The organism is Neobacillus sp. GCM10023253 (assembly GCF_042653105.1).
GTDB classification, from domain to species: Bacteria; Bacillota; Bacilli; order Bacillales; family Cytobacillaceae; genus Neobacillus; species Neobacillus citreus.
The window spans coordinates 346,030-437,889 of the sequence record NZ_JBHSHV010000008.1 but is presented as its reverse complement, the minus strand read 5'-3'; the positions used below and the strand labels follow the sequence as shown (position 1 = coordinate 437,889).

The window sequence follows — 91,860 nt, the reverse complement described above, 5'->3', positions numbered from 1 at the left end:
TGAAGAAGGTTGACCTCAAAATTGAAATATAGAGAAAACAAGAGAAAACATAAGCTTGTGTCCGGAATTAGGGGGCCAAACCGGTTAGGCGGATATCTCTTGGAAATCGGCGGATTCTTAATCAGTAGAATCATAAAAAAGAACGGGTCCAAGAACCCGTCCCATTAACTATTTAACCACAGCCCCAACTCTACGTTCCACAAACTGCTGCATTCGCTTTAAAGCTTCCTGCAGTTGTTCCATCGAAGTTGCATAGGAGCAGCGGATATACCCTTCGCCGCTTTCACCAAAGGCATTGCCTGGTACAACGGCAACTTTTTCCTCTATCAGGAGTTCCTCAGCAAACAGCTCGGAACTCAGGCCGGTCGCCTTGATTGATGGGAACACATAAAAGGCTCCGCCTGGTGTATGGCAGTCCAGCCCGATATTGTTCAACGTGTCCACTACATAATTACGGCGGCGGCGATAGCTGTTACGCATCGCTTCAACCTCATGGTATGTGTTGCGCAGTGCCTCAATGGCCCCGTGCTGAAGCATATGCGGTGCGCACATGGTCGTGTATTGATGAATTTTTAGCATATGCCCGACAAACTCAGCAGGAGCTGCCAAGAATCCCAACCTCCAGCCTGTCATCGCAAAGCCTTTGGAAAAACCGTTAATTAAAATTGTCCGCTCATACATGCCTTCTATCGCAGCGAAGCTTGTAAATTCCTCGTCATAGGTTAGTTCGGCGTAAATTTCGTCGGAAACGACAATCAGGTCATGTTTTATGATCGTCGCGGCGATTTCTTTCAGATCTTCACGCGTTAAAGCCGTACCAGTTGGATTGTTTGGCGAACAGATTAAAATAGCTTTTGTTTTTTCCGTGATCGCCGCTTCAATTTGCTCGACAGTGATTTTAAAGCCGTTTTCAGGTGAGGTGGATACAGGGATTGGTGTCCCGCCCGCCAATGCCACCAATGGTGCGTAAGAAACGAACGACGGTTCTACGATAAGGACTTCATCGCCAGGGTTTACAATCGCCCGAAAGGCAATGTCGATTGCCTCGCTTGCCCCAACAGTGACGATGATTTGGTTAACGGGATTGTATTCCACGTTAAAGCCTCTCTGTAGATAGGCTGCAATTTCCTCACGCAGCTCCAGCAAGCCGGCGTTTGCCGTATAGGAGGTGAAGCCTTGTTCGATGGATAATATCGTTGCTTCACGCACGTTCCAAGGTGTAATGAAGTCCGGTTCCCCGACACCTAGCGAAATAACGCCCTCCATACCGGCGGCCAAATCGAAAAATTTCCGTATTGCTGATGGCTTAAGTTCTCTAGCTGTATTTGACAGATATTTCGAAATGTCATTACTCATGGTGTAACCACCATTCTGCGGTCTTTTTCGTCGCCGCTATCAAAACAAACGCCATCATGCTTATATTTTTTCAACATGAAATGAGTGGTCGTAGAAACAACACTTTCAATTGGCGATAATTTTGCCGAAACAAAGGAAGCGACTTCGTGCATCGTTCTTCCTTCGACAGTAATGGATAAATCGTAGGCACCTGACATCAGATACAAGGAAGATACCTCAGGAAAACGGGCGATTCTTTGAGCCACTTCGTCAAATCCTACCCCGCGCTTTGGTGTGACCTTTACGTCAATCATCGCAATAGTATGTTCCTGCCCCTCAACCTTGCTCCAGTTGATCAAAGTTGGGTAACTCATGATGACTTTTTGCTCTTCCAGCTTTTTGATCGTTTCGCGGACTTTCTCCTCGCTGCTCATGACCATGGACGCGATGGTCGCCGTTGAAATTTTGTGGTTCTCTTCAATGATTTTTAGAATTTCAATTTCTTCACTATTAAGCTTCATAAGGGAGTACCTCCTAAACTAGCTAAACTTAAAAAATCCTACCTATGATTTTAATCCTTCTCTGCATGAAAGTCACTCCCAAATACTGTTATACAACAAATATATTGTGCTAGCACAAAAAACACAGCCACTTAATGAAAAGTGTCCACGTGAGGCGGACAATGTCCGCGGCTGGTGTCAGGCATTAATGGAATGGAAAGATACTAATGCAGGAGGCAACAATAGAAGCTGTATTGGTGATGGCAAATACCGATGAAGTAAAGCCCGCTCGATAAGGCGGGCTGCCAGTCCCTATTAAATTACAAGCTTATTCTGCTAAAATGAACACATCCGGAAATCCGGCATTTTTAATGGCGTTCATCCGCTCTTCAGCATTTTCACGGCTTGAGAAGGCCCCTGCCTGAGCGCGGTACCAGGTTTCTCCACTTATGACAACAGTATCAACGAACGCCTCGACCCCTTTCGCCTGGAGAAGAGCTACCTGCTTGTCCGCATTTTCTTTGGACTTGAAGGAGCCGGCAATTACCTTGTATAGTGTACCGGTAGGCGGCGGGGTTGGTTTTCGCTGCAAATTAAAAGCCTTGGCAAGCCCGTTTGCGTGGCCTTGAGCGACATCCTGGCGCCACCCTGCTTGTTTCATTAGCGCGGAATCATGGGCATTTGTAATAAAGCCATTTTCAGACAGAATCGCTGGCATGGCTGATTCGCGGAGGACATGGAAGTTGGCCTTTTTCATTCCGCGGTCGAGAAGTTGGTTCATTTTTACGACTTCCCCATGGATGATTTCACGGTACTTTGCCGTTTGCGAGGAATCTGACAGACCATTATAAATGTAATCCTCGTATCCTTGTGCAGCGATTGAAGCGGCATTTATGTGAATCGATAAATAATAATCGGCCCCCCAAGCATTTGCCTCATTTGTCCGAGCGCTCAAGCTTTTCGAGATGTCGCTTTCCCTGCTCATCTTTACTTCAACATTTTCATATTGATTGATTAAAATGCTTCGCAGCCTTAGAGATATATCGAGCGTTACATCCTTCTCATTCAATCCATTGCCCTGAGCGCCAGGGTCGGTGCCGCCGTGGCCTGGGTCAAGATATATCTTCATTTCATCACCTCCATTCTTATTTCACCTATATCTTATGAAAAAAAGGTGGACAGGGTTCGGGCAGGTGTCAGCAAGCTTTTTACCCTTTCCACCTTTTATTTATGAAAACAATCCCCAAAAGGATAGGCTATGGAACAATTTATTCTGGGATCAGTTTAAAAAAGAAAAACCCTTTTTAATAAAAGGGCTAAAGCAAAATCTAATCAAACGTTTGAAGAGGAAATATGCTTTTTTAAAAAAAAATCAGTAAATCGATCAACTCTTATGGCTTCCATGTAGAAAATATAAACTTTTAAAATAAGGGAAACTACTGCTCGATTTTCGCCAAACGTTTAATTAGTGGAAATTCTCCTTAATATTGAATCTCCTTTTGGATGCTATCCAGATTTTTAATGGAGAAATTCACCATCCGTTTATAAAGGTTTAAAACCGATTGACCATATGTGGTTCCCGGTACAGCCCACTTGCCATTTAAGGAGGTCCATGTTGGTGCGGATCCCCTGCTTACCAAGTGGAAACGCGGATCCACTAATGGAAATTGGTTTGGTAGCGGGTTCGTGGTCGCATAGGCGAACAAGTGCTGCAGGTGAGCGATTACCCCTTCTTCAGGTGTTTGGAAGCTGGCACCTGGATTGTTGGGCCCGGTTGCTCCGATGCCGGCGAAGTTGTCCTGCCCCGGCTTGACGACGCCAGTGAATCTGAAGAAGTTTGTCTCGTGAACGGCCTGTGCAAATGCGACGTCTCCGCGAATTCCGTAATATTCGCCATATTTTAGATAAAGACTTCCCAAATTGGGAGCACTTGGGTTGACGTTTTTTACAAATCGGTTCATATGCTCTGGCGATAGGAAGGTTGGTCCGAAAATAGAGTTAATAGTTGAATCTTGGACAGGGGCGATCGGGGTTTCAATGACTGTTTCAGAGCCGCTGCTTGTTTCAGAATCGCCGCCTAAAGCAGTACCGTTATTCGGGTCAGTGGTGCCGGATGGGGCCGCTTCACTCCCTTCATTTGTGACACTGCCAGTACTAGAACCGACTTCTGGACTAGGAGCATTCCCCGAAGAATTGCTGTCAGACGCCCCGGAATTATCCGGTGTACTGCTTGTTCCTCCTGTCGGGCTTGTGGCAGTTACGCCGCCTCCTTCGATAATAATGAAGGAATCATTAAATCCAGCAATTTGCACAACTTTCAAGCGCTGTTCGGCGTTTTCCCGGTTCGCGAAAGCACCTATTTGGACGCGGTACCAGGTCCCACCTGAAATGTTTGTAATATCCACAAAGGCATCAAATCCCATGGACCGAAGTTTGGCTACGCGCTCGTCTGCATTTTCCCGTGATTTGAACGAACCGGAATAGACTTTGAAAAGGGTTCCGGATACGGGAGTAGACGGCACAGGTACTGGCTGAGGGGCAGGAGCAGGTGTTGGGGCGGGCGCTGGCTGCGGTACTGGAGCGGGTTTATATTTTCGAACAAGATTAAAAGCTGCTGCAAGACCGTTCGCATGACCTTGAGCGACCTTCTGCCGCCACGCATCTTGCTTCATTAGCGCTGAATCATGAGCGTTAGAGATAAAGCCATTTTCCGTTAAGACGGCTTCCATATTGGACTCACGCAGCACATGGTAATTGGCCTGCCTCGTGCCGCGGTCAATTAACTCGTTTACCTTCATTACCTCTGCATGAATGATACCTTGGATCTGGGCTGTTCGTGAGGACCTAGAAAGGCCGTTATAAATATAGTCCTCATAACCTTGGGCGGAAGCGCCCGCTGAATTGATATGAATTGACAGGTAAAAGTCTGCGCCCCAAGCATTCGCCTCGCTTGTCCGGGCACCCAGGCTTTTGGTGATATCACTTTCACGACTCATTTTGACCGATACATTTTCAAACTGATTGACTAAAATGGAGCGCAGCTTCAATGCAATATCCAAGGTGACATCCTTCTCATTTAGACCGTTTCCTTGAGCGCCAGGGTCGTTTCCGCCATGCCCCGGGTCTAAATAAATCTTCATTTCATCTCCTCCATTTCACTTATTATCATATATATCCTATGGCAAGAGTTTGAATTGGTTCGGGCCTAGTACATTGTGCCTGTGTTCCCGACTTTTTGGGCAAGGAGTACTTTTTGTAAAGTTTTTTGGAAAAAGGCTAAGAAACCGAAAATGGGGCATCATTTTTTTAATAATGCTATAATACATAAGTCACGTGAATCTTATATAAGGGGAAATGAATGATGATCCTTGTTGTAGGCGGCGCAGGTTATATTGGCAGCCATCTTGTGAAAGAACTAGTTGAAAAAGACGAGGTAGTCGTATTGGACAACCTGTCTACCGGCCATCGCGATGCCGTTGACAGCCAGGCGATTTTTGTAAAAGGCGACCTTGGCAATGAAGAAGATTTGGACATGATTTTTCATAGTTATCCGATACAGGCCGTGATGCATTTTGCGGCAAACAGCCTCGTTGGCGAGTCAGTCGTCGACCCAATGAAATATTATCAGAACAATGTTGCTTCTACTTTAACTTTATTAAAAGTTATGATGAAACACAATGTCAAAAACTTTATTTTTTCATCCACAGCGGCTACATACGGGATTCCGAATGTGGACATCATCGATGAATCAACGCCAACGGCACCAATCAATCCGTATGGCCATTCAAAGTTAATGATCGAGCAAATTTTGGCTGATTTTTCAAAAGCCTATGATTTACATTATGTTGTGCTAAGGTACTTTAATGCTGCAGGAGCACATGAATCTGCTGTGATTGGCGAAAGCCATGATCCCGAAACGCACTTGATTCCAATTATTCTGCAGCAGTTGTTAGGCCAGCGGGAAAAGATTTCTGTTTTCGGTTCGGATTACGATACCGAGGACGGCACATGTATCCGTGATTATATTCATGTCACCGATTTGGCTTCGGCTCATATTCTGGCACTTGAAGCGCTGTTATCTGGAGAGAAAACGGCGGAGATCTACAATCTTGGCAACGGGCTCGGATACTCCGTTAAAGAAGTAATTGAAACGTGCGAACGTGTAACAGGCGTGAAGGCCAATGTCGAAATGGCTGACCGCCGCGCCGGCGACCCAGCAAGACTCGTAGCCTCTTCCGATAAGATTTTCAACGAACTCGGATGGAAAGCAGAACGCAACCTAGAACGCATCATCGCCGACGCCTGGAACTGGCACCAGGAGCAAAGGTACTAGGTGATGCATGGGGACGGTTCTTGTGCATCATTTTTAAGAGGACCAGTTTAGAATGTGGAACTTTACCCAAAGGATCGGAAATTTTAAAATTAAAAAAGTCCAATTCGCATCGATTCATCAGCGGATTGGACTTTTTTGCATATTAGCGTTTTTTAATGCTGTAAAAAGGCAAGCTGGATGAAGAACAGCACCGCAAAAACATAGACAAGCGGATGTACGTCACGCCCTTTTCCTTTGACCAATTTTAACAGCGGATAGCTTATAAAGCCAAGGGCGATACCAGTTGAAATGCTCGAAGTGAGCGGCATGGCCAAAATCGTCAAGAAAGCAGGGAACGCTTCCTCAAGCTCGCTCCAGCGGATTTTTGCAATGTTACCCATCATCAGGCTTCCGACAATAATCAACGCCGGTGAAGTGATGGCTGAAATGCCGGAAACGGCACCGACTAGCGGCCCAAAGAAAGCGGACAAGATAAACAGAACGGCAACCGTAAGAGTGGTCAAGCCAGTCCGGCCGCCGGCGGCAACCCCGGATGTTGACTCAATATAGGCCGTGGTTGGGCTTGTCCCAAACATTGCCCCAATTGCAGTAGCCACGGAGTCAGACAGCAAAGCGTGACGTGCCCGAGGCAGCTTGTCACCCTTCATTAATCCCGCCTGGTTTGCAACCCCGACCATCGTTCCGGTTGTGTCAAAAATCGTTACTAAAATGAAAGAAAAAACAACCGCGTAAAGGCTGTGATGAACGACATCGCCAAGCGCTGTGATGGGATTGGCGACCATAAACCCTTCTGGAAGTGAAGGGAAGGATAGGAAACCTTTATCAAAAGAAAGCTGTCCGGTGAAAAAGGCAACAATTCCAGTGATAATCATCCCGAAAAATAAAGCCCCGTTCACTCTTAAAACCATAAGGATAAGAGTAACGGCTAGTCCTAAAATGGTTAACAGAGCAGATGCTGAATGAAGATCGCCGAGACGGACTAGATTGACTGGGTCCGCGACGATGATTTTGGTTAGCCGCAGGCCGATAAAAGCGATAAACAGACCAATCCCGGCGGTAATTCCATGCTTCAGATTCTCCGGAATGGCTTCAATTAATTTTTCCCTGATGGGAGTTAATGACAAGATGACAAAAATAATACCTGCTACAAAAACAGCAGCAAAGGCGGTAGTGTAGCTGATGTGCTGACCGCCGACGACGGAATAGGCAAAGTAGGCGTTCAGCCCCATTCCTGGCGCGATGGCGATAGGGTAGTTGGCGAACAGTGCCATCCACAGACAGCCCACAACAGTAGCTAAAATAGTGGCAGTGAAAACCTGATCAAACGGAACGCCCGCATCAGCAAGAATAACCGGGTTTACCACGACGATATACACCATCGTGAAGAATGTAGTGATCCCTGCAAGTACTTCTGTTCTTACGTTTGTACCATTTTCTGTAAGTTTAAACATCTTAGTTCCTCCAAAACACGAACAATGTAATAAATACTTTATAATATTATTCGTATTTAAATAAACTTGCAATAGGTAATTTTATATTTCCCATACATTTTAATGATTATTATAAGGCTGTCAACAAAGGTGTCAGTAACCGTCCGTGGACAAATGTCCGCCCAGGGTGGACACTTGTCCCGACAGCTCCTGGTCTAAAGTGCTACTATTTGGACGTGTTAAGACATATTCTTTGGTATATAGGCTTTTCCATCGTAAAGGAGTGCATCATGAGGAGAAGAAATGTACCAGTAAAAGGGCTGTTTATGGGGATTTTGTTGATAGCTGCTGTTTTGATGCTGGTGAGATGTGTTTTTGTTTCATCGGACCAGCAGGCAGTAGCTGTGGTGAATGAGTTTTATCAATATGAGCAGCAGGGTGATTTCGCCAGTTCCTGGGCGCTGTTCCATTCCGAGATGAAGAAAAGATTTGGCAAAGGCGCCTATATTCAGGATCGCGCCCATGTATTTATGAATCATTTCGGGGTTGAAACTTTTACCTATACACTTGATGGTGCTGAGAAACTGGATAAATGGGAAATGTCGAAAGAAGGACCTGCCTTCAAAAATGTCTACAAAATCCTTGTTACCCAAACCTATAAAGGAAAATACGGATACTTCGAACTCAAACAAGATGTCTTCGCCGTCAAAGAAAAAGAAAAATGGTGTATTCTTTGGGATTACAATGGTCAGTAATAGATGGTGTCAGGCACCGCTCGTGGACTGTGTCCGCCTCAGGCGGACAGTTGTCCCGGCTGTGCCTGTATAGCTGTTGAGGTTTGTCCTTTAGTACGGAGGAATCTAATAGATGTTTCTCGAATTAAGAACAGTAAATATAAACAATATACTGGAGGTTCTAATGGGATACATAGAAGATTTACGGAAACTTGTTGGAACACGCCCATTGATTTTGGTTGGTGCCTGCGTAGGGGCAATCGATGACCAAGGAAGACTTCTTCTCCAAAAAAGACAAAACGGAATGTGGGGGCTGCCTGGCGGTCTTCTGGAACTAGGTGAGTCAGCAGAAGAAGCGGCAAGACGCGAAGTATTCGAAGAAACGGGAGTCAAGATTGGCGAACTCGAGCTGGCCGGGGTCTTCTCGGGAAAGCAGTATTTTGTCGAGCTGCCGAATGGCGACCAATTCTATCCCGTCACGATTGCATACAAATCAAAAGATATTAAAAACGCAAATATCAAAATTGATGGGCATGAAACAATAGATGCTGGATTTTTTGACATCGAAAATCTCCCAGAAAAGACAAGCCCGTTAGTGGCTAGCATTATTAACACGTTTGGATGATACATGGGGACGGTTCTTATGCATCATTTCTGTTGCGTACAGTCACCCTAACGCACCACCCATGCGCCATAAGTTTTAATGAACAAAGAGGTGAGGATATGTTAGACAAAATTAAAGGCGCCCTTTTCGGTCTGGCCATTGGCGACGCTCTGGGCGGCACGACCGAATTTTTAACAAGCGAAGAAATTCGCAGAAAATATGGGAAGGTGACCGAGATTATCGGCGGCGGGGTCTGGAACCTGGCAAAAGGGGAAACCACTGACGATACGGCCATGACCGTGGCTGTTGCAATGGGGATCCTAAAGAATCCAGAAAGCCCGATCGAATCGATTGGGGAAGAATTTTTAAAATGGTATGCGACGAACCCTAAAGATATTGGCAACATCATTCGTGCGGTTTTAAGTACATACAGCGGGGGCAGCTGGGCAACCGCTGCTGAAAAAGCCCATAACCACTATCTTGGCGGTAAATCTGCAGGCAATGGCACATTAATGCGCTGCCTTCCCGTTGCATTAGCGTACCGGGACCTCGAAAAAGTAGAACAAGTGACAAGGGAACAATCTAAAATGACACATTATGACTCCTTAGCCGATGAAGCTTGTGTCTTCTATAACCGAGTCGCCTATCACGTCCTTCATGGCACAGGACTGAAGGAGGCCATCCAAGCTGAAATCAAGGGAACCATCTATGAACCTGCTTTAAATGGGCAAAGGCCCACACCCCCGCCGGATGGTTTCGTTGTAAACACCATGCATTGGGTCTTATACTGGCTTCTCAACTGCGAATCCTTCTTAGACGTTGTGATTGGTGCGGCCAACGAAGGGTATGACACGGACACAGTCGCCGCCATCGCAGGCGGATTAGCGGGCTTAGCCTGTGGCTATAAAGAGCTGCCACGAGGGTACTGTGATGTATTGCTTGTAAAGGGCGAGTTAGAAGAGCTAGGATTAAATCTCTATGAATTAGTCAAATAGAAATAGCTGAGCCATTTTAAACAAGAATAAAAAAGCTGGTCAAACCCTAGTGGGACGGCCAACTTTTTTATTTAAAATGAATATCTCTAGATTGCTGTCTAGGTATAAAGCTGCTAACAAAAAGCGCGATAAAAACGCCGGCGGAGTCAAACCCAATATCAAACAGTCTGCCATCGCGGTTAAAGTATAATTGTAGAATCTCGGTGAATACCCCGTAGGAAATGGCCAGAATCAGCGCCACCCCTTTCGCTTGAAACCGTGATTGGAGCAGCAGTGTCAGGATGAAGAATGCGCTGAAATGCCCCACTTTTTGAAGCAGAAAATCACCACTAAGATGGGATGGCAATGGCTCCAAGAACACAGATAAGTTTGGATGACGTTCCCACTTAAACCGAATCTCTCCAAACTGTATGAATTGATCAAAGCTATATGTACACGTAGAAACAAAAATGGCTCCCGCACAAAGTAGGATTAGTAAAACTCTCATAAAAGTGCCTCCTCTAGCCTCCATTTTGGTCTTCGGGAATTTATTTTATACTCGCTTAGACTTGCTGATGGCCTTGGTTTCCCTTAAATTTCTCCATTTTAATTCATATTCTAAATCATTCTACAAATACTATTTTTGTTTGTATGATTTTTTGACAGGTAAGGGGAGGATTTTTCTTTAATGAAGAGGATAACGTTTGTGGCTGTCTTGTTGCTCTTGATAGCCGGGCAGCTCACAGGTCATATTTTTCCGAAATTAGCCAACGCAGTAAGGGAGGATCCTGCGGTTCAATTACGCCTGCTTGAAACCACCGATTTGCATGTATTTTTAGCAAACTATGATTATTACCAGACAAAAGAAGATAACAAGGTGGGGCTGGTAAAAACGTCCACCTTGATAAAACAAGCCCGCAGCGAGGTAAAAAACTCATTGCTTTTTGACAACGGAGATAATATTCAAGGGAATCCCTTGGGTGATTATGTCGCAAAGGTAAGAGGGCTAAAAGACGGTGATGTCCACCCGGTTACAAGGGCCTTTAATATGCTCGGGTACGATGCGGTCACCGTCGGCAATCATGAGTTTAATTATGGGCTGGATTTTCTGACCCGTGCCTTTGAAGGGGCGAAAATGCCCGTCGTCAACGCCAATGTATACGACGCCGCTACAGGAAAACATTATTTTGAGCCTTATGTTATTTTTAACAAAAAAGTGATCGATGATGAGGGGCAAAATCACGTCATTAAAGTCGGAGTCATTGGCTTTGTGCCGCCGCAAATCATGGAATGGGATAAAGCTAATTTAGAGGGCAAGGTAACCACCAAGTCGATTGTAGAATCGGCGAAAAAATTTGTCCCGGAAATGAAAAAGAAGGGGGCAGACGTGATTGTGGCACTTGCCCACACCGGAATCAGTGCTGAACCCTATTCACCTGACATGGAAAATGCAGCCTACTACTTAACACAAATCAGAGGCATCGACGCCGTATTTACTGGGCATTCGCATAACTTTTTCCCCGGTCCGCTCTATGCGAATCTGCCAAATACCAATCTTGAAAAAGGAACTATCTACGGTAAACCGGTCGTAATGGCGGGTTCGTTCGGAAGCCATTTGGGTGTCATTGACCTTAAGTTGCAAAAAATTCGTGGAAAATGGGCGGTCGCTGGCGGCACGAGCACGCTCAGACCGATTGCCGATGAAAAAGGCAATTCTCTTGTGGCAACTGATGAAGCGTTAATGAAAGAAATCTTACCGGAGCATATCGGTACGATTGATTACGTCAACCAGCCGATTGGCGAGACTACCGCACCGATTTTTAGTTATTTTGCCCTTGTCCAGGACGACCCGTCCGTGCAAATCGTCAATAATGCGCAAACGGAGTATTTGGTTGAAAAATTAAAGGATCCAACCTACAGCAAATTTGCAGGCATTCCGGTCCTTTCGGCGGCAGCACCCTTTAAAGCCGGCGGACGCGGGGGGTCCAGCTATTATACGGATATCCCAGAAGGAACCTTGGCTATCAAAAATGTCGCTGACTTGTATTTGTATCCGAATACACTTAACGCTGTGTTAGTGAATGGTGCTCAGCTAAAGGATTGGCTCGAAATGAGTGCGGGGCAATTCAACCAGTTGAATCCGGCAGCGGGAGGCGAGCAGCAGCTAATTAATCCAGATTTCCGGTCCTATAATTTTGATATCATAGACGGTGTTCAGTACCAGGTGGATGTGACCAAGCCTGCGAAATATGATTATAACGGTAAACTGATTAATCCGGATTCGAGCCGAATCGTGAACCTAACTTATCAGGGCAAACCGGTTACAGCTGACCAGAAGTTTATTGTTGCGACAAACAACTACCGGGCATCTAGCAAAACCTTCCCGGGAGTTAGCCAGGGTGAAGTCATTCTTCAGTCGCCGGATGAAAACCGTCAAATCATCACGAACTATATTCGTGAAAACAAAACGATTAATCCGTCTGCGGATCAGAACTGGTCAATTGCAAAATTCCAGGGCACAGTGGTCCCTGTATTCGAATCCTCGCCAAAAGCGCAGGATTATACGAAGCTATTTAAAAATATTCAATACATCGGACCATCGAGTGGCGGGTTTGGGAAGTATTCGATCGACCTTACACACTAAGGTGTCAGGACCGCTCGTGGACAATGTCCACCCCAGGCGAACATTGCCGAGCGCTGCCTTGGTTTACAAGGTTTTTAAAGATACATCCGAATTTAAAAAACATCCTGACTAAGGGGTTCCCTGTCAGGATGTTTTGTTAAAGTAGAACTATTATTGTGTTATTTTTTGAATCCTGCCTTCCGCTTGGTAAGTAAATGGAGAAGGCAGTGTCTTCACATAGTCTACAGTTGCCTGCAGGTCATCTGAACCAACTTCTAACCCTGTTGCCAGAGCTCCAATACCGTAGCTGGCATTGCCATACATATAGTTGTTTACAACAACGGAATACTCTTTGGCTGGGTCAATTTTGCTGCCATCCGGCAAGAAGATGTCAACAACCTGGCCAGTTCCAGCACTGCTGTCATAAGTGTAGGTATACTTGAACCCGGCAATATGGAAGTCAAGGCCTCTTGCGGTAATTTGCTTGTTCAATACTTCTCGCAAATCGGCACCGCTCAGGTTGATTTTATTTAACACATTGCCAAATGGCTGAATGGAGAATAAGTCACCAAAGGTAACCTCTCCTGCATCTAAATTAGCACGGACTCCGCCGCCATTCATTAAAGCAAAGTCACTGTTCATAGCATCTTTCATACCATCAGCAATTAAGTTGCCCAGCCCATTGTCGCCAATTTCCGTTGTGGCAGAAGGGTAGCCTTTTACTAATGTAGTTGCAGAGTTACCCACTACCTCGGCCTTAATTGGGGCAATTTGATCTTCATATTTTTTCATAATGGCGGACACTTGAGGATCCGGAGTGTATTGATCTTGATAAACGGTAACAATTTCCCCTTCTTTCTTGATAATGTCACCAGTTTTAGGATTGATGACCAGATCAACATCAGAGAAGGCAGAACCGTATGAATAGGCTTGGACAATTAACTTGTTGTCAACAACTTTGTTATTATAAACATGATTATGAGCTGCGAAGATAACATCCACTTCATCGTCTACGTTTTCTGCAATTCTTGAAGCATCGAATGAATCGGTATAGCCGTTTTGTGCCGCAGGATTATGGGCGAGAACGACGATTGCTTCTATGCCTTGGGCTTTTAATTCGGCTGTGTACTTGTTAATGGCTTCAGCTTCATCGGTAATTTGCAGATTTTCATTTCCTTTGGTCACAATCATATCAGGAGTTTCCTGTGTGATGACACCGATAAAACCAATTTTTACCCCGCCTACTTCTTTAACTGTATAAGGGGCTGTAATTAATTGACCTGTTGATTTATCGTAAGCATTTGCTGCTACAACAGGAAAGTTCATTCCATCATAGCCAGGTGTGCCTTTACCTCCTGGATGCTCGCCTCCATTGATCATACGGCGCAGTTCGGCAATACCTTCGTCGAATTCATGGTTTCCAAGTGCGCCGACATCCATGCCCAATGACTCCATTACTTCTACAGTTGGTTCATCTTGAAAAAGCGCAGAAATTAACGGACTGCCGCCAATCATGTCTCCAGAATTTACGAGCAAGGTATTTGTATTTGTGGCCTCGCGCTGACGGAGCGCTGCAGCAGTGTACTCCATACTTCCCGCTAAAACACTTTGGCCGTTTCTTGTTAGTTTTGTATCTGTATCAAGCTGGCCGTGTAAATCATTTAAACCGAGGAGTTGAACATTTACTGGCGTGAAGCCAATGTCTAATTTAAAAATACCGAAGCCTGCTGGATCTGTTTTTCCAGTATAGGTAATATTGCCGCCACCTGTAGTATATTTCTCAGCAACTGGCGAAGATGTAAAAGTCACGTTCACGTTTCCAGGGATTGGTGCAATGGACCAGTTATTATCAGCTGTTGGTGTGATTTCTTGCTTTTCTGAGATATAATCCATTAAAACTTGGCGGTTTTCATCAGCAGAGTCAATAACGAGTTCAGCACCCTTAAGACCAGGGAAGTTACCGCCGCCACCAGCCCGATAGTTGTTTGTTACCACGATAAAGTCTTGGTTTGGATCGACAGGCTGACCGTTGTAAGTAAGATTTACTACACGGCTTGAGTTTGGATTAATAACATTTCCTGCCGGATCGTATTTAGCTGGTGCAGTTACATCTATTTGATAGTTAACCCCATCAATGACGTCAAAGTTATAAACCGGAAACGAAGGATTTAACAGAGCTTGTTCTTCTGTTTTACTAGGATCAATAGTATTGTATTTCCCAGCGGTCATTTCAATCCATTCTTTAACAACAGAACCTTTGACTTTAACAGCTTTCAAAGTATTGTCATACAGATATAAATCACCTGCACTGCGTATTGTTAAATCGCCTGCATTAATTTCTGTATATTCAGCCACTCCATTACGGCCTGCTTTGAAAGGTGCGCCAACAGAAAGAATTGGCAGGTTTTGAAGCTCAGGTTTGTTGTTAGCAATATACTTTTCCGCATACCATTTTTGTGCATTTGTCACTACCTGGATAGATGGGTCATCCTGGACAAGCGCAAAATAGCTGAAAATATCATCTGTAGTTTTTCCAATTGGAGTGTTGACGTATTTTACGGTGGCTTCATGGTCCGCCTTCACCGCATCCACGATGGATTGAACAGGCTTTACCTGTGTTGGCGAAGAAATTTCGCGTGTTAAAGACTGAGAATCCGCCACTGACCATTTGCCCTTAACTTTTACAAGGTCAAGGTCGATAATTCCTAATGAACCGCCGCCATAACCAGCTTGAACCGCCGGAACTCCGTTGATGGTTCCTTTGACATTATCCACACCAGGAAGCGGGTTACCGTCGGGACCTTTGAACAATCCATCTAAAGACTTAAGATCCTTTGCCGGGAACAACTTATGTGTATGCGAGAAAGTAATCGCATCAATTCCTGGAACTTCACTTAAAGCATAAATGACATCTTCCGTGTTGGCTTTATTTCCGCTGAAGCCGGAGTGCGTCATTGCAATAATGACATCAGCACCTTCTTCGCGCATTTGCGGAATAAATTTCTTGGCAGTGTCCACGATATTTTTCGTAATAACCTTGCCATCTAGATTGGCCTTGTCCCAATCGTTGATTTGCGGAGGTACAAAGCCGATAAAGCCAACCTTAATCACATGCTTCTTGCCTTGCTCATCAACGACTTTTTTGTTGATAATTCTATAAGGAGTAAATTTGTTGACGTCATTCTCCGGATTATTGTCATGGTCATCGACATAAACGTTGGCGTTAACAAACGGGAAATTCGCATCATCGTAAGCTTCATCTAAAAAATCAAGCCCGTAGTTGAATTCGTGATTACCTAAGGTGGCCATGTCATAGCCCATTTGGTTCATCGCTTTAAAGACCGGGTGAACCTGGCCATCCTTTAACGGTTCTATTTTTGCAAAGTAGGTACCGAGCGGAGTCCCTTGAATCAAGTCACCGTTATCGACCAAAAGACTGTTTTCTACTTCTTTACGGGCATCCTTTACAAGTGCGGCAGTACTTGCCACTCCAACCTTTAAGTATTCTGCATTTTTGTAATAGTCATAGTTAAGTAAATTGGTATGCAGATCGGTCGTTTCCATTAGACGCAGTTCTACCTTTGGATTGGCATTGCTGTTTTTCGGGGCTGCCGCACCAGCTTTTACTGTTGGAAAAAATGGAACGGTAACAAGTGAAACGGCAAGTGCTGCGGATAAAAATTTCTTTGCTTTAGTTATTTTTCTCTTTTTCAACCAAGTCGCCCTCCTAGTAATCTATCATTTTGCTTCTGGAAAATGGAATCCCCCCTAAAAAAGAGTCTATGTACCAATTCGTTCTTATTGAAGGACGAAACTAGCACTATTAAAAAAATACGTTCTTAATTGAGGTTTTATGTCCTTTTTTAGGTAGTTCTTCCTTACTTTTCACCCAAGCTTTTCCATCATAAAAAACTTTTTCAAGTTTCGTAAGGGAAGAAAGTCGTAGGTCTAAAAGTACCTAAAAGGTAAATTTCTATTACTCATAAACAATTACGAGAATTTGTTGTATTCTATTAGAAAGTACTTATGCAAAGGACGGCAATTGTGATGAAAAAAACCGCAAAGGATATGCTATATATTTTTCTCGGCGCCCTTATTTTTGCGATAGGGGTGAATTATTTTACCATCCCAAACCATCTCTCCGAAGGGGGTATTTTAGGGATCACGATAGTGGCTCACTATTTGTTTGGCTGGTCGCCAGGTGTTGTGAACTTCGTATTAAATGCCGTGCTGATCCTAGTCGGGTATAAATTCTTTGAAAAAAGAGCCTTCGTTTATACGCTAATTTCACTTGCAGCCTGTTCAGGGTTTTTATTTTTAACAGAGGATATAGGAAGAAAGCTGACGGAGGATACCCTGCTTGCCTCGTTGTTTGCCGGATTGCTGGTGGGGGCAGGTTTGGGCTTCATTTTTCGCGCGGGAGGAACATCCGGAGGCACGACTATTTTGGCAAGACTAGCGAATCAATTTTTTGGCTGGAGCATAGGAAAAGCGATGCTTATCATTGACATTGTCGTGGTGGCAGGGTCGATATTCATCATCGGCTTGGAAAAAGCGATGTTCACACTGCTGATTGTCTATGTCGGAGCGAAAGCGATAGATTTCATCGTCGAAGGTCTCGATGAACGGGTAGCTGTGCTAATTATTTCTAATTTGCCGGAAGTGGTTTTAGCTGGCATCACCGAAAAAATGTCACGCGGCCTCACCGTCCTCGAGGGATATGGCGGCTACACCGGACAGAAGAAAGAAGTCCTCTACATTGTCATTAACAAACAAGAAATCGTCCAACTTAAAAACATCATCGCTGACATCGACCCAAACGCCTACGTCACTGTCCACAATGTCCACGAAATGATGGGGAAAGGGTACAAGGCAGGATAGGTGTCAGCCACGGTGCATGGATAAATTGGCGTTTTGTCCACGTGAGATGGACACTGACAGAATGTTGTATGATATGTGATAGTTCGACAGGTTTACTGTTTTTGGCATAGTAATCAAAAGGATATAGGAGTATAATTTTTTAGAAAAGGGAGGTGATTGTGATCGATGGGAAACGATTTGACAGGTTAGAAGAAATGCTTTCTAATTTGATTGGAATGGTAGGCGGGATTAAAACTGAACTGTCAGATTTACGTGGGGAACAGCAAGGAATAAAAGCAGAATTGTCGGAATTACGAGGGGAACAGCAAGGAATAAAAGTAGAACTGTCAGGATTACGAAGTGAACAGCAAGGGATTAAAGCAGAACTTTCGGAAATGCGTACCGAAAACCAAAAACAATTTGCAGAAATTCATGCTAAGCTAACCGACATGCAAGCAGACCAGGACCATATTTGGGAAAAGGCAGCTAGAAATGAACGGGAACTGGCGAAACTTAAAATACATCTTCAGTTATAAGACCTCCATTAAAAATCTGCATATACAATCCGTAACATTTTCATTCGGTTGCTCCATGATTAAAAGTATTTAAAAAAAGGAAGGACCCTCATTCTTTAGAAGTTGGGATTCTTCCTTTTTATGTTTTTGGTAATGTAAAATTCAGTTGGCTATTTAGGAGTTAGAATCTGCCTTTAGAGTATCCTGGCTTTCTTTCACGAATTCATGGTTTTGGGTTAATTCATCGACTTCGGTTTGAAATGTCCCATGGATGCGGTTGATAATACCTGATATCCCACTGGTAAAACAGATATCGATGATTTGTTTTGGCGAAAATTGCTCAGCAACACGCTTATACAATTCATCGGAAATTCGGATGTCCTTCACCAATGCCTCTGTATATTCCAAAATCAGCCTTTCTTTTTCGGTATATACCAAACTGTCCCGCCATTGACGCAGCTGCTCTACTTTTTCCTTCGATAAACCCACGCTCCGACCGAGCATAATATGGGTTGGTATTCAGTAGTGACATTGGTTCAGCGCGGAGGTATAGAGATAAACCAGCTCCGCCATTTGGGGCTCTAATTCCCCTGAACGGTATGTTGCCAAGCTCATGCCCATTAATCCCTGCAACGCCTTTGGATGGTTGCCGAGAAGCTTATAAATATTCACAACCTGCCCATTCATATTCTCTAGCCTTTTGTACATCTGCTTCGTCTCATCCGTTGCCTGTTCATACTCCACATACGGGATCCTCGCCATCAAACTACCTCCTAAATAAGATACCTGCTCGTACATTTTATCATAATTTTCAGAAAATGTAATGTGGAGTCTGATATGTATGTCAGGCACCCAGCGTGGACAAAAAGGCGTTCTGTTCACGCTGGCGGACATTTTGTATGTTTTTACAGCTCATTGTAGTTTTTCGACTGCTACCCGGCCGGAGAAGAAGGTGGCGCCGCCGCCCATATCGGCAATTCGGTCGGGAGTGAGGATGTTTACTAAGTGCTTTGTTTCTGTTTTTACCGTAGCGTCCGATATCCCGGTTTCATCTGCCCATAATCCCTGGGTCACAACGACTCCCGAAAGAACGCTGTCCCCAACAGCGGCTTTCAGCTCAACCTCGCCGCGATGATTCCAGACCCGGACCTGTTCACCATCTTCAATCCCTAGCCGCGCTGCATCCTCCCAATTCATAAAAAGAAGCGGCCCCTTTTCCAAGGAAACATGCTTATCGTTGTTAGAGAAAGTCGAGTTCAGGAAATTATGGTTCGGCCCCGGGACAAATTGAAACGGAAACTCCTCGCCATCGTCCACTAATTGCACGTAGGTTGGCAGGGGCGGGTACCCGTCCTTCTTCATCCGCTCCGAATATAATTCGATTTTCCCGCTTGGCGTTGGCAGCCTGCCTGGGAATAGCGGCTTAACATCAGCCTTCACATAATGGCGCTCCGCCAGAACCTCATAGTTTACACCGTCCAAATAAGGATTCTGCGGGTTATCGAGCGCACCCCTAATCATTTCCGCTTCCGTCTCAGTAAACGCAGTATCCGTAAAGCCCATTCGCTCAGCGAGCAGTCGGAACACCTCGACATTTGACTTAGCCTCGCCGAACGGTTCGATGACAGGCTGCTGCAGCTGCACAAAATGATGCCAGTACGAAGTATAGAAATCGGTGTTTTCGAACGACGATGTCGCCGGAAGTACGATATCCGCATACTTGGCCGTTTCTGTTAAAAATAAATCGTGCACGACAGTAAACAAGTCTTCACGGGCAAGCCCTTCACGCACCTTTCTGCTTGAAGGGGCCACAACCGCCGGGTTCGAACCGTACACATATAGAGAATTCACCGGTGGGTCAAGCGTTAACAAGGCATCGCCAAGCAAATTCATGTTCACACTGCGTGTGTTTTTATTTTTCAAAAAATCAGGCCGTTGCAGCCTTGCTGCATTATGGGCCAAGAATCCAGAATTGCCTTTGAGGGCGCCGCCGCCCTTTACAAGCCACTGGCCAGTCAACGCAGGCAGGCAGGAAACCGTCCGGACAAACATGCCGCCATTATCGTGGTGCTGCGGGCCGTTGCCAATCCGAATAAAAGAAGGCGATGTTGTCCCATACATTCGTGCCAATCTATAGACATCGTCAACTGGAACCCCGGTAATTTCCGAAACCGCCATCGGGTCATATTGCTTCACATGCTCTCGGAGTTCCTCATGCCCAACAGTATATTTTTTTAAAAAGTCTTCATCGACCATGTTTTCGTCAAACAGGATGTGCATCAACCCGAGGGCCAAAGCGCTGTCCGTGCCCGGCAAAATCGGAATAAACCAATCTGCCAATCTTCCAGTCTGATTTTTATGGACATCGATGACAACAATCTTGGCGCCGTTTTCTCGGCGGGCCTTTTGCGCCAAAGCCACCTGGTGCATGTTCGTGCTCACCGCATTGATGCCCCAGAAAATGAACAATTTCGTGTGAATCGTATCCTCAGGGTCAATTCCAAAGCTGCCGCCCATTGTATACTTGTAGCCGACTGCTCCGGCCGAGTTGCAGATGGTCCGGTCAAGCCTTGATGCACCAAGCCTGTTCCAAAAGCGGCGGTCCATACCTTCAGCAGCGAGCCGCCCCATATTTCCGTAAAAGCTATAGAGAAGAATGCTCTCAGGCCCGTCCGTTTGAATCAGTTCCTTCCAGTGGTCCGTGATGGTGCTCAGCGCTTCGTCCCAGCTAATGCGAGCAAAACATCCCTCGCCCTTAGCCCCGACGCGCTTCAGCGGATATTGCAGGCGCTTTTCGTCATGAAACCGTTCCGCCATGTTCCGAACCTTATTGCAAATGTGCCCTTTTGTCACGGGGTGTTCCGGGTCGCCCTCGACCTTGACAATTTTTCCATCCTGTTTATGAAGCAACAGCCCGCACTGGTCTGGACAGTCAAGCGGGCAAACCGCATGAAAAATCCCATCCCGCGGGAGATTTTCGTAGGAAGGCATAAGCATTCTCCTTTACAGAGCTTGATAGATTAATACTATCGTAGAAGGTGCTTGATTGTCACGAATCGAGAAAGAGGAGAGCGAAACATACTCAGGTCATTTTAGGGCTGGGATGTCATTGGATAAAAAGACGTCCAAATCCATCCATCCTCACCGCGACAAAATCAGCTGATGATTACTGTGGTTTGGCGGAACCATCGGGTAGACATTCTCTTCCTCAACCACGTCAAACTCCATCAGCGCCGGTCCATCCAGACGCATAGCCTCCGCTATAATCCGCCTTGCGTCCTCCTCGGTTCGAGCCCGATACCCTGGCACACCATAGGCCTCGGCCACTCCTGCAAAATTCGGCGAGCCGATTTTTACAGAGGAATAGCGGCCATGATAGAACAACTCCTGCCACTGGCGAACCATGCCCAAATAACCGTTATTCAAAATCGCTAATTTGATTGGCAGACGGTACCTGACAGCGGTAATCAATTCCTGTAGATTCATTTGAAAGCTACCGTCACCGGAAACACACAAAACGGGTGTCCCAGAACGCGAACGCTCGGCCCCGGAGACCTCAGCTGCAGTACCTGCCACCCCAGCAGCCGCCCCAATCGCCGCCGGCAGTCCGTACCCCATCGTGCCCAGCCCGCCTGACGTCACCAACGTGCGCGGTCTCGTAAACTGATAATGATGCGTCGTCCAAATCTGGTGCTGCCCGACATCCGTCACCACTACTGTGTCCTCTCTAGAAAACTCGTCCAGCGTGCGAATCACCGTCTGCGGGCTCAAAACGCTCTTCGACTTCTCAAAACGCGGCACCGTCCGCTTCCAATCCGCCGCCTCATTTACCCAAATTTCGCCGTTTGCCCTGATTTGTTCATAATCCAGTTCCTCTTTTAATTGAAAAAGGAACTCAGCGGCGTCTTTGACAATCGGCAGGTCTGCGGAAATGATTTTATTGATCTCGGCCGGGTCTATGTCCACGTGAATTTTTTTCGACTTTGGCGAAAAGCCGCTCACCTTACCCGTTACGCGGTCGCTAAACCGAACTCCAATCGAGATGAGCAGGTCACAGTGGTGCACCGCTTTGTTGGCGGCATACGTTCCGTGCATCCCAAGCATCCCTAAAAACAGCGGGTTCCCCGTATCCATCGCACCAATCCCGAGCATTGAACTAACAACCGGAATCCGCGAGCGCTCGGCGATTTCCCGTAAATGGCTGGTAGCCCCCGAAGCAATTACCCCGCCGCCGACAAAAAGCACCGGCTTCCTGGCGTTTTCAATTAATTCCTTCGCATGATTAATAGATTTCCTGCCCGCTTCATTAGTCCTTTCGCCTCTTGGTGCGCGGCTATGGCTCATCCGTTCGGCGCCCATCGTCACACTTTTGGTAGTCAACTCCACCAAGACCGGCCCGGGGCGTCCCTCAACGGCAAGCTTTAGGGCGTTATCAAGTACATCTTGCAGCTGCCCCGCCCCAGTTTTAAAAGAATACTTGGTAATCGGCATCGTAATTCCGGCAATATCTAATTCTTTGGCGGACTCTCCGTTTAATGGATTGGCTGAAAGTGGTCCCGCAATAACAACGATTGGAACGGAATCACTATAGGCAGTTGCAATCCCCGTGATCCCGCTGGTTACCCCGGCAGCTGTTGTCAAAATTACTACTCCTGGCTTGCCGGTGGACCGGGCGTAACCATCAGCAGCATGGACGGCCGCCTGTTCATGCTGCAATTGAATGTAGCGTGTTCCTGAAAGTTCCGTTGGAAACAATCCATCATTATGGCAGCCAAAAACACATTCTACTCCCAGTTCATGAAGTGCCTCCAACATCGAATCAACTTTAAAAACTTCCGTTAACAATGTATTCACCTGATTTCCTAATTTTTAAATAGTTTAAATTATCAGGTAAAATAAGTATGTGATTTAAATCAAGGATGGGTTGTTTTTTAAAAACAAAAAAGGGCTTCAAAATTTGAAGTCCGTTTGTTTATGATTCCAATAGGTCTTGTGCCCGTTATTTTTTAAAATACTACTATTCGGAACTTGATTCATTATCAGTAGAAGGTTCAGCATATCTACAGAGGAAGCCAATGAATTTACTATAATTAAAAATTTTAATGTCGAAGTTAATAGTCCGAAGAAACCTAATATTACTGGCAAAACAACTGAAATAATTAAGAATGGTGCTATTGTGATCAAGATAAATCTTGATTTTGAAATCACTTCTTCAGTAACAGCAAACCCGCCAAACCAGGTTAGCCCAATAAATGTATTCTCTGATCTAATAAAATTGGGGATAAAAATTAAATGAAGCAATTCGTGAAGAATGACAAGAAATATGATTAAGAAAATGACTCCAAAGTCGATGGTTAATGATATAGAATCGGAGTGTAGCCCAAAATCCCTCAATGATAGAGGAGAAAAAAGATTTATTATCCCGCTAGAGATAAGTCCATTGATCATCATCAATGGAAGAGACAAAAAAATAGCACTTACCAAATGTTTAGGTTCTTTCAGCGGAACCCAATTGCTTTTAATCAGCTCAAGGTGTACATCTTCATTAAATTCTGGCAACTTGGTTTTTATTTTCACGAAATACCTCCATCATTAAAGCAGTTCTAAAAGATATATACGTTCAGAGTTGTGATAGGTTTCTGTTTTTTTGGAAATATAGCCTATTCCAAAAAACAGTAGGCCAATTTCACACACTTTTTACACAATTATCCCAAAGTTATGCCGAATCCATTGTCTATACATAGATTTAGAAACAAGTGAAGGAGTGATGGAAGATGAAAAAAACTCTAATTGCAGGCGTTGCTGCCCTTGCGCTGTTGGGAGGAGCCTATGGCATCCAGAACGTTTCTGCTGCCAGCAATTCTAAAACAATCGAATCCAAGGCAGCAGGCGGGCACCTTGGCACAAGACTGGAGCTAGCCAGCCAGTACAAAGACCAAATCCATCAAATTATTCAGCTAAGGAAAGAACGCCTAAGCCTAAGGTCGCAAATTATTGATAAAAAGGACAAGCTGCTGGACTTGGTGCTAGAAGCGAAAAACAGCGGCAATAAAGAGAAGTTTCAGCAGGCCAAGGAAGCCAAGCAGCAATTAAAATCAATGAACAAAGAATTAAAAACCCTTATGAAGGATGGCCACAGCGACCGTAAATCCTTAAAGGATGCCGTGAAAAATGGCGATGGAAGTGAAGCCTTTAAAGAGGAGATTGCCACCCAGCAGCAAGTGAATGAAAAATTGAAACAAATTGAGGTCGAATTGGACAAATTAATTACTATTTTTCAATAGGAGTAAAGGGGGATAGTGTATTTTGCTATCCCTTCTTTGTTATATAATTGAAGTGAGGTGAGCCGCTGATGAAGCATGTTTTTGTCGTTGATGACGAGCAGAATATCCGAGACATTTTACAAAAATATATCGAAAATGAAGGCTACAAGGTCACGCTGTTTTCCGATGGCCGGCAGGTCTATGAGGAAATGCTGCGACTGAAACCGGATTTGCTGGTAATCGACATTATGATGCCACATCTCGACGGGCTCGAATTGTGTAAAAAAATCCGTGCTGTCAGTGATGTTCCAATCATTTTTGTGTCAGCAAGGGACGGCGAATTTGACCGGATTTTGGGGCTTGAGCTTGGTGGAGATGATTATTTGACGAAGCCATTCAGTCCAAGAGAACTGATGGTACGGATGAAGAATATTTTCAAACGGCTGGAAAAATCAACAGCCGTCACAACGCTGCAAACATTGAGCATCCGGGACGTCACCATCGACCTCGAAAGAAGATACATAGAAAGAGACGGTCAGGAAATCAGGTTTACCACAAAGGAATATGAACTGTTAGTGTTTCTGACCAAGAATAAAGGAAAGCCATATACGAGGGACGAGCTCCTTGAGTTTATTTGGGGCTATGAATATGCAGGAGACGGCCGTTTGGTTGACGACCTGGTCAAACGGATTCGCAAGAAATTAGACCAGCACCAGTCCTTGGTGGAGCTGTCCACAATTTGGGGCTACGGGTACCGGATCAATGAGTAGGATGAAAATTGGCTCGAAACTGTTATTATCTTATTTTATATTAATTATAAGCATTTTTTTAATTACTAGCTTTACTTTTCATTTTGTGTCCCAACGGTACTTGCTGAAGGAAACGGAAGTGCAGCTGAAGAAGGAAGCTAAAGTTATCAGCCAGCTGCTCAGCAGGTCTTCTTTTTCAAGTGAAGCTATTCGCGAAAAACTAATGAACCGCAGAGCGCTGGTGGTAACGGAGCGGTTGATGTCATCGAAAATGATCATTTGGACACCGAAGAGGGAAATCGTTTATTCGGATTTAGAGGGAGGGACATTGGACAAGGTCCTAGGGGAAAGCACAGGCACAGGCCGGAATTTTGTTTCGGAAACGGCGGCGGTTACTTCAAAAAACGGGAAGACAAGAGGCTACGTTACACTGGTGGCCAGTCTGGATCAAGTGCAGCAGGTGAACATGCTGATGCGCCGATCCCAGATAGTTAGTTTGCTTATTTCTGCCGTGATTGCTGTCATTTTGGGGATTGTTTTTCAAAAAGGGCTAACCCGGCCGCTAAGGGTATTGACGGAGCAGATGAAAAATTTCTCGCTAAGGGGTGCAGGTCAGGAAATAAGGCTGGCAACAAGGGATGAAATTGGGGACCTGGCAGAAAGCTTTAACGCCATGTCACGCAAGCTGAAACAGTATGATGAGGAGCAAAAGGTGTTTTTTCAAAATGCCTCCCATGAGTTGAAGACACCGTTAATGGCGATTCAGGGAAATGCCGAGGGAATTTTGGATGGCGTGGTGAAGGGCGAGGACGTGAACAAAAGCCTGAACGTTATCATCGCCGAAAGCCAGCGCCTGAAGCGGATTGTGGAGGGCATTACGTATTTGGCGAAGCTCGAGAATGTGGAGGACAGCTTCGGGTTTCAAGAATGGCCTCTAAAGCAGTTTATACAGGAATCGATTGATAGCGTCGTGGCCCTTGCCGACCAGCGGGGTGTAAGGATTGTAGTGGATCTAAAGTCAGTGTCAGCTTGGAAGGTGGACCGGGAAAAAATGAAGCGCGCGTTGATAAATCTGCTCGGAAATGCACTCTGCTATGCGGAATCCGTGGTCACAGTGAATGGCTTTGAGGGGACTGAGCAACCATTCAATAGGAAGACGTTGATCATTGAAGTCAGCGATGACGGCCCAGGGTTCGCTCCCGGCGAGGTTGAAAAAGTATTCCAGCGCTTTTACAGCGGTGACGCTGGCGGCTCGGGAATCGGTTTGGCCATTACCAAAGCCATTGTTGAAGGGCACGGCGGCTCAATTGTGGCGTTTAATGGGGAACTGGGCGGAGCGGTATTCCGAATTACCCTACCTGAGATGGAGTAAGCAGCTTTTATTGACGGTAGCAGGGCTGTAACTGTCGGATGGCACAGTTTTACTGTCGGATAACGGGCTGCAATTGTCGGATAGGGGACCGTAACTGTCGGATAATCGACGGTTACTCTTGGATAGGGATCAAATACTCTCGGATAAAGCCGGTTTACTCTCGCATAAAGGATAAATACTCTCGACAGAGCCAACTTGCTCTCAACTAACTGCGGGCGCCCAGCCAGAAGCGCCAAAAAAGTCATCCCTAGGAGTCGAATCTTGCAGTTTTCCCAGGAAATTTTGTAGAAATAACACCGCAGATTTCCTTGGCCTTTTTAAGTTGAAGTTGCTCGAAGCTATGATAACCTTTCACCAATCCCCCCTCCACCCATAGGATATTACATAAGAATGGGTGGGAGGTTTTTTTCTATGTATCCTTATTCAAATTACCTTGACGCGTTAAACCGGCAAGGCAATAAATTAATAGGCGAAGTGGAGAGGGCGATCAATGGGGAGTACAGTGCCATTGATTGTTATGCGAAGCTGGCCAATTTGGCTTCTAACAAGGGAGAGCGAGATCGAATCCTGGAAATTCGCCAGGATGAAATCAAACATTATCAGCAGTTTGTGGAAATATACCGAAGACTAACGGGGCAGCATCCGCAGCCCAAAATTCTCGAGGAATGTCCCGGTAATTACGTGAATGGGCTGGAGTTTGCGTTGGTGGATGAACAGAAAACAGTCGATTTTTATATGGAAATTTCCGATACCGCAAACGACCCATTTATTAGAGAGGTCTTTCGCAGGGCAGCAGCGGATGAACAGAATCATGCGGTGTGGTTTTTGTACTTTTTTTCAAAAAGAAAATGAAAAATGTCCCCGGTAAACAGTTTCCTTACCGGGGACATTTTGCTAGATGGAACATGATTAGTCCCCACTGCCACCTGAATCGCCTCCACTGTCGGTCCTGCCATAATTATTATCGTTATCATTAGCGGTATCATGTAAATAGTCTCGATCATCATGATGATGGCCAGAGGATTTTTCTTTCTTAATGCTTGGGAAAATTAAGAAAGCCAAGATAATCAATATGGTCCCAAAGAACTCTTGCGTTCCGAAAATAAGGTATATACCCAAAATCAAGAGTGCTGCACCAACCAACCTTTGAATCAATCTTATTGCATTCAGAAACATCCCCCCTTATAAAATAATTATTTTCAAGTAGGACCTTTTATGTATTACGAACAGTTTACAACGGAGACTTGAACTTTTTGTTACATTTTTTAGAAACCGAAACTATCCAAGAAAATACTTGTATAATAAAAAGGTCAACTTATAAACAAAAATTGAGGAGTGATGAAAATGACACGGAAGGAGCGTGTCCAAGGAGCAGCTACAAGTCCTACATATCCGCTGAAAAAAATCCCCTTATTGAATGATCAGTCCACCATAACCTATTTTCCCGACCTGTCTTTAAAACACTATCAAAATTAACTGAAAACCCATTGTACGGATAAATTTTATTAAAAAATGCTCTGCTAAAACTGAATGTTGATTTCACTGTGTTTGAAAATAAACGGAAAAATTCCGTTTAAATTGGGAAATACCCCTATTTCCTTAAAAATAAAGGAAGATTTTCCGTTTATATTATCCAAATCATTAAATTTTGTCTTATTTAGAGCAGTTAACCGGAATTTCTCCGCTTATATCTGCTTCATATGCAATCTCTCTATATAATAGCCGGAATTTCTCCGCTTATATCTGCTTCATATGCAATCTCTCTATATAATAGCCGGAATTTCTCCGCCTATGAATAATCATACCTACACGAAAATCAATAATTAATAATAACGGAGCCTTAAAAAAAGAAAAAATCTACTTTTTGCAGAGGAGGGCAAGTCATGTGGGCATGCGTTACAAGTGTTGGTTTAAAAGGCATGGAAGGCTATCGGGTGAATGTCGAGGTCAGCACCTATATCGGGAATGATTCCTTTAAAATTGTCGGCCTGCCGGATGCGGCTGTGAAGGAATCGAAGGAACGGATCATGGCGGCACTACGTTCTTTGGGTTACACCTTTCATGGGCAAAAAATCACAGTCAATCTTTCACCGGCCGATCAAAAGAAAATGGGGGCGATGTTTGACCTGCCGATGGTAATTGGGGTGTTGATGAGCCTTCATGAGTTAGAGGTTTCAGTTCCGAAGGAGGTGGGCTTTATTGGGGCGCTATCACTGGACGGAGCGGTTCAGTCTGTCGATGGATTGCTGCCTGCCATTCTTGCGGCAAAGAAGCTTGGGCTGCGAAGACTCTACATACCGTTGGATGAACAGCTTCCACCTCTTGACTTGGAAGGCATAGAACTTATTTATGTTGATTCATTGCAGGATGTAATTGGGCATTTATCTGGTCAGTGGCAGCCATCCGCTTTTTCGAAAATAACTGATGAGACTGGTAATGATGATTTAGATTATATGGATTTTCGACAGGTTATCGGCCATGAAAAAGCCAAGCATGCCTTGGAAATTGCGGCTGCCGAAGAGCATCATGTGCTGATGACGGGTCCTCCTGGCTGCGGGAAAAGCCTTCTGGCGTGGAGCTTTCCGTCCATATTGCCGGCGCTAACGAAAGAAGCACAGCTTGAAGTCATGAGCCTATATCAGTTGGGCAAGGCCGACCATCCTCAGTCGAAGGTGCCGCCGTTTCGCAATCCTCATCATTCCGCATCGGGCGTTTCAATTATTGGAGGCGGCCAGTATCCAAAGCCAGGGGAAATTTCATTAGCCCACCGCGGCGTTTTGTTTTTGGATGAAATCGGGGAATTTTCGAAAAAGACATTAGACATGCTGCGGCAACCGCTTGAGAATGGCCAAATTACGATCAGCCGGACGCATGCAACGATTACCTATCCTGCTTCGTTTATTTTGATTGCGGCGATGAATCCCTGTCCGTGCGGATACGCCGGGTCAAACATTCATTATTGTACGTGTTCGCCAAAGCAGGTTCATTTTTATCAAAACAAGCTTTCTGGACCGCTTCGTGACCGGTTTGATATTCACCTTAGCTTGGGACCGGTTGATTTTGAAGCGGTGGAGAGGAAGATGGAAGAAGCCTCAGAGGCGGTACGTAAAAGAGTTGAGGAGGCACGGCTAAGGCAGTATAACCGTTATGGAAAGCAGATTTGCAACAGCAGGGTTCCCTATGAGACTCTTATGAAAACAAGCCCGCTGACAGAGGGGCAGCAGCGAACCCTAAATGATTTATTAAACAAAAAAGGACTCAGCAACCGAGCCCAAATCAAAATCATCCGCCTCGCCCGCACTATCTCTGACCTCGGAGGAAGTCCCCGCATCACCGACCAAAGCATCGCAGAAGCCATTCGCTTGAACAGCGGGACATTGAAAAGATGAACTATTTTTTAGCTAATAAGAAAGTATAAACTTTCTTAACGCATAAATTCAACTACGCCTCTGTCTTCGTCCTATCGGACTCGCCAATCGGCGAGTTTTCATTTAATCCTCTCCTTAATGTTTTCTATATGGACCAGGATTAGTAGAAAAATCATGCCTAATACAATAGCAGGGATAACCCAATTATCTGTTTTGAATATCAAGAACACAGGAATAAAAAGGAACGACCCCAAGCCTGTGAATGTGAAGCTTTTTAAAAAGGGATAGAGTACGAGAAATGCGAGAACAATTATGGATGCTATCAGCGGTTCGAACGCAATAATTCCGCCGATAAAGGTCGAAATCCCCATGCCGCCTTTAAACTTAAGAACTATCGGTTTGAGATGGCCAACAATGACAAAAACCAGTCCTAACAATTGGACAGTCTCTGAAAAATGCAGTAGATACCGCCCGGCAAGTACCACAAAGGCCCCTTTCAAAGCGTCACCCAGAAAAGTTAGAACAAAGGCCTTTTTTCCATAAACACGCCCAGCATTCCTTGCTCCGACATTCCCGCTGCCCTGCTCACGGATATCCTGCCCTTTCAACAACATGGACACCAAGTATCCAAACATGATATTACCAACCAAATAAGAAACAAGATAATACAACCAGACCATTGTAATCACTGCCTATTCATGTGCTTTTTGGAAAAACGCTGCTCTTCACTATTATAATATGTATCTATTGTTTCGACGGAGATTTATTAAAGCGGATATGTGCTTAAATAACAATAGGGTTCGGCCTCTAACGAACCGAACCCTAAATATTTTATATAAATAAAAGCAGGCTGATTGCCATCACAGCCATCCCACCAATCAACCCATATATGGACAGGTGGGCTTCGTCATACCTTTTGGCGGCTGGGAGCAGCTCATCAAGGGAAATGAATACCATAATCCCGGCTACTGCGGCAAAGATAACCCCAAACATAATATCGTTCAGAAAGGGCATTAAGAATAGGTAAGCAGCTAGTGCCCCAATCGGCTCCGACAGCCCCGAAAGAAAGGAGAGCTTAAACGCTCTTTTTTTATCGCCGGTGGCAAAATAGACCGGAACAGAAACCGCAATTCCCTCGGGGATATTGTGAATGGCGATGGCCACTGCAATGGCGATTCCGAGCTTTGGATCCTGGAGGGCAGAGGTAAAGGTAGCAATCCCTTCCGGAAAGTTATGAATACCAATCGCAAGGGCTGTGAATGTCCCCATTTTTAGTAAGTCCGGTTTCTTTCCGGCCGCTGCAACGTCTCCTCCGGTACCGGTCATATCCTCGACCGTTCTGAGTTCATGCGGGTTGCTTTGCTTTGGAATAAATTTATCGATGCTGGCAATCAAAAGCATCCCCGCAAAGAAGCCGCCGACGGTCAGCCAGTTGCCAGGAACGGTTCCCATGGCATCCACTAGTGCCGTTTTTGCCTTCACAAAAATCTCAACCATGGACACATAAATCATGACACCCGCGGAGAATCCAAGTGTGACCGAAAGAAACTTTGTATTCGTGTGCGAGGTGAAAAATGCAAGTACACTGCCAATCCCTGTGGCAAGGCCGGCAAATAAAGTTAACCCAAAGGCCAATAGCAAATTTTGAGTCACCTTTTTCCCCCCTTTATAAAAACAAATTTATCTTTTTTGAATTTTTCTCTATCTTTCCAAAATAACATAAAAACAGTTATATTTTTATATGCGCGAACCCAGAAATGTTTCCTTATGTGAGGCAGAAGAACCGTCCCTCTGCATCACAAAAAAACTGGCTAAATGGGGTAAGCTGCCCATTTAGCCAGTCAGGTACTTCTCTTGTATTTCTTTATTGTAATTCCAGTTGTTTTTTAAGTTCGCTTTGGATTCTTGTCTTTTCTTCTGGTGAGACCAGCCCATAGTAAATTTTATTGATCATCGTCCCGGTTTCTTTGATTTCCATTTGCTGAATCGTTTTACCAGCGTCTTTATAATTTTTTTGGATGTCTGCCATTTGATCGAAGGTTAGGTTCGTTTTTATGTTTTTTCCAATTGCCTCAAAAATAGAGGAGAAACTTGTCAGGCTTGATAGGCTCATACCTTCATCAATTACTCCTTCAATGATCTGCCGCTGTCTCAATTGCCGGCCAAAGTCTCCTCTGGGGTCTTCATACCTCATTCGTGAAAAACTTAAAGCCTGCTCTCCGTTCAGGTTTATTTCTCCTATAGGAAAGTGGGAATTGCCTTGGGAAAAATCAAAATCATTATAAACTTTAACACCACCGACAGCATCCACAATATCCTTAAAGCCTTCCATATTGATCTGCATGTAATAGTCAATCGGAATATCAAGAAATTCTTCGACGGTAGCCATGGACATTGGAACTCCGCCAAAAGAATAGGCGTGGTTAATTTTATCCTCTGTTCCTTTTCCGACAATTTTCGTTCGGGTATCCCTCGGGATGCTGAGCATTTTTACCGAATTATTATTCGGATTGACAGCCAAAACGATTATCGTGTCGGAACGGCCTTTGTCCCCTTTTCGCTCATCGACACCGAGCATTAACACAGAAAAGGGCTCCTTTTTTTCCAAAGCGACCGGCTGGGGCCGTTTTTCAGGTACCGTCCGCTTAACCGGCTGGTGCATGGTAACCACAGCATCTTTAAGGGAGTGGTAAACCATAAACCCATAAACTCCTGCCGCAACCAAAACTAGTAAAAGAAAAATCCCTGTTACCTTTAACCACTTTCTACCTTTCTTTGAACGAACCTCCATCATGTGGACCTCCAAAATATGTAGTTTAATAGTGTAACAATAGAGTTTTTATGCTATGAGTGTCAGGCACTGTTCGCGGAATTTGTCCGTCTGAGGTGGACAGTTAATTATCCAGTCGGCCCTTTGAAGCGGCAGTGTTGTTGATTTTGGTAGTGTGTGAAAGATTAAATGTTATAAAATGCGAGTTTTGTAACCGTTGTGGATGTGGAAAATGAATCTTTTGGTACATTTAAATATATAGTAATTAGTGATATATTATCACCTTTTGAAAAAAAATCCAATTTGTAGGTGTGTTTTGATAGGGTTTAAAAGTTTGTGGCCTATCATTGGCATTTTCGAAATAAGTAAAAGGGGGATACAGTCTTTTTGAACTGTATCCCCCTTCCGGCAGTTTTCTACTATCCCAGGTGTTTACTCCCCATTACCATCTTTATTTTGCTTTTTCTGCTGCTCCTGCAGGGCAATCAGAAGGTCCTGGATATCCACCTTGCCATCCTTATTCAGGTCGTTTAAATTCATTTCTGGTGCTGATGGAGCCTGCGGCACAGTAGGCGCTGAGCCCTGCTCACCCATATTCGCACTCGGTCCAGCGGCCGGAAGCACAGCCGCGGCTGCCTTATTTTTCGACCCGCCGGCAAAGGTGAACACCAACAGAATCAGAACAAGCAGACCAGCCACACCGTCACCAATATAGAAGAAGGTGGCATAATCGGACCACAGCATCTTGCTTTTGCTCATTTTCTCCTCAGAATTGCCGATATACTCCTTTATTTCCGAGTGATTTGGATAAATCCGCTGGACTGCTTCGAATTTTTCCAAGGCATGTTTGTAGTAACCGCCCCAATACAATTCAAGGCCCTCTTTATAAAGCCTATTCGTTTCGCTCTTCGTATTTCTGACACCGGCCTGGTTCACAAATTCCTTGACGGTATTGACTGGTACGGCAAAATTAAAGCCCTGCACCTCTTGCCCGTTGACCGTATCGCCACGGAATGTCAGAAGCCCAATAATTTGCCCTTTTTCGTTAATGACAGGTCCGCCGCTATTTCCGTGCGTTGCCGCGGCGTTAATTTGAATTACCGGACTGCCTTGATCGGTCTTTTTGTCAGTCGCGGAAATTTGCCCGGCATTCATGGTGGAAACGAGGGATGAATCAGGTGACAAAAGGTCCGAATCGGCAGCAGCAGGATAGCCGCTTACCCATATATTATCCTGGTTTTGGACTTCGCTGGAGTCACCAAGCGGGATGGTCGGCAGGTTCTTTCCCTCTATTTTAACGACGGCGGCGTCCTTCCCTTGGTTAATCGGCGCACCGTAGCTCTTAATTTCCCCATCGAGAACATCTCCGCCTGGTAAAATAACCTTTGTGACGCGCTTAATCTCCGTATACTGAGTATAGGCGACTAAATAATTATAAGCAGTATTGTAATCAACCTGGAAGTGGTCTGCCATGATGGTCACCAGCTGCTCGAAGGCTGCATCGGCCACCTCTTGGTCTTCCATTTTTCCATATTCGACGACGTGTGCATTGGTAACGATATAGCCGTCAGAGCTAATAATTGCCCCAGAACCCGACCCACCGATAAGCGTTTGATATTTTAGCTGTTCCAAAACTGCTTCGACTTCAGGGTTGTAGTCATTAAACTGCCACCCAACCAATGCATAGTCAATTATTCGCACCACAGCAGGCTTCGTGTATTCATTCAGCCTTTGGGCTTGCGATACATTCCCTTTGGCAGGCTTGATGTTGATCAGGACAAAGGAAGCGACGATCGCCGCAATCAGCAGTAAGCTGATCGGAATGGTAAATAGGGCCCTCTTCTTCAATGCATGATTCACCTCTATATTCGGAATTTTAAAAAACCAACAATGGCAATATATTCACTGGATAGGTAATGGGAATTTGTACCTGAAAATTGGACTTTGAAGGCTGTTAGAAAGGGCGGGCTTAATTTCAAGGAGCATTTTGTTATAATGGATTGAGTGGCAACTAGCAATAATTTTTCAAAAAAATATTTAAAGGGTATAATGCTTTATAGAACATACAATGGAGGTCATTATGGAAAAGCAATTAAAGGTTATGACAGTGTTTGGAACAAGGCCTGAAGCAATCAAAATGGCGCCGCTCGTGAAGGAGCTGGAAAAGCATCCGGAGCAAATCAAGTCAATTGTGACAGTGACAGCGCAGCACCGTGAAATGCTGGACCAAGTTTTGAATATTTTTGAAATCACGCCTGATTATGATTTAAATATAATGAAAGAAAGACAATCGTTGGTAGGTGTGACCACCCGGGCCTTGGAAGGCCTTGACCAAGTTTTGGCCGATGTTAAACCAGATATCGTGCTGGTTCACGGTGATACATCGACAACGTTCGTGGCAAGTTTAGCAGCATTTTATCATCAGATTCCAATTGGTCATGTGGAGGCGGGGCTTCGTACTCACAATAAATATTCGCCTTACCCTGAAGAAATGAACCGGCAGCTGACAGGTGTTTTGGCTGATCTTCATTTTTCGCCAACGGTTCAGTCCAAGCAGAATCTTTTAGTGGAAAACAAGAAGGAAGAAGCTATTTTTATAACAGGTAATACCGCTATTGATGCGTTAAAGACGACCGTTAAAAGCCAATATTCGCATCCTGTATTAGAGAGACTTGGCGAAGATAGATTGGTGCTTATGACAGCCCACCGTCGCGAAAACACTGGTAAACCAATGGAGAACATGTTCAATGCCATCCGCCGTTTAGTGGAAAAGCATGATGATGTCCAGGTAGTTTACCCTGTACATATGAATCCGGTTGTTCGCGAGATTGCCGGTCGAATCTTGGGAGACAATGACCGAATTCATTTGATTGAACCACTGGATGTCATTGATTTCCACAACTTTGCCTCGAGGGCATATTTGATTCTTACTGATTCCGGAGGTGTTCAAGAGGAAGCACCATCGTTAGGTGTTCCGGTTCTTGTACTAAGGGATACAACCGAACGTCCAGAAGGGATTGCCGCCGGCACGCTGAAGCTCGCGGGCACCGATGAAGAAACCATCTTCGGAATGGCTGACGAACTGCTTACGGATTCGGCCGCACACGACCAAATGGCTAAAGCCTCAAACCCTTACGGCGACGGCATCGCCTCTGGGCGCATCGTCCAAGCCATCCTTTACCACTTTGGAAAAAGAGGGGATAGGCCAGAGGACTTTGGGGTTTAAAGTCAAAGGGTGTCATTAAATGTGTCAGCACCGCTCGTGACATTGTCCATGTGGGGCAGACGTTCTTCGAATTTAGGTTTGAACTGGCTAACCTTTGTAAGTATTGAGCTTTTTAGCCCTCTTGTCTCCTGCGAGGAGGCAAGAGGATTATCCCTATTTTTAAGTAGAAAGTTGTGTTGTTTATGAAGTTAAAGAAAATTCATCATATCGCCATTATTTGTTCTGATTATAAGAAGTCAAAGGATTTTTATGTGCGAATTCTTGGTCTCAACCCAATAAGCGAAACATATCGGAAGGAGCGAAATTCCCATAAGCTGGATTTGGAAGTGAATGGCCACTACCAGATTGAACTTTTTTCCTTTCCGAATCCACCCAAGCGCCCAAGCTATCCTGAGGCAGCAGGTTTACGGCATTTAGCCTTTGAAGTAGAGAACATCGAAGAAGCGGTTCACCATTTAACAGAGCAGCATATAGAAGTGGAACCAATCCGCATAGACACCCTCACCAACAAAAAATTCACCTTCTTCTCAGATCCTGACGGCCTTCCCATCGAACTATACGAGATATAAAAAAAACACCACCCGATTCCTCGAAAAATAGGTCTCAGGTCGTAGTTTGTTTGCGATTCAAGTCTATAGCGGGCAGGAGTTTTTTCATGTATTGTGGAATTAATAGATGGAAATAACTTTCATTTGTTGGCAATTCATTTAATAATGAAACATTCACTTCTTTCATACGTATTAATAGAAGTGATGAAAAGTCAGGAGTCGATTAAAATGAATCCCATTCTTTCGTTAATTCTCCGCTCGTTTGTGGCTGTACCTGTTACCATTATTGCGGGCTTTGTCAGCTTTTTCTTTATGAACATAAACTTTCTGCCATCGATGGGTATTGCGATTGCCGCAGGAGTTTTAACCCATTTAATCCTTGGGCCAATCATGACTTCAACGTTTTTGAAAAAACACCAGCTGTCATGGAGGGAATACCGTTATATTCGAAAAAATTTAGCGGATGCCCAGAAAAAAATCCGCCGCTTGAATAAATCGCTTTTTAGTATTCGCGACCTGTCGTCTGTGAAGCAAAGAATTGACATACTTCGTATCACTAAAAAAATTCAAAAGATGGCTCTCAAGGAGCCGAAGCGTTTCTATCAGGCCGAGCCGTTTTATTTTTCACATCTCGATTCAGTTATCGAGCTGACGGAAAAATACAATTTTCTTTCAGCGCAGCCGAAAAAAAGCTTGGAAATTAATCAATCTTTGATTGAAACAAGACAGACCTTGAATGAACTTACCAAGGTACTTGAGGAAGATTTATATCATGTGATCTCAGATGATGTGGACCATTTAAATTTTGAAATTGATGTTGCCAAACATACGATAAAAAAACAAAAAGAAGCTAAATTCCCTGAAGAAAATAGGTGGTTAAAATGACCGAAAATAATCCATTGCAAAAAGGTGATTTTTTAAATGACATTCTCGCTGACCCGTTTGGCGACGGGCTTCAGCCTGCGAAAAGCCCAGTGGTCCAGCAGCCTGGGGAGGCCCCAAGGCCGACAAAACTTATCGAAGTTATTCCGGAGGAGCACCGCGCCAAAGCTTATCAGCTTGCTGAACAAATTGACCCGACCAACCATCAGGCGATGATTCAGTACGGGACACAGGCCCAAGGAAAGCTGCTCTCTTTTTCTCATGCCATGCTTGAGCATGTTCAGCAAAAGGACGTTGGTGAAATTGGAGAAATCATCAGCGATTTAATGAAGCGCCTCAACGAAGTGAATCCGGACGAGCTAAAGGACAGCAAGCCGTCCTTTTTTGGACGGATGTTTGGAAAAATCTCCAGCTCGCTTCAGGAGGTTCTGTCCAAATACCAAAAGACCGGCGCACAAATTGACCGAATTAGCGTGAAGCTGGACCGCAGCAAAAACGTACTGTTATCCGATATCAAATTGCTCGAGCAACTTTACGAAACGAATAAAGAATATTTCCATGCCCTCAATGTCTATATTGCCGCCGGTGAAATTAAGCTTGAGGAAATGCACGAAAAGACAATCCCTCAGTTAAAAAGAGAGGCAGAAGCAACAAATGACCAGATGAAGTATCAAGAAGTTAACGATATGATTCAATTTGCGGACCGGCTCGATAAACGTCTCCATGATTTGAAGCTAAGCAGGGAAATTACGATTCAAAGTGCACCGCAAATTCGCCTGATTCAAAACACAAACCAGGCATTAGTGGAAAAAATTCAGTCATCCATTGTCACAGCCATTCCGTTATGGAAGAACCAAGTGGCGATTGCGCTGACACTCATCCGCCAGCGGCATGCAGTCGAGGCTCAAAAGCAGGTATCTAAAACTACTAACGAACTGCTGCTGAAAAATGCTGAAATGCTGAAAACAAATACGATTGAAACGGCCAAAGAAAACGAGCGTGGTCTTGTTGATATCGAAACGCTTAAGAAAACACAGGAAAACCTGATTTCCACACTGGAGGAGACGTTAAGAATCCAGGAAGAAGGCCGCCACAAACGCCGGATCGCTGAGCAAGAACTTGCCACGATGGAAAACGATTTAAAACTAAAGCTTCTAGAAATCAAAGGAAAATAAGAAAAGCCCCCGCAATGGACACGTTCTAAGATGCGGGGGTATTTTTTTGTTAAACACAATCCGCCTTTAAACCGTTCTGAGAAACCTAGCATTTTATCAAACAAAAAAGGCAGGGGTTCGCCCCTTGCCTTAACTCGTCAACTTTAAAGATTTACTCGCATCTTTTTAACTTTTACTCGTCTATTTGTGGGATTTACTCGTCTAAATTCAAATTTTACTCGCCAAACCCCGTCGCATGAGTCAACCCCAGAAATTCGTTGTCCGCAACTAGACCGTTGTCAATTATTCACCGGTATCGCATCATAGTATTCCTCAAGGGTAATCCCATGTTTGGTGAGAACCTTGGCGACGGCTCTACCAACATAACGAAGGTGCCATGGTTCGTATTTGTAGCCGGTGATGGATTCTTTTCCTTTCGGGTAGCGGATAATGAAGCCATACTCGTCTGCATGGTCCGCAAGCCACTTGGCCTCCTCCGTTCCCGCAAAGCAATCCTCCGCAGGGCACTTCCCGTTCCCGCCCGTCACATCAATAGCAAGGCCTGTTTCATGCTCGCTTGTCCCAGGCTCAGCACTATACATTTTCGCTTTTTTAATGCCATCCTGATTGACGTAATAATTGAACAACGCCTTTTGTGCGGTATACGATCGATAGGCCGAAACTCCGGCTAGACCGATGCCCTGTTCTTCGGCAGCGGCAAATAATTTTTCGATAGCCGCAGCGGCTTCCTTTCGCATCTTTTGTTTTTCTGCTTTTTTATTAGAAATATACGGGATGCTTGGATACACTAAATCCTCAGGTTGATAGTTTTCAGGTAAGATATTGTACTGATTTACAAGCACAGGAATACTTTCTGGGTTGAAAACCTCTTGCACCTGCTCCTCACGGTGTTCCGACTTTTTCTTAGAGGCAGCAGATGAGGGGCTGTTCTTACCATCAGATTCATTCCGCGTTACACCTTTATCGTCCTGGGAAAAAAAGCTTTTCCCCATGCATCCGGTTAAAGGGAAGAGGAGGAGCATCAAACTAGTTATCACAGAAAATATTTTTACCATCGCAAACTTCCTTTTTAAAAAATTAATTTGATAACAGCATGGACACAATAAAGCCACTTTTAAACATGCTTATAAAAATAAGCCCCACTAGCAACGAGGGCCCTTTTTCCTATAAACAAACGCATGATTATATTGTCAGTAGACTAACCTTATGTGAATTTTCGGAAAAATTAGTACCCAAGACTCTTTTCATTTTAAAGTAGGTTATTTATGCTGTTTACAAACACATAAATCGTACGAAACGGCAAAGCTATTGAAAAATGGTGACGCAAAGCTATAGGGGCTAATGTTTAATAACGATGCTAGCCAGCTACCGAACACGAATACTCCAGCGGTTTATGTAAAGACAAGTGAGGAGGATTTCATGTGTTAAAATTATGGCAAAAGGGAAAATACTATTATCATGTCTATCTGTACCGACATAATGAGCTGCTACAGCAGGATTGTTTATGCGAGAAGCTAAGGTGGAAGTTGAAGATTAAAGCAATCTATCACAATAGCAAAGCCATTGAACTTGGATTTAAACTAAATCCTATAACCTGAAAAATGGTTTCTTTTAAGATAGCAAATCCTTAAGGTGAAATAAGGTGAAAAATGTCAGAGGGACAAGGAATCTTTCGACACTTTTCTCTCCACGACAAAAAAGAAATCGGCCGTTTAGGGCCGATTTCTTTTTACAACTATATATATTTTAGTGTGACATCACAGCGCTGCCATCGTCATGTCCGTCTTTGGTCACCTTCAGAACTGCTACAGCTCCTTTGGTAGCATGGTTGAATTGATGGGTTACTATTGGATAGCTGCCTTCTTTTGTTACAGTGAACTCAACCACGGCGCCGCCACTTGCTGGCAGAAGCACGGTTTGCATGCCTTTCATGTGGTTGAATGGATTTCCGTCGATATACACATCATCAAAGACAGTTCCGACTACATGGAAGCTAGAAACCTCATTCGGGCCAACGTTGTCGACGTAAAGTCTCACTCTGTCACCAACCTTGGCAAGAAGAGGTTTGTCAACAAGGGAGCCAACGGTACCATTTGTATTTGGGTCACCGTCTTTAAGCGCTTTCGCGGAAAAGACTACATATTTTGGAACCCCATTCGTAAAATCGTCAAGGTTGTTGTATTTATACCATTCGTTTTGCACAAGCGCATACTCGCGGGTCACCTGAGAATCGGTAGGATAGCCTTCCTTCGGTTTCACAATAATCATCCCGTGCATCCCATTCGCAATATGAGCGAGCACTGGCTTCGTGCCGCAGTGGTACATAAATACGCCAGGATTGTCAGCAGGATAGCTGAAGCTGCCAGTATGATCAGGCATGACATTCGCGAAATCAGCGGAAGGTGCTGCATGTACGGCATGGAAGTCCATGCTGTGCGGGATGGATGGATCCATATTCTTTAAGGTGAAATTAATTTTATCTCCTTGATTCACAACAATTACTGGACCAGGCGCTTCACCGTTAAATGTCCAAGCCTTATACATTTCGCCTTTATTGATTTCAATGTCAGTAATTTGAGCGGTCATTTCAATATTGACTTCATGCTCGCCAATTCGTTCCATTTTAAGCGGAGTCGGTTTTTGGTTCAGGCCTTTATGGGGAGCGAATACTTCGACTGCAGCTTCTTTGTCTGTCTGTGCCTCCACCTTTTTTTCCACTGAAAGATCAGTTTTTCCACAAGCACCAAGAATTAAAGCAGATGTGACAACCATTGTTGCTGCAACCTTTGTAAACTTACCCATTTTACTTCCCTCCATTAATAACTCCTAATTTATTTTGGCTAATAAGAAAGTATAAACTTTCTGTCGAAAGCCTTATACTTTCTTAACGCATAAATTCAACTACGCCTCTGTCTTCGTCCTATCGGACTAGCCAATCGGCGAGTTTTCATTTATTTGATTAATGATTACACTTTCATTTTACTTTTATTAGAAATGCTCCTAGTGATGCTGGTCACTCAAAATAGGGGTGTTCTTGAACAATTTGTGAATGAGTGAGCAAAGTAATATTTATATGGTGTAAATACTAATTTCTCAGCTGATAGTGGTAATTCTATTAATAAAAGGAGGCGCTTTTTTTGAAAAACAAAAACGACGAAACAAGCGAAGGTTTGAATCAAATTTTTGAAATTATTAATGCCAAAGGAGATGAAGGGGAACTTCGGGAGATTGTAAAAAATAATCAAGAAAAACAGTCGCCCGAAATACAGTCACAGAAGCAATAAACTCCCTGGAACTAGAAACTAATTTCTAGTTCCTATTTTTATGTGCATAACGTGTATAACTTGTGGATAAATCTTTGCTGATTGTGGGTAACTAGTGTATCTTTGTGGGTATTTGACTTTTTAGAAAAATGTTTTTTGGGGTCAAAACGTGGATAACCTGTATAAATCTGTTGATAACCATGTGGATACTGTTAAAAACTTGTTTATAAACTATGGATAGCCTAAATCTGCTGTGGATACCTTTATTTTTCCCCTCTTGAAATGCTTGTCTTGAATGGGCGGGAGGTGGCCGAACAGATGGCTGAGCTCGTGCACTTTACAAATGGTGCCCATTTCTCCCCCTTTCTAGGCAGAACAACCTTCCTTAAAAACACTTTCTGAATAGATTAATACTAGCTTAATTAGAAGGGAGGACAAGGCTCGCCTGAAGGCTAATGGGAACAACCCAAGAAATTGCCTAGGGGGCCTTATTCAGTCCTTTCGTGAAAAAGGAGGACTACATCCGTTTTGAAAATATTAATCGTCGGAACAGGCTATGTCGGGACGACGACCGGACTTATTTTTTGCAAAATGGGGCATCAAGTTACCGGCCTGGATCTCGATGAACGAAAAATAAACGCACTGCAAGCGGGTAAACTGTATTTCTATGAGCCTGGCCTTGAGGATTTATTGACCAAGCATGTCAGCGCCCAAAACATCCGCTTTACAACTGACACCGAGAACGCCGTAAAAGAAAACGATGTCATCTTTATTTGCGTCGGCACACCCTTGGGACCACAGGGAAAAGCCGACCTCACTTTTGTAAAAAATGTTGCAGGCACAATCGGCCGTTATATGAATCATTACAAGGTGATTGTGACCAAAAGTACGGTACCTGTGGGCACAGCTGAAAACGTCACCAATTGGATTAAGGAGAACCAGCCATCCTCCATCCCTTTTGACGTCGTATCTAATCCAGAATTTCTGCGTGAGGGTTCTGCCCTTCATGATGCACTTAATCCCGACCGAATCGTTATTGGTGCTTCAAGTGACAAAGCTAGAGCAGTCATGCGCAACCTATACAAGGATTTCCAATGCCCTATCATTGAAACCAACCCTCAAGCCTCCGAAATGATCAAGTATGCCGCAAATTCCTTCCTTGCCATGAAAATTTCCTTTATTAATGAGTTAGCCCGGGTTTGTGATGCACTAGGGATTAACGTCAATGATATTTCCACGGGGATTGGCCTCGACCACCGGATTGGCCCGCATTTCCTCCGTGCTGGAATGGGCTTCGGCGGCTCATGCTTCCCCAAGGATGTCAATGCCTTAATCCAAACGTCCAAAGAAACGGGAAGACCGCTTTCGATATTGGAAAAGGTTGTTCAAGTAAACGACGAACAACAGCTTTATTTTATGAAGAAAATCAGGCAGGTGTTGGGCGGAAACTTGGAAAACAAAACAATTGCCGTGCTGGGATTAGCTTTTAAAGCCAATACGGACGATACACGGGAATCGCCAAGTTTGATTTTGATTGAAAAATTGCGCGGGGAACAGGCAGCGGTTCAAGTCCATGATCCCGTCGTAAAATCAGCGGGCTTAATGCAGTTTTCGAAGGTGGAGGAAACAGTGAAAGGTGCCGACGCAGTCATTCTTTGCACCGACTGGAACGACTACAAAAACTTAGACTGGGCGGCCCTTAAACCATTGATGAAACAACCTGTTATCTTTGATGGTAGAAACATGCTCAATAAAACAAAAATCGAGGAACTTGGCTTTCGATATATGGGAGTCGCTAATCACTAAATCTTGATGAAACAAGGGGACAACTGTCCCCTTATTATTTTTGGCTTTGCAAAACAAGCTGCAATCCGAGGCCAATATAGATGGTCCCAACCACTTTGCCCTGCCAGCGGGCAAATCGGCTGTTGCGATTGGAAAAGAGACGCTTCCCGATGGAGCTTGTCAAAAAGGCCAAAAGCGTTGTATACAAGATGCTCATTAATACGAAGGTGAGTCCGAGAGTAAGCAGTTGTAAAACAACCGGTGTTCCGTTGTGATGAACAAATTGCGGCAGAAAGGCCAAAAAGAACAGCGCTGTTTTCGGATTCAACAGTTCAATGAGCAGTGCCTGGCGGAAGGACGTGACCGCCGAGCTTGGATTAGCAACCGCATCAGCCTCCGTTTGGCTTTTTGCTTTTTCTAAAAACGATTTAATCCCAATAAAAATTAAATATGCAGCCCCTAAATATTTCACGATTTCAAAGGCAAGTGCGGAGGTCATTAAAATGGCCGAAAGTCCAAGCACCGCCGCAACCGTATGGATCAAGTCCCCCACGGCAATCCCTACACCCGTGATGATCCCTGATTTTCGCCCGCCATTGGCAGTCTGTGTGACGGTTAACAGGACGGCAGGACCGGGAATAAGAAATAGGATTAGCACAACTAAGATAAACGATAGCAATTTTTATCACTCCATGGAAAATATATGGTGATGCCATTTTATCATAATATTTAAAATATTATAATGCGTTGAAGTGAAAAAGCATTCGACCGTACCAAAAAAAAAGCTCCTGCCCGCAAATTGACGGCCAGGAGTTTACTTATTTAACCCACATTCTCAATATAAATAGCCTTATGCAATTCAGGCAAATGAATACAAAGCTTGTCATTCCTTCTAAGCCGGTGGCCGGTTTCGGCGTCAATCAACTCGCCGCCCAAGTCAATCGTACAACTGGATTTATTGAGGAGAAGCAAAGTATTATCGGTTATCGGCACAAAGGTAATTTGGTCGGTTTCGGAAAATTCCTGATCGAGCAGGAACAGCTGCCGCAAGTGAAATTCCCCTTTAAATGCTTTTAGTTTTTTCACCTTTTGCTCTGTGCTCACTCCCGTTTCTTCATCCTTTATCTCGACCACAATTTGGCCGCTGAAGCCGCGGTTTTCTTTCCTCTTTTTTGCAGCAAAGGAGAAGCCGGGCACCGCCACCAGAAACACAACAGCTGCAGCAATCGTAATGTAAAGCCAAGGAATCGTATTTTTTGAAGGGGAAGGGCTGACATCCCCGGCAACAGGCTCAATGTCTTTACCGCTAGTCGCCGCAACCTCAATTGTTAGCGGCTTGGTCTCACGAAAAAAGCTGTTGCCTTCCGCCCTCACTGTCACTTCATAGCTGTTGGCGTCCCCGGCTTTAAACTCGCCGAAAAACCCTTTGTCCCCAGCCTTTAGAGGGACTTCCTCTGTTTTTCCTGAGGCTGAGTCCTTTACGTAAAGATTGGCCTTTAGCGTAGGATATAGATCCTTATTGACGATTTTCTTGCCGTTATCCTCAAAGAAAGCCTCAATTTTTACGGTATTGCCTGCTATAATATTTTTTGCCAGCGGGGCAAGCTTAAGCTGCAGGTCATTATTGAAGACCAGCTTCACGTCGACCTTGTCCTGCGGGAATCCTTTCACTTTCAGAGTCCAATTTCCTTGAACTGGATTAAGCAATTTCAGCATCGAATAATTTTTTGACTTGGTTAACGAAATATTGTCGGAAGGGATGGCCAACTCTTTACCTGACGGGTCAACCAGCTTCAGCTCAACCGGCTTACTGGAAATCAGCGAAATATTTGCCTCCAGGACATTTTCATTCGGAACGGTAAACGGAACATCCTGAAACTCTTCGGTTGCCGTCACATCTTTAACTGGGACCATTTTCAATTTCAAATGGTCAGCAAAGATTTCACTAAGGATGCCTGGCAGGTCAGCAGCATTATTTGTTTCGAAAAATTTCCCATTCGTACCAGCAGCAATATTCTGCAGCAGCTGTTTATTCAGCTTGCCATCAGCATTTAAGCCAATGACATAAATCGGATAGCCCTTCGCTTTCGCATCCACTACCGACTGGGCGAGCTGCTCATCGGCCTGCTGATTGGTTTTCTTCTTGGTTTTGTCCAAATCATTGTTGCCGTCGGCCAGCACTACGACAAGTGGAATATAGCCAGATTCATGGCCGGTGTCCAAAAATTTCAGGGCCTCAGCAACTCCAACGGAAATATCGGTGTTATTGTATTTTCCAAGCGAATCAATAAAACTCTTGATTGCTTGTTTATCCGCTTCCGTTTGGATTTTCGTGAGTTCCTTACTGCTTTCGACATCATTTCCGTAAGCAATTACCCCGATCTTGTCCCCTTTAATAGAGGACATGTCCACAAACATTTTCATCGCTTCATTAGAAAGACCATTCGGGTCACTAGACAGCATCGACTTGCTTACATCAACCACCAGCACCCCTTCTATCCTTGAAGAAAGCTCCATCTGGGCGGCAGCCTCAGTCCGGTAACCGCCAGTTGAACTAAGAATGAAGACAAACACAGCAAATAGGTAAATCAATTTTTTCATCATCTATGTAACCCCCTAATTGTAATCTATTAAAAGGAATGTTCAATAAATAAATATATACTGTTCTTTATATAATACTATTCTACCAACCCTGCCGCATTTTACATAAAATATTTGTCTAAAAAAACAAAAGTATTATCGACAAATTTCGAGTGAGGCATGTGGACGGTTCTCGTGCCTCAAAATGGGTGATTACAGAGGAGTGTGGACGGTTTACGGATAATGGTAAGAATATTTTGATGCTTATCACATAACAATATGTTAAATTATTTCTATTAAACTTAAATTCAAGTAACCATCAAAAAGGGGAAAACGCATGACAAGAACATGGAAGTGGATTATTGCCTGTTTCGTATTCTTGCTTTTATTAAATGGCTTAGGGGTCCTGGCTGTACAATTATTGAGTAAGTAAATCTGAAAATCCCACAAAAATTAACCTATAGGGAATGACGTTGATGATGACAACGAATTTAACTAAACCTATTTCAAAGAAGCTGTTGATTGGTATGCTGGTTGTGGTCTTTGGAGCAGAAATCCTGCTCTATCTCAACCGCTTCAGCTATCTCGCCGGAACCCTTTATGACGCGGTGATGATCGCTTCGCTTTTTATCGGCATCAAGCTGCATCGAAGACTTGTAACACCGAAGGAGCAGGGCCCAAGTAAAACGAAACGGCAGAAGGTCCTTCAATTTACGGGCGCTTTTTTGATTTTCTTCCTAGGCAGCACAGTCATCAACATCTATTCAAGTATGACCTTCGATGACTTTAACTCTGATTATGACCAGTATGTGCAAACCTATACCGAAACGCAAACCTACCAAGAAGAAGAGAAGGGAACCGCCGCAACAGCAGAGTCAACATTTTGGTCTTATATGGATAAAATCGATACAATTGGCGCTGATCTTTATACAGACGCCCTGGCCGGTTTGGAGGAGGTTTGGCGGTTAGCCTACATGATCCTTATCCTCGCCGTTTTCAAAAAGCTTTTTCCAAAACGATGGGAGAACGGGTCGAGAGATGTCTTCCTAATGGCCGCCCTGTTCTGGACCTCGCTTTTTTTCGGCATCGACCACACACTCGATACCGAGCAGGCATGGACGGTGAAAATAGGGTCCATTGTTACCTTCGCTAACATGGGCTTTCTGTTTGGAATCATTCTTTTATGGACACGAAACCTATGGCTGACCGTGCTAGTTCACTCACTCTACGACATCACCGCAACCCTGTCATGGTATTACATCGACTATGCTGTCGAGCTTTTTGCAGGGGGATTGATGATTGTGCACATGATTTTATTCCTACTGGAAAAATTGGCACAAAAACGCATTCACACACCGCTAGAACAGAATGAGGCGGGGTAAATAGCAGAATAGAAAAAAGGTCACAGAATCGCTCTGTGACCTTTTTTTGTCGATCGTTATAATTAAGATGAACCGAATCATTCCTCATAAAGATAAGATTTGCCATTTACCCAATATTCAATCGCCCCATTTTCCTGTACACGATATTTTATTTTTTTGCTGTCAAAGGCCTTCAGTAAACTATCCTTAGCCAATTCTTGTTTTACATCAAGCTCGATTAAAAATTTTTGAAGCAGGACAGGATCGATCGTTTTCGTTTCAGCAAGGTACGTGATAATGAAAAGGCGCTGCTCAAAAACACTAAGCAGTTCCTGGTTATATTCACGAAAGCCCGAAGGAACCGGCAAATCCTTTAGCATTGGGAGCAGCTCGTTCTGCTTCGCTTTAACCTCTTGAAGATTGGAAGCTCTATTTTCAAGACAGTCTTCCAATAATGTTGAACTCTCCCTTTGGTACCTTTGCTCATTTTTTAAATAGGAAACGATTCTCTTATTTTTTGGACTTGCCAGATTCATCGTTAATAAAGAAAAAATCAATATTAGTAGAATAATTCCAAGGAAGACAACTATCCAGTTTTTATGTATGTTTATTTTCGCTGGAGAGAGAGTTTCACTCATCGGATGCCCCCAGTAAGAAGCATTTGTCTTTAGTTCCTCTAGTTCTTGTTTGACTTTTTGTTGGGCAGGAGTCAGCATCATCGCACCCCTATTAATGATAGATTGCTATTATACTACTACAAAAGTAGCATAAAAATCCATTTATTCCCTAAAATGTTTTGAGGAAATAATTTTACGAATATAGATATGACACGGAAACTCCATATTTCACGAATTACTATGGAATTTTTTTCTAGTACTTTTGAATTATTATTATATTAGTATTATTTACAATATTCAGATCGGATGGTAGAATTTCAATCAGACTCTTCTGAAAATATAAAAATATGAGTCTATTATTAGGGGGGATACATAGTGAAGAAGAACTACGGTTTAAAGGGGTTTTTCAGCATCGCAGCTTCCACATTAGCTGCATCGGCCTTATTTGCAGCGCCATTTGTTGGGACAAAAGGCGCACCCTTTTCAGCCAAACCAGCGTATGCGGCTGAGGTCCAATCGGCTCCGGTTGATTTGAACATCGTTGATCAGGACAGGCTCGCCAAAGCTTTACAGGAGCGGGGGCTTATTTCAAAGAACGCTTCTTCTCAGGAAGTAACGAAGGCAGTGAAAGCCTATATCAAGCAAAAGCAAGGCGAAAAGCCTAGCAAGGCAGACAAGGCAGTTACAAAAGAACAGCAGGAAATGGACAAAAAAGCAAAAGACTTTTTAACCCAGCAAAAGGACAAGCTTTCTGCTCAGCTTAACAAAGGTCACGAAAACTTTAAAAAAGGTAAGCCGACTGGCGCAGTTAAAGTAGACTCTGCCAAGCAGGCAGCATATAACGGGGATGTTCGTGAAGATAAGGTTCTTGTGCTTTTAGTAGAGTATGCTGACTTAAAGCACAATAATGTTGAACAAGAAGACGGATATATGTACGCAGATGACTTCAATAAAGAACATTATGAAAAAATGTTGTTTGGCGATGAAGATTTCACTCTCTTCAACGGAGACAAGATTAAAACATTTAAACAATACTATGAAGAGCAATCCGGCGGTAGTTACACCGTCGATGGTACGGTGTCCGATTGGTTGACAGTACCAGGAAACGCTGCTGAGTATGGCGGTGACAGTCCAGCAGGCGGCCATGATAATAAACCAGGCACAAAAGGAGCCCGCGGACTTATTAAGGATGCACTAAATGCAGCTGTGGCATCTGGAATTAATTTAGCAGATTATGATAAATTCGACCAATATGATCTAGATGGTGATGGCGACCGTAACGAGCCAGACGGTTTAGTTGACCACTTAATGGTACTACATGCAGGTGTAGGCCAGGAGGCTGGCGGCGGAGTAGTTGGAGATGATGCGATTTGGTCACACCGCTGGACATTAAATGGTGTTTATCCTGTCGCTAACACTACAGCTGCCGTAGATTACTGGGGCGGTAAAATGGCAGCTTATGACTACACTGTTGAGCCTGAAGACGGAGCAGTTGGCGTATTCGCACACGAATATGGCCATGACTTAGGGGCTCCAGATGAGTATGATACACAATATACCGGCAATGGCGATACGGTTGCACAATGGTCGATTATGAGCGGCGGCAGCTGGAGCGGCCATATTGCCGGAACACAGCCGCCAAGCTTTTCACCGCAGGTGAAAGAATTCTATCAAAACACAATCGGTGGAAACTGGGCTAATATTACAGAAGTAAACTATAATGATATCGATCAAAACGGCCTGGCTGCAGTCATCGACCAGAGTGTAACTAAATCGAAGAATCCTGGAATCGTGAAGGTTAATCTTCCTGCTAAAAAAGTTCCTGGAATCCAGCCTGAATTTGGCGCGAAATACTATTATAGTACAAAAGGTGATGACCTAGATACGGTAATGGAAACACCAGAATTTGATTTAACAAACGCAAGCAGTGCAAGTTTTGACTTTAAAGCTTTCTATGAGGTCGAAACAGATTACGATTATTTGAACGTAACAGCTGTTGCCAATGATGGTTCAGAAAAAGTAATCGATGTAATCGGGGATGACTCGGACGTGGTCCGCAGCGGTTCAGCATTCGAATCTACTCAAGGTAAGTGGGTGGACAAGTCCTATAACATGAGCGAATTCGCCGGTAAAAAAGTCAAATTGGTATTTGAATATGTAACCGATGGAGGCCTTGCACCAGACGGATTCGCACTCGATAACCTGCAATTAACTGTTGACGATAAGGTTGTATTCTCAGATGATGCAGAGGGAACTACTCAAGTCACATTAAACGGTTTCGAAGTATCGGACGGCTGGATTAAAAAGCCACATTACTATTACCTGGAGTGGAGAAACTATGCCGGAGCCGATAAGGCCTTAGCATTCTCTCGCGGTGTTAAATATAATACTGGTTTAGTAGTTTGGTATGGTGACGATACATTTACTGATAACTGGGGCGGCGTTCACCCTGGTGAAGGCTTCTTAAGCGTCGTCGATGCCCATCCTGAAGCAATTGTAGGTACCCTGAATGGTAAACCTTCCATCAGTCAAAGTACAAGATACCAAGTGGCGGATGCTGCGTTCTCATTGGATCAGGCACCTGCATGGACGATTGATTCTCCGTCCCGCGGTCTTTTTGAATATCCAGGCCTTCCAGGCGTCACAGCATTTGATTCTACAAAAACATATATGAATTCGATGATTCCAGATGCTGGGGTAAAAGTTCCCGCGCAGTACCCGCTTAAAGTCCAAGTCATTGGCGAAGCGAAGGATAACTCCGCTGGGGCGGTTTGGGTTCATAAATAATAGCTTAAGTGAGACATCGGGGGCTGCCCGGTGTCTTTTTCTGTTTATATGTACTTATCGCCCCTTTCTTTTAACCCATGAAATTATTCCCATAGACCAACCATTTCCTGTTAAAATATTAATATATAAAAATATTCACATAAAAGACACCAAGGAGATGAAAACGATTTGAGATTTCAACGTTCCAAACTTTTTGAACTAACTATTACGCTGGGGATATTATGTTTAATTAGTATCTTTGCACCGTCAAGGTCATATGCCCAGGGTAATCTAAACGTACCACTCATTTCACAATTACCTGAGTTAAAGAATGGATGTGAAGTTACGAGTTTGGCAATGCTGCTACAATACAAAGGTATTAATGTAGATAAAATGACTCTTGCTAATCAAATAAAAAAAGACTCAACACCATATCGAAAAGTAGGAAGCACCATTTACTGGGGCAATCCGAATACTGGTTTTGTAGGAGATATAACGGGAAATTCTATTGGCTATTCAGCATATCATGGTCCAGTCTATCAATTAGCGAGCCAATATACTAACATGATAGATTTAACTGGAAATTCATTCGACGTCATTTTAAAACAGTTGGACAGTGGGAAACCGGTTTGGGTCATCTCCACTAGTACATTTGATTCAGTACCAAGCAGTCAATGGCAAACGATTCAAACTCCCATAGGTCCTCTTTCTATGACTTTTCATGAGCACAGTGTCGTTCTTACAGGATATGATAGTAACTATGTTTACTTTAATGACCCACTTGCTAATATAAAAAACCGCCAAGTTTCCAGGGCTGCCTTTGTAAGGGGATGGGAACAATTTGGTAGACAGGCAATGACATACACTTCATCAATTGGAATGATTGATAGCCCTGCTTCAGGTTTGAGAGTTAAAGATAATATTAATGTTTCAGGCTGGTTTTTAGATGATAGCGGTGTTTCGAAAATTGAAGTCATAGTAGATGGACAGGTAATGGGTCAAGCGACTTATGGAGATGCCCGACCTGATGTACAGAATGCCTATCCTCAATTTAATAACGGAACTGGCGGTTATCATTATTTGCTTGATATTACAAGATTATCCGAAGGAAATCATACCATTACGGTAAGAGAGACAGGGAACAACGGATTAGTTACAACATTACCTGCGAGAACGATAATAGTTCCATCTACCAGAGGCATTTTAGATAGCCCTGTTTCAAATGCCAATATCAAAGGGCTACATAACGTTTCAGGCTGGTTACTTGATGAAAGTGGCGTTTCAAAAATAGAAGTACTTTTGGATGGAGTAACAGTTGGGCAGGCAGTATACGGGGATTCAAGGCCGGATGTTCAAAAAGCCTATCCTGAATATAATAACGGAAATGCTGGTTTTCATTATGCTTTGGACACGTCAACATATAATGATGGATTCCACACCCTTACTGTAAAGGAAACGGGATTAAACGGCAGGCAAAAGACCTTGCCGGAAATAAAAATAACCATTGCAAATACTAAAGGTTATGTAGATAATCCAGTTTCAAATACCATGTTGAAAGGCCAAAAGACCATATCGGGCTGGTTCCTGGATGAAGACGGTGTGTCAAAGATAGAAGTATTAGTAGATGGGGAGGCTGATGGTCAAGCCGTATATGGGGATTCTAGATTGGATGTAAAAAATGTCTTTCCGGAATATAACAATGGAAATGCAGGCTTTCATTACACGTTGGACACAACAAAATATAGTGAAGGAAACCATTCCATTACAATTAAAGAAACATCAACAACCGGAAGGATCACGGTATTGCCAGAAATAAAAATAACCATTGCTAATGTTAAAGGGTACCTGGATAATCCAATTCTAGGAACAACGTTAAAAGGTATAAATATCATATCAGGCTGGTTCCTGGACGAAAGCAAAGTATCAAAGATAGAAGTATTAATAGACGGGGAAGTGGCTGGCCAAGCTGTCTATGGAGATGCGAGGTCGGATGTAAAAAATGTTTTCCCAGAGTATAACAATGGAAATGCAGGTTTTCATTATGCATTAGACACTGCAAAATATAATAATGGGAATCATCTCCTTACAATAAGGGAGACTGGAACAAGTGGAAATGTAACGACACTTCCTGAAATAACTGTAATATTCTCAAATCCAGTTAAAGGTTATTTGGATAATCCAATATTTAATATGGATATAAAGGGGACAGCTAATGTATCCGGTTGGTTCCTCGATGGAAGCGGTGTTTCTAAAGTAGAGATATTAGTGGATGGGGAAGTTGCTGGTCAAGCAGTTTATGGGGATAGCAGACCGGACGTGAAAACACTCTTCCCAGAGTATAATAATGGAAATGCAGGTTTCCATTATGCTTTGGATACAACGAGATTTAGTGATGGAAGACATAACATTACCATAAGGGAAACATCTAATACTGGCCGGGTTACTACGTTCCCCCAAACAACCATAACAATATCAAATGTTAAAGGTTATTTAGATAGCCCAGTTTCAGGCTCAAAAATAAATGGAATAACAAATGTATCCGGTTGGTTTTTGGATCTAAGCGGAGTTTCAGGCATTGAAATATTAGTAGATGGAGAGGTCGTAGGTCAAGCAATTTATGGAGATTCCAGGACAGATGTAAAAACAGTCTTCCCGGAATACAACAATAAGAATGCGGGTTTTCATTATTCCTTAGATACAACCAAATTTAGCGAAGGAAATCATACAGTCACAATAAGGGAAACGGGGGCAAACGGCCGCACGACTACATTGCCAGAAACAACCGTAACGATTTCAAAATAGAGATACAAAAAAGGACTAGAAATGCATTGTTCATTTCCAGTCCTTTTTTCAATTCGTGTCAACTTCTCTTAATAGTCAATTTTGACAACCAAGGTGAAGAATAAATCAATAATTTTTAGAGTACTCGTCAATTCCATCAGCAATAGCTCTTGCTAGTGTATTTTGATACGCATCTGTAAATAATTTCTGGCGTTCGCTTGTATTGCTGATAAAACCAATCTCTAGTAGAGTTGCAGGCATTGCTGCTTCACGTATAACCGCAAATGATGCTCCATCCGCACCACGATCATTAGCACCTGTATAATTTGTCATATTTTCCTGTATTAAATTTGCCAGCGCCATACTCTTTAAAATTCTGTCCGGGTTATTATGCATAGCACCATTAATTATTGAAGGGTAAGCAGGATCATATTCATAAAAATATGATTCTATACCAGAAGCAGATGATGGCCCTGAGTTAGTATGGATGCTAACAAAAATATCTGTAGGTATATTATTCGCCATTTGAGAACGGTCTAGCAATGAAACGTAGGTATCATTTTCACGTGACATATAAACCGAATAACCCTGACTTAATAATAATGATTTAACTTTTTTCGCAACAGCTAAGTTCAAGTCAGATTCTCTAAAACCGCTAGCAGTTGCCCCAGGATCAGACCCGCCATGTCCCGGATCTAAAAATACTATCATTGATGATTGTTTAAATGTTACTTTACTTTCAGGCAATATGGTTACACGGCCATTTAATCCTGTTTCCCTTATCGTTATCGTATGTTTTCCATCCGCAAATTTGGTTGTGTCAAGAGCAAAATGAAAGCCAGCATTCCCATTATTGAATTCAGGAAAAACCTTTTGGATATCGTCTCTTGGGTCGCCATATTCCGCCTGACCTACTGTTACACCATCCACTAATATTTCTATACTTGCTACTCCGCTCTTATCCAAAAACCAGCCAGATACGTTTTTGATGCCCTTTAAAGTTTCACCAGGGGCTGGATTATCCAAATACCCTTTGACATTGGCAATCGTTATCGTACTTTCAGGTAATGTGTTAACATGTCCGTTAATTCCTGTTTCTCTGATCATAACAGTATGTTTGCCATCAGTAAACTGGGTTGTGTCAAGAGCAAAATGAAAGCCTGAATTTCCATTATTGAATTCAGAGAAAGCTTTTTGGACATCGGTTCTCGCATCTCCATATTCCGCTTGACCTGCCACAGTACCATCCACCAAAACCTCTATTTTTGCAACTCCGCTTCCGTCCAAAAACCAGCCGGAAACGTTTGTGGTTCCAGTAAGTGTTCTTCCGGAGACCGGATTATCCAGATACCCTTTGACATTTGCAAACGTTACGGTACTTTCAGGTAATGTGTTGACACGGCCGCTAATTCCCGTTTCTTTAATGGTAACAGTATGCTTTCCATCACCAAATTGAGTTGTGTCAAGAGTAAAATGAAAGCCTGAATTTCCATTATTGAATTCAGGGAAAGCCTTTTGGACATCGGTTCTCGCATCTCCATATTCCGCTTGGCCTGCCACAGTACCATCTATCAAAACTTCAATTTTTGCAACTCCGCTTCCATCCAAAAACCAGCCGGAGACGTTCGAGGATCCTGTAAGTGTTCTGCCGGAAACCGGATTATCCAAATACCCTTTGACATTTGCAAACGTTACGGTACTTTCAGGTAAAGTTTTGACCCGGCCATCAATTCCTGTTTCTTTAATGGTAATAGTATGGTTTCCATCACTGAATTGGGTTGTGTCGAGAGCAAAATGAAAGCCCGAATTTCCATTATTGAATTGAGGAAAAGCCTTTCGGACATCGGTTCTTGCATCCCCATATACCGCTTGGCCTGCCAGAGTCCCATCTACCAAAACTTCAATTTTTGCAACTCCGCTTCCATCCAAGAACCAGCCGGAAACGTTGGCGGTTCCTGTAAGTGTTCTGCCGGAAACCGGATTATCCAAATACCCTTTGACATTGGCAAATGTTACGGTATTTTCAGACAAAGTGTTAACCCGGCCACTAATTCCCGTTTCTTTGATCGTAACAGTATGCTTTCCATCACTAAATTTGGTGGTGTCGAGAGCAAAATGAAAGCCTGAATTCCCATTGTTGTATTCCGGAAAAGCTTTTTGGACATCTTTTCTTGCATCTCCATAGGCTGCCTCACCTGCCAATGCGCCATCTACTAATACTTCAATTTTTACAACACCACTTTCATCCAATAACCAGCCAGAAACATTGGTGATTCCTGTTAGTGTTGAGCCGGAAACCGGATTGTCTACATACCCTTTGACATTTGCAATTGTTATAGTAACTCCAGGCAAAGTGTTGACCCGGCCGTTCATTCCGGTTTCTCTAATTGCTACGGTATGCTTTCCATCACTAAACTTGGTAGTGTCGAGAGCAAAATGAAAGCCTGAATTCCCATTTTTATATTGGAGATATGCGTTTTGAACATCGGGTCTGGCATCTCCATAGACCGCCTGACCAACAGCGGTGCCATCCACCAAAACTTCAACCTTGGAAACACCGGAGTCATCTAGAAACCAACCACTTATCATGGTTTGCCCCTTAATAGTTGAAGTATTCATTGGTGTATCAATGACTCCGATTGCCCCTAAGGTTTGGGCAGATGCAATGGCTGGAATTTTTAAAAATAATACCATTACAATTGCTGCTGATAAAACTGCAACAATATTCCTAAATAACTTCATTTCCCCATCCTTTCTAGCAAAGCTGTTAATCTTTTTATATGATACTATTGTTCTTTCAAAAAATAAATAATTCCCTGTCATTTTTTGTTATATCTTGTTAATTCCATTTTGTTATGGAATAATTTTAGTGAATATAAATTAATGTACAAACTAATACAGAACTGAAAATAATCAACCTAAAAATTTTCCTTTTTTTGGATAAGTCGAGTGGAAAGGATGATTAAGAATGAAAAAGGTAAAGAAAGCGATAATTCCTGCTGCTGGTCTTGGGACACGTTTTTTACCAGCAACAAAAGCGATGCCTAAGGAGATGCTGCCGATTGTTGATAAACCAACAATCCAATACATAGTAGAAGAAGCAATTGAATCAGGTATTGAAGATATTATAATTGTCACAGGTAAAGGAAAAAGGGCAATCGAAGATCACTTTGACTATGCATTTGAACTGGAACAGACTCTGCTCAACAAAGAAAAATTTGATTTATTGGAGAAGGTACAGGAGCCTTCAAGAATGGTTGACATTCACTACATAAGACAGAAGGAACCTAAAGGACTGGGACATGCTGTTTGGTGTGCCAGGAACTTTATCGGAAATGAACCATTTGCGGTGTTACTCGGCGATGATATTGTTCAAGCGGAAACTCCTTGCTTAAAGCAATTAATGAATGAATATGACAGAACTCATTCTTCTGTTATTGGTGTAAAGCGTGTTCCGGAAGAGGAAACAAGCCGATATGGCATCATTGATCCGATTGAGCAGGTAGGGCGCTCTTTTCAAGTTCGAAATTTTGTCGAAAAGCCTAAATCCGGGACTTCGCCATCAAACTTAGCTATTATTGGCAGATACATCTTTACACCTGAGATTTTTATGTTTTTGGATAAACAGGAAATTGGGGCAGGAGGCGAAATCCAGCTTACGGATGCCATACAGAATTTAAATCATATTCAGCGTGTATTTGCTTATGAATTTGAAGGAAAACGGTTTGATGTAGGGGAAAAGCTGGGATTTATTGAAACAACAATTGAATTTGCCCTTCAAAAGGAAGAATTGAGAAATGATTTATTGAAATTTATGGCAGAGAAACTTGAAAAACAAATGTGACATAAGGGAAATCGTTGAATGGAAAATCCCTCTTTGGTAAACAGTTAGAAAAAATCATACTGTTTTACTAGGAGGGATTTTTTATGGTAATAATAAGATTTAATGATTATAATTAGTGTGCATTAATAAAGGTAATGCTCTGGCCCAATAAGAAATGATTGCATGTCTATTTTTTTGCGTTTTAAATTGGGAAGTATCTTGAAGTTGTCTTTAAGGATTTAGGTGGAGAGAAAGTATGGAGATGAAACCGATAATAAGTATTATAGTACCAGTATATAATGTTGAAAGTTTTATTAGAGAGTGTATTGACAGTATCCTTAATCAAGCCTTTGAAGATTTTGAACTTATCTTGGTTAATGATGGGTCTACTGACCAAAGCGGCAATATTTGTGATGAGTACTCAATAAAAGATAGCAGAGTGACAGTTATCCATAAAAAGAACGGCGGTCAGTCTTCGGCAAGAAATAGAGGTATCGATGCTGCCGCGGGAGATTATATTGGGTTTGTGGATAGCGATGATTGGATTCATAAAGAAATGTACAAAATCTTGTATACAAAAGCGATGGAAACAGCTGCTGATATAACAGCATGCAATTTAATGCAATATAATAAGGACTCTTCAGGACATTTATATAGTGCTAACACAACAGACCAATTATTTGATAGAGATTCTGCCATGCATGAGCTTTATTTAAATGAGAGACTCACTTTTAGTCCGTGTAATAAATTATATAAAAAAGAATTATTCAATGGGATACGATTTAAAGAAGGATATATCCTCGAGGACATGGATTTTGCCTATAGAATCATTCATCAAGCCGATAGAATTTTTTACACAGGTCAGGCATTATATTATTACCGATATAATGAGCATAGTACAATGAGAAAAGACTTTTCGAAAAAGCGGCTGGATGAATTTGAAGTTCGAAAAAATATGTATTTATTTTACCTTAAAAACTATCCCGGCATTGCAAATGAAGTGTATGCAGAATGGTTTTTAACAGGGTTAATGTTATACATCAATATCGGGAAGTATTTTAAACATGAACAGAACCAATATAAATATTTAATTGAAACAGACCGTGAAAAGTTAAAACCGTTACTATTTAAAGAAGGATATAACCAAAAGAAGAAGATCTTGCTGGCTATGGCGGTTATTTCACCTAAACTTCTGGTGAATTTCTACCGATTATATTGGGATAAAATCAAGAAAGAATTATAAATAATGAATCTTGTATAACGCTTACCTAGCATTTGGAGATGAAACAATGATTGCTTTTGTGATTTTAAATTACAACACATGGGAAATGACCATCAGCTGTGTGGATTCCATTTTTGACACATGTAATCTAGAGTATACCATTTATATAGTGGATAATGGGTCCACAAACGGCTCCTATCAAAAACTGAAAGAACAATATCAAAACTATAAAAATGTAGTTGTGTTTGAGAATGAAAATATAGGGTACGCCAGGGGCAATAATACCGGAATTAGGGCTGCCATTCATGACGGCCATCAATTCATAACCATTACCAATAATGATGTTATTTTTTTGGAGGAGAGTATAGAAAATATGTATACATTTCTCCAAAAACATCAAGACGCGGCAGTTGCGGCTCCTTGTGTCTTATCAACGGAAGGAAAACTGCGGGATTTGCCGACCTTAAAACCTTTAAAAACTTCAGATTATTTTTCGTATAATACAAAACTTAGGTATATTGCTTCGTCTAAGGGGGAAAGGCAATTTGAACAGGAATATTATCTGCAGCCTGATGAAATAAAAAATGAGCCTATACCCATCTATAAATTTTCTGGCTGCTGCTTTATGGCAACGAGCGAGATGTGGGAGAAAATTGGATTATTTGATGAAAATACTTTCTTATATTACGAAGAAGATATTCTTTCCAGTAAGATGCAACAGTCAGGGTGCAAAGCTTACTATTTGCCAAATTCCAAAGTCGTTCACCACCATGGGCTGACAACCGGTAAAGACAATTTATTTGTTGATACAGAGATGGTGAAAAGTGAATTGTATTTCTTATCCAACTATCACCAATTACCTTTTCTGGGGCTACTTTTTATCTATATTGACCGAGCTATTACCCCCATTATGAAAAAAATGAGAAAGCGTTATAATCTCACCCTAAAAGATTATTTAGCTTACTTAAAAAAAACGTGGAATCATTTGTGAATTAGGCAAAATCATATTGCTTGCTATAATCGTAGTTATGATGAGGGATGAATGTTGAATAATAAGGCCATTACTTTTATAAGAAATTTTTCATACACTCTGTCTTCGAATCTGGTTTCATTAATTATTTCATCAGTATTAATTCTGATTGTACCAAAGTTGATAGGCGTAGAAGATTACGGTTATTGGCAGTTATACCTATTTTATTCCTCCTATGTAGGTTTCCTGCACTTTGGCTGGAATGATGGGATATACCTGAGATACGGTGGAAAAGAATATAAGGAATTAGATAAAGAGTTGTTTTTTTCGCAGTTTTGGATGCTGGTTATTTTTCAGTTGATCATTGGTGCAATAATTGTAGGTATTTCAACTGTTTTTAGTTCAGATGCAAATCGGTTATTCATATTTAATATCACTGCAGTGTGTATGTTAATCGTTAATGTGAGGCTTATGCTTCTTTTTATTTTGGAGGGTACTAATAGAATTAAAGAATATGCCCAAATCACCTTATGGGAAAGAGTTATTTATTGTATTTTAATTCTGCTTTTCTTACTTATCGGCATCAGAGAATTTAAGTTATTGATTATTGCAGATATCATTGGTAAATTTTTTACCCTTTTGTATGGGGTATATTGCTGTAAAGAGATGGTATTTAAAAAAATATCAGTGTTCTATTTCAATGTTAAAGAAACTCTAAACAATATTAGTGTTGGAATAAAGCTGATGTTTGCTAACATCGCAAGCATGTTTATTATCGGGGTTGTTCGTTTTGGGATTGAGCGGACATGGGATGTGGCGACATTTGGTAAAGTATCACTAGTCTTGAGTGTCTCTAGTCTCATGATGGTATTTATCAATGCTGTAGGTATTATCATGTTCCCAGTCTTAAGACGGACGAATGAAGAAAAGCTCCCAACCTTGTATTCAACCATGAGAATTTTTTTAATGGTTACTTTGCTGGGGCTTCTTGTGGTTTACTATCCATTGTCGGTTATTTTACCGGCATGGCTGCCGCAATATACCGAGGGTTTAAAGTATATGGCACTTCTTTTTCCAATGTGTATTTATGAAGGGAAAATGGCTTTATTAATTAATACTTATTTAAAAACATTGCGAAAAGAAAGATTAATACTTGGGGTAAACCTGGCATCCGTGGTGGTAAGCCTTATTTTAACGGTCCTGTTTACAATTGTGTTAAAAAATCTATCCTTGGCGGTTGTATCTATTGTTGTTCTTTTGGCTTTTCGGAGTGTTTTGGCAGAGTTATATTTATCAAAGATTCTACAGGTTTCTGTGTCAAAAGACATTTTTCTAGAGCTGACCATTTCCTTTATATTTATAGTGGCTGGCTGGTTTGTGACATCGTGGACGGGATTAGTGATATACCTTGCGGCTTACGGGGTGTATCTAGTCATCCAGAGAAAAAACATCAAAGCCTCATTTATAACCATAAAACAATTAGTTAGAGGATAATTTCCTATTAAAAAGATTTAAAAAATGACGCCTATTCTTAATGGCTTATTTAATTGAATATTTATAGGAAAGTATTACAGGCAACAGGAGATGTAAGATGAAAAATATAAAGGAAATGGTTAGTTATATTATTTTTGGGATCCTTACCACACTTGTTAATATTATCTGCTATGGCATTCTTGCAAAGATCTTCAATATTGACTATAAAGTGGCTACTACAATTGCCTGGATTATATCAGTCATCTTTGCTTTTATCACCAATAAAATTTTTGTCTTTAATAGCAAAAACTTGAGTGCTAAAGTTCTGGTAAAAGAGTTATTTTCTTTCCTCTTTTTCAGGTTATTATCATATGGTATTGATTTGGGAATGATGATTGTACTGGTGGAATGGTTTAGTATAAACGACATAATCGCCAAAATTCTAGCAAATATTGTGGTTATTATTATGAATTTTTTTGCGAGTAAATTATTTATTTTTAAGCCTGCTAAACAATCTAAATAGTTCAAATAAATAAACACCCCCGCCAACTGAGGAGGGGGTGTTTTAATGTTCCTCGCTTTCCAGTCTAATAGATTAATAGGAAATGATTTTCCAAGAAAAATGTCGAAAATTAATTGTCGAACATATAATACTTTGATATTATTAATCTGTTACAATTTTTTTACAGTGAGGTGAATATTATTATTAGTAGAACAACTAAATATTTATTGTTTGCATTACTTTTTACTATTTTATTAATGTTTAATATTAATAGTAGGGTTTTTGCAGACGATGTGGTACTGTCTCCAAGAGGGTATATTGATTCCCCGCAGAACGGTTCAAGCGTTAAAGGCGACCTAGTTGTAAGCGGCTGGCTGCTAGATGCTGCCGGTGTAGCCAAGGTTGAAGTATTGGTGGATGGGAAAAGTATGGGGGAAGCCCAGTATGGCAATCCTCGTACTGATGTATACAATGCTTTTCCAGAGTATCAGAATCCTAACTCTGGGTACACGTTTACCTTAAATACCAAGAATCTAGCAAACGGACAACACACCTTGGCAATAAGAGAGACTGGTAATAATGGGGCTGCTAATGTTCTCCAAACCGTTACAGTGAATGTTCAAAATCAAACTCTCTTGGCAAAAGGATATATTGATGGTCCACTGAATGCTTCCACAATTAATGGGGATACAGAGGTTAGCGGCTGGTTCTTGGATGGCAGTGGTGTAGCTAAGATTGAAGTTTTGGTTGATGGAAAAAGCATGGGGGAAGCCCAGTATGGAATTCCTCGTACAGATGTAGCGAAAGCTTATCCAGAATACCAAAATCCCAACCCAGGTTACAAGTTTACCTTAAACACGAAGAATTTAACCAATGGTGAACATACAATAACAGTTAAAGAGACCGGAAATAACGGAGCCGTGACTCCCCAAACCGTAAAGGTGAATGTTCAAAATTCACCTGTAAGAGGTTATATGGATTCTCCTGGGAATGGTTCTACTATTAAAGGAGATATCGACGTTAGCGGCTGGTTCTTGGATGCCAGCGGTGTATCCAAAATTGAAGTATTGGTCGATGGGAGAAGCATAGGGGAAGCCCAGTATGGGTTACCTCGTACTGATGTTTACAATGCCTTTCCAGATTACCAAAATTCCAACTCCGGATATAAATTTACCCTTAACACGAAGAATTTAACCAATGGTCAACACACTGTAACGGTCAAAGAGTCTGGGAATAACGGGGCTGTTAATAGCCTTGAAAGTGTAAAGGTAAATGTTCAAAATTCACCTGTAAGAGGTTATATGGATTCTCCCGCTAATGGTTCTACGGTAAAAGGAGACATAGACGTTAGCGGCTGGTTCTTAGATGCCAGCGGCGTATCCAAAATCGAAGTATTGGTAGATGGTAAAAGCATTGGTGAAGCCCAGTACGGAATTGCTCGCACAGACGTATACCATGCCTTCCCAGAATACCAAACCCCAAACCCTGGATATAAATTTACCCTTAACACGAAGAATTTAACCAATGGTCAACACATTGTAACAGTTAAAGAGACCGGGAATAACGGGGTAGTGAATAATCTTGACAGCGTAAAGATAAATGTTCAAAACCTGCCAGCCAAAGGATTTATTGATAACCCGGCAAATGGTTCTACGATTAAGGGGGACATTGAAGTAAGTGGCTGGTACTTGGATCCTAGTGGTGTATCTAAGATTGAACTATTGATTGATGGAAATGTTTGGAGTGAAGCCCAATACGGTCTTTCTCGTACAGATGTAGGAAGTGCCTTTCCAGAGTATCAAAACTCCAATTCTGGATACAAAACTGTTCTGAAAACAAAAGACTTAATTAATGGTCAGCACACCTTAACGATTAGAGAGACTGGAAATAACGGTTCCATAAATCAACAAAGTGTTTTGGTGAACGTTCAAAACCCTTCACCGGTTGGCTCTATTGATTCTCCATTAAGCGGATCTACAGTTAAAGGTGAAATCAGTATAAACGGCTGGTATCTGGATATGAGCGGCGTTTCCAAAATTGAAGTGTATGTAGATGGTAAATTGATGGGTGAAGCTCAGTATGGCAGTGCCCGTTCTGATGTTTACAAGGCCTTTCCAGAGTTCCAAAATGGAAACTCAGGCTATCAATTTACTTTCAATACCTTACAGTTTTCTGAAGGCCAGCATACGTTAACCGTAAAAGAGACTGGAAAAAATGGGGCCACTTCTTCTCTAAGCAATATCATTTATATTTATAATGGCAATCCTTACACTCAAATTGATTTAAGAAAACCAGCTAATATCACAGCAGCTGATATCATTAATTTCTTTAATCAAAAACGCCCGGATAGTCCTTTGAAGAATTATGCCCAAAGTTTCATCGATGCTCAAAATAAATATGGTGTTAACGCGCAATATCTTGTTGCACATGCTATTTGGGAAACAGGCTGGGGATTTTCTAATTTAAGTCTTTATAAGCATAACCTATTTGGTTACGGTGCTTATGATAGCTGTCCATTTACATGCGGCTATTATTTCCCGAATTATGGTGATAGCCTTAATTACCAGGCGTTTATTGTAAGACAAAATTATTTAAATGAAACTGGAAGTTATTATAATGGACCAACACTCACAGGCATGAATGTAAGGTATGCTACAGATCCAAATTGGGCAAATGGAATTGCCAATTTGATGCTGTCAATGAAACCGTTTGATGCAAATAGTTATTTCCAATCGGCAGTAATGCCAAGTTCGACTGAAACAGCTCTTACCTTTGGAAGAAATATTCCAGCTGGCCAGCCGTATCCAACCAGCGTTATTATTGACATGGTAAAAGATGCAACTATTACAACAAATGGTTTATCATTTAGGACACTCCCATACGTTTCAACTTCCACTTTAATCAAAACATTAGGAACTGGGACTGTTATAAAAATTTTGGGATATAACACCGACGTTAAGTACTACCCTGGTGATGCTTCTAAATATCCTTACGATAACCGTTGGTACAGAGTGGTAGTCGATGGCCAAGAAGGATGGCTGTATGGTGGCGGATTAACTTTTAATAACTAGGAATTTGTTTTACCTATTATAAAAGGATAACCCATTTCGATGGGTTATCCTTTTGTGTGCGTGGCCAGCAATCCTATCTATTTTTGAGGGATAACCAGTAAAAATTTAGGGAAAATATGAAATGGTATGAACCAAAGATTATTGCTGGTGATTTTGTATACATATGTTATTATCATTTAATAGGAACTAATGGTTAAGGAGAATTTGGCTTCATGAAAAAGATTTATCAATTTTTGATATTTATAATTCCCATCGCTATTATACTTTCAGTATTTATTATATTGAGGATAGTGCCATTTGGGACGAATTCTATTTGGTATATTGATCTTCCTTTCCAAATAATTTTGTTTTATGATCATCTTTATGATGTCATTCATGGCCAGGGAAGTTTGCTTAACGCTTGGAATTATGGGATGGGAACCAATTTTTGGCCGACTTTTTGCTACTATTTATCTAGTCCATTATCCATATTGGTCGCTTTCTTTCCGCGATATTTCATTCCTCAAGCGGTTATAGTGATTTATTTATTAAAATTGGGATTAGCCTCGCTTTCCATGAGTTTTATGCTGAAAAAACTCTTTGGCACAACTGAAATGATAAATGGAATTTTTTCTATCAGCTATGCTTTAATGGCCTTTTCGATTACTTATTATTTTCTACCAATGTGGTTAGATAGTATTTATTTATTGCCCGTTTTAATCTACTCAGTTCATCTCATCATCAAAAAAGACAAATATAAATTATTCTTGGTCACTTTAACGATTCTTTTTATTTCTAATTTTTATATATCCTATATGACAGGGATTTTTGTCTTTCTATATTTTCTAATTCAGTTATATTTGAGCAAGTTTACTAAAAGAGAATATGTGAAGAAATTCACCTTGTTTTTTTCAAGTGTTTTTCTAGCTGCATGCTTTTCTATGTTTGTGTTATTGCCAACCTATCTCCAAATTAAAAATAATAATTATACCGGCACTGAATATCAACTAAAAGGGTTTACGATGAATCCGCTTGATATTTATCAAAGATTTATCATTGGAACAACGGAAGTACAAAACCTAAGTATATATACCGGTCTAATTGCGTTGCTTTTAGTGCCGTTATACTTCTTTAATAAGAAGTATTCTTTAAAAGAAAGAATTTCGCATTTACTATTATTAAGTTTCTTGCTGTTAAGCATTGCAAGTGAATTTCTAAACTATGTCTGGCATCTTTTTGAAGTTCCTAATGGCGCTTTTTATCGTTTTGCATTTTTAATTTCCTTTTATTTAATTTTTTTATCAGTGAAATCATTTATTGCTTTGGATAAGAATATGCTGCCTATCTTATGGAAAATATATGGTTTTAATATCATCATGATCTGTTTATTAAATAAACTCTCAGATCAAAATTATTTCACTTTAACAGAAATGTATATAAACGTATTAATTATAACAGCTCTATTCATTATATTAGCTATTAAATCAGTAAAGGTTCAATATAAATATAGACAACTCTTGAATATGGTACTTCTATGTATTGTAGCATTTGATTTGTTGTGTAATTCATTATTAATTTTCCGTAATTATACAGCTGCCTCCAGTCCGGCTGATTGGGATGAGGTTTACAATCCTGCATATTCCAACGCCATTCATCACATTAAGGAGATGGATAAGGGTCTTTATAGGGTTAAACCGGAAAATGAGCTGCTTTCAACAGAAAATGAATCATTAAGATATGGATATAATGGAATGTCCATCTATACTTCAACAGGAAATGGGAATTTAAATAATTTTTTAAGTACACTTGGCTATTCTGCCAGTCAAAGAGCAGTAAATATGAAAAATGGAATCTTTGTCTCGGATATACTTTTTGGCTTTCAATATATTGTCAGCCTGCATCAAAAAGATGAGAGGATCTATCAGAAGATATTTGAGGAAGGAAATATAAAAGCCTATAAAAATAATTATAGCTTGCCAATCGGGTTTCTTGTAAACAAGGAACAATTTTCATCATTGGACAATCAAGAAAAATGGATGGATAAACAAAATGCAATGCTGGGCAGTTATAATGGCTACTCTTCCTACTATAGTGACTTGAAACCAGATCCATACAGCTTAGACAATTTGAGTTATAGTCCTGATGTGAAATTGTTCCAAAAAATAGATCCTGCCAGTCCGGCTTTTATAGAATATAAAATCAAAATAAATAACCTGCAGCAATTGTATTTACAATTAAATGATGAGGAATATAAAAATTATGACCAATTATATTCCATTTCAATAGATGATAAGAAATTAGAGGCAGCCAAGTTAGGCTTCTTAAACAGTTTTGATTTAGGCACCTTTGAAAATGAGGGTATTAATGTCAGGTTAGAAATTAATCAAAATGCTCAGTCAGTTTCTCTGCCCCAATTTTATACGTTAAATTATACCTTATTGGATAAACGAATTGATGAAATAAGACGGAGTACTTTTCACATTGAGAAATTTAGTGATAATTTCGTGTCAGGGAATATTGATGTGAAAAAAGGTGATCGTGTATTATTCCTTTCTATCCCTTACGATAAAAATTGGCAAATTACAGTTGACGGGAAGCAAGTTGGAAGTATAAAACTAGGTGAATTTTTAGGTATTCCACTTTCTAAAGGCAGCCATGAATTAAAATTACATTATGTACCTAAAGCGCTATATGGTGCACTCATTTTTTCGGCTGCTATGTTAGTGTGTTATTTGATATATGTCTTTGTTTTTGAAAGAAGGAATAGAAACTCCGTTAACAACTAAAGAATAATGTAATATGCATTTAACTATGATAAAATAATTCTGTTTTTCAATTTTAAAAAAGGCATTCAGAATGAAAATAGGGAAATTCCAGCCTATTTCAAAAGAGAAGGTGTATAATTTGAAGTTAATTTCTATCGTTGTCCCTTGTTACAATGAAGAAAAATCCATTGATTTATTTTATTTAACAGTCCAACCAGTGCTTGAGGGTATTGAGTATATTGATTATGAAATTATCTATGTGAATGACGGCAGTAAGGATTCAACAGAGCAGCAAATGAGAGATCTTAGCGAGCGCCAGGAGAAGGTACGATATATCAGCTTCAGCAGAAACTTTGGAAAAGAAGCAGCTATGCTTGCAGGAATCGAGGCAGCACGTGGGGATGCTGTTGTCCTGATGGATGTCGACCTTCAGGACCCCCCAGAATTATTGCCGCAAATGATTGAAGACTGGGAAATGGGCGGTTATGATGTAGTTTATACAAGAAGGTCTACCCGAAGTGGAGAGCCTCCTATTAGAAGCTGGTTTGCAAAACAGTTTTATAAATTAATCAATAATATGAGTGATGTTCATATTGTTGATGGCGCCCGGGATTACCGTTTAATGGACCGTAAGGCTGTTAACAGCTTTCTGCGTTTGAGGGAACGGAACCGTTTCGCTAAAGGATTATTCATGTGGGTTGGATATAAGTCGAAATGTATTGAATTTGAAAATGTCGAGAGAGCTGTTGGAAATTCCAGCTGGAGCTTTTGGAAGCTATTTCATTATGCGATTGACGGAATTGTGTCCTTTACCATCTCTCCGTTGCGCTGGGCCACTTATTTTGGTCTCTTTACTGCAGTTTCGGCGTTTCTCTATATGTTTTTTGTTATATTAACAAAATTGATTTTTGGAAATTCAGTAAGCGGATATGCATCAATCGTTTCCATTATGCTTTTTTTTGGCGGAATCCAGCTAATATTCCTTGGGATTATTGGAGAATATATCGGCAGAATCTTTATTGAAGTCAAGTCGAGGCCGAACTATATTATTAAAGAGGAATCTCCTCAACTGAATACAAATAAAGAAAAGGTTAGAAAAGCAATTATTCAAAGGTAAAGGATTTCAAGAAATTTAATTGTCGACATAAAAAAGCTGACTCCAAATATTTTTGGTAGTCAGCTTTTCTTTATAAAAAGGGATTAAAACCATTCTTTAACCAATTAATAAGTATATTGGACAAGTTAATTATTGGTAAACAGCCTAAAATGGATAAGTAAAAAGCATTTTTAACTAAATTGTTCTCCAAAATTTTTCCTGTGATAACAATTCCTAAAATAACTGAGCTTGCCATCAACACCCTATTTCCAGATCCATAAATGGTAGGAGAAAAGAACATGACTGCCAATGTTGCAACAAATGCTAACAGGCTGATGAATACAAATACTTTATATCCGGTAGATTTTATCATAAGATAACCGAGAAGCAAACTGTAGGCAGTCCAATATAGATAAGGGAAGACAGCGAGAATAAATGATTTTTTCATTGTAAAAGGCGACAATAAATTAGCGCTGAAGTCAAAGTTTTTAATATTTGTGAATTGATATAAACGTTCAAGACCAATTCCTGAAAGGTACATCATGATAGTTGCTGAAAACATCATCATAAAAAGTTTAAATATAAAATTATTCTTTACTGTAGAAGATTTGAAACAAGTAATGATTGTTATGGAAGATGCCAAAAATAGGAGGTATTTCAAATCAAAAAATATTTTTCCAAATGCCCATATAGTTCCTAAATATAGATGGTCTTTAAGTGTTAAATTTTTAAATCCTGGGTACCAGTAAGCTGCTTCCTGAACCCACCGTTCCTTATTCCCTGGAGCGAGGAGGGTTAAACCTGTCCCAATCATCATAGTAATTGTCAATATAAGCAATTTTTTATCCGGTGATTGCTTTTTTGATAATAATGCTAAATGACTTAAAATAGCAAAGCTTGATAGGCAAAGTGAGACTTGTTCATTTCCAACCGAAGCTAAAAAGCCAAAGAAAATGGCAAAAATAAACGAATAATTATTGGTTAAAGAAATGTTCCGAAAGATTTTATCCGCAAATGGGATCATTGCAAGCACTCCAAGTGTGATTGGCCATAAGTAATTCATGGAGCCGGTAATCCAAAAGACACCTGAACTTAGTACATTTTGTGCGAAGAAACCAATGATTGCAAGTACTATCAATACTTCCCTAAGGGAGATATTTCTTTTCCAAATCCTTACAATAGATGCAGCTAAAAAAATTAATAAGATTGGATTAACTAATCTCCATAACCATACTTTATCATCAAGAAGGAGGTAAGCCACGGCATCCGGGAAAAGCCGTGAGGACCACTCTGTATAGCGCGAGTATAGCCATTCGATAATCGTCATTTCACTTGAAATTCTCGAAAAATAATAATCATCTCCAGGATACTTTACTACAATAAAATGGTAAGAATAAATAATTAAATACAATAACGGGAAACTCCATAAATATTTCTTGTTTATCATTGAATGACCTCTCTGTTCAAATTGATCTTGGAATCATTAATAGGAAAAGTTAAAAGTTTATGAAAGAACCCCATTTATTTTGCCTTACTTGACAAATAAAATGGGGCTCTTTTGTTATTGCTAATAAGTGGTTATTTTCGCGACTACTTCAGAATTTAAGCCTAAATGTTCACGTAATTGGTCAGAAAGACTTTGCCGCGTTTCATCTTCAACAATATAATACCAACCGCCGTTAATCATTTTGCCTTCACCGGCAATTTCAAGCTTATCAATGGTTTCGGCTGCATTTTTGTAAGATTTTTGGATGTCTATAATATCATTTAAGGTCAAGTTTGTTTTAATATTTTCTTCAAGTGCAGCAAGAATATCGTCATACTTTGTTAATGTGGAAATTGATTTACCCTTTTGAATGATTTTTGAAATCACTTCACGCTGCCTCTCTGCACGGCCGAAGTCACCTCTTGGGTCAGCCTTTCTCATTCGAGAATATTGAAGCGCTTGTGTCCCATTTAAATGCTGAGGGCCTTTTTGCAGTCTCACACCATCTAATTCAAAAGCGTATTGGTTATCAACATCAATGCCTCCAACTGCATCTACAATGTCTTTAAAACCCTCCATATTCACTTGAATATAATAATCAATTGGAACATTAAGGAAATTTTCCACTGTATCGATAGTTTCTTCAATTCCACCGTAAGCATAGCCTGCATTAATCTTGTCGATGTGATTCTTTTTTGGATTCTGATTGTTAATAAGCTTTGTCCGGGTATCACGAGGAATACTTACCATTTTAGTGGACTTTTTTTCGGGATTCACAGTTACAACTAGCATGGAATCTGTTCTCCCTTTATCGCCCTTACGTTCATCCACCCCAACTAAAAGAATGGAAATAGGTTCCTTTTGTTCCACTTCCACTTTAGTTTCTCTTTTTGTTGAAACTTCTCTCGAGATTGGTTTGTTCATTTTATCAACAGCGCTAGCTACGTTAGTATAGACATTATAAAAATAGGCACCGCCGCCAACTAACAATAAAAAGAAAATAGCCAAGAATAAGCGAACCCATCTTATCTTTTTCTTCTTAATCTTTTTTTTACCTAATCTAGTATTTTGCATATATATTAATTCCCTTCTATAGGATTAGTTTAGATATATAACCATAACAAAAATTATAATCTCCTATTAATATTAGTTCAACTGGAAATAAAAAAAATCCTCCAAAAAAGTACAATTTCTGACAAGATGATGCTATAATTTAATTTTGTTAAGGAATGGGTGGATGATTTTTGAAAGAATTTCCTTCCCTAATGAATGAATAATTTAGCATTGTAAAAAAATACATACAAGACGATGGCATGTGTTTCTTGAAAGTTAAAAAAATAAAACTTGCCTAGTTACCTATTTAGATGTTCAAGAAAGAGTGTGAATAAATGGCTGAAGCAAAAGTTGCAATAAGTATTGTGACATATAATAGTAAGCACATTTTTGATGTGCTTGAAAATTTAAAGAAAGAATTTGGTTTTGACAGCCAATTTCGGTTTTTAATTTTTGATAACCATTCTAGTCAGGAGTATCAAAATCGTTTAAAAAATTATGAGGATTTTGCTGAAATTACTTTTTATCATGAAAATAATGGTTTTGGCTTTGGCCATAATTATAATTTGTTGAAAACGTCTGAGGAGTATTTTTTAATTTTTAACCCGGATATTATTTTGGTAAAAGAGGATTTATTAAAAATGCTTCAGGTGATGGAAAATGACGAAAGCATTTCCTTATTAGTACCAAAAGTCTTAAACTCTGATGGTACCAAGCAGCATTTAATGCGTAATCGAGTTTCAGTTTTTGATTATTTTTTACGGTTCGTACCATTTCAATTTGTAAAAAAAATATTTGCAAAGAGACTTGAGTCATATGAACTGAGGGATATACTTGAAGATCGACTGGTTGACATCAGAATTGGCTCGGGCGCCTTCATGTTAATCCGCGGGAAGGACTTCAAGGAAATAAAGGGATTTGACGACCGCTATTTTATGTATTTTGAGGATTATGACTTATGCATTGAACTTAAAAAGCGGAATAAACGTATTGTCTATACCCCTTTTTCAAATGTTGTCCATTACTATGAACGAGGGGCACACAAGAACGCCAAACTTTTTAAAATTTTTATTCAATCAATGATTAAGTTTTTTAATAAATGGGGATGGAGGTTTTTTTAATTATAAGTGTAAGGAATTGTTAATATACAATTACAATTGTCGGCAAATAAGCTTACAACTTGGGGGTAAATAATGGAAAATACATATATAGCTGATTTACTAAAAGTTATAAAAAAATATCTTTGGCTAATTATCCTTTTAGGAATTTTAGGTGGAGTAGCAGGAAGAGTTATGTCTAGTGATCCGCCGCCGCCTACATATGATGCTTTCTCACTTATTTTGATCAAACAACAGATGAAAGAAACGAATGTTATTATTAATCAAACGGATGAAACTACTCGTTTTATCAATACTGCCCAAACACTTATAAACACATCAGCAATACTAAATCCGGTAATTAAGGAATTGGATTTAGATGAGGATTTTAAAGAGCTGGCACGTAAGGTAAGTGTAAGTAATGAAAATGGGTCTCATGTTATTAGAATTACAGTAAATGATGATAACCCAAAGCAGGCAACAAGGATTGTTAATAAAATATCTGATGTTTTTGAACGTGAAATTGGCAATTATTTAGACATTGAAACAGTGAAAGTGGTCCAAAAGGGCGAAAAAGGACAGGAAAATCAAATAACTCAAAACAGGACTAATGCAGATACCATTATGGGAATTGTTATTGGGTTAGTGATTGGCGTGTTTTTAGCTTTTATTTTTTCCTATTTTCTAAAACGGCCTAAGGCTTAAGTTCACTTTAAAAAACTGGTTGGAAAGGGAGGCATGCAGGAGCTTGATCAACCCTTACTTTATTTATATACTTTCTTTTCTTGCTGTATTGATTGCTTACTTATTCAGATGGTCGAATCTATTCCCGGATTTAGGCTTGCCATTGATTTTATTTTTGGGAAGTTCAATGGTAATTGCCTATTTTTTTGGAAGAACTTTCATGAGAGAAAAGATAATCACGTTTAATAAAATCTATTATAAAAAACATTTAGAACTTGTTACTTATGGAATATTAGCGGGCTATGTTTTGGAATTTATATATCACAGGAACTTTCCTTTATTGGCAGTTTTCACTAAAACACAATTAAGTTATACAGAATTTGGAATACCAACTTTCCATGTATTATTGGTTACTTTTAATTCATTCTTTTCGCTATATTTGTTTCAAATTATTCTCTCGGAGTCTAACCGAAGAAAGTTGGCCATTTCATTATTTGTACTAACACTGGTACCTTCTATTCTTATATTAAATAGAGGAATGCTGCTTATTATTCTAATGAGTTGTGTTTTTATTTATTTAATTAAATACCAGTCAGGAATAACTTTGAAAAAAATTGCAGGATTAACGGTCCTTATGCTTATAGGCTTATATCTTTTTGGTGTTGTTGGAAATATAAGAGTAAACAACTCTTATCAAACAAATACTTCACTGTTTGACAATAGTCTCTTTTTGCAAATAGGTGGAGCTACGGATGAATTTAAAGAATCTTTAATACCAAAAGAATATTTTTGGGGCTATATTTATTTGGCATCACCACTTGCTAACCTTCAAGAAACAATAAACAATTTTACTTTTGAGAAAGATGTTAACTTTTTCGATTCTTTTGTTTTCGCAATTACTCAGACTTTGCCCGATTTTATTAGTAAAAGAGTTGTCGCACTTTATAGTATTGAGATTCCGCCTAGTTTTCAGATTACGCCGGAGTTAAATGTATCTACTGCGTTTGTCCAGCCTTTTGTGATATTAGGGTGGGTTGGGATTACATTTTATACGCTCTTCGCTTTTCTATTTGCTTTCTTTTATATCTTACTTTTAAAAAAGCTGAATAGTAAGTATATGGTAATAGGCGTAGCCATTATGAATTCAATATTTGTCTTTACAACATTTAGTAATATGTTTTCCTTTACAGGATTAAGTTTTCAGTTGGTATACCCAGTACTATTTACACTTTTTAGTGAAAAAAAATTAATTCCAAAGGCTGTTAACGATGAAGATAACTTTAGTAATAGTGGTGTATAAAACGGTTTTAAATAAGTCTGTAACTTATTGCTCCCTATTAAATGCAATTAAGGGAAAAAACGAGTTTTTTAAAGACCTTTCTATCATTATTTATGATAATAGCCCTGAAATTCAAAGTTTTGATAAATCCCAATTTGAAAAAATTAAAGTTGAATATCAACACGACCCGAGAAATTTAGGAATTGCTTCTGCCTATAACTTTGCTTGGTCTTGGGCTAAAGAAAACGGAAGCAGTTGGCTGTTACTTCTGGATCACGATACAAATTTAACTGAACAATATATAAATAAAGTCTTTAATTTACCTAAGTTAACCGAAGATATTGCAGCGGTTGTACCAAAAGTCCATAGTGGCAATTCAATGATTTCACCTGTTTATAGTCATTCGCTGCGTCCGCTACATATAGAACTGCCGAAACCCGGTCTTCAAGAACAGCCAGTTATGGCGATAAATTCCGGAGCACTATTAAATGTAAAATTTTTAAATGAGATTGGTGGCTTTAATCAGGAGTTTCCGCTGGATTATTTGGACCACTGGCTGTTTTATGAGATTTATGCAAGAGGACATAAAGTTTGGTTATTAGATGTTACTCTTGAACATGACTTATCAGTAATGGATTACAGCAGGGTTTCTCTAATGCGTTATAAAAGTATTTTGAATTCGGAAGTTAATTTTTACAAAAATTATAAAAAAGACTTGTTTCCATCCTACAAGAGACAGTTATTAAAAAGATTCCTAAAACAGGCTTTAACAGTAAAAAATAAAAAAATTGCAATGTACACGCTTCGTATGCTGTTTTCAACTTAAAAGGAGCCTTTACATGAAAAAATCAGTTTGTATTGCAACCTATAATGGAGAAAACTTCATTAGAAGACAACTTGATTCCATTATTAAGCAGCTTAACCAGGAAGATGAAGTGATTATTGTGGATGATGGTTCCAAGGATCAAACGGTACAAGTAATTAAGAATACCTTTGATAAACGAATTCAAGTTCATGTAAATGATAAAAACCTTGGAGTAATAAAAAGCTTTGAAAAGGCGATATCCTTGGCGACAGGTGATATCCTTTTTCTATGTGACCAAGATGATGTTTGGGAAGATGATAAAGTGGAAACAGTGCTTGCGGCTTTTGAGTACCAGAAAGCGGATCTCGCTATACATGATGCTTATGTAGTCGACGGCGATTTAAACATTATTAATCCATCTTGGAATGAATATAACCATAACAACATAAACCAAGGAATTTTTGGGAATATTTTAAAAAACGCCTATACAGGTGCTTTCATGGCTTTTAGAAGGGAAATAGTGCCTGACATTTTACCTTTTCCTTCTGCCATCGAAATGCATGATCAGTGGATTGCACTTGTCTGTATGATGAAAAAAAAGAAAATTGTTTTCATTCAAAAACCATTAATGAAATATGTGCGTCATGGTGGAAATGTCACAGGCGTGAAAAGGCGTTCGTTATCGACACAGATTAGCGGAAGGTTGCGGACCATATCGGCAATATTGGGTTATAAACGTTAATATTATTAATTTTATGTTACATTTTTGTTCGGATTTGGCATTTATAAACTACCTTTTTTATAATGGTTAAGGAATATTTTGTCGGTTTATGTAGTTAATACTTTATTAGGAGTTGGTTTTTATGAAAGGTATTATTCTTGCCGGAGGCAGTGGTACCAGACTATATCCATTAACGAAAGTGGTTTCAAAGCAGCTTTTGCCTGTCTATGATAAACCAATGATTTATTATCCGCTTTCTGTATTAATGTTAGCGGGTATTAAAGACATTTTGATTATTTCAACACCCGAAGATATTTCCCGCTTCGAGCAAATTTTAGGGGATGGAACCGATTTAGGAATGAATTTTTCTTATAAAATTCAGCCGCATCCAGGCGGTCTAGCTCAAGCCTTCATCCTTGGGGATGAATATATCGGTGACGATAATGTAGCTTTAGTGCTAGGCGATAACATTTTTTACGGACATGGTTTAACAGATTTATTAAGAAAAGCAACTGCACGTGAAACAGGGGCAACGGTTTTCGGATATTATGTTAACGATCCAGAGAGATTTGGTGTAGTTGAATTTGATGAAAATGGAATGGCTGTATCCATTGAAGAGAAGCCGGAGGTTCCAAAATCCAATTATGCAGTAACAGGGTTATACTTTTACGATAATCGTGTAGTAAATATTGCTAAAAATATCCAACCATCACCACGTGGTGAATTAGAAATTACCGATATAAATAAAGCTTACCTTGAAATGGGCGAGCTAAATGTTGAGCTTCTTGGCCGTGGCTATGCGTGGTTAGACACAGGCACACATGCATCCTTGTTAGAAGCATCACAATTTATTGAAACCGTTGAAAAAAGACAATCATTGAAAATAGCTTGTCTTGAAGAGATTGCTTATAAAATGGGTTATATTACAAAAGAGAAGCTCATTGAACTTGCAGAGCCATTGAAGAAAAATCAATATGGTCAATATTTAATCAAGATTGCCAATCAAGGTAAGTAATCCATAAGTGAGGTAGGATACATGAATGTTATTGAAACAAAATTACCAGGTGTAAAGATTTTAGAACCAAAAGTTTTTGGTGACCACCGTGGCTATTTTATGGAAAGTTATAATAAAGAGTTATTTGAAAAGCTCGGATTGCATTATGATTTTGTGCAGGACAACCAGTCATTATCAGCACCAACCGGCACATTAAGAGGATTACATTTTCAGCTTAATCCAAAAGCGCAAACGAAAGTGGTCCGCTGCATTACGGGAGCCATTTATGATGTGGCGGTAGACATACGCGAGGGTTCACCTACATATGGCCAATGGGTGGGTGTCATCCTGAGTGCCGAAAATAAACGCCAGTTGTTGGTACCAAAAGGATTTGCCCATGGTTTCTGCACGTTGGTGCCAGACACAACAGTGGCTTATAAGGTGGATGAGTATTATTCACCTGAGCATGATGGCGGAATTCTTTGGAATGATCCTGATTTAGGAATTGACTGGCCGACTTCTATTCCGATTCTGTCAGAAAAAGATACAAAACATCCAAGATTGTGTGAAGCAACACATCTTAATTTTGTTTTTGAAAAATAGGAGGGTAAACATGAAGTTATTAGTAACAGGCGGCGCCGGTTTTATTGGAAGCAACTTTGTCCGCTATATGGTCAATAAATATCCAGAATACACAATAGTGAATTTAGATTTATTAACTTACGCAGGTAACCTTGAAAACTTAAAAGATATTGAGAATAAGCCAAATTATAAGTTTGTCCGCGGTGATATTGCGGACCGTGAGTTTATTCAAGGTCTTTTCCAAGAGGAAAAATTCGATTATGTATTGAACTTTGCAGCTGAATCCCATGTGGACCGAAGCATTACTGACCCAGGGATTTTCGTGCAAACAAATATTCAAGGAACTCTTGCGTTATTAGATGCAGCCAAGTCCTTTGGTGTGAAAAAATATCTTCAAGTGTCTACAGATGAAGTATATGGCACTTTAGGAGAAACAGGATACTTTACTGAAGAAACGCCATTAGCGGCAAATAGTCCTTACAGTGCAAGTAAAGCTGGTGCAGACTTGCTTGTCCGTGCTTACAATGAGACGTTTGGATTGCCAACTAATATTACTCGCTGCTCTAATAACTACGGACCATTCCATTTCCCAGAGAAGCTAATTCCATTAATGATTATCAATGCCTTGAATGATAAAGAGCTTCCAGTTTACGGTGATGGATTGAATGTTCGCGACTGGCTTCATGTTGAAGACCATTGCCAAGCCATTGACCTTGTTCTGCATAAAGGAAGGGTAGGAGAAGTTTACAATGTTGGCGGCAATAATGAACGCACGAATATCGACATTGTCAAAACCATTCTAAAACATCTTGGCAAGCCTGAATCGCTAATTAAATTTGTTAAAGACCGTCCAGGGCATGACCGCCGTTATGCGATTGACGCAACAAAGCTGCGTACAGAGCTTGGCTGGTCGCCCAAGTATAATTTTGATTCAGGGATTGAGCAAACCATCAATTGGTATTTAAATAACAGAGAATGGTGGGAAAACATCATTTCTGGGGAATATCAGGAGTATTTTAAATCTCAATATGGTGACAGATTAGAGGTTAAATAATGAAGGTTCTTGTAACAGGTGCTGCTGGTCAATTAGGTCAAGATGTTCTTTTGGAATTAGAAAAAAACAACCATCAAGCAATTGGTACTGACCGGAGCCAATTAGATATAACAAATGAAGCAGATGTATATGCGTTTATTCAGGAAGCGAAGCCTGATGTTATCCTCCATTGTGCTGCCTATACAAATGTGGACGGCGCTGAAGCGGATGAGGAAACAGCTTATCGGGTAAATGGCCTAGGGGCCAAATACCTAGCTGCAGCAGCCAAACTGGTTGGCTCTAAAATGATGTATATCAGTACGGATTATGTTTTTGATGGATCAGCCTCTGAACCATACGAGGCTGAACATCCTACCAAGCCTTTAGGTGCATATGGAAGAACAAAATTAGTCGGAGAAGAGTTTGTTCAAGCAAGTTTAGATGAATACTTCATTGTCCGTACAGCTTGGGTCTTCGGTGCCCACGGAAATAATTTTGTTAAGACTATGCTCCGCCTAGGTAAAGAGCGTGGGGAAGTCGGGGTTGTCCATGATCAGGTAGGCTCGCCAACTTACACCGTTGATTTGGCAAAATTCATGGTTGAATTAATGGTAACTGAAAAATATGGAATTTATCATGCGACCAATAGAGGAGTTTGCTCGTGGTTTGAGTTTGCTGTTGAAATATTCAAACAGGCTGGTTTAAACGTTAAGGTCAATCCACTGACAACTGAACAGTTTCCACGCCCTGCCGCAAGGCCAAAGTATTCCGTTTTAAGTAAGAAAAAAATTGAGGAGCAAGGTTTTACCCCGCTCCCAAAGTGGCAGAACGCGTTATCAGCATACTTAAAGGAACTTAAAGAAATTTAATATATCTAAGGGATACATTAAAAAGTCACATTGACTAATGTATCTCTTTTTTTTAGGCATAAAAAGTTTATTTTTTTCTAAAATGGAATGTAACCTTCTTCACAATGGTTTCGTCTGTAAAATAGGAAATAAATAAATACATAAAATTTCCTTTATTCTACTAAACTTTTCGCATGGTAAAATTAGTAGTTTCATTGATTATCAGTATGTGCTATAATCCATTAGGAGTAATTTATCGAAATTTGGCATTTTTATTCAATTTCCTTTAACAACGGAGGGTCCATATGTTTTATGTAACCTTATTTATATGTTTTTGTGTTTCGATCTTCCTCACACCATTAGTAAAAAAATTAGCATTTAAAATTGGCGCAACTGACAAACCTAATCAACGGAAAGTGCATCAGAAAATCATGCCTCGTTTAGGCGGGCTGGCTATATATATTAGTTTTATATTAGGAATATTGATTATACAACCAATTGACAATTTTAATTTACTTCTATTAAACCCTATTGGAAATGTTCATCTTGCACTAATACTTGGCAGTTTAATTATAATCATTACTGGTGCAATTGATGATGTAAAAGAAATTTCACCGAAAGTAAAGCTATTAGGACAAATACTTGCTTCGCTAGTCATTATTGTTCTTGGAGATATAAAGGTTGAGTTCATTAACTTGCCGTTTGGCGGCGGACGATTGGACTTTGGAATGTTTAGTATTCCATTTACAATGGTATGGATTATCGGTATTACCAATGCGATAAATTTAATCGATGGATTAGATGGGTTAGCAGGTGGGGTATCTTCCATAGCCTTGTTTTCAATTGCTGGAATAGCATATATAACTGGAAATCCTTATGTAACATTTATTGCATTAATAGCTGCAGTTTCGACACTTGGTTTTCTTGTTTATAATTTTCACCCTGCAAAGATTTTTATGGGTGACACCGGGGCTTTGTTTTTAGGATTCTTAATAAGTGTTCTTTCATTATTAGGACTAAAAAGTGTGACTGTAATGTCGCTTGTCATACCAGTTATTATCCTGGGTGTGCCAGTTTCTGATACTTTTTTTGCCATTATCAGAAGGCTTGTGAACAAGCAGCCATTATCTGCCCCTGATAAATCACACTTACATCATTGTTTGTTACGAGCTGGTTATTCACACAGTCAAACAGTTTTAATGATTTATGCAATGAGTGCTGTTTTTGGACTAGCAGGATTTATCTTTTCACAAGCAACAATACGTGGCTCAGTAATTATTCTCCTAACGATAATAATTGTCATTGAGTTATTTGTAGAGAAAATTGGGCTTGTACGGGAAGATTATAGACCGTTGTTAAACTTGATTCGAGGATTTAGACAGGTGAATGTAAGGAATAAATAATGGTTTAAGCGGGTTTCACATCTTAGTGAGTTACCCGCTTTTTATCTTTCTAAATATAGTTTAGGTATTTCCGTTTTTTTACAACTGCTTGAGTGTTTCGATTTCTCCTTAATGGACAAACTTATTGTTAAGGAGGGCCTACTATGTTTTTTCTCACCTTGGTATTTTGTTTTATCCTTTCAGTTCTTATTACACCACTTGTAAAAAAATTTGCCTTTATAATTGGAGCTACTGACAGACCTAATCAGCGTAAAGTACATCAGTGTGTTATGCCAAGGCTTGGTGGTTTGGCGATTATCATTAGCTTTATGTTAGGAACTTTCCTTTTACGCCCTGAGAACCCATCCTTGCTACCTATTCTAATCGGTTGCTCCATTATAATTGTAACTGGCCTTTTGGATGACATTTTAGAATTGTCGGCTAAATACAAACTAATTGGTCAATTAGCTGCTGCTTGCGTGGTTGTTTTTTGGGGGAACCTGCAAGTTGTCTTTATTAATCTACCGTTCGGAGCACAGCTTCAATTTGGATTATTAAGTGTTCCGATTACAATTATTTGGATTGTTGGAATCACTAACGCAATTAATTTAATTGATGGACTCGATGGATTAGCTGCAGGTGTATCATCTATTGCATTAATTACTATATCAGTAATGGCAATTATACAAGGAAATTTAATTGTTGGGATGCTTGGCTTAATAGTTCTAGCCAGCACTCTAGGATTTTTGATTTATAACTTTCATCCCGCAAGTATTTTTATGGGTGATACGGGTGCACTTTTTTTAGGGTTTATAATTTCAGTTCTTTCACTTATGGGCTTTAAAAATGTAACCTTCATTTCATTTGTAATACCAGTTATCATTCTTGCTGTACCAATTTCAGATACCTTTTTTGCCATCCTAAGAAGAATCATTCATAAAAAGCCATTGGGTGCACCAGACAAGCAGCACCTGCACCACTGCATGTTGCGTATGGGATATTCCCACCGGCAGACGGTGTTGCTCATATACGCAATGTCCGCGTTCTTTGGATTGGTGGCAGTCATTTATTCGCAGGCCCGTATTGGCGGCGCACTAGTCTTAATTGCTTTTATCATCTTGTTTATAGAAATCATCGCCGAAAAAATCGGCCTGGTCGGCAGAAACTACCGCCCCATCCTAAACATCCTACAAACCTTAAAAACAAACACAGCTAAAAAATAAATGGGCCTCGAAAATTCGAGAGCCCTTTCAAAATATATTCCACATAAAAATAAATTCTGTGCCAAAAATAGTGCAAACCTAATATTTTTTTCCCAATTGCCTCCCGCCAAATGTCCTACTATAATTCAAAGAAAGAACATCCTGAATTACCTAATAAAATCTTGTTCCAAATAGACCGTTTCGCCCTTGCCCATCGTACATTGCCCATTGGTCAGTTCCACCATCCAGTCCATAAAGATTTGAACCTTATCTTCCTCGACATAGACATCAATTTGGACGTTATCTAAATAGAGAATATCTTTAATTTTGTGCTCGGAAGAACGCAGTTCTCTTTCAATTTTCCCAAGCCAGGTGTAGTCGATTTTCACCTGCATGATTTGAACTAGCCGTCTTTCGACAACACCGACTGCATCTAGACCTTCAGAAGTAGCTTTTCCGTATGCGCGAATCAGGCCGCCTGCACCGAGCTTGATCCCGCCAAAATAGCGGGTGACCACAACAACCGTGTCCTTCAGCTGTCTCTTTTTCAAAACTTCAAGGATGGGGACACCGGCCGTGCCGCTTGGTTCGCCGTCATCATTCGCTTTTTGGATTTGGTCATGCTCGCCGATTAGGTAAGCTGAGCAGTTATGAGTAGCGTTCCAATGTTTTTTCTTGATCCCCTGTATAAAGTCTTGGGCATCTTGTTCGGATTCCACTCTTTTCAGTTGGGCAATAAAACGGGACTTTTGGATATTTATTTCATGTTCTCCATACTCTTTTACAGTTAAGTAACGAGGCAGCATGTTAAACTCCTTTCTTTAGCAAAAACGTAACACTAATGTAATATAATATTTTTTAAAAAAATTAATGTAATATACCTATAATATGGGTGTAAAGTTCGAATGATATAATAAATACAGCTTTATAGTACCTTCTAATAGGCTAAAGGTAGTAGACTGATATAGTAATTATACTACTTTTTTACAAAAGTCACGTAAGCAATAATTATAGCTTAGCAAAGTATTTCAAAAAATGGTAAAGTATGTTAAAGGCCTAAGGGAAAAAAAGCCCCGGAGGAATCAGAAATGAATTTAAAGCAATTAGATTTGAAATCGATTGATGACATTCGTGAAGCGATGATTGAAGCTGTTACCTGCAGCAAAAGTGATATCTTCCGCATCAGCGAGCAATGCCGTACTGATTTTGACAGCATCACCAATGAGCTGGCGAACATTAAGGAAGTGATGGCTAAGCTTGTTGAGGAGGGAAATCAGCTGGAGGCGCAGGTTACGGCCGCTAGGCACAGACTTTCAGAAGTAAGCATGAACATGAAAACCTTCTCGGAGGAGGAGGTACGTGACGCCTACGAAAAGGCGCATCAGCTGCAAATGGATCTCTCCATCAATTGGCAATACCGCAAGCAGCTTCTTGAAAAAAGAGAAGAACTTGAGCACAGGCTTGTTGGTATAAATGATACGATTGAACGTGCAGAGCAGCTGATTTCGCAAATCTGCGTGGTCATGAATTACCTGCAGAGCGACTTAAAACAGTTTGGCGAAGCGTTTGAAAATGCCAAAGCGAAGCAGGATTTGGGCTTGAAAATTATTGAGGCCCAGGAGGAGGAGCGCAAGCGTCTCTCGAGAGAAATTCACGACGGTCCGGCGCAAATGCTAGCAAATGTCATCATGCGTTCTGATATTGTCGATCGTGTTTTTCGTGAGAAAGGTCCTGATGATGCATTCGCAGAGATTCAGAGCTTTAAGAAAATGGTTCGCTCAGCACTTTATGAGGTCCGCCGGATTATTTACGACCTGCGTCCAATGGCATTGGATGATTTGGGGCTCGTTCCGACCCTCAGAAAGTATTTACAGACCATTGAAGAATATCATAATCATTCAAAAATTGAATTTGTGAAAATAGGAAATGAGAAGAGACTTCCGACTAAATATGAGGTTGCCCTCTTCCGGCTTATACAGGAATCGGTGCAAAACGCGCTCAAGCATGCCAATGCCTGCTCCATAAAAGTTCAATTGGAAATGACGGACACCAGTGTGAAAGTGTTAATCAAGGACAACGGCGTCGGTTTCGATACGAACCAAAAGAAGCCGGGTTCCTTCGGCATGATGGGCATGAGAGAGAGGGTCGACCTGCTTGAAGGCGATTTGACGGTTGATTCGAAAATCGGCAAGGGCACCGCTGTTTCCATCCATGTGCCGTTAATGAATTAAGCTTTGATAATAAAAGAAAGTAACATTCTCTGATGGGGAATTTTTGAAAACTAGGAGGCGTTACACATGACTACAAAAATTATTATTATTGACGATCACCAGCTTTTTAGAGAAGGTGTTAAAAGAATACTAGAATTTGAGAAATCGTTCCAGGTTGTGGCAGAAGGCGATGACGGCACTGAGGCCTTAACGCTTGTTGAAGAGCACCGTCCTGATGTTGTTATCATGGACATCAATATGCCACAAATGAATGGTGTCGAGGCAACCCGTGAGCTAGTTGCTAAATATCCGGATACTAAGATTATCATCCTTTCCATTCATGATGATGAGAATTATGTCACTCACGCACTGCAGACAGGTGCCTGTGGCTACCTGTTAAAAGAAATGGATGCAGATGCGTTGATTGAAGCGGTCCGTGTCGTGGCAGACGGAGGTTCCTATCTGCATCCGAAGGTGACTCATAATTTAGTCAATGAATATCGCAAACTAGCAGCAGGTGTGACGCGCGGAGGTTCTTACGTGCAGACTATTGAAATCCGCCGCCCGCTTCATTTATTGACACGCCGTGAGTGTGAGGTTCTGCAAATGCTGGCCGATGGAAAAAGCAACCGCGGTATCGGCGAAGCGCTTTACATCAGTGAAAAGACCGTTAAGAACCATGTATCTAATATCTTGCAAAAAATGAATGTTAATGACCGTACACAGGCTGTTGTTGTGGCGATTAAGAATGGCTGGGTAGAAGTAAGGTAGTTGTTTTTCTGAAAAACTAATTTTATGTTATGATTGGAGAGCACGCGCAATGCGTGTTCTTTTCTTTTTTGGAGAAAGCTTTTTTGATAAAATAATGAGCAGTATTATTGTAAAAAAATAAGGATGGTAAATATACATATGAAAACGGCAATTGTCACAGACAGTACCGCATACATTCCAAAGGAATTACTAGATAAATGGAATATACATATGATCCCGTTGAATGTCATTTTCGGCAATGAAGTCTACCGGGAAGAAGTCGATATTCACTGGCAGCAGTTTTTCGAAGAGGTAAAGACAAAGGACCTGCCGACGACATCCCAGCCGCCGATCGGCCAATTTGTGGAGTTGTTCGAACGGTTTGCGTCAGAGGGTTACGATGCGGTTATCAGTATCCATTTATCGAGCGGCATCAGTGGCACATATCAGGGCTCGGTAACGGCTGGAACGATGGTCGAGGGTATCAAAGTATTTTCCTTTGATTCGGAAATTAGCTGCATGGTTCAAGGGTTTTATGCATTAGAAGCTGCGGAATGGGCATCTAGGGGAATGGATCCCGAGCGGATTATGGCTCGCTTGGAAGAACTGAAGAGCACAGCTCGCGCTTATTTCATGGTTGACGACCTGTCGCACCTACAGCGTGGCGGAAGGTTATCAGGAGCAGCTGCTTTAATCGGCAGCTTGCTGCAGGTTAAACCTCTATTGCATTTTGTGGACAAGGTAATCGTCCCTTTTGAAAAAATTCGCACCCGCAAAAAAGCAATGAAACGAATTGCAGATTTACTTGGAGAGGATGCAATGGGCGGTGGTCGCTACCAGGCTGTGGTGATCCACGCTAATCGTGAGGAGGAAGCACTGGAATGGAAGAAGGAGCTTGGGGCTCTTTATCCAAACGTCGACTTCTCGATAGGCTACTTCGGGGCTGTTATTGGAACCCATCTTGGGGAAGGTGCGATGGGGATGGGGTGGATGAAGAAATAGGTTTTTGAAGTTACTGGCCATTCGGGGTTGCTGGAATGGTTTTTTTTATTTGCTGGGGGTTACTTTGGTATGTAGTAAATAGGTTTGGCGAAAAAGTCAAATTTTTAGGCGAATAGTCACCTAATTTCAGCGAATAACTAACCTTGTCGACGAATAACCTTCTAAGTTTGGCGAATATCTGTTCAAAACGGGCGAATAACGTAAGGGCCGGCTAAAATTAGCAAGCTAGCCGGAGGCTGGGCCAGCGTGTCGAGAAAAAAGGTAATCAAAGGGATTGGCGAATAACTCAACGGAACCAGTGAATAACTTAAAAGAATCGGTTAAAACCAATATAGTTTGGCGAATATTGCCTAATAAATGGCGAAAAACTAACCTATTTCGGCGAATACCCCAGCTTAGGAGGTCGCACCTTATAAATCTATCAAACCCTCATTAGCTAAAATTCGACAACTGTAAACAGTAGTTGTAAAATGTAGTTGTATTTTTTAATAAAGGAGCGATGATTCCATTGTTAATGAGAGACTTGCCCGTCCCCCTGAGACTGGTCTTAACCCAGGTCCTAGTTTACCGTATTTTAATCGGCCATCCTAAACAACCGGAAATCGAAAAAGACCTCGCGAAAAGAAAAGCTGGCTTTCGAGGTGAACTAGCCTTAAGAAATTTTGTAAAACAACTCCCCCTAGAAAAATATGTTATCTTCCACGACCTTCAACTCGAATACAACGGATTTCATTTCCAAATTGACACACTTCTCATCTCAAGAAACGGCATTCTCATTATTGAAGCGAAAAATATAGCTGGAACATTGATATTCGACAATCAATTTAACCAATTAATTCGGGTTAAACCGGATGGTACTGAAGAGATTTTTGAAGATCCTCGTGTTCAGGCTGAAAGGCTGCGTATATTATTAGGAAGATTGTTGGCGAAATACGGAATGAATTTTCTGCCTATCGACCAGCTTGTTTTTTTCAGCAGCACAAAGACCTTTTTAAAAAGCAACAGCAATGATCCAAACGCATTTAAAAAGGTATGTAAATCAAGGGATATATTTAAAAAAATTGAAACCTTTGAAAATACATATAACCAGCCAAGAGTGGATGAAGAGACTATCTATAAAATTGCAAATTTCTTATTAAGTCATCACACTCCGCAAAAAATCAATATCTTAAAAGAATATGGTTTGACGAGAAATGACATCCGGTCAGGAGTCCGATGCCCCGATTGCCTTCATATCCCGATGGTGTACGAACGTAGAAGCTGGATTTGCCCAATCTGCCTTTACACCTCAAAAGATGCCTTTATTGATGCCATCAGAGACTACTTTCTTCTAATAAATTCATCAATTACCAATGCAGAGTGCCGCAGCTTTCTTCATCTGCCAACAGTCCATACAGCCCAAAAAAAGCTTCGTCTTTTGAAATTACCCTATGAAGGAGAGAAGAGGGGGCGTAATTATTTCCCACTTCTGGAATGGGAGCCTCAAAATATTATGGCTACTTTAGAAAATGAACAAAAATATGCGAATTTTTTAATAAAAAGTTAAAAGAAGGTGCCCTCCCAATGCGTTTTCAAATAAAGGATGAAAAACTCATCCCACAAAGATTTTTCACAGAAGAATCCTATCGAATCACGCAATTCCTGGAAATCCCGCAGCCGTCATTAAACCCTGACTTTCCATACAGCCGCGAACTTCAACAGCTTCTCACCGGCAAGCAGCTCCTCCTTGAAGATATCCAGCACCCACTAAACGAAATTCAATCGCACTATGAAAATGGCTATGTTACATATCGTAAAGGAATTGACTATATTGGGAAAAAGCCAGTGTGTATGCGATGTGGAAATAAGGACCCGCAAATGTTTGCCCAATACCCTTGTGCCCGCTGCGGTGAACCTTGCCTTTATTGCCGCCACTGTATCATGATGGGAAGAATCAGTGAATGCACCCCATTAATCGGTTGGAATGGTCCTGCTCTGCACACCACCCTTCCGCAAAAGATTATGGCTTGGACTGGTATTCTTTCAGAAGGGCAGCGGGTAGCATCTGACAAGGTGGTGGAGGCTATTATGCAAAAAAAGGAATGGTTGGTCTGGGCCGTATGCGGGGCCGGGAAAACCGAGGTGTTGTTTGCCGGAATTGAAGCTGCGCTCTCTGTCCAAAAAAGAATCTGCATCGCCACGCCGAGAACAGACGTAGTTCTTGAACTGACACCCCGGCTAAAGGCGGCGTTTCCCGAAATTACAGTTGCTTCACTGTACGGCGGCAGCAAGGACCGCCATCTTTATGCCCCTTTAACCATTGCCACTACACACCAGCTTCTCCGCTTTTATCAAGCGTTTGATGCGCTGATATTGGACGAGGTTGACGCCTTCCCTTACACGGTCGAGGAATCGCTCCAGCATGCAGCGGTTCAGGCCCGGAAACCGTCTTCCGCGATGATTTACCTGACTGCTACCCCCAATCAAAAATGGCAAAGAGAATGCCGCACTGGCAAACGGTCGTTTATTACCATTCCGGCCCGGTTCCATCGCAAGCCTCTGCCTGTTCCTGAATTTGCATGGTACGGCAACTGGCAAAAGCAGCTCCAAAAAGGCAGGCTTCCTGCCAATGTTCTTCGGTGGATAAAAGACAGGCTCGAGAGCGGCAAACAGGCACTTGTTTACTTTCCCCACATCCCTTTGATGGAAAAAGCCCTTCCATTACTGCGCAAGCTCGATTCTAGAATCGAAGCTGTTCACGCGGAAGACCCTGAACGGAAGGAAAAGGTGCAAAAGATGCGGGCAAAAGAAATTCCTCTACTGCTAACGACCACTATCCTTGAGCGTGGAGTCACTTTTTCCAATATTGATGTGGCCGTTGTGGGTGCCGAGGATTTGATTTTTACCGAAAGTGCCCTTGTGCAAATCGCCGGCAGAGCTGGCCGAAGCAAGGATTACCCAGATGGAGTGGTGATCTTTTTCCATTATGGAAAAACAGAGGAGATGCTGAAGGCCAGGAAGCAGATTGTCACGATGAACCGGGAGGGGGTGAAGCGGGGGCTGATTGACGTGTAATTGAACTTTCAAAGAAAGGGATAAAACAAATGAATTTTCTCAGTCAAAATCGATGTCTTATCTGCCAGGAAATAATATATCCGGATATAGGATGGGGAGCTATTTTTTCAAAAGAAAAGGAGCACCGTGTATGCACAGATTGTGATGCGAAGTTTGAAAAAATAGAAGGTGATATCTGCCGGATGTGCAGCAGACCGTTCCGGCTGTTGGACGAGCAATTTCGCGACGGCGAATTATGCCATGATTGTACGCGCTGGGAAGAGGATCCTGACTGGCAAGGATTCCTTCAAAAGAATACTTCAATTTTCCTTTATAATGACTTTTTAAAGGAGGTTATGGCCAAATATAAATTTCGCGGGGACTATGTACTCGCCAAAGTGTTTGCGGTTTACTTCAAGGAGGTTATGAAAGGTTGGGAAGCTGATTTATTTGTGCCAATCCCGTTAAGCGAGGAACGGCTTTACGAACGGGGCTTCAATCAGGCAGCGGCAATTTTGACAGAATCGGGAATAATGCCAACTGATATACTTTCGCGGGTCCATACTGAAAAGCAGTCTAAAAAATCCAGGTCAGAGCGAATCCATCTCCCCCAAGTATTTCAAATCGACACCCATATCAACCTTCATGGAAAAAAGGTCATTCTCATGGACGACATTTACACCACCGGCTCTACCCTAAGGCACGCTGCAAAACTCCTCAAACAAGCAGGCGCCGACGCAGTCTGGTCCATAACAATAGCTAGATAGGAGTAATGGTTTCAGGCGCCGAGCGTAGACACTGCCCATCTCAGCCGAACAATTAGGGGTAATCCTCGATCGTTTCAAATCAATTTCCCATATTCCCAAAACTTATTAGTGGCAAATTGTCCCAATCAATATTAAAATAAAGATGAACAACCATTCATAATAGTAAATTTCCCCACATAAGTCAAAGGCTGTTTAAAACATTGTCACTATTTTCCCATTGTTTTTGTCAATAAATCGACAAACAATTTATATTGATTCAGCAGGATAATCATAGGGTAAAATAGAAATGTAATACATAGCCTTAAAATAAAGGAGGACTCCACACATGAACTATAACGTACGTGGTGAAAACATTGAGGTAACTCCAGCAATCAGAGAGTATGTAGAAAAGAAAATCTCAAAATTGGAGCGTTATTTTACAGAAGCACCTGATGCAAAAGTTAACGTGAATCTTAGATTCAATCCAGATAAAACTTCCAAGGTCGAGGTAACAATTCCACTTCCAAATTTAGTACTGCGTGCCGAAGAAACAAACCAGGATATGTATGCTGGGATTGACCTGATCACTGACAAGCTAGAGCGTCAAATCAGAAAGCACAAAACAAAGGTGAACCGCAAGTTCCGTGAAAAAGGAAATGTTGATTTCCAATTCACAACTACGAATACTGCAGATGTCCATGACGATGAGGAGTTGGAATTAGTTCGTACAAAACGCTTCGACCTTAAGCCAATGGACAGCGAAGAAGCAATCCTGCAGATGAATATGTTAGGCCATAACTTCTACGTGTTCACAAATTCCGACACTAACCGTACAAACGTTGTATACAAGCGTAAAGACGGCCGTTACGGTTTAATCGAAGCACATTAATAAACTATCAAAACGCTGCTGGGGCGCCTATCCCCTGGCAGCGTTTTTTAATGGGTGATGCACGGGGACGGTTCTTTTGCATCACTATGAAAATATTACGGTACCCTAAATTCTGAACCTTCTTTATAATGTAAGTAATATACAATTGAAAGAGGGGTTCTCAAATGAATTTTGATTATCAGTACAATCCGTATCCATCCCACCGAACGACTGTGTTTGCACGGCGGGGAATGGTTGCTACTTCCCAGCCGCTTGCTGCCCAAGCAGGTCTTGAAATCCTCAAAAAAGGCGGTAACGCCATCGATGCCGCGATTGCAACGGCAGCGGCATTAACAGTCCTTGAACCAACCTCTAACGGCATCGGCAGTGACGCCTTTGCACTCGTTTGGACGAAGGGCAAGCTTCACGGACTGAATGCCAGCGGCCCGGCCCCAAAATCGCTGACTATTGATGCAGTTAAGGCAAGCGGCTATGATAAAATGCCGGCACATGGTCTAATCCCTGTAACAGTTCCAGGCGCACCTTCAGCATGGGCAGAGCTCTCCCAAAAATTTGGCCGCCTCCCGCTGAAAGAGGTACTCCAGCCTGCCATTGACTATGCCGAAAACGGCTATCCATTGACGCCTGTTCTTGCGAAAAACTGGGGACGCGCCTACCAGCATTACAAACAAACACTCACCAGCGAAGAATTCCAGCCTTGGTTTGAAACATTTGCCCCTAATGGGCGTGCACCAAAGGCGGGCGAAATCTGGCGTTCACCGGACCACGCAGAAACGTTGCGCTCCATCGCGAATACGAATGCTGAAAGCTTTTATCGTGGGGAAATCGCCGATCAAATAGCCACCTTTTCCGAGCGCTACAATGGATTTATTTCAAAAAAGGACTTGGAATCGTACAGGGCCGAGTGGGTTGAGCCGATTAAGCTGAACTACCGCGGCTACGACGTGTGGGAGATTCCGCCGAACGGACAGGGGCTAGTGGCGCTGCTCTCATTGAATATCGTCAAGGGCTTTGAACTTACTGAAAAGGAAACCATCGATACATATCATAAGCAAATCGAGGCTATGAAGCTTGCCTACACCGACGGCAAGGCCTATATCACTGATCCTACTTTTATGAAAATGAAGATAGCTGATGTTCTTTGCGACGAGTATGGTGATACGAGACGTAGGGAAATCACTGACGAAGCGCTCCAGCCGCTTCCGTATGAGCTGCCGCGTGGAGGAACAGTCTATCTCGCTGCCGCCGATGGTGAAGGGAACATGGTGTCATACATTCAGAGCAACTATATGGGCTTCGGCTCAGGTATTGTGGTGCCAGGCACCGGGATATCGCTGCAGAACCGTGGTCACGATTTTTCATTGGACCCTTCGCATGCCAATGCTTTGCGCCCAGGCTCCAAGACGTATCACACCATTATCCCTGGTTTCCTGACAAAGGGAGATCAGCCGGTTGGGCCATTCGGCGTCATGGGCGGCTACATGCAGCCGCAGGGACATATGCAGGTTATCATGAATACGATTGACTTTGGATTGAACCCGCAGGCTGCGCTGGACGCTCCTAGGTGGCAATGGATTGAGGGTAAGAAAATTCAAGTCGAGCCGCATTTCCCGAACCACATTGCTCAGGCCTTGGCCCGGAAAGGACATCAGATTGAGGTTGCCCTTGACACAGGCTCGTTTGGTCGTGGGCAGATCATCTGGCGTGACCCGGATACTGGCGTTTTGATCGGCGGCACTGAACCACGGA

General features: G+C 41.4%; 75 protein-coding genes and 1 riboswitch (1 of these 76 only partly in view). Of the genes, 49 read left to right on the top strand and 26 right to left on the bottom strand.

What is annotated here, in order from left to right; translation table 11 throughout:
- Window positions 1-168: 168 nt before the first annotated feature.
- The 4 genes from ACFPA1_RS12685 to ACFPA1_RS12670 all read right to left on the bottom strand — a co-directional run bounded on the left by ACFPA1_RS12685 (window position 169) and on the right by ACFPA1_RS12670 (window position 4,975).
- Window positions 169-1,356 (bottom strand): aminotransferase, encoded by a 1,188-nt coding sequence (locus ACFPA1_RS12685; RefSeq protein ID WP_378583419.1) that lies wholly within the window; start codon window positions 1,354-1,356, stop codon window positions 169-171.
- Window positions 1,353-1,856 (bottom strand): Lrp/AsnC family transcriptional regulator, encoded by a 504-nt coding sequence (locus ACFPA1_RS12680; protein ID WP_378583416.1) that lies wholly within the window; start codon window positions 1,854-1,856, stop codon window positions 1,353-1,355. Before ACFPA1_RS12680 ends, ACFPA1_RS12685 begins: the two co-directional genes overlap by 4 nt.
- 307 nt (window positions 1,857-2,163) lie before the next feature.
- Entirely contained in the window at window positions 2,164-2,964 is an 801-nt protein-coding gene (locus tag ACFPA1_RS12675) for an N-acetylmuramoyl-L-alanine amidase (protein ID WP_378583413.1), read from the bottom strand.
- A gap of 352 nt (window positions 2,965-3,316) precedes the next feature.
- The gene (locus ACFPA1_RS12670) at window positions 3,317-4,975 is read right to left on the bottom strand and encodes an N-acetylmuramoyl-L-alanine amidase (RefSeq protein WP_378583411.1); all 1,659 of its coding nucleotides are present in this window, start codon (window positions 4,973-4,975) and stop codon (window positions 3,317-3,319) included.
- 221 nt (window positions 4,976-5,196) lie between these two features.
- On the opposite strand from ACFPA1_RS12670, the gene galE reads away from it, so the two are divergent.
- A complete protein-coding gene (gene galE, locus ACFPA1_RS12665; RefSeq protein WP_378583453.1) occupies window positions 5,197-6,168 on the top strand; it encodes a UDP-glucose 4-epimerase GalE in 972 nt (323 codons plus the stop codon).
- Window positions 6,169-6,320: 152 nt separating this feature from the next.
- On the opposite strand, the gene ACFPA1_RS12660 is transcribed toward galE, so the two are convergent.
- Window positions 6,321-7,619, bottom strand: a complete 1,299-nt coding sequence (locus tag ACFPA1_RS12660) for an NCS2 family permease (protein WP_378583408.1) — start codon at window positions 7,617-7,619, stop codon at window positions 6,321-6,323.
- Window positions 7,620-7,888: 269 nt separating this feature from the next.
- Between ACFPA1_RS12660 and ACFPA1_RS12655 the strand changes: the two genes are divergently transcribed.
- The 3 genes from ACFPA1_RS12655 to ACFPA1_RS12645 all read left to right on the top strand — a co-directional run bounded on the left by ACFPA1_RS12655 (window position 7,889) and on the right by ACFPA1_RS12645 (window position 9,931).
- Window positions 7,889-8,353, top strand: coding sequence for a hypothetical protein (locus ACFPA1_RS12655; protein WP_378583406.1), 465 nt, complete (start codon window positions 7,889-7,891; stop codon window positions 8,351-8,353).
- A gap of 163 nt (window positions 8,354-8,516) precedes the next feature.
- Window positions 8,517-8,957 carry an NUDIX hydrolase gene (locus ACFPA1_RS12650; RefSeq protein WP_378583403.1) on the top strand — a complete coding sequence of 147 codons (441 nt, stop codon included), beginning with the start codon at window positions 8,517-8,519 and terminating at the stop codon, window positions 8,955-8,957.
- Between the two features lie 98 nt (window positions 8,958-9,055).
- Entirely contained in the window at window positions 9,056-9,931 is an 876-nt protein-coding gene (locus ACFPA1_RS12645) for an ADP-ribosylglycohydrolase family protein (RefSeq protein WP_378583402.1), read from the top strand.
- Window positions 9,932-9,998: 67 nt separating this feature from the next.
- Here the strand turns inward: ACFPA1_RS12645 and ACFPA1_RS12640 are convergent, their stop codons facing one another.
- Window positions 9,999-10,418, bottom strand: coding sequence for a VanZ family protein (locus ACFPA1_RS12640; protein ID WP_378583400.1), 420 nt, complete (start codon window positions 10,416-10,418; stop codon window positions 9,999-10,001).
- Between the two features lie 180 nt (window positions 10,419-10,598).
- On the opposite strand from ACFPA1_RS12640, the gene ACFPA1_RS12635 reads away from it, so the two are divergent.
- The gene (locus ACFPA1_RS12635; protein ID WP_378583397.1) at window positions 10,599-12,554 is read left to right on the top strand and encodes a bifunctional 2',3'-cyclic-nucleotide 2'-phosphodiesterase/3'-nucleotidase; all 1,956 of its coding nucleotides are present in this window, start codon (window positions 10,599-10,601) and stop codon (window positions 12,552-12,554) included.
- 150 nt (window positions 12,555-12,704) lie between these two features.
- Here the strand turns inward: ACFPA1_RS12635 and ACFPA1_RS12630 are convergent, their stop codons facing one another.
- Complete coding sequence (locus ACFPA1_RS12630) at window positions 12,705-16,247, bottom strand: bifunctional 2',3'-cyclic-nucleotide 2'-phosphodiesterase/3'-nucleotidase (RefSeq protein ID WP_378583395.1); 3,543 nt, start codon at window positions 16,245-16,247, stop codon at window positions 12,705-12,707.
- Between the two features lie 330 nt (window positions 16,248-16,577).
- On the opposite strand from ACFPA1_RS12630, the gene ACFPA1_RS12625 reads away from it, so the two are divergent.
- Together ACFPA1_RS12625 and ACFPA1_RS12620 are read left to right on the top strand one after the other, a co-directional pair.
- Window positions 16,578-17,414, top strand: coding sequence for a YitT family protein (locus ACFPA1_RS12625; protein ID WP_213144048.1), 837 nt, complete (start codon window positions 16,578-16,580; stop codon window positions 17,412-17,414).
- 158 nt (window positions 17,415-17,572) lie between these two features.
- On the top strand, window positions 17,573-17,929 hold the full coding sequence (locus tag ACFPA1_RS12620; RefSeq protein WP_378583391.1) for a hypothetical protein: 357 nt from the start codon (window positions 17,573-17,575) through the stop codon (window positions 17,927-17,929).
- A 153-nt stretch (window positions 17,930-18,082) separates the two neighbouring features.
- On the opposite strand, the gene ACFPA1_RS12615 is transcribed toward ACFPA1_RS12620, so the two are convergent.
- The 5 genes from ACFPA1_RS12615 to ACFPA1_RS12595 all read right to left on the bottom strand — a co-directional run bounded on the left by ACFPA1_RS12615 (window position 18,083) and on the right by ACFPA1_RS12595 (window position 23,485).
- Window positions 18,083-18,397: a carboxymuconolactone decarboxylase family protein gene (locus ACFPA1_RS12615; protein WP_378583388.1), complete on the bottom strand. Its 315-nt coding sequence runs from the start codon at window positions 18,395-18,397 to the stop codon at window positions 18,083-18,085.
- A gap of 30 nt (window positions 18,398-18,427) precedes the next feature.
- Complete coding sequence (locus ACFPA1_RS12610; RefSeq protein WP_378583387.1) at window positions 18,428-18,670, bottom strand: hypothetical protein; 243 nt, start codon at window positions 18,668-18,670, stop codon at window positions 18,428-18,430.
- Between the two features lie 150 nt (window positions 18,671-18,820).
- Window positions 18,821-20,899, bottom strand: a complete 2,079-nt coding sequence (locus ACFPA1_RS12605; protein WP_378583384.1) for a molybdopterin-containing oxidoreductase family protein — start codon at window positions 20,897-20,899, stop codon at window positions 18,821-18,823.
- Window positions 20,900-21,049: 150 nt separating this feature from the next.
- Complete coding sequence (gene ilvB, locus ACFPA1_RS12600; protein WP_378583382.1) at window positions 21,050-22,762, bottom strand: biosynthetic-type acetolactate synthase large subunit; 1,713 nt, start codon at window positions 22,760-22,762, stop codon at window positions 21,050-21,052.
- A gap of 96 nt (window positions 22,763-22,858) precedes the next feature.
- Window positions 22,859-23,485 carry a DUF3267 domain-containing protein gene (locus ACFPA1_RS12595; protein WP_378583379.1) on the bottom strand — a complete coding sequence of 209 codons (627 nt, stop codon included), beginning with the start codon at window positions 23,483-23,485 and terminating at the stop codon, window positions 22,859-22,861.
- A gap of 197 nt (window positions 23,486-23,682) precedes the next feature.
- Between ACFPA1_RS12595 and ACFPA1_RS12590 the strand changes: the two genes are divergently transcribed.
- From ACFPA1_RS12590 to ACFPA1_RS12575, 4 genes are all read left to right on the top strand, one after another.
- Window positions 23,683-24,192, top strand: coding sequence for a hypothetical protein (locus tag ACFPA1_RS12590; protein WP_378583377.1), 510 nt, complete (start codon window positions 23,683-23,685; stop codon window positions 24,190-24,192).
- A gap of 68 nt (window positions 24,193-24,260) precedes the next feature.
- The gene (locus ACFPA1_RS12585; RefSeq protein ID WP_378583374.1) at window positions 24,261-24,941 is read left to right on the top strand and encodes a response regulator transcription factor; all 681 of its coding nucleotides are present in this window, start codon (window positions 24,261-24,263) and stop codon (window positions 24,939-24,941) included.
- A gap of 118 nt (window positions 24,942-25,059) precedes the next feature.
- On the top strand, window positions 25,060-26,292 hold the full coding sequence (locus ACFPA1_RS12580; RefSeq protein ID WP_378583371.1) for a sensor histidine kinase: 1,233 nt from the start codon (window positions 25,060-25,062) through the stop codon (window positions 26,290-26,292).
- Between the two features lie 411 nt (window positions 26,293-26,703).
- Entirely contained in the window at window positions 26,704-27,144 is a 441-nt protein-coding gene (locus tag ACFPA1_RS12575; RefSeq protein ID WP_378583369.1) for a ferritin-like domain-containing protein, read from the top strand.
- Between the two features lie 57 nt (window positions 27,145-27,201).
- Here ACFPA1_RS12575 and ACFPA1_RS12570 read toward each other — a convergent pair whose 3' ends face one another.
- Window positions 27,202-27,468 (bottom strand): hypothetical protein, encoded by a 267-nt coding sequence (locus ACFPA1_RS12570; protein ID WP_378583367.1) that lies wholly within the window; start codon window positions 27,466-27,468, stop codon window positions 27,202-27,204.
- Between the two features lie 707 nt (window positions 27,469-28,175).
- On the opposite strand from ACFPA1_RS12570, the gene ACFPA1_RS12565 reads away from it, so the two are divergent.
- The gene (locus ACFPA1_RS12565) at window positions 28,176-29,681 is read left to right on the top strand and encodes a YifB family Mg chelatase-like AAA ATPase (RefSeq protein ID WP_378583365.1); all 1,506 of its coding nucleotides are present in this window, start codon (window positions 28,176-28,178) and stop codon (window positions 29,679-29,681) included.
- 98 nt (window positions 29,682-29,779) lie between these two features.
- Here the strand turns inward: ACFPA1_RS12565 and ACFPA1_RS12560 are convergent, their stop codons facing one another.
- From ACFPA1_RS12560 to ACFPA1_RS12545, 4 genes are all read right to left on the bottom strand, one after another.
- The gene (locus ACFPA1_RS12560; protein ID WP_378583363.1) at window positions 29,780-30,340 is read right to left on the bottom strand and encodes a glycerol-3-phosphate acyltransferase; all 561 of its coding nucleotides are present in this window, start codon (window positions 30,338-30,340) and stop codon (window positions 29,780-29,782) included.
- 151 nt (window positions 30,341-30,491) lie between these two features.
- Complete coding sequence (gene zupT / locus ACFPA1_RS12555) at window positions 30,492-31,313, bottom strand: zinc transporter ZupT (RefSeq protein WP_378583361.1); 822 nt, start codon at window positions 31,311-31,313, stop codon at window positions 30,492-30,494.
- Between the two features lie 211 nt (window positions 31,314-31,524).
- A complete protein-coding gene (locus tag ACFPA1_RS12550; RefSeq protein WP_378583358.1) occupies window positions 31,525-32,454 on the bottom strand; it encodes a LytR family transcriptional regulator in 930 nt (309 codons plus the stop codon).
- A 408-nt stretch (window positions 32,455-32,862) separates the two neighbouring features.
- A complete protein-coding gene (locus ACFPA1_RS12545; RefSeq protein ID WP_378583356.1) occupies window positions 32,863-34,278 on the bottom strand; it encodes a S1C family serine protease in 1,416 nt (471 codons plus the stop codon).
- A 232-nt stretch (window positions 34,279-34,510) separates the two neighbouring features.
- Between ACFPA1_RS12545 and wecB the strand changes: the two genes are divergently transcribed.
- The 4 genes from wecB to ACFPA1_RS12525 all read left to right on the top strand — a co-directional run bounded on the left by wecB (window position 34,511) and on the right by ACFPA1_RS12525 (window position 38,261).
- Window positions 34,511-35,656, top strand: coding sequence for a non-hydrolyzing UDP-N-acetylglucosamine 2-epimerase (wecB, locus tag ACFPA1_RS12540; RefSeq protein ID WP_378583353.1), 1,146 nt, complete (start codon window positions 34,511-34,513; stop codon window positions 35,654-35,656).
- A gap of 182 nt (window positions 35,657-35,838) precedes the next feature.
- Window positions 35,839-36,225: a VOC family protein gene (locus ACFPA1_RS12535; RefSeq protein ID WP_378583352.1), complete on the top strand. Its 387-nt coding sequence runs from the start codon at window positions 35,839-35,841 to the stop codon at window positions 36,223-36,225.
- 207 nt (window positions 36,226-36,432) lie between these two features.
- The gene (locus ACFPA1_RS12530; protein ID WP_378583349.1) at window positions 36,433-37,089 is read left to right on the top strand and encodes a 5-bromo-4-chloroindolyl phosphate hydrolysis family protein; all 657 of its coding nucleotides are present in this window, start codon (window positions 36,433-36,435) and stop codon (window positions 37,087-37,089) included.
- Entirely contained in the window at window positions 37,086-38,261 is a 1,176-nt protein-coding gene (locus ACFPA1_RS12525) for a toxic anion resistance protein (RefSeq protein WP_378583348.1), read from the top strand. The genes ACFPA1_RS12530 and ACFPA1_RS12525 overlap by 4 nt, the downstream gene beginning before the upstream one ends.
- A 278-nt stretch (window positions 38,262-38,539) precedes the next feature.
- On the opposite strand, the gene ACFPA1_RS12520 is transcribed toward ACFPA1_RS12525, so the two are convergent.
- Window positions 38,540-39,316: a M15 family metallopeptidase gene (locus ACFPA1_RS12520; protein WP_378583346.1), complete on the bottom strand. Its 777-nt coding sequence runs from the start codon at window positions 39,314-39,316 to the stop codon at window positions 38,540-38,542.
- Between the two features lie 233 nt (window positions 39,317-39,549).
- Window positions 39,550-39,634, top strand: a riboswitch (cyclic di-GMP riboswitch).
- Window positions 39,635-39,682: 48 nt separating this feature from the next.
- Between ACFPA1_RS12520 and ACFPA1_RS12515 the strand changes: the two genes are divergently transcribed.
- Window positions 39,683-39,859 (top strand): hypothetical protein, encoded by a 177-nt coding sequence (locus ACFPA1_RS12515; RefSeq protein WP_241114137.1) that lies wholly within the window; start codon window positions 39,683-39,685, stop codon window positions 39,857-39,859.
- Window positions 39,860-40,007: 148 nt separating this feature from the next.
- Here ACFPA1_RS12515 and ACFPA1_RS12510 read toward each other — a convergent pair whose 3' ends face one another.
- Window positions 40,008-41,063 carry a multicopper oxidase domain-containing protein gene (locus tag ACFPA1_RS12510; RefSeq protein ID WP_378583343.1) on the bottom strand — a complete coding sequence of 352 codons (1,056 nt, stop codon included), beginning with the start codon at window positions 41,061-41,063 and terminating at the stop codon, window positions 40,008-40,010.
- Between the two features lie 335 nt (window positions 41,064-41,398).
- Between ACFPA1_RS12510 and ACFPA1_RS12505 the strand changes: the two genes are divergently transcribed.
- Window positions 41,399-41,545, top strand: coding sequence for a hypothetical protein (locus ACFPA1_RS12505; protein ID WP_378583341.1), 147 nt, complete (start codon window positions 41,399-41,401; stop codon window positions 41,543-41,545).
- Between the two features lie 507 nt (window positions 41,546-42,052).
- The gene (locus ACFPA1_RS12500) at window positions 42,053-43,330 is read left to right on the top strand and encodes a UDP-glucose dehydrogenase family protein (protein WP_378583338.1); all 1,278 of its coding nucleotides are present in this window, start codon (window positions 42,053-42,055) and stop codon (window positions 43,328-43,330) included.
- 34 nt (window positions 43,331-43,364) lie between these two features.
- Here the strand turns inward: ACFPA1_RS12500 and ACFPA1_RS12495 are convergent, their stop codons facing one another.
- Window positions 43,365-43,988, bottom strand: a complete 624-nt coding sequence (locus tag ACFPA1_RS12495) for a LysE family translocator (RefSeq protein WP_378583336.1) — start codon at window positions 43,986-43,988, stop codon at window positions 43,365-43,367.
- 143 nt (window positions 43,989-44,131) lie between these two features.
- Window positions 44,132-45,913 (bottom strand): vWA domain-containing protein, encoded by a 1,782-nt coding sequence (locus ACFPA1_RS12490; RefSeq protein ID WP_378583333.1) that lies wholly within the window; start codon window positions 45,911-45,913, stop codon window positions 44,132-44,134.
- Window positions 45,914-46,365: 452 nt separating this feature from the next.
- Between ACFPA1_RS12490 and ACFPA1_RS12485 the strand changes: the two genes are divergently transcribed.
- On the top strand, window positions 46,366-47,271 hold the full coding sequence (locus ACFPA1_RS12485; protein ID WP_378583330.1) for a type II CAAX prenyl endopeptidase Rce1 family protein: 906 nt from the start codon (window positions 46,366-46,368) through the stop codon (window positions 47,269-47,271).
- A gap of 77 nt (window positions 47,272-47,348) precedes the next feature.
- On the opposite strand, the gene ACFPA1_RS12480 is transcribed toward ACFPA1_RS12485, so the two are convergent.
- Window positions 47,349-47,969, bottom strand: a complete 621-nt coding sequence (locus ACFPA1_RS12480; protein ID WP_378583327.1) for a hypothetical protein — start codon at window positions 47,967-47,969, stop codon at window positions 47,349-47,351.
- 273 nt (window positions 47,970-48,242) lie between these two features.
- On the opposite strand from ACFPA1_RS12480, the gene ACFPA1_RS12475 reads away from it, so the two are divergent.
- Together ACFPA1_RS12475 and ACFPA1_RS12470 are read left to right on the top strand one after the other, a co-directional pair.
- On the top strand, window positions 48,243-50,654 hold the full coding sequence (locus tag ACFPA1_RS12475; protein WP_378583325.1) for an immune inhibitor A domain-containing protein: 2,412 nt from the start codon (window positions 48,243-48,245) through the stop codon (window positions 50,652-50,654).
- Window positions 50,655-50,822: 168 nt separating this feature from the next.
- Window positions 50,823-53,435, top strand: a complete 2,613-nt coding sequence (locus ACFPA1_RS12470; RefSeq protein ID WP_378583322.1) for an Ig-like domain-containing protein — start codon at window positions 50,823-50,825, stop codon at window positions 53,433-53,435.
- A 105-nt stretch (window positions 53,436-53,540) separates the two neighbouring features.
- On the opposite strand, the gene ACFPA1_RS12465 is transcribed toward ACFPA1_RS12470, so the two are convergent.
- Window positions 53,541-56,156 carry an N-acetylmuramoyl-L-alanine amidase gene (locus tag ACFPA1_RS12465; protein ID WP_378583321.1) on the bottom strand — a complete coding sequence of 872 codons (2,616 nt, stop codon included), beginning with the start codon at window positions 56,154-56,156 and terminating at the stop codon, window positions 53,541-53,543.
- Between the two features lie 226 nt (window positions 56,157-56,382).
- On the opposite strand from ACFPA1_RS12465, the gene galU reads away from it, so the two are divergent.
- From galU to ACFPA1_RS12425, 8 genes are all read left to right on the top strand, one after another.
- Entirely contained in the window at window positions 56,383-57,258 is an 876-nt protein-coding gene (gene galU / locus ACFPA1_RS12460; RefSeq protein ID WP_378583318.1) for a UTP--glucose-1-phosphate uridylyltransferase GalU, read from the top strand.
- Window positions 57,259-57,493: 235 nt separating this feature from the next.
- A complete protein-coding gene (locus ACFPA1_RS12455; protein ID WP_378583315.1) occupies window positions 57,494-58,480 on the top strand; it encodes a glycosyltransferase family 2 protein in 987 nt (328 codons plus the stop codon).
- 46 nt (window positions 58,481-58,526) lie between these two features.
- Window positions 58,527-59,450, top strand: coding sequence for a glycosyltransferase family 2 protein (locus ACFPA1_RS12450; protein ID WP_378583312.1), 924 nt, complete (start codon window positions 58,527-58,529; stop codon window positions 59,448-59,450).
- 51 nt (window positions 59,451-59,501) lie between these two features.
- Window positions 59,502-60,923, top strand: a complete 1,422-nt coding sequence (locus ACFPA1_RS12445) for a hypothetical protein (protein ID WP_378583310.1) — start codon at window positions 59,502-59,504, stop codon at window positions 60,921-60,923.
- 97 nt (window positions 60,924-61,020) lie between these two features.
- On the top strand, window positions 61,021-61,425 hold the full coding sequence (locus ACFPA1_RS12440) for a GtrA family protein (RefSeq protein ID WP_378583308.1): 405 nt from the start codon (window positions 61,021-61,023) through the stop codon (window positions 61,423-61,425).
- 272 nt (window positions 61,426-61,697) lie between these two features.
- Window positions 61,698-64,475, top strand: coding sequence for an Ig-like domain-containing protein (locus tag ACFPA1_RS12435; protein ID WP_378583305.1), 2,778 nt, complete (start codon window positions 61,698-61,700; stop codon window positions 64,473-64,475).
- Between the two features lie 212 nt (window positions 64,476-64,687).
- Complete coding sequence (locus ACFPA1_RS12430) at window positions 64,688-67,240, top strand: YfhO family protein (protein ID WP_378583302.1); 2,553 nt, start codon at window positions 64,688-64,690, stop codon at window positions 67,238-67,240.
- A 118-nt stretch (window positions 67,241-67,358) separates the two neighbouring features.
- Window positions 67,359-68,336 carry a glycosyltransferase family 2 protein gene (locus ACFPA1_RS12425; protein WP_378583301.1) on the top strand — a complete coding sequence of 326 codons (978 nt, stop codon included), beginning with the start codon at window positions 67,359-67,361 and terminating at the stop codon, window positions 68,334-68,336.
- 70 nt (window positions 68,337-68,406) lie between these two features.
- Here the strand turns inward: ACFPA1_RS12425 and ACFPA1_RS12420 are convergent, their stop codons facing one another.
- Entirely contained in the window at window positions 68,407-69,762 is a 1,356-nt protein-coding gene (locus tag ACFPA1_RS12420) for a DUF6056 family protein (RefSeq protein ID WP_378583299.1), read from the bottom strand.
- A 120-nt stretch (window positions 69,763-69,882) separates the two neighbouring features.
- On the bottom strand, window positions 69,883-70,875 hold the full coding sequence (locus ACFPA1_RS12415; protein ID WP_378583297.1) for an LCP family protein: 993 nt from the start codon (window positions 70,873-70,875) through the stop codon (window positions 69,883-69,885).
- Between the two features lie 314 nt (window positions 70,876-71,189).
- Between ACFPA1_RS12415 and ACFPA1_RS12410 the strand changes: the two genes are divergently transcribed.
- The 11 genes from ACFPA1_RS12410 to ACFPA1_RS12360 all read left to right on the top strand — a co-directional run bounded on the left by ACFPA1_RS12410 (window position 71,190) and on the right by ACFPA1_RS12360 (window position 81,502).
- Complete coding sequence (locus ACFPA1_RS12410; protein ID WP_378583295.1) at window positions 71,190-71,975, top strand: glycosyltransferase; 786 nt, start codon at window positions 71,190-71,192, stop codon at window positions 71,973-71,975.
- Between the two features lie 72 nt (window positions 71,976-72,047).
- Window positions 72,048-72,656, top strand: coding sequence for a YveK family protein (locus tag ACFPA1_RS12405; RefSeq protein ID WP_378583293.1), 609 nt, complete (start codon window positions 72,048-72,050; stop codon window positions 72,654-72,656).
- Between the two features lie 43 nt (window positions 72,657-72,699).
- Window positions 72,700-73,935 carry an O-antigen polymerase gene (locus ACFPA1_RS12400; protein ID WP_378583291.1) on the top strand — a complete coding sequence of 412 codons (1,236 nt, stop codon included), beginning with the start codon at window positions 72,700-72,702 and terminating at the stop codon, window positions 73,933-73,935.
- Window positions 73,904-74,740: a glycosyltransferase gene (locus ACFPA1_RS12395; RefSeq protein ID WP_378583289.1), complete on the top strand. Its 837-nt coding sequence runs from the start codon at window positions 73,904-73,906 to the stop codon at window positions 74,738-74,740. The genes ACFPA1_RS12400 and ACFPA1_RS12395 overlap by 32 nt, the downstream gene beginning before the upstream one ends.
- Window positions 74,741-74,753: 13 nt before the next feature.
- A complete protein-coding gene (locus ACFPA1_RS12390; RefSeq protein ID WP_378583287.1) occupies window positions 74,754-75,461 on the top strand; it encodes a glycosyltransferase family 2 protein in 708 nt (235 codons plus the stop codon).
- A gap of 121 nt (window positions 75,462-75,582) precedes the next feature.
- Complete coding sequence (rfbA, locus tag ACFPA1_RS12385; protein ID WP_378583284.1) at window positions 75,583-76,455, top strand: glucose-1-phosphate thymidylyltransferase RfbA; 873 nt, start codon at window positions 75,583-75,585, stop codon at window positions 76,453-76,455.
- Between the two features lie 21 nt (window positions 76,456-76,476).
- Window positions 76,477-77,037, top strand: coding sequence for a dTDP-4-dehydrorhamnose 3,5-epimerase (rfbC, locus tag ACFPA1_RS12380; protein WP_378583281.1), 561 nt, complete (start codon window positions 76,477-76,479; stop codon window positions 77,035-77,037).
- Window positions 77,038-77,047: 10 nt separating this feature from the next.
- The gene (gene rfbB, locus ACFPA1_RS12375; RefSeq protein WP_378583278.1) at window positions 77,048-78,070 is read left to right on the top strand and encodes a dTDP-glucose 4,6-dehydratase; all 1,023 of its coding nucleotides are present in this window, start codon (window positions 77,048-77,050) and stop codon (window positions 78,068-78,070) included.
- Window positions 78,070-78,918 carry a dTDP-4-dehydrorhamnose reductase gene (rfbD, locus tag ACFPA1_RS12370; RefSeq protein WP_378583275.1) on the top strand — a complete coding sequence of 283 codons (849 nt, stop codon included), beginning with the start codon at window positions 78,070-78,072 and terminating at the stop codon, window positions 78,916-78,918. The genes rfbB and rfbD overlap by 1 nt, the downstream gene beginning before the upstream one ends.
- A 284-nt stretch (window positions 78,919-79,202) precedes the next feature.
- Window positions 79,203-80,300, top strand: coding sequence for a glycosyltransferase family 4 protein (locus tag ACFPA1_RS12365; protein ID WP_378583272.1), 1,098 nt, complete (start codon window positions 79,203-79,205; stop codon window positions 80,298-80,300).
- Window positions 80,301-80,443: 143 nt separating this feature from the next.
- Window positions 80,444-81,502, top strand: a complete 1,059-nt coding sequence (locus tag ACFPA1_RS12360; RefSeq protein WP_378583269.1) for a glycosyltransferase family 4 protein — start codon at window positions 80,444-80,446, stop codon at window positions 81,500-81,502.
- 146 nt (window positions 81,503-81,648) lie between these two features.
- Here ACFPA1_RS12360 and ACFPA1_RS12355 read toward each other — a convergent pair whose 3' ends face one another.
- Entirely contained in the window at window positions 81,649-82,287 is a 639-nt protein-coding gene (locus ACFPA1_RS12355; protein WP_378583267.1) for a YigZ family protein, read from the bottom strand.
- A 282-nt stretch (window positions 82,288-82,569) separates the two neighbouring features.
- Here ACFPA1_RS12355 and ACFPA1_RS12350 point away from each other — a divergent pair, with 282 nt between their 5' ends.
- The 8 genes from ACFPA1_RS12350 to ACFPA1_RS12315 form a co-directional block, all read left to right on the top strand.
- Window positions 82,570-83,712, top strand: coding sequence for a sensor histidine kinase (locus ACFPA1_RS12350; RefSeq protein ID WP_378583265.1), 1,143 nt, complete (start codon window positions 82,570-82,572; stop codon window positions 83,710-83,712).
- Between the two features lie 66 nt (window positions 83,713-83,778).
- The gene (locus ACFPA1_RS12345; protein ID WP_213144093.1) at window positions 83,779-84,462 is read left to right on the top strand and encodes a response regulator; all 684 of its coding nucleotides are present in this window, start codon (window positions 83,779-83,781) and stop codon (window positions 84,460-84,462) included.
- 138 nt (window positions 84,463-84,600) lie between these two features.
- The gene (locus tag ACFPA1_RS12340) at window positions 84,601-85,443 is read left to right on the top strand and encodes a DegV family protein (protein WP_378583262.1); all 843 of its coding nucleotides are present in this window, start codon (window positions 84,601-84,603) and stop codon (window positions 85,441-85,443) included.
- Window positions 85,444-85,942: 499 nt separating this feature from the next.
- Window positions 85,943-86,989, top strand: a complete 1,047-nt coding sequence (locus tag ACFPA1_RS12335) for a nuclease-related domain-containing protein (protein WP_378583260.1) — start codon at window positions 85,943-85,945, stop codon at window positions 86,987-86,989.
- A 17-nt stretch (window positions 86,990-87,006) separates the two neighbouring features.
- Complete coding sequence (locus ACFPA1_RS12330) at window positions 87,007-88,497, top strand: DEAD/DEAH box helicase (RefSeq protein WP_378583257.1); 1,491 nt, start codon at window positions 87,007-87,009, stop codon at window positions 88,495-88,497.
- Between the two features lie 29 nt (window positions 88,498-88,526).
- Window positions 88,527-89,243 (top strand): ComF family protein, encoded by a 717-nt coding sequence (locus ACFPA1_RS12325; protein WP_378583256.1) that lies wholly within the window; start codon window positions 88,527-88,529, stop codon window positions 89,241-89,243.
- Between the two features lie 325 nt (window positions 89,244-89,568).
- On the top strand, window positions 89,569-90,111 hold the full coding sequence (gene hpf / locus ACFPA1_RS12320; RefSeq protein WP_378583253.1) for a ribosome hibernation-promoting factor, HPF/YfiA family: 543 nt from the start codon (window positions 89,569-89,571) through the stop codon (window positions 90,109-90,111).
- Window positions 90,112-90,275: 164 nt separating this feature from the next.
- Window positions 90,276-91,860, top strand: the 5' portion of a protein-coding gene (locus ACFPA1_RS12315; RefSeq protein ID WP_378583250.1) for a gamma-glutamyltransferase family protein. It continues 26 nt past the right edge of the window; 1,585 of the gene's 1,611 nt are visible here — the first part of the coding sequence; it begins with the start codon at window positions 90,276-90,278; the stop codon falls past the right edge of the window.

What these genes read in the sequence shown, in the direction of transcription:
- ACFPA1_RS12395 (WP_378583289.1), top strand. Translation starts at nt 73,904, where the DNA reads ATGAAGATAACTTTAGTAATAGTGGTGTATAAAACGGTTTTAAATAAG.
- ACFPA1_RS12645 (WP_378583402.1), top strand. Translation starts at nt 9,056, where the DNA reads ATGTTAGACAAAATTAAAGGCGCCCTTTTCGGTCTGGCCATTGGCGAC.
- ACFPA1_RS12465 (WP_378583321.1), bottom strand. Translation starts at nt 56,156, where the DNA reads ATGAAGTTATTTAGGAATATTGTTGCAGTTTTATCAGCAGCAATTGTA.
- ACFPA1_RS12605 (WP_378583384.1), bottom strand. Translation starts at nt 20,899, where the DNA reads ATGCCTTCCTACGAAAATCTCCCGCGGGATGGGATTTTTCATGCGGTT.
- hpf (WP_378583253.1), top strand. Translation starts at nt 89,569, where the DNA reads ATGAACTATAACGTACGTGGTGAAAACATTGAGGTAACTCCAGCAATC.
- ACFPA1_RS12420 (WP_378583299.1), bottom strand. Translation starts at nt 69,762, where the DNA reads ATGATAAACAAGAAATATTTATGGAGTTTCCCGTTATTGTATTTAATT.
- ACFPA1_RS12355 (WP_378583267.1), bottom strand. Translation starts at nt 82,287, where the DNA reads ATGCTGCCTCGTTACTTAACTGTAAAAGAGTATGGAGAACATGAAATA.
- ACFPA1_RS12675 (WP_378583413.1), bottom strand. Translation starts at nt 2,964, where the DNA reads ATGAAGATATATCTTGACCCAGGCCACGGCGGCACCGACCCTGGCGCT.
- ACFPA1_RS12530 (WP_378583349.1), top strand. Translation starts at nt 36,433, where the DNA reads ATGAATCCCATTCTTTCGTTAATTCTCCGCTCGTTTGTGGCTGTACCT.
- ACFPA1_RS12415 (WP_378583297.1), bottom strand. Translation starts at nt 70,875, where the DNA reads ATGCAAAATACTAGATTAGGTAAAAAAAAGATTAAGAAGAAAAAGATA.
- ACFPA1_RS12405 (WP_378583293.1), top strand. Translation starts at nt 72,048, where the DNA reads ATGGAAAATACATATATAGCTGATTTACTAAAAGTTATAAAAAAATAT.
- ACFPA1_RS12565 (WP_378583365.1), top strand. Translation starts at nt 28,176, where the DNA reads ATGTGGGCATGCGTTACAAGTGTTGGTTTAAAAGGCATGGAAGGCTAT.
- ACFPA1_RS12585 (WP_378583374.1), top strand. Translation starts at nt 24,261, where the DNA reads ATGAAGCATGTTTTTGTCGTTGATGACGAGCAGAATATCCGAGACATT.
- ACFPA1_RS12550 (WP_378583358.1), bottom strand. Translation starts at nt 32,454, where the DNA reads ATGATGGAGGTTCGTTCAAAGAAAGGTAGAAAGTGGTTAAAGGTAACA.
- ACFPA1_RS12520 (WP_378583346.1), bottom strand. Translation starts at nt 39,316, where the DNA reads ATGGTAAAAATATTTTCTGTGATAACTAGTTTGATGCTCCTCCTCTTC.
- ACFPA1_RS12350 (WP_378583265.1), top strand. Translation starts at nt 82,570, where the DNA reads ATGAATTTAAAGCAATTAGATTTGAAATCGATTGATGACATTCGTGAA.
- ACFPA1_RS12340 (WP_378583262.1), top strand. Translation starts at nt 84,601, where the DNA reads ATGAAAACGGCAATTGTCACAGACAGTACCGCATACATTCCAAAGGAA.
- ACFPA1_RS12660 (WP_378583408.1), bottom strand. Translation starts at nt 7,619, where the DNA reads ATGTTTAAACTTACAGAAAATGGTACAAACGTAAGAACAGAAGTACTT.
- ACFPA1_RS12390 (WP_378583287.1), top strand. Translation starts at nt 74,754, where the DNA reads ATGAAAAAATCAGTTTGTATTGCAACCTATAATGGAGAAAACTTCATT.
- ACFPA1_RS12410 (WP_378583295.1), top strand. Translation starts at nt 71,190, where the DNA reads ATGGCTGAAGCAAAAGTTGCAATAAGTATTGTGACATATAATAGTAAG.
- galE (WP_378583453.1), top strand. Translation starts at nt 5,197, where the DNA reads ATGATCCTTGTTGTAGGCGGCGCAGGTTATATTGGCAGCCATCTTGTG.
- ACFPA1_RS12485 (WP_378583330.1), top strand. Translation starts at nt 46,366, where the DNA reads ATGATGACAACGAATTTAACTAAACCTATTTCAAAGAAGCTGTTGATT.
- ACFPA1_RS12685 (WP_378583419.1), bottom strand. Translation starts at nt 1,356, where the DNA reads ATGAGTAATGACATTTCGAAATATCTGTCAAATACAGCTAGAGAACTT.
- ACFPA1_RS12635 (WP_378583397.1), top strand. Translation starts at nt 10,599, where the DNA reads ATGAAGAGGATAACGTTTGTGGCTGTCTTGTTGCTCTTGATAGCCGGG.
- ACFPA1_RS12590 (WP_378583377.1), top strand. Translation starts at nt 23,683, where the DNA reads ATGAAAAAAACTCTAATTGCAGGCGTTGCTGCCCTTGCGCTGTTGGGA.
- ACFPA1_RS12650 (WP_378583403.1), top strand. Translation starts at nt 8,517, where the DNA reads ATGGGATACATAGAAGATTTACGGAAACTTGTTGGAACACGCCCATTG.
- ACFPA1_RS12570 (WP_378583367.1), bottom strand. Translation starts at nt 27,468, where the DNA reads ATGTTTCTGAATGCAATAAGATTGATTCAAAGGTTGGTTGGTGCAGCA.
- ACFPA1_RS12575 (WP_378583369.1), top strand. Translation starts at nt 26,704, where the DNA reads ATGTATCCTTATTCAAATTACCTTGACGCGTTAAACCGGCAAGGCAAT.
- ACFPA1_RS12360 (WP_378583269.1), top strand. Translation starts at nt 80,444, where the DNA reads ATGTTTTTTCTCACCTTGGTATTTTGTTTTATCCTTTCAGTTCTTATT.
- ACFPA1_RS12535 (WP_378583352.1), top strand. Translation starts at nt 35,839, where the DNA reads ATGAAGTTAAAGAAAATTCATCATATCGCCATTATTTGTTCTGATTAT.
- ACFPA1_RS12655 (WP_378583406.1), top strand. Translation starts at nt 7,889, where the DNA reads ATGAGGAGAAGAAATGTACCAGTAAAAGGGCTGTTTATGGGGATTTTG.
- ACFPA1_RS12440 (WP_378583308.1), top strand. Translation starts at nt 61,021, where the DNA reads ATGAAAAATATAAAGGAAATGGTTAGTTATATTATTTTTGGGATCCTT.
- ACFPA1_RS12455 (WP_378583315.1), top strand. Translation starts at nt 57,494, where the DNA reads ATGGAGATGAAACCGATAATAAGTATTATAGTACCAGTATATAATGTT.
- rfbA (WP_378583284.1), top strand. Translation starts at nt 75,583, where the DNA reads ATGAAAGGTATTATTCTTGCCGGAGGCAGTGGTACCAGACTATATCCA.
- rfbC (WP_378583281.1), top strand. Translation starts at nt 76,477, where the DNA reads ATGAATGTTATTGAAACAAAATTACCAGGTGTAAAGATTTTAGAACCA.
- ACFPA1_RS12345 (WP_213144093.1), top strand. Translation starts at nt 83,779, where the DNA reads ATGACTACAAAAATTATTATTATTGACGATCACCAGCTTTTTAGAGAA.
- ACFPA1_RS12680 (WP_378583416.1), bottom strand. Translation starts at nt 1,856, where the DNA reads ATGAAGCTTAATAGTGAAGAAATTGAAATTCTAAAAATCATTGAAGAG.
- ACFPA1_RS12510 (WP_378583343.1), bottom strand. Translation starts at nt 41,063, where the DNA reads ATGGGTAAGTTTACAAAGGTTGCAGCAACAATGGTTGTCACATCTGCT.
- wecB (WP_378583353.1), top strand. Translation starts at nt 34,511, where the DNA reads ATGGAAAAGCAATTAAAGGTTATGACAGTGTTTGGAACAAGGCCTGAA.
- rfbB (WP_378583278.1), top strand. Translation starts at nt 77,048, where the DNA reads ATGAAGTTATTAGTAACAGGCGGCGCCGGTTTTATTGGAAGCAACTTT.
- ACFPA1_RS12430 (WP_378583302.1), top strand. Translation starts at nt 64,688, where the DNA reads ATGAAAAAGATTTATCAATTTTTGATATTTATAATTCCCATCGCTATT.
- ACFPA1_RS12450 (WP_378583312.1), top strand. Translation starts at nt 58,527, where the DNA reads ATGATTGCTTTTGTGATTTTAAATTACAACACATGGGAAATGACCATC.
- ACFPA1_RS12525 (WP_378583348.1), top strand. Translation starts at nt 37,086, where the DNA reads ATGACCGAAAATAATCCATTGCAAAAAGGTGATTTTTTAAATGACATT.
- ACFPA1_RS12610 (WP_378583387.1), bottom strand. Translation starts at nt 18,670, where the DNA reads ATGGCGAGGATCCCGTATGTGGAGTATGAACAGGCAACGGATGAGACG.
- ACFPA1_RS12560 (WP_378583363.1), bottom strand. Translation starts at nt 30,340, where the DNA reads ATGGTCTGGTTGTATTATCTTGTTTCTTATTTGGTTGGTAATATCATG.
- ACFPA1_RS12490 (WP_378583333.1), bottom strand. Translation starts at nt 45,913, where the DNA reads ATGATGAAAAAATTGATTTACCTATTTGCTGTGTTTGTCTTCATTCTT.
- ACFPA1_RS12335 (WP_378583260.1), top strand. Translation starts at nt 85,943, where the DNA reads ATGATTCCATTGTTAATGAGAGACTTGCCCGTCCCCCTGAGACTGGTC.
- ACFPA1_RS12640 (WP_378583400.1), bottom strand. Translation starts at nt 10,418, where the DNA reads ATGAGAGTTTTACTAATCCTACTTTGTGCGGGAGCCATTTTTGTTTCT.
- ACFPA1_RS12480 (WP_378583327.1), bottom strand. Translation starts at nt 47,969, where the DNA reads ATGATGCTGACTCCTGCCCAACAAAAAGTCAAACAAGAACTAGAGGAA.
- ACFPA1_RS12670 (WP_378583411.1), bottom strand. Translation starts at nt 4,975, where the DNA reads ATGAAGATTTATTTAGACCCGGGGCATGGCGGAAACGACCCTGGCGCT.
- ACFPA1_RS12325 (WP_378583256.1), top strand. Translation starts at nt 88,527, where the DNA reads ATGAATTTTCTCAGTCAAAATCGATGTCTTATCTGCCAGGAAATAATA.
- rfbD (WP_378583275.1), top strand. Translation starts at nt 78,070, where the DNA reads ATGAAGGTTCTTGTAACAGGTGCTGCTGGTCAATTAGGTCAAGATGTT.
- galU (WP_378583318.1), top strand. Translation starts at nt 56,383, where the DNA reads ATGAAAAAGGTAAAGAAAGCGATAATTCCTGCTGCTGGTCTTGGGACA.
- ACFPA1_RS12445 (WP_378583310.1), top strand. Translation starts at nt 59,502, where the DNA reads ATGTTGAATAATAAGGCCATTACTTTTATAAGAAATTTTTCATACACT.
- ACFPA1_RS12365 (WP_378583272.1), top strand. Translation starts at nt 79,203, where the DNA reads ATGTTTTATGTAACCTTATTTATATGTTTTTGTGTTTCGATCTTCCTC.
- ACFPA1_RS12330 (WP_378583257.1), top strand. Translation starts at nt 87,007, where the DNA reads ATGCGTTTTCAAATAAAGGATGAAAAACTCATCCCACAAAGATTTTTC.